At 61.6% G+C, this 111,287-nt stretch carries 114 protein-coding genes, 1 tRNA gene and 1 other RNA gene (1 of these 116 running past the window's edge); 71 read left to right on the forward strand and 45 right to left on the reverse strand.

What is annotated here, in order from left to right; translation table 11 throughout:
• Positions 1–339 precede the first annotated feature (339 nt).
• From LQK83_RS13540 to LQK83_RS13565, 6 genes are all read left to right on the forward strand, one after another.
• The gene (locus tag LQK83_RS13540; protein WP_230837942.1) at positions 340–1,506 is read left to right on the forward strand and encodes a pyridoxal phosphate-dependent aminotransferase; all 1,167 of its coding nucleotides are present in this window, start codon (positions 340–342) and stop codon (positions 1,504–1,506) included.
• A 155-nt stretch (positions 1,507–1,661) separates the two neighbouring features.
• Complete coding sequence (locus LQK83_RS13545) at positions 1,662–3,011, forward strand: substrate-binding protein (protein WP_269065569.1); 1,350 nt, start codon at positions 1,662–1,664, stop codon at positions 3,009–3,011.
• Positions 3,012–3,192: 181 nt separating this feature from the next.
• The gene (locus LQK83_RS13550; RefSeq protein WP_230837943.1) at positions 3,193–4,218 is read left to right on the forward strand and encodes a branched-chain amino acid ABC transporter permease; all 1,026 of its coding nucleotides are present in this window, start codon (positions 3,193–3,195) and stop codon (positions 4,216–4,218) included.
• A gap of 3 nt (positions 4,219–4,221) precedes the next feature.
• Positions 4,222–5,373, forward strand: a complete 1,152-nt coding sequence (locus LQK83_RS13555) for a branched-chain amino acid ABC transporter permease (RefSeq protein ID WP_230837944.1) — start codon at positions 4,222–4,224, stop codon at positions 5,371–5,373.
• A 5-nt stretch (positions 5,374–5,378) separates the two neighbouring features.
• Positions 5,379–6,152 carry an ABC transporter ATP-binding protein gene (locus LQK83_RS13560; protein ID WP_230837945.1) on the forward strand — a complete coding sequence of 258 codons (774 nt, stop codon included), beginning with the start codon at positions 5,379–5,381 and terminating at the stop codon, positions 6,150–6,152.
• Positions 6,153–6,160: 8 nt separating this feature from the next.
• Positions 6,161–6,922: an ABC transporter ATP-binding protein gene (locus LQK83_RS13565; protein ID WP_442966766.1), complete on the forward strand. Its 762-nt coding sequence runs from the start codon at positions 6,161–6,163 to the stop codon at positions 6,920–6,922.
• A 63-nt stretch (positions 6,923–6,985) separates the two neighbouring features.
• Here LQK83_RS13565 and LQK83_RS13570 read toward each other — a convergent pair whose 3' ends face one another.
• The 4 genes from LQK83_RS13570 to LQK83_RS13585 are packed head-to-tail and all read right to left on the reverse strand — an operon-like array spanning position 6,986 to position 8,754.
• Positions 6,986–7,543 carry an ATP-dependent Clp protease proteolytic subunit gene (locus tag LQK83_RS13570; protein WP_230837946.1) on the reverse strand — a complete coding sequence of 186 codons (558 nt, stop codon included), beginning with the start codon at positions 7,541–7,543 and terminating at the stop codon, positions 6,986–6,988.
• Between the two features lie 42 nt (positions 7,544–7,585).
• On the reverse strand, positions 7,586–7,945 hold the full coding sequence (locus tag LQK83_RS13575) for an SRPBCC family protein (protein WP_230837947.1): 360 nt from the start codon (positions 7,943–7,945) through the stop codon (positions 7,586–7,588).
• Positions 7,942–8,256 carry an ArsR/SmtB family transcription factor gene (locus tag LQK83_RS13580; protein WP_230837948.1) on the reverse strand — a complete coding sequence of 105 codons (315 nt, stop codon included), beginning with the start codon at positions 8,254–8,256 and terminating at the stop codon, positions 7,942–7,944. The genes LQK83_RS13575 and LQK83_RS13580 overlap by 4 nt, the downstream gene beginning before the upstream one ends.
• Before the next feature lie 45 nt (positions 8,257–8,301).
• Entirely contained in the window at positions 8,302–8,754 is a 453-nt protein-coding gene (locus LQK83_RS13585) for an Lrp/AsnC family transcriptional regulator (protein ID WP_230838234.1), read from the reverse strand.
• 118 nt (positions 8,755–8,872) lie between these two features.
• Between LQK83_RS13585 and LQK83_RS13590 the strand changes: the two genes are divergently transcribed.
• From LQK83_RS13590 to LQK83_RS13625, 8 genes are all read left to right on the forward strand, one after another.
• A complete protein-coding gene (locus tag LQK83_RS13590) occupies positions 8,873–9,847 on the forward strand; it encodes a nucleoside recognition domain-containing protein (protein WP_230837949.1) in 975 nt (324 codons plus the stop codon).
• A 122-nt stretch (positions 9,848–9,969) separates the two neighbouring features.
• Entirely contained in the window at positions 9,970–10,740 is a 771-nt protein-coding gene (gene rfbF, locus LQK83_RS13595; protein WP_230837950.1) for a glucose-1-phosphate cytidylyltransferase, read from the forward strand.
• 4 nt (positions 10,741–10,744) lie between these two features.
• Positions 10,745–11,311, forward strand: coding sequence for a dTDP-4-dehydrorhamnose 3,5-epimerase family protein (locus LQK83_RS13600; RefSeq protein ID WP_230837951.1), 567 nt, complete (start codon positions 10,745–10,747; stop codon positions 11,309–11,311).
• Positions 11,308–12,537, forward strand: coding sequence for a class I SAM-dependent methyltransferase (locus LQK83_RS13605; protein WP_230837952.1), 1,230 nt, complete (start codon positions 11,308–11,310; stop codon positions 12,535–12,537). The genes LQK83_RS13600 and LQK83_RS13605 overlap by 4 nt, the downstream gene beginning before the upstream one ends.
• A gap of 112 nt (positions 12,538–12,649) precedes the next feature.
• Positions 12,650–13,819, forward strand: a complete 1,170-nt coding sequence (locus LQK83_RS13610) for a glycosyltransferase (RefSeq protein WP_330166288.1) — start codon at positions 12,650–12,652, stop codon at positions 13,817–13,819.
• Positions 13,820–13,942: 123 nt separating this feature from the next.
• On the forward strand, positions 13,943–15,616 hold the full coding sequence (locus LQK83_RS13615) for a B12-binding domain-containing radical SAM protein (RefSeq protein WP_230837953.1): 1,674 nt from the start codon (positions 13,943–13,945) through the stop codon (positions 15,614–15,616).
• Positions 15,613–16,455: an NAD-dependent epimerase/dehydratase family protein gene (locus LQK83_RS13620; protein WP_230837954.1), complete on the forward strand. Its 843-nt coding sequence runs from the start codon at positions 15,613–15,615 to the stop codon at positions 16,453–16,455. The genes LQK83_RS13615 and LQK83_RS13620 overlap by 4 nt, the downstream gene beginning before the upstream one ends.
• Positions 16,452–17,690 (forward strand): glycosyltransferase, encoded by a 1,239-nt coding sequence (locus tag LQK83_RS13625; RefSeq protein ID WP_230837955.1) that lies wholly within the window; start codon positions 16,452–16,454, stop codon positions 17,688–17,690. The genes LQK83_RS13620 and LQK83_RS13625 overlap by 4 nt, the downstream gene beginning before the upstream one ends.
• On the opposite strand, the gene LQK83_RS13630 is transcribed toward LQK83_RS13625, so the two are convergent.
• Both LQK83_RS13630 and LQK83_RS13635 read right to left on the reverse strand, forming a co-directional pair.
• On the reverse strand, positions 17,687–18,784 hold the full coding sequence (locus tag LQK83_RS13630; RefSeq protein WP_230837956.1) for a hypothetical protein: 1,098 nt from the start codon (positions 18,782–18,784) through the stop codon (positions 17,687–17,689). The genes LQK83_RS13625 and LQK83_RS13630 overlap by 4 nt on opposite strands.
• Before the next feature lie 159 nt (positions 18,785–18,943).
• A complete protein-coding gene (locus LQK83_RS13635) occupies positions 18,944–19,276 on the reverse strand; it encodes a beta-lactamase hydrolase domain-containing protein (protein ID WP_230837957.1) in 333 nt (110 codons plus the stop codon).
• A 279-nt stretch (positions 19,277–19,555) separates the two neighbouring features.
• Here LQK83_RS13635 and galE point away from each other — a divergent pair, with 279 nt between their 5' ends.
• A complete protein-coding gene (gene galE / locus LQK83_RS13640; protein WP_230837958.1) occupies positions 19,556–20,548 on the forward strand; it encodes a UDP-glucose 4-epimerase GalE in 993 nt (330 codons plus the stop codon).
• 52 nt (positions 20,549–20,600) lie between these two features.
• On the opposite strand, the gene nudC is transcribed toward galE, so the two are convergent.
• Both nudC and LQK83_RS13650 read right to left on the reverse strand, forming a co-directional pair.
• A complete protein-coding gene (gene nudC / locus LQK83_RS13645) occupies positions 20,601–21,563 on the reverse strand; it encodes an NAD(+) diphosphatase (RefSeq protein ID WP_230837959.1) in 963 nt (320 codons plus the stop codon).
• Entirely contained in the window at positions 21,560–21,970 is a 411-nt protein-coding gene (locus tag LQK83_RS13650; protein ID WP_442966761.1) for an HIT family protein, read from the reverse strand. Before LQK83_RS13650 ends, nudC begins: the two co-directional genes overlap by 4 nt.
• A gap of 135 nt (positions 21,971–22,105) precedes the next feature.
• Between LQK83_RS13650 and ffs the strand changes: the two genes are divergently transcribed.
• The 4 genes from ffs (at position 22,106) to LQK83_RS13670 (ending at position 25,267) form a co-directional block, all read left to right on the forward strand.
• An RNA gene (gene ffs / locus LQK83_RS13655) (signal recognition particle sRNA small type) lies at positions 22,106–22,203 on the forward strand.
• A 34-nt stretch (positions 22,204–22,237) separates the two neighbouring features.
• A complete protein-coding gene (locus LQK83_RS13660; protein WP_442966767.1) occupies positions 22,238–24,136 on the forward strand; it encodes a DNA polymerase III subunit gamma/tau in 1,899 nt (632 codons plus the stop codon).
• A 124-nt stretch (positions 24,137–24,260) separates the two neighbouring features.
• Positions 24,261–24,584 carry a YbaB/EbfC family nucleoid-associated protein gene (locus LQK83_RS13665; protein WP_112695897.1) on the forward strand — a complete coding sequence of 108 codons (324 nt, stop codon included), beginning with the start codon at positions 24,261–24,263 and terminating at the stop codon, positions 24,582–24,584.
• A gap of 95 nt (positions 24,585–24,679) precedes the next feature.
• Entirely contained in the window at positions 24,680–25,267 is a 588-nt protein-coding gene (locus LQK83_RS13670) for a YdeI/OmpD-associated family protein (RefSeq protein ID WP_230837961.1), read from the forward strand.
• Between the two features lie 48 nt (positions 25,268–25,315).
• Here the strand turns inward: LQK83_RS13670 and LQK83_RS13675 are convergent, their stop codons facing one another.
• From LQK83_RS13675 to rpmI, 9 genes are all read right to left on the reverse strand, one after another.
• Entirely contained in the window at positions 25,316–25,729 is a 414-nt protein-coding gene (locus LQK83_RS13675) for a hypothetical protein (RefSeq protein WP_230837962.1), read from the reverse strand.
• An 89-nt stretch (positions 25,730–25,818) separates the two neighbouring features.
• A complete protein-coding gene (locus tag LQK83_RS13680) occupies positions 25,819–26,253 on the reverse strand; it encodes an SRPBCC domain-containing protein (RefSeq protein WP_230837963.1) in 435 nt (144 codons plus the stop codon).
• A 35-nt stretch (positions 26,254–26,288) separates the two neighbouring features.
• Positions 26,289–27,323 (reverse strand): histone deacetylase family protein, encoded by a 1,035-nt coding sequence (locus tag LQK83_RS13685; protein ID WP_230837964.1) that lies wholly within the window; start codon positions 27,321–27,323, stop codon positions 26,289–26,291.
• A gap of 91 nt (positions 27,324–27,414) precedes the next feature.
• Positions 27,415–29,844, reverse strand: a complete 2,430-nt coding sequence (gene pheT / locus LQK83_RS13690) for a phenylalanine--tRNA ligase subunit beta (protein WP_230837965.1) — start codon at positions 29,842–29,844, stop codon at positions 27,415–27,417.
• Positions 29,845–30,277: 433 nt separating this feature from the next.
• The gene (locus LQK83_RS13695; protein ID WP_230837966.1) at positions 30,278–30,592 is read right to left on the reverse strand and encodes a BrnA antitoxin family protein; all 315 of its coding nucleotides are present in this window, start codon (positions 30,590–30,592) and stop codon (positions 30,278–30,280) included.
• Positions 30,552–30,824, reverse strand: a complete 273-nt coding sequence (locus LQK83_RS13700; RefSeq protein WP_109855868.1) for a BrnT family toxin — start codon at positions 30,822–30,824, stop codon at positions 30,552–30,554. The genes LQK83_RS13695 and LQK83_RS13700 overlap by 41 nt, the downstream gene beginning before the upstream one ends.
• A gap of 36 nt (positions 30,825–30,860) precedes the next feature.
• The gene (gene pheS / locus LQK83_RS13705; RefSeq protein ID WP_230837967.1) at positions 30,861–31,943 is read right to left on the reverse strand and encodes a phenylalanine--tRNA ligase subunit alpha; all 1,083 of its coding nucleotides are present in this window, start codon (positions 31,941–31,943) and stop codon (positions 30,861–30,863) included.
• Positions 31,944–32,091: 148 nt separating this feature from the next.
• A complete protein-coding gene (rplT, locus tag LQK83_RS13710) occupies positions 32,092–32,496 on the reverse strand; it encodes a 50S ribosomal protein L20 (RefSeq protein WP_230837968.1) in 405 nt (134 codons plus the stop codon).
• Between the two features lie 39 nt (positions 32,497–32,535).
• Entirely contained in the window at positions 32,536–32,739 is a 204-nt protein-coding gene (rpmI, locus tag LQK83_RS13715) for a 50S ribosomal protein L35 (RefSeq protein ID WP_109855865.1), read from the reverse strand.
• 246 nt (positions 32,740–32,985) lie between these two features.
• Between rpmI and recF the strand changes: the two genes are divergently transcribed.
• Both recF and moeB read left to right on the forward strand, forming a co-directional pair.
• Positions 32,986–34,128 carry a DNA replication/repair protein RecF gene (recF, locus tag LQK83_RS13720; protein ID WP_230837969.1) on the forward strand — a complete coding sequence of 381 codons (1,143 nt, stop codon included), beginning with the start codon at positions 32,986–32,988 and terminating at the stop codon, positions 34,126–34,128.
• Positions 34,125–34,904: a molybdopterin-synthase adenylyltransferase MoeB gene (gene moeB, locus LQK83_RS13725; protein ID WP_230837970.1), complete on the forward strand. Its 780-nt coding sequence runs from the start codon at positions 34,125–34,127 to the stop codon at positions 34,902–34,904. Before recF ends, moeB begins: the two co-directional genes overlap by 4 nt.
• Here moeB and LQK83_RS13730 read toward each other — a convergent pair.
• Complete coding sequence (locus LQK83_RS13730) at positions 34,877–35,710, reverse strand: lipo-like protein (protein ID WP_230837971.1); 834 nt, start codon at positions 35,708–35,710, stop codon at positions 34,877–34,879. The two genes, moeB and LQK83_RS13730, sit on opposite strands and share 28 nt — an antisense overlap.
• Before the next feature lie 128 nt (positions 35,711–35,838).
• Here LQK83_RS13730 and mbfA point away from each other — a divergent pair, with 128 nt between their 5' ends.
• Complete coding sequence (gene mbfA, locus LQK83_RS13735; RefSeq protein WP_230837972.1) at positions 35,839–36,822, forward strand: iron exporter MbfA; 984 nt, start codon at positions 35,839–35,841, stop codon at positions 36,820–36,822.
• A 26-nt stretch (positions 36,823–36,848) separates the two neighbouring features.
• Here the strand turns inward: mbfA and LQK83_RS13740 are convergent, their stop codons facing one another.
• Entirely contained in the window at positions 36,849–37,739 is an 891-nt protein-coding gene (locus LQK83_RS13740; protein ID WP_230837973.1) for a DMT family transporter, read from the reverse strand.
• 114 nt (positions 37,740–37,853) lie between these two features.
• On the opposite strand from LQK83_RS13740, the gene LQK83_RS13745 reads away from it, so the two are divergent.
• Positions 37,854–39,242 carry an aminotransferase-like domain-containing protein gene (locus LQK83_RS13745; protein ID WP_230837974.1) on the forward strand — a complete coding sequence of 463 codons (1,389 nt, stop codon included), beginning with the start codon at positions 37,854–37,856 and terminating at the stop codon, positions 39,240–39,242.
• 76 nt (positions 39,243–39,318) lie between these two features.
• Here LQK83_RS13745 and LQK83_RS13750 read toward each other — a convergent pair whose 3' ends face one another.
• Together LQK83_RS13750 and LQK83_RS13755 are read right to left on the reverse strand one after the other, a co-directional pair.
• On the reverse strand, positions 39,319–39,924 hold the full coding sequence (locus LQK83_RS13750; protein ID WP_230837975.1) for a transglutaminase-like cysteine peptidase: 606 nt from the start codon (positions 39,922–39,924) through the stop codon (positions 39,319–39,321).
• Positions 39,925–40,040: 116 nt separating this feature from the next.
• Positions 40,041–40,832: an alpha/beta hydrolase gene (locus LQK83_RS13755; RefSeq protein WP_230837976.1), complete on the reverse strand. Its 792-nt coding sequence runs from the start codon at positions 40,830–40,832 to the stop codon at positions 40,041–40,043.
• Between the two features lie 172 nt (positions 40,833–41,004).
• Here LQK83_RS13755 and infC point away from each other — a divergent pair, with 172 nt between their 5' ends.
• A complete protein-coding gene (gene infC, locus LQK83_RS13760; protein WP_109858343.1) occupies positions 41,005–41,541 on the forward strand; it encodes a translation initiation factor IF-3 in 537 nt (178 codons plus the stop codon).
• A gap of 133 nt (positions 41,542–41,674) precedes the next feature.
• Complete coding sequence (locus LQK83_RS13765; RefSeq protein ID WP_230837977.1) at positions 41,675–42,232, forward strand: NADPH-dependent FMN reductase; 558 nt, start codon at positions 41,675–41,677, stop codon at positions 42,230–42,232.
• A gap of 264 nt (positions 42,233–42,496) precedes the next feature.
• On the opposite strand, the gene LQK83_RS13770 is transcribed toward LQK83_RS13765, so the two are convergent.
• The 5 genes from LQK83_RS13770 to LQK83_RS13790 form a co-directional block, all read right to left on the reverse strand.
• Entirely contained in the window at positions 42,497–43,930 is a 1,434-nt protein-coding gene (locus LQK83_RS13770) for an NAD(P)(+) transhydrogenase (Re/Si-specific) subunit beta (RefSeq protein WP_230837978.1), read from the reverse strand.
• A gap of 15 nt (positions 43,931–43,945) precedes the next feature.
• Positions 43,946–45,520 (reverse strand): Re/Si-specific NAD(P)(+) transhydrogenase subunit alpha, encoded by a 1,575-nt coding sequence (locus tag LQK83_RS13775; RefSeq protein WP_230837979.1) that lies wholly within the window; start codon positions 45,518–45,520, stop codon positions 43,946–43,948.
• Positions 45,521–45,887: 367 nt separating this feature from the next.
• The gene (locus LQK83_RS13780; RefSeq protein WP_230837980.1) at positions 45,888–46,415 is read right to left on the reverse strand and encodes a GNAT family N-acetyltransferase; all 528 of its coding nucleotides are present in this window, start codon (positions 46,413–46,415) and stop codon (positions 45,888–45,890) included.
• Between the two features lies 1 nt (position 46,416).
• Entirely contained in the window at positions 46,417–46,992 is a 576-nt protein-coding gene (locus LQK83_RS13785; protein WP_230838237.1) for a helix-turn-helix domain-containing protein, read from the reverse strand.
• Positions 46,993–47,028: 36 nt separating this feature from the next.
• Positions 47,029–48,435, reverse strand: a complete 1,407-nt coding sequence (locus LQK83_RS13790) for a helix-turn-helix domain-containing protein (protein WP_230837981.1) — start codon at positions 48,433–48,435, stop codon at positions 47,029–47,031.
• 298 nt (positions 48,436–48,733) lie between these two features.
• Here LQK83_RS13790 and LQK83_RS13795 point away from each other — a divergent pair, with 298 nt between their 5' ends.
• From LQK83_RS13795 to LQK83_RS13850, 12 genes are all read left to right on the forward strand, one after another.
• A complete protein-coding gene (locus LQK83_RS13795) occupies positions 48,734–50,266 on the forward strand; it encodes an acyl-CoA carboxylase subunit beta (RefSeq protein WP_230837982.1) in 1,533 nt (510 codons plus the stop codon).
• 12 nt (positions 50,267–50,278) lie between these two features.
• Positions 50,279–50,515: a DUF4160 domain-containing protein gene (locus LQK83_RS13800; protein ID WP_109855845.1), complete on the forward strand. Its 237-nt coding sequence runs from the start codon at positions 50,279–50,281 to the stop codon at positions 50,513–50,515.
• A complete protein-coding gene (locus LQK83_RS13805; protein ID WP_109855846.1) occupies positions 50,496–50,780 on the forward strand; it encodes a DUF2442 domain-containing protein in 285 nt (94 codons plus the stop codon). Before LQK83_RS13800 ends, LQK83_RS13805 begins: the two co-directional genes overlap by 20 nt.
• 85 nt (positions 50,781–50,865) lie before the next feature.
• Positions 50,866–51,780, forward strand: coding sequence for a glutathione-dependent disulfide-bond oxidoreductase (yghU, locus tag LQK83_RS13810; protein WP_230837983.1), 915 nt, complete (start codon positions 50,866–50,868; stop codon positions 51,778–51,780).
• A 3-nt stretch (positions 51,781–51,783) separates the two neighbouring features.
• A complete protein-coding gene (locus LQK83_RS13815; RefSeq protein ID WP_230837984.1) occupies positions 51,784–52,161 on the forward strand; it encodes a hypothetical protein in 378 nt (125 codons plus the stop codon).
• Positions 52,162–52,165: 4 nt separating this feature from the next.
• The gene (gene queC / locus LQK83_RS13820) at positions 52,166–52,870 is read left to right on the forward strand and encodes a 7-cyano-7-deazaguanine synthase QueC (RefSeq protein WP_442966762.1); all 705 of its coding nucleotides are present in this window, start codon (positions 52,166–52,168) and stop codon (positions 52,868–52,870) included.
• A gap of 29 nt (positions 52,871–52,899) precedes the next feature.
• Positions 52,900–54,903, forward strand: coding sequence for an acetyl-CoA carboxylase biotin carboxylase subunit (locus LQK83_RS13825; RefSeq protein WP_230837985.1), 2,004 nt, complete (start codon positions 52,900–52,902; stop codon positions 54,901–54,903).
• A 56-nt stretch (positions 54,904–54,959) separates the two neighbouring features.
• Positions 54,960–55,334, forward strand: a complete 375-nt coding sequence (locus LQK83_RS13830; RefSeq protein WP_330166284.1) for an endonuclease domain-containing protein — start codon at positions 54,960–54,962, stop codon at positions 55,332–55,334.
• Positions 55,335–55,582: 248 nt separating this feature from the next.
• Positions 55,583–57,769: a methylmalonyl-CoA mutase gene (gene scpA, locus LQK83_RS13835; RefSeq protein WP_230837987.1), complete on the forward strand. Its 2,187-nt coding sequence runs from the start codon at positions 55,583–55,585 to the stop codon at positions 57,767–57,769.
• Positions 57,770–57,944: 175 nt separating this feature from the next.
• The gene (locus LQK83_RS13840; protein WP_230837988.1) at positions 57,945–58,802 is read left to right on the forward strand and encodes a hypothetical protein; all 858 of its coding nucleotides are present in this window, start codon (positions 57,945–57,947) and stop codon (positions 58,800–58,802) included.
• 978 nt (positions 58,803–59,780) lie between these two features.
• Positions 59,781–61,013, forward strand: coding sequence for an NAD(P)/FAD-dependent oxidoreductase (locus LQK83_RS13845; protein WP_230837989.1), 1,233 nt, complete (start codon positions 59,781–59,783; stop codon positions 61,011–61,013).
• A gap of 17 nt (positions 61,014–61,030) precedes the next feature.
• Complete coding sequence (locus LQK83_RS13850; RefSeq protein WP_230837990.1) at positions 61,031–62,032, forward strand: 4-hydroxyproline epimerase; 1,002 nt, start codon at positions 61,031–61,033, stop codon at positions 62,030–62,032.
• Positions 62,033–62,112: 80 nt separating this feature from the next.
• Here LQK83_RS13850 and LQK83_RS13855 read toward each other — a convergent pair whose 3' ends face one another.
• The gene (locus LQK83_RS13855) at positions 62,113–62,514 is read right to left on the reverse strand and encodes a ketosteroid isomerase-related protein (protein WP_230837991.1); all 402 of its coding nucleotides are present in this window, start codon (positions 62,512–62,514) and stop codon (positions 62,113–62,115) included.
• 121 nt (positions 62,515–62,635) lie between these two features.
• Between LQK83_RS13855 and LQK83_RS13860 the strand changes: the two genes are divergently transcribed.
• Together LQK83_RS13860 and LQK83_RS13865 are read left to right on the forward strand one after the other, a co-directional pair.
• Positions 62,636–63,226 carry a GNAT family N-acetyltransferase gene (locus LQK83_RS13860; RefSeq protein ID WP_230837992.1) on the forward strand — a complete coding sequence of 197 codons (591 nt, stop codon included), beginning with the start codon at positions 62,636–62,638 and terminating at the stop codon, positions 63,224–63,226.
• A 48-nt stretch (positions 63,227–63,274) separates the two neighbouring features.
• Entirely contained in the window at positions 63,275–64,138 is an 864-nt protein-coding gene (locus LQK83_RS13865) for a carbon-nitrogen hydrolase family protein (RefSeq protein ID WP_230837993.1), read from the forward strand.
• Between the two features lie 46 nt (positions 64,139–64,184).
• Here LQK83_RS13865 and LQK83_RS13870 read toward each other — a convergent pair whose 3' ends face one another.
• Complete coding sequence (locus LQK83_RS13870) at positions 64,185–65,075, reverse strand: LysR family transcriptional regulator (RefSeq protein ID WP_230837994.1); 891 nt, start codon at positions 65,073–65,075, stop codon at positions 64,185–64,187.
• Between the two features lie 139 nt (positions 65,076–65,214).
• Here LQK83_RS13870 and LQK83_RS13875 point away from each other — a divergent pair, with 139 nt between their 5' ends.
• From LQK83_RS13875 to LQK83_RS13890, 4 genes are all read left to right on the forward strand, one after another.
• The gene (locus LQK83_RS13875; protein ID WP_230837995.1) at positions 65,215–66,282 is read left to right on the forward strand and encodes an alkene reductase; all 1,068 of its coding nucleotides are present in this window, start codon (positions 65,215–65,217) and stop codon (positions 66,280–66,282) included.
• Between the two features lie 203 nt (positions 66,283–66,485).
• Positions 66,486–66,890 carry a DoxX family protein gene (locus tag LQK83_RS13880; RefSeq protein WP_230837996.1) on the forward strand — a complete coding sequence of 135 codons (405 nt, stop codon included), beginning with the start codon at positions 66,486–66,488 and terminating at the stop codon, positions 66,888–66,890.
• A gap of 81 nt (positions 66,891–66,971) precedes the next feature.
• Positions 66,972–68,798 (forward strand): translation elongation factor 4, encoded by a 1,827-nt coding sequence (gene lepA, locus LQK83_RS13885; protein ID WP_230837997.1) that lies wholly within the window; start codon positions 66,972–66,974, stop codon positions 68,796–68,798.
• A 650-nt stretch (positions 68,799–69,448) separates the two neighbouring features.
• Complete coding sequence (locus tag LQK83_RS13890; protein WP_230838239.1) at positions 69,449–70,147, forward strand: sugar transferase; 699 nt, start codon at positions 69,449–69,451, stop codon at positions 70,145–70,147.
• A 209-nt stretch (positions 70,148–70,356) separates the two neighbouring features.
• On the opposite strand, the gene LQK83_RS13895 is transcribed toward LQK83_RS13890, so the two are convergent.
• Positions 70,357–70,830, reverse strand: a complete 474-nt coding sequence (locus LQK83_RS13895; RefSeq protein WP_230837998.1) for a YbaK/EbsC family protein — start codon at positions 70,828–70,830, stop codon at positions 70,357–70,359.
• Between the two features lie 925 nt (positions 70,831–71,755).
• Here LQK83_RS13895 and LQK83_RS13900 point away from each other — a divergent pair.
• The 4 genes from LQK83_RS13900 (at position 71,756) to LQK83_RS13915 (ending at position 74,545) form a co-directional block, all read left to right on the forward strand.
• A complete protein-coding gene (locus LQK83_RS13900) occupies positions 71,756–72,220 on the forward strand; it encodes an Lrp/AsnC family transcriptional regulator (RefSeq protein ID WP_230837999.1) in 465 nt (154 codons plus the stop codon).
• Positions 72,221–72,353: 133 nt separating this feature from the next.
• Positions 72,354–72,503, forward strand: a complete 150-nt coding sequence (locus tag LQK83_RS13905; protein WP_230838000.1) for a hypothetical protein — start codon at positions 72,354–72,356, stop codon at positions 72,501–72,503.
• A gap of 187 nt (positions 72,504–72,690) precedes the next feature.
• Complete coding sequence (locus LQK83_RS13910; protein ID WP_230838001.1) at positions 72,691–73,149, forward strand: RrF2 family transcriptional regulator; 459 nt, start codon at positions 72,691–72,693, stop codon at positions 73,147–73,149.
• Positions 73,150–73,189: 40 nt separating this feature from the next.
• Positions 73,190–74,545 carry an FAD/NAD(P)-binding protein gene (locus LQK83_RS13915; protein WP_230838002.1) on the forward strand — a complete coding sequence of 452 codons (1,356 nt, stop codon included), beginning with the start codon at positions 73,190–73,192 and terminating at the stop codon, positions 74,543–74,545.
• Positions 74,546–74,632: 87 nt separating this feature from the next.
• On the opposite strand, the gene LQK83_RS13920 is transcribed toward LQK83_RS13915, so the two are convergent.
• The 3 genes from LQK83_RS13920 to LQK83_RS13930 all read right to left on the reverse strand — a co-directional run bounded on the left by LQK83_RS13920 (position 74,633) and on the right by LQK83_RS13930 (position 77,477).
• A complete protein-coding gene (locus LQK83_RS13920) occupies positions 74,633–74,908 on the reverse strand; it encodes a hypothetical protein (RefSeq protein ID WP_230838003.1) in 276 nt (91 codons plus the stop codon).
• A 92-nt stretch (positions 74,909–75,000) separates the two neighbouring features.
• Positions 75,001–77,334, reverse strand: a complete 2,334-nt coding sequence (locus LQK83_RS13925) for a glucose/quinate/shikimate family membrane-bound PQQ-dependent dehydrogenase (RefSeq protein ID WP_230838004.1) — start codon at positions 77,332–77,334, stop codon at positions 75,001–75,003.
• Positions 77,335–77,336: 2 nt separating this feature from the next.
• Positions 77,337–77,477 (reverse strand): hypothetical protein, encoded by a 141-nt coding sequence (locus tag LQK83_RS13930; RefSeq protein ID WP_230838005.1) that lies wholly within the window; start codon positions 77,475–77,477, stop codon positions 77,337–77,339.
• A 224-nt stretch (positions 77,478–77,701) separates the two neighbouring features.
• Between LQK83_RS13930 and LQK83_RS13935 the strand changes: the two genes are divergently transcribed.
• Positions 77,702–77,974: a hypothetical protein gene (locus LQK83_RS13935; protein ID WP_230838006.1), complete on the forward strand. Its 273-nt coding sequence runs from the start codon at positions 77,702–77,704 to the stop codon at positions 77,972–77,974.
• A gap of 31 nt (positions 77,975–78,005) precedes the next feature.
• Positions 78,006–78,338 carry a four-helix bundle copper-binding protein gene (locus LQK83_RS13940; RefSeq protein ID WP_230838007.1) on the forward strand — a complete coding sequence of 111 codons (333 nt, stop codon included), beginning with the start codon at positions 78,006–78,008 and terminating at the stop codon, positions 78,336–78,338.
• 19 nt (positions 78,339–78,357) lie between these two features.
• On the opposite strand, the gene LQK83_RS13945 is transcribed toward LQK83_RS13940, so the two are convergent.
• Positions 78,358–78,447 (reverse strand) — tRNA-Ser (locus LQK83_RS13945).
• Between the two features lie 370 nt (positions 78,448–78,817).
• On the opposite strand from LQK83_RS13945, the gene LQK83_RS13950 reads away from it, so the two are divergent.
• The 3 genes from LQK83_RS13950 (at position 78,818) to LQK83_RS13960 (ending at position 81,097) form a co-directional block, all read left to right on the forward strand.
• Positions 78,818–79,135, forward strand: a complete 318-nt coding sequence (locus LQK83_RS13950; RefSeq protein ID WP_442966768.1) for a hypothetical protein — start codon at positions 78,818–78,820, stop codon at positions 79,133–79,135.
• Positions 79,136–79,232: 97 nt separating this feature from the next.
• Complete coding sequence (gene msrA, locus LQK83_RS13955) at positions 79,233–79,883, forward strand: peptide-methionine (S)-S-oxide reductase MsrA (RefSeq protein WP_230838009.1); 651 nt, start codon at positions 79,233–79,235, stop codon at positions 79,881–79,883.
• 221 nt (positions 79,884–80,104) lie between these two features.
• Entirely contained in the window at positions 80,105–81,097 is a 993-nt protein-coding gene (locus LQK83_RS13960; RefSeq protein WP_230838010.1) for a BMP family lipoprotein, read from the forward strand.
• Positions 81,098–81,242: 145 nt separating this feature from the next.
• Here the strand turns inward: LQK83_RS13960 and LQK83_RS13965 are convergent, their stop codons facing one another.
• Positions 81,243–81,452 carry a SlyX family protein gene (locus LQK83_RS13965; RefSeq protein ID WP_230838011.1) on the reverse strand — a complete coding sequence of 70 codons (210 nt, stop codon included), beginning with the start codon at positions 81,450–81,452 and terminating at the stop codon, positions 81,243–81,245.
• A 114-nt stretch (positions 81,453–81,566) separates the two neighbouring features.
• On the opposite strand from LQK83_RS13965, the gene LQK83_RS13970 reads away from it, so the two are divergent.
• Genes LQK83_RS13970 through deoA form a run of 7 tightly spaced genes read left to right on the forward strand, consistent with a single transcriptional unit; the run spans position 81,567 to position 88,492 of the window.
• The gene (locus LQK83_RS13970) at positions 81,567–83,102 is read left to right on the forward strand and encodes an ABC transporter ATP-binding protein (protein WP_230838012.1); all 1,536 of its coding nucleotides are present in this window, start codon (positions 81,567–81,569) and stop codon (positions 83,100–83,102) included.
• Entirely contained in the window at positions 83,099–84,226 is a 1,128-nt protein-coding gene (locus LQK83_RS13975; RefSeq protein WP_230838013.1) for an ABC transporter permease, read from the forward strand. The genes LQK83_RS13970 and LQK83_RS13975 overlap by 4 nt, the downstream gene beginning before the upstream one ends.
• 5 nt (positions 84,227–84,231) lie before the next feature.
• Positions 84,232–85,200, forward strand: a complete 969-nt coding sequence (locus LQK83_RS13980) for an ABC transporter permease (protein ID WP_230838014.1) — start codon at positions 84,232–84,234, stop codon at positions 85,198–85,200.
• Between the two features lies 1 nt (position 85,201).
• The gene (locus LQK83_RS13985; protein ID WP_109855817.1) at positions 85,202–85,594 is read left to right on the forward strand and encodes a cytidine deaminase; all 393 of its coding nucleotides are present in this window, start codon (positions 85,202–85,204) and stop codon (positions 85,592–85,594) included.
• Positions 85,591–86,391, forward strand: a complete 801-nt coding sequence (locus LQK83_RS13990; protein ID WP_230838015.1) for a purine-nucleoside phosphorylase — start codon at positions 85,591–85,593, stop codon at positions 86,389–86,391. Before LQK83_RS13985 ends, LQK83_RS13990 begins: the two co-directional genes overlap by 4 nt.
• A gap of 1 nt (position 86,392) precedes the next feature.
• Positions 86,393–87,166, forward strand: coding sequence for a deoxyribose-phosphate aldolase (gene deoC, locus LQK83_RS13995; protein WP_230838016.1), 774 nt, complete (start codon positions 86,393–86,395; stop codon positions 87,164–87,166).
• 12 nt (positions 87,167–87,178) lie between these two features.
• Positions 87,179–88,492 (forward strand): thymidine phosphorylase, encoded by a 1,314-nt coding sequence (deoA, locus tag LQK83_RS14000; protein ID WP_230838017.1) that lies wholly within the window; start codon positions 87,179–87,181, stop codon positions 88,490–88,492.
• Here deoA and LQK83_RS14005 read toward each other — a convergent pair.
• The 7 genes from LQK83_RS14005 to LQK83_RS14035 all read right to left on the reverse strand — a co-directional run bounded on the left by LQK83_RS14005 (position 88,482) and on the right by LQK83_RS14035 (position 94,105).
• The gene (locus tag LQK83_RS14005) at positions 88,482–89,012 is read right to left on the reverse strand and encodes a TIGR02281 family clan AA aspartic protease (protein ID WP_230838018.1); all 531 of its coding nucleotides are present in this window, start codon (positions 89,010–89,012) and stop codon (positions 88,482–88,484) included. The two genes, deoA and LQK83_RS14005, sit on opposite strands and share 11 nt — an antisense overlap.
• 183 nt (positions 89,013–89,195) lie before the next feature.
• Entirely contained in the window at positions 89,196–89,825 is a 630-nt protein-coding gene (gene upp, locus LQK83_RS14010) for a uracil phosphoribosyltransferase (protein ID WP_112628417.1), read from the reverse strand.
• 91 nt (positions 89,826–89,916) lie between these two features.
• Entirely contained in the window at positions 89,917–90,885 is a 969-nt protein-coding gene (locus LQK83_RS14015) for an adenosine deaminase (protein ID WP_230838019.1), read from the reverse strand.
• The gene (locus LQK83_RS14020) at positions 90,882–92,102 is read right to left on the reverse strand and encodes a phosphopentomutase (RefSeq protein ID WP_230838020.1); all 1,221 of its coding nucleotides are present in this window, start codon (positions 92,100–92,102) and stop codon (positions 90,882–90,884) included. Before LQK83_RS14020 ends, LQK83_RS14015 begins: the two co-directional genes overlap by 4 nt.
• Before the next feature lie 241 nt (positions 92,103–92,343).
• A complete protein-coding gene (locus tag LQK83_RS14025) occupies positions 92,344–92,925 on the reverse strand; it encodes a TadE/TadG family type IV pilus assembly protein (protein ID WP_230838021.1) in 582 nt (193 codons plus the stop codon).
• Positions 92,926–92,948: 23 nt separating this feature from the next.
• On the reverse strand, positions 92,949–93,563 hold the full coding sequence (locus LQK83_RS14030; RefSeq protein ID WP_230838022.1) for a TadE/TadG family type IV pilus assembly protein: 615 nt from the start codon (positions 93,561–93,563) through the stop codon (positions 92,949–92,951).
• Between the two features lie 113 nt (positions 93,564–93,676).
• Positions 93,677–94,105 carry a pilus assembly protein N-terminal domain-containing protein gene (locus tag LQK83_RS14035; RefSeq protein WP_230838240.1) on the reverse strand — a complete coding sequence of 143 codons (429 nt, stop codon included), beginning with the start codon at positions 94,103–94,105 and terminating at the stop codon, positions 93,677–93,679.
• 547 nt (positions 94,106–94,652) lie between these two features.
• On the opposite strand from LQK83_RS14035, the gene LQK83_RS14040 reads away from it, so the two are divergent.
• From LQK83_RS14040 to LQK83_RS14080, 9 genes are all read left to right on the forward strand, one after another.
• On the forward strand, positions 94,653–94,826 hold the full coding sequence (locus LQK83_RS14040) for a Flp family type IVb pilin (protein ID WP_230838023.1): 174 nt from the start codon (positions 94,653–94,655) through the stop codon (positions 94,824–94,826).
• A gap of 253 nt (positions 94,827–95,079) precedes the next feature.
• Positions 95,080–95,592: an A24 family peptidase gene (locus tag LQK83_RS14045; RefSeq protein ID WP_230838024.1), complete on the forward strand. Its 513-nt coding sequence runs from the start codon at positions 95,080–95,082 to the stop codon at positions 95,590–95,592.
• Positions 95,593–95,705: 113 nt separating this feature from the next.
• Positions 95,706–96,503, forward strand: a complete 798-nt coding sequence (gene cpaB / locus LQK83_RS14050; RefSeq protein WP_230838025.1) for a Flp pilus assembly protein CpaB — start codon at positions 95,706–95,708, stop codon at positions 96,501–96,503.
• Between the two features lie 31 nt (positions 96,504–96,534).
• Positions 96,535–98,124, forward strand: a complete 1,590-nt coding sequence (locus LQK83_RS14055; protein WP_230838026.1) for a type II and III secretion system protein family protein — start codon at positions 96,535–96,537, stop codon at positions 98,122–98,124.
• An 11-nt stretch (positions 98,125–98,135) separates the two neighbouring features.
• Complete coding sequence (locus LQK83_RS14060; RefSeq protein ID WP_230838027.1) at positions 98,136–98,882, forward strand: CpaD family pilus assembly protein; 747 nt, start codon at positions 98,136–98,138, stop codon at positions 98,880–98,882.
• Between the two features lie 34 nt (positions 98,883–98,916).
• Positions 98,917–100,218 (forward strand): AAA family ATPase, encoded by a 1,302-nt coding sequence (locus LQK83_RS14065; protein ID WP_230838028.1) that lies wholly within the window; start codon positions 98,917–98,919, stop codon positions 100,216–100,218.
• Positions 100,219–100,235: 17 nt separating this feature from the next.
• A complete protein-coding gene (locus tag LQK83_RS14070) occupies positions 100,236–101,753 on the forward strand; it encodes a CpaF family protein (RefSeq protein WP_230838029.1) in 1,518 nt (505 codons plus the stop codon).
• Positions 101,754–101,809: 56 nt separating this feature from the next.
• Entirely contained in the window at positions 101,810–102,865 is a 1,056-nt protein-coding gene (locus LQK83_RS14075) for a type II secretion system F family protein (RefSeq protein WP_230838030.1), read from the forward strand.
• Between the two features lie 96 nt (positions 102,866–102,961).
• A complete protein-coding gene (locus LQK83_RS14080; RefSeq protein WP_230838031.1) occupies positions 102,962–103,975 on the forward strand; it encodes a type II secretion system F family protein in 1,014 nt (337 codons plus the stop codon).
• Positions 103,976–104,087: 112 nt separating this feature from the next.
• Here the strand turns inward: LQK83_RS14080 and LQK83_RS14085 are convergent, their stop codons facing one another.
• Positions 104,088–104,900: a tetratricopeptide repeat protein gene (locus LQK83_RS14085; RefSeq protein ID WP_230838032.1), complete on the reverse strand. Its 813-nt coding sequence runs from the start codon at positions 104,898–104,900 to the stop codon at positions 104,088–104,090.
• Between the two features lie 247 nt (positions 104,901–105,147).
• Between LQK83_RS14085 and LQK83_RS14090 the strand changes: the two genes are divergently transcribed.
• Complete coding sequence (locus LQK83_RS14090; protein ID WP_230838033.1) at positions 105,148–106,539, forward strand: leucyl aminopeptidase family protein; 1,392 nt, start codon at positions 105,148–105,150, stop codon at positions 106,537–106,539.
• 53 nt (positions 106,540–106,592) lie between these two features.
• Here the strand turns inward: LQK83_RS14090 and LQK83_RS14095 are convergent, their stop codons facing one another.
• Entirely contained in the window at positions 106,593–107,207 is a 615-nt protein-coding gene (locus LQK83_RS14095) for a cytochrome b (RefSeq protein WP_230838034.1), read from the reverse strand.
• A 206-nt stretch (positions 107,208–107,413) separates the two neighbouring features.
• Here LQK83_RS14095 and LQK83_RS14100 point away from each other — a divergent pair, with 206 nt between their 5' ends.
• Positions 107,414–107,764 (forward strand): MarR family transcriptional regulator, encoded by a 351-nt coding sequence (locus LQK83_RS14100; RefSeq protein ID WP_112693735.1) that lies wholly within the window; start codon positions 107,414–107,416, stop codon positions 107,762–107,764.
• A gap of 11 nt (positions 107,765–107,775) precedes the next feature.
• Positions 107,776–108,648 (forward strand): C40 family peptidase, encoded by an 873-nt coding sequence (locus LQK83_RS14105; RefSeq protein WP_230838035.1) that lies wholly within the window; start codon positions 107,776–107,778, stop codon positions 108,646–108,648.
• 121 nt (positions 108,649–108,769) lie between these two features.
• Here LQK83_RS14105 and LQK83_RS14110 read toward each other — a convergent pair whose 3' ends face one another.
• Complete coding sequence (locus LQK83_RS14110; protein WP_230838036.1) at positions 108,770–109,726, reverse strand: 2-hydroxyacid dehydrogenase; 957 nt, start codon at positions 109,724–109,726, stop codon at positions 108,770–108,772.
• Positions 109,727–109,734: 8 nt separating this feature from the next.
• Positions 109,735–111,287, reverse strand: the 3' portion of a protein-coding gene (locus tag LQK83_RS14115; RefSeq protein WP_230838037.1) for an ABC transporter ATP-binding protein. Its footprint extends 76 nt past the window's final position; the window shows 1,553 of its 1,629 coding nt (coding positions 77–1,629); its start codon lies off the right edge, out of view; it ends in the stop codon at positions 109,735–109,737.

Here is a 111,287-nt window from a genome sequence, read left to right on the forward strand (position 1 = left end):
ACCGCCCTGCGGCATCAGCGCATCCACAAAACTGAACTGCCCAGACCCTCGAACCGACATCGCATCCTCTCCAAACCGCTGCAAACCAAGTGAATCACATCACCCGAATTTTGCAACGGTCCCACAAGGGGGGAGATGGCGGCAGCCAGAGGGGGACTGTGCCGCGAACGCTGAGCAAGCGGTAAGAACGGCCCCTCCCCAACCCTCCCCACAAGGGGGAGGGAGAGCGGCCGTCGCGGCTCGGACCCATCATCCCCTTTGATCGTCCCGCATAATTTATCATTGGGCTTTCAATCCGAATCCCCTTTAATCTCCGTCTGAAGAAAGCCGGAGACCCCCATGCCCCTGATCGAAACCTTAAGCCCCCGTTCCACCAGCGCGCCGGAAAGCGGTATCGTCGAGGTGTTCAAATATGGAATGGGGCGCGAGGGGTTGATCCCGCTCTGGGCGGGGGAGGGCGACAGTCCAACCCCGGATTTCATCAGCCGCGCAGCCGCCGATGCGCTCATCGCAGGCGAAACCTTTTACACCTATCAGCGCGGCATCCCGGACCTGCGCCAGGCGCTTGCCCGTTACTATGCCCGCCATTTCGGAACGTCGCTCAATTCCGAAAACTTCTTCGTCACGGCCTCCGGCATGCATGCCATCAAGATTGCTGCCGAGATGATTGCCGCTCCCGGCGACGAGATGATCTATCTCACGCCCTCCTGGCCGAATATCTCCGCAGCGCTGGAGGTTTCCGGCGCGATCGCCAAGCCGCTGCAGCTGGAATTCGTCGGCGGCGCCTGGAAGCTCGACCTCAACAAGCTGGAAAGCGCCATCGGCCCGAAGACCCGCGGCATCTTCATCAACACGCCCTCCAACCCGACCGGCTGGACCGCGACACTTGACGATCTGCGTGCCATTCTCGACATTGCCCGGCGCAAGGGCCTCTGGATCATGGCCGACGAGATCTACGCGCATTTCCATTACAACGGCGGCCGCGCGGCGTCCTTCCTCGATGTCATGCAGGCCGATGACCGCATCATCTTCGTCAACTCCTTCTCCAAGAACTGGTCGATGACCGGCTGGCGCGTCGGCTGGGTCGTCGTGCCGGAAGAACTGGGGCAGGTGGTTGAAAACCTCATCCAGTATTCGACCTCCGGCGTGGCGCAATTCATGCAGCGCGGCGCGACGGTGGCGCTGGAGGAGGGCGATCACGTCATCCGGGAAAACTTCGCCAAGGCCGCGAAAAGCCGCGATATTCTCTGCGATGCGCTGATTGCGACCAACCGCGTCGAGACGCTGAAACCGGACGGTGCCTTCTATGCCTTCCTGAAGATCGACGGCGTCAAGGATAGCCGCCTGACCGCGCTCGACATCGTCGACAAGGCGCTTGTCGGGCTTGCTCCGGGCACCGCGTTCGGCCCCGGCGGCAGCGCCTTCATCCGCGCCTGCTTCCTGCGCGACCCGGCGCAGATGGAAGTCGCGGCTGACAGACTTGCCAAATATATCGCAAGTCTTTGAGGTCTTTTTGTTGCGGCGCACTGTATCAAGTGTGCGCCGCTTTTAAGACTTTTGTCTTATCACTTAAGAACAATTGCAGATATGCGGCCTCCTGCTAGCATTTGATCCACGTTCCGGAGGAGGGACGTTGGGACACATCGTCTGGGAGGATTCCGATGTCGAAACTTATCATAAACCGCCGTGGTCTCTTGAAGGCCGGTGCGGTTGGCGGCCTGGCACTGTCGACGCCGATGCATTTCATCCGCGGCGCTTATGCAGCCGACCAGTCCTGCAACATGCCGACCGGCGCAAACGTTGTCTTCGGCTTCAACGTGCCGCTTTCGGGTCCTTATGCCGATGAAGGTGCCGACGAACTCAAGGCCTACCAGCTCGCCGTCAAGCATCTGAACGGCGAAGGCGATGGCGGCATGCTCTCCACCTTCTCGTCGAAGGCGCTGAAGGGCAACGGTATTCTCGGCAAGAAGGTCACCTTCGTCAGCGGCGACACGCAGACCAAGGCAGACGCCGCCCGCGACAGCGCCAAGCGCATGATCGAAAAAGAAAAGGCGATCATGATCACAGGCGGTTCGTCCTCGGCTGAAGCCGTGGCCGTGCAGAGCCTCTGCCAGGACATGGGCGTGATCTTCATGTCCTGCCTGACGCATTCCAACGACACGACCGGCAAGGACAAGAAGCGCTACGGCTTCCGCCACTTCTTCAACGCCTACATGTCGGGCGTGGCGCTCGGCCCGGTTCTCGCAGAAGCTTACGGCAAGGACCGCAAGGCCTATCACCTGACCGCCGACTACACCTGGGGCTGGACCCAGGAAGAATCCATGAAGAAGTCCACCGAAGCGCAGGGCTGGAAAACGGTCAACGCCGTTCGCACCCCGCTCGGTGCCGGCGACTTCTCGCAATATCTGACGCCAGTCCTCAGCTCGGGCGCTGACGTTCTGATCCTGAACCACTACGGCAAGGACATGGTCAACTCGCTGACCCAGGCCGTGCAGTTCGGCATGCGCCAGAAGCAGGTGGGCGGCAAGAACTTCGAGATCGTCGTTCCGCTCTTCTCCGAACTCATGGCGCAGGGCGCCGGCGAAGCCATCAAGGGTATCTACGGTACGGCGAACTGGGACTGGAAGCTGGACAATGCCGGCACCAAGGCCTTCGTCAAATCCTTCGGCAAGGAATATGGCACCCCGCCTTCGCAGGCCGCCCAGACCGCCTATGCCCAGGCGATCCTTTATGCCGATGCCTGTGAACGCGCCGGCACCTTCTTCGCGCCCGCCGTCATCAAGGCCCTGGAAGACTTCCAGTTTGACGGCCTCGGCAATGGCAAGACGCTCTATCGCGGCAGCGACCACCAGTGCTTCAAGGACGTGCTGGTCGTGCAGGGCAAGGAAAAGCCGAAGGACAAGTTCGACCTTCTCGAAGTCAAGAAGATCGTCCCTGCCAAGGACGTGACCTACGATCCGGCCATCTTCGGCGGCGATCTCGGTCCGGCCGACGCCAAGACCTGCGGCTGATCCCGCATGCCATCCGGCGCGGATGCGAGAGCGTCCGCGCCGCTCATGAACGATGAAAGGCCGCTGGCGGATGCGGGGATGCATCCCGGCGGCAACACTAGTCTCAGTCAATGCGCATCGCGTTCTTAGCCGGATCAAGTCCGGCCGTGAGCCCGTGCGACTTGCAACAAGGGTGACGGCGATGGATGCGATAATCCTGCAAATCCTGAACGGGCTGGACAAGGGCGGCGCCTATGCGCTCATTGCCTTGGGTCTGACGCTCGTCTTCGGCACGCTCGGCGTGGTGAACTTTGCGCATGGTGCGCTCTTCATGCTCGGTGCCTTCTGCGCCGTCACGTTCAACAAGCTTCTGACACTGGAAAAGGTGACCGTCGATCCGACGCAGCTGACCCCCTGGGGCACGCCGGCCGAGATCAAGACGTCGCTGGTGGAAGCCTGGCTCGGCGAGTTCGGCAAGGTGCTGGTCAACTACTCCGTGCCGGTCTCCATCATCGCTGCCATCCCGGTCATGCTGATCATCGGCATTGTCATGGAACGCGGCCTGATCCGCCATTTCTACAAACGTCCGCATGCCGACCAGATCCTCGTGACCTTCGGCTTGGCCATCGTCATCCAGGAAATCATCAAGCATTTCTATGGCGCGAACCCGATCCCGCAGGCCGCTCCGGCTGCATTCTCCGGCACCGCGCAGGTCGGCATGCTGCTCGGCATGGGTGATGCGATCCCCTATCCGTGGTGGCGGCTGATCTATCTCTTCTTCTCGCTCGCCGTCATCGGCCTCGTCTTCGCCTTCCTGCAATTCACCACCTACGGCATGGTGGTTCGTGCCGGGATGCGTGACCGCGAAACGGTCGGCCTGCTCGGCATCGATATCGAGCGCCGCTTCACGGTCGTCTTCGGCATCGCCGCCGTCGTCGCAGGCCTTGCCGGCGTCATGTACACGCCGGTCCTGCCGCCGGACTATCACATGGGCATGGACTTCCTGGTTCTGTCCTTCGTCGTCGTGGTGGTCGGCGGCATGGGGTCGCTGGGTGGGGCGGTGGCGGCAGGCTTCCTGCTCGGCATCCTGCAATCCTTCGCATCCATGAATGAAATCAAGAGCATTATCCCCGGCATCGACCAGATCATCATCTATCTCGTCGCCGTCGTCATCCTGTTGACGATGCCGCGCGGGCTGATGGGTCGCAAGGGCGTGATGGAGGACTGATCAATGTTCGGCAATCTTTCTAGACAAGACTGGATCCTCTTCCTCGGCTTTTCCGCCGTGGTGCTGCTGGCTCCCATTCTCTTCCAGCCCATCGGGGCCGCCTATCCGGCGATCCTCGAGAAGTTCTGCATCTTCGGGCTCTTCGCCATCGGCTTCAATATTCTCTTCGGTCTCACCGGCTATCTGTCCTTCGGCCACGCCGCCTTTCTCGGTGTCGGCTCCTATGCGGCGGTGTGGTCGTTCAAGCTCTTCACGATGAACGTCATTCCGGCCATCGTCCTGTCGATCATCTTCGCCGGCATCTTTGCCTTCGTCATCGGCTTCGTGAGTCTCCGGCGCTCCGGCATCTACTTCTCGATCCTGACGCTCGCCTTCGCGCAGATGAGCTACAACATGGCGTACTCCGTGCTGACGCCGCTGACGAACGGCGAAACAGGCCTGCAGCTGACGCTGAAGGACCCGCGCATCATCGATGCCATGTTCATCACGCCCGGCACCGGCCTGCCGCGCTCCTCGCTCTTCGGCCTGGAAATCAGCGGCGGCGGCCTAGGCGGCTTCTATTTCACGGCCGTGGCGCTGATCATCGGCTTCTATATCTCCATGCGCATCTTCCGCTCGCCCTTCGGCCTGATGCTGAAGGCGATCAAGTCCAACCAGAACCGCATGCGCTACACCGGCTTCAACACGCGGCCCTACCTGATGGCGGCCTTCGTCATCTCCGGCGTCTATGCGGGCCTTGCCGGCTCGCTGATGGCGGCGGTCGACCCGCTCGCCGGTCCTGAGCGCATGCAGTGGACGGCGTCTGGCGAAGTCGTGCTCATGTCCATCCTCGGCGGCGTCGGCACGCTGGTCGGCCCGGTCATCGGTGCAGCCATCATCAAGTATTTCGAGAACATCTTCTCGGGCTTCAACGAGAATGCGCTGAACAGCGTCTTCAGCTTCCTGCCCGACACGGTGCGCGAACCCATCGTCAAGCTGCTTTCGCTCTTCGTCGGCGAAGGCTGGAGCCTGACGCTCGGCCTCGTCTTCATGGCCATCGTCATCTTCCTGCCCGGCGGCATCATGGAAGGCGTGCGCCTCCTCACCTCGCTCTTCAAAAAGGGCGGCAATGGCAACAAACCGGCCGTCAGCGGCCAGACGCAACCGGCGGAGTGAGGCTCATGACATCTGCGACCAAGTCGAACATCGTTCTCGACGTTTCCGGCGTCAACAAGAGCTTCGGCGGGCTTCGCGCGCTGACCAATGTCAACCTGCAGGTCGAGGAAGGCAAGGTCCACGCCATCATCGGCCCCAACGGCGCTGGCAAGTCGACCCTGCTCAATGTCTGCATCGGCCGCATCCGGCCCGATAACGGCCATGTCGTCTTCAACGGCGAAAAGCTCGACAGCCACCAGCCGCACGAGATCAACCAGCTCGGCGTTTCCCGCGTCTTCCAGACGCCGGAAATCTTCGCCGACCTGAACCTCCTCGAAAACGTCATGATCCCGGCCTTTGCCAAGCGCGACGGCGCCTTCACCTTCAATGCGATGAAGGCCGTTTCGTCGGAGAAGGAACTGCGCGAGGAAGCGGAAGAAATCCTGCACGATGTCGGCCTCTACGAGCGCCGCACCCATCTCGCAGGCTCGCTCTCGCGTGGCGACAAGCGCCGGCTCGAACTCGGCATGTGCCTGATCCAGAAGCCGAAGCTTCTGCTGCTGGACGAGCCGACTGCCGGCATGGCCCGCCACGACACCAACATGACCATCGAACTGCTCAAGCGCATCAAGGCGCGCGGCATGACCAAGGTCATCATCGAGCATGACATGCATGTCGTCTTCTCGCTGGCCGACAAGATCAGCGTGCTTGCGCAGGGAACCGTTATCGCAGAAGGTCTTCCGGAGGAGGTTCGGGGCAATCCGCGCGTCAAGGAAGCCTATCTTGGGGAGGCTCATTGATGAACGTCATGGCCACGAAAATGGAATTCAGGGGAGAGATCGATACCGTGGTGAACCCGAGCGAAAAGGCGTTTTTCAGCGTCCGCGACATTCATGCCTGGTATGGCGAATCCTATATCGTCCAGGGCGTTTCCTTTGACGTGAACAAAGGGGAGGTCCTCTCCCTTCTCGGCCGCAACGGGGCGGGCAAGACCTCGACGCTGCGCACCTTGGCGCGCGCATCGAACCCGGTGCTCAAGAGCGGCGAAATCTGGCTCGACGGCCAGCCCGTCCACAAGATGAAGGCCTTCCAGGCCGCCCAGGCCGGCATCCAGCTCGTGCCCGAAGACCGCCGCATCATCGGCGGCCTGACGGTCGAGGAAAATCTGGTGCTCGCGCAGGTCTCCGGCCAGAAGGGCTGGACGATCGAGAAGATCTACGACCACTTCCCGCGCCTCGCCGAACGCCGCAGCCAGGAAGCCGTCACCATGTCGGGCGGCGAACAGCAAATGCTTGCCGTCGCCCGCGCTCTCGCCCGCGACCTCAAGATCCTCTTCCTCGACGAACCCTATGAAGGCCTCGCCCCGGTCATCGTCCAGGAGATCGAAAGGATCGTCCAGCAAATCCGCGACCTCGGCATCACCACGATCATCGTCGAACAGAACGCCGTGGCCGCACTCCGACTCTCCGACCGCGCCGTGATCATGGATACCGGCGAAGTCGTGTTCAGCGGCACGGCCACGGAAGTGCTGGAGAACGAGCAGCTCAGGCACGACTATCTGGCGATTTGAGGCAGCTCACGCCGCAGCAATCTCCGGCTCCCGAACACGCAGGATACGGTCGATCAACCCCCATTACAGCGCCTCCTGCGCCGTCATAAAGCGGTCGCGGTCCATGGCGGTTTCGAATTCGTCGTAACTGCGGCCGCAATGCTCGGCATAAAGCCCGGTCAGATGCTGTTTGGTCCGCTTGATCTCTTCGGCATGGATCAGCATGTCCGAGGCCTGACCCTGAAAACCGCCCAGCGGCTGGTGGATGAGAATGCTGGCATTCGGCAGCGCCGCCCGTTGCCCTGCCTGTCCCGCCATCAGCAGGAATGAGCCCATGGAACGCGCCGTGCCCATGCACAGCGTATGCACCGGCGCGCGGATATATTGCATCGTGTCATACATCGCCAATCCGCTTGTCACCACGCCGCCCGGTGAATTGATATAAAGATGGATCGGCCTGTTCGGGTTTTCCGCCTCGAGAAACAGGAGCTGCGCGCAGACGAGTGCCGCCACTGTGTCATTGACCTCGCCATTGAGGAAAATGATCCGCTCCCTGAGCAGACGGGAATAGATGTCGAAGGAGCGTTCGCCCCTGCTCGACTGTTCGACAACCATAGGGACGAGCTGCATCGTGTCGCGCATCGGCAACCTCCAATCAGAACAGATTTGAAACAAGGGATTTGGTTAGGCGGCAAACATCATGAGCGGTCCATCATTGTTGGCGGCCGCGCGCTTGAGGCGTGCGAGGCTTTCCTGCGTCAGTTCCTGAACGATCTGAAGGCAGGTGCCGCCCGTGGGTCTCGGCACAATCGAAAATGTCACCGTGCTTTCCAGAAAGGGCGGTTGATCGTCCCGCATCAGATAGCTGATCGCCCGTTGCGGAACTTCCCGAAAAGCCTCCGGCGAGGCGAGCGCCTCGGCGGGAAGCCATCGCGCCCTGAATTCCGGTAGGCTGACTGCCCGCCAGACCTTTTCCGGCGCCTCATCGAGATCGAAGCTCAGCTCGATGCGGCTTTCCACAGGCGGGCGCTTTCCAACTTTCATGGGTCCATGTCCTTCAGCAGAGCCTGCAACGCATCCACGCGCTGCGGCCAATAAGCCTTGTATTTCGTCAGCCACTGGGTGATCAGCGCCAGCCCGTGCGGGTCCACCTCGTAATGCACGAAGCGGCCTTGCCGCTCCTCGCGGATCAGCCGCGCTGTCTTCAACACGGCCAGATGCTGCGACATGGCGGGCTGGCTGATCGTCATGCCTTCACGCAGACGGCTCGCATTCATGCCGCCCGTCGCCAGCTTTTCGAAAATGGAGCGCCGCGTCGGATCTGCCAGCGCCTTGAAGATTTCGCTCTCGTTCATGCTTAACACATAAGCGTACACTTATTCGATTCGCAAGGGGAATCTTCACACCCTCACCGCCGTCTCCTCCTTCGCCGTCCTGATCACCATCATCGTGAAGAACCGCGCCACATTGGTCTGGTCGCGGAAGAGCCGGTCGCAGAGATCGGAAAATTCTTCCATGTCCTTCAGCCGCAGCATCAGCACGACATCGCTTTCGCCGGTGACAGCATAGGCTTGTGAGACCGCGTCCTCTCCGCTGGCGAGGTCGAGAAAACGGCGCATGTGTTCTTCGCCATGCAGTTTCAGTTCCACCGTCACGATCGCCTTGATCCCGCGCCCGGCCTTGGCCGGATTGAGGATGGCAACGACGCGTTCGATGATGCCGGAAGCGCGCAGGCGCTGGACGCGGCGCAGGCAGCTGGAGGGCGACAGGCCGACCTTGTCGGCCATTTCGACATTGGTGCGCGAGGCGTCGCGCTGCATGAGGGTCAGGAGTTTGCGGTCGATCCGGTCCATCCCTGAATGATAGAGCGACAGCACCGATTTGCAATAAAATTGCACAAAGCCGCAATCTTTGACCACAAATGCGAAAGGCTTCCTGCTAGTTGGGCTGCGTCACAAACGGAGCGCGGCAATGCAGGTCATGGACGTCATCACCCGGAAGGTGAAGGAAACACTGGAGATTTATTGGGTGCTCGTGAAGATCACGGTGCCCATTGCGATCATCACGGAAATCCTCTCGCGTCTCGGCGTCATCAAGGCCGTTGCACCCGTCTTCGCGCCGGTGATGCATCTGGTCGGGCTGCCGCCGGAACTCGGACTCGCCTGGCTCACCGCCATGCTCGTCGGCATCTGGGGTGCGGTGCCGCTGATCTTCACGCTGGTTCCGGTCTCGTCGCTCAGCGTTGCGGATGTCACGATCTTCTCCGCGCTCATCCTCTTTGCCCATGGCCTGCCGATTGAACAGAAAATCATCGAGAAGGCCGGTCCGTGGCTTCCGGTGACCACGCTGCTGCGCATCGGTGGCGGCCTGCTCTATGCGTTAATTCTGCATCACGTCCTGGCGGCCACCGGCTGGATGTCCGCCCCCGTCAACCCTGCCTGGATCCCGATTGCCGCGACGCCCGATTGGGCGAGCTATCTCTGGAGCCTCGGCGAGACCATGCTGTGGATGCTGGCTATCCTTTTCGCCCTGACGATCGGTCTCGATTTTCTGAAAGTCAGCGGCATTCTCGGTCTCATGATGAAGCTGCTTTCGCCGCTCTTGCGCCTTGCCGGCATCAAGGGTGAGGCCGGGCATCTGACGGCGGTTGGTCTCTTCCTCGGCATTTCCTATGGCGGCGGGCTTTTGATCCGCGAGGCGCAATCCGGTCTCGTATCGGGCCGTCAGGTCTTCCTCGCCTGCGTCTTCATGGGCTTTGCCCATAGCGTGATTGAGGACACGCTGATCGTCATGTCCGTCGGGGCGGATGCCTGGGGCGTGCTTGCCGGCCGTGTCGTCTTTGCCATTGCCGCAACGGCAAGCGTCGCCGCCCTTCTGAGCCGTATGTCGGACGACCGTTTCTTCGCGCGCTTCTATCGGGCGCCAGTGGCGGCCCCTGCCGAATAAGCAAACGCATTACCGGTGCAAAACCGAGCTTTAGCGGTTTCGCTTCGCCCCGTTGCGCGCAAGATTGCGAATCAGGCTGCTCAGGCAGACCGGATGTGCATTTCCTTGGCTCGGGGGATCGGATGAAAGCGGTGATTTTGGCAGGCGGCCTCGGCTCGCGCATTGCCGAGGAGACGCATCTGAAGCCGAAGCCGATGATCGAGATCGGCGGCAAGCCGATCCTCTGGCACATCATGAAGATCTATTACAGCCACGGCATCCGCGACTTCATCATCTGCTGCGGCTTCAAGGGCTATGTGATCAAGGAATATTTCGCCAATTACGGCCTGCACATGTCCGACATCACCTTCGACCTGTCGGAGAACCGCCTTGTCTTCCATCGCCAGAGTGCGGAAAACTGGCGCGTGACGCTGGTCGATACCGGTGAGGGCTCGATGACTGGCGGCCGCCTCAAGCGCGTCGCCCCCTATCTCGAAGGCGAGGAGAATTTCTGCTTCACCTATGGCGACGGCGTCGCCGATGTCGATATCGCCGAGACGATCCGCTTCCATAAATCGCATGGCCGCGAGGCGACGGTGACGGCCGTGCGCCCGCCCGCCCGCTTCGGCGCGCTGAAGTTCGAGGGTGACGACGTCAAGGGCTTCGTCGAAAAGCCGGAAGGCGAGGGCGGCTTCATCAATGGCGGCTTTTTCGTGCTGTCGACGAAAGTGCTTTCGCGCATCGCCGGCGACAGCACGTCCTGGGAGGCCGAGCCGCTGGCGGGGCTCGCAGAGGACGGCCAGCTCAAGGCCCATTTCCACGAGGGCTTCTGGCAGCCGATGGACACGCTGCGCGACAAGATCCAGCTTGAGGCCCTTTGGGAAAGCGGCAATCCGCCGTGGAAAAAGTGGTAGGTCGATGCCGGGCAATCGCTTCCTGATCGAGCCTACCTTCATTGCCGGCGTCTGCACCGTGACCCGGCGGCGTCTCGCCGACGAGCGTGGCTTCCTCTCGCGCCTGTTCGAGCCGGAAGAACTGGCGCATGCCGGCTGGCGCGGCCCCATCGCCCAGATCAACGAGACTGGCACGAAGTGCGCCGGCACGGTGCGCGGACTGCATTTCCAGCGCCCTCCGCACGCCGAAATGAAGCTGGTCTCCTGCATTGCCGGCCGCATCCTTGATGTCGCTGTCGATTTGCGTAAGGGGTCGCCTACCTATCTGCAGTCTGTCGCCTTGGAACTTTCCGCCGAAAACGGCCGCGCGCTTCTCATCCCGGAAGGCTGTGCCCATGGATTTCAGGCGCTGACGCATGATGTGCGGATGATCTATCTCCACACGGCCCCTTACGCGGCGACGCATGAAGGCGGGTTTGATGCGCTCGACCCTGTGCTGGGGCTCAACTGGCCGCTGCCGGTCGTCAACCGCTCGGCGCGCGACGAGGCGTTGCCACGCGTCGCCTCAGGTTTTGAAGGACTGGGCTCATGAAATGCCGGCATTGCGGGGGCGAGCACTTCGCCCCCTTCCTCGACCTTGGAACAGCCCCGCCTTCGAATTCCTATCTGGCCGCTGCGGAACTCGCGAAACCGGAACTCTGGTATCCGCTTGTCATCCGTGTCTGCCGTGATTGTCTTCTGGTGCAGACGGAGGATTTTGCCGGCCGCGAGACCTTCTTTTCGGAAAACTACGCCTACTTTTCCTCCTTCTCGCAAAGCTGGCTGACCCATGCCGAGCTTTACGTCGCGGATATGGCCAGCCGCTTCGGCCTCGGTCCGCAGTCACATGTGGTCGAGATCGCCGCCAATGACGGCTATCTCCTGCAATATGTGAAGGCCCGGGGCATCGGCTGCCTTGGCGTCGAGCCGACGAAAAGCACGGCCACCGCCGCCCGCGCCAGGGGCATAGAAGTCGTTGAGGAATTCTTTGGAATGGCCCTCGCGGACAAACTCGCGGGGCAAGGCAAGCAGGCCGATCTGATGGCGGCCAACAATGTTCTCGCCCATGTGCCGGACATCAACGATTTCGTCAGCGGCTTCACCCGCCTTTTGAAGCCGGACGGCGTAGCGACGTTCGAATTCCCGCATATCCTGAACATGATCGCCGAAAATCAGTTCGACACGGCTTACCATGAGCACTTCTCGTACCTGTCGCTTCTCGCCGTCTCGCGGATCTTCGCAGCCAATGGCTTGCGGGTGTTCGATGTCGAAAAGACGCCCTGGCATGGCGGATCGCTGCGGATCTTTGCCTGTCGTGCCGCAAGCGCCGCGCATGCCTTGAGCGCTAATGTGGCAGCCGTGCTCGAAGAGGAACGAGGGGCCGGGCTCGACCGTGCGGAAACCTACGCCCTGATGCAGCAGGGCGCGCTGCAGGTGCGCGATGCCTTTATGGATTTCCTCATCGATGCGCGGCGCAAGGGGCTGCGCGTGGTGGCCTATGGCGCGGCGGCAAAAGGCAACACGCTCCTGAATTTCTCGGGCGTGAAATCCGACCTGATCGCCGCCGTTGCCGACAAGAACCCGGCGAAACAGGGACAATTCATGCCCGGCAGCCGGATCCGTATCGTGGACGAAGAGGCGCTGATGGCGCTGCGTCCGGAAAGGGTTGTGATATTGCCATGGAATCTCAAGGGAGAGATCATGCGTCAGCTTTCCTCTATCAGAGACTGGGGTGGGAAATTCGTGACGGCGGTCCCCACGCTGACGGTTCACGACTGACGGACGAAGCGGTGGTGCCGAAGCCGGCGCGCGCGCCGCGCACGAAGCGTACCGCTACCTTGGCGAAGGTCGACAGGGAGTCTCCGGTCTGACCAGCGTTCCAAGCCTTTCGATCTGCGTTCCCTCACGCAATCGCCAGATCTACTTCCAGGAGACGATCCGTGCGCTGATCGCCTCGCCGCGCGACGATCTGGAATTCGTTTTCGTGGACAATTCCGACGATCCGACGATCATGAATGCGTTCATGGGCGAGGTTTGCAATGACCGAAGGGTGCGTTATCTGCCGTCCGCATCCCATACGCTATCAATGGTCGACAACTGGGAGCGCACTGTTGCGGCGACCTCGGGACGGTGGGTATCCATTATCGGCGATGATGACTTCGTTGATCCCGAAGTCGCTGGCTTGATCGCGCGCATTGAGGCACGTGTGCCGGATTGCGATGCCGTTGCCTGGAACCGGCTGACCTTCCATTGGCCCGGCGCAAAACCCCATGAAATGAACACGGCCGTTCCGACAGGCTGCCGGATTGTAGAGATTGCGCGAGACGAACTGATACGCAAGACCTTTGGGTGGCAGGATGCCGGGCGCGTGCCAACATTCATGTTTTCAGTTTACCACGCTGCGGTACGTCGCGAACTCTTGGAGAAGAACAAGCCGCTTTTCGGAAACCGCTATTTCGAGCATCCGGTCGTCGATCAGGATAGCGCCTTCAAGGTCATCCTGACGGCACGTCGCTTCATCTTTTCAGAACGTCCCTTTTCCATCCTGGGTGCCTGTCCTGGAAGCAACTCGGCAAGTGAGGGACGTGTCGAAGAACACGATCTGCGGCATGCGGAATTCATGGCGGATCTCGGCCGCGCGGTTGAGAGTGAGACGATCGACCCGGACTTTCCATTTCCGCAAGGTTGCGGAACCACCGCAGCCGTCGGCGTCAGTCAAAACTGGTTCAGAAAAACCTACGGCATCAAGCTGGATGGCTGGGAAGAGAATTTCGTCCGCTCCTGCGCATTGGATTGCGCGAGCGCTTCGACGGAGCGCGATTTCCAGATCATGCGGCAGCGCTACGAAGCTTGCATTCGAGCCTGGAAAGGCGGGCGCTTCCTGAAGGCGTTTTCTCCCACTTTTGAAGTGGCAGATGCCGGCAAAACCCCGTTCAGGGGCGTTACTCCGCTACTCATCCACATCGGCGAGCGCTTGGCTGGAGCCCTGACGCCGGCCGAACTCTATGAAGCGGCATCAGGGATGATGACTCCGCCCGATGAGATAGCGATAAATTTCTAAGCGATATCTAATTTACATCCAGTCTCGGACAAGTCTCGCATATTAAAACCATCTTATTCTATATTGAGTTGTATAATAAGAATATCATACATTTCTTGACCTGAGCGAGACGGACGGAAACCCATGACTGATACATGTAAACGGTCTCGTGGTCGCAAGCTGCTTCTGGTGGTGCTGCCTTACATCGTGGATGCCAAAAGAAATACGGACACGAAGGTCAAAAGCGTCCGTTCCTTCCTTGCCTTTCCTTACGGTGTTCTGACCATTGCCTCTCATATTCGCAAGGCGTCCAATGGTCTGCACGATGCCGAAATTCTGGACCTGAACATTGCCAGTCCGCTGAGCGAGGCGGAGCGGCTGCGTCAGGCGCTGGGCCAGGGCAGCATCGATGTGGTGGGCTTCTCCATGTCCTACGACATTTCCTTCGGCTGGCTGAAGCGGCTTTCGGAAATGGTGCGTGCGGAGTTTCCCCTGCTTGTTCAGGTCGTCGGCGGTCCTGCGGTCACAACAGGTTATAAGGACATGATCGAGGAGGGTGTCAGCCTCGATGCGTTCTGTTTCTCCGAAGGTGAGGCGGGTCTCCTGAAACTCCTCGACACGCCGGACATGTTGAGCGCTTTCGAGAGCGATCCGTGGATCCGCAACGCGCCGGAGGGGCTGGCCAGGCCGCGCCCGCATGCGGTCACCGAAGATCTCGATCGTGTGATCGATGTCGATTACGAATTGGTCGATGTGCCCGCCTATTCCATGCGCGAAGCCTTCTCGCCCTTCGTCAAATATTCCTCGAGTTCCAAGCAGTTCTTCCTGGTCACCTCGCGCGGCTGTCCCTTCAAGTGCAATTTCTGCGCGGAACCGTCCTTCCACGGGGCGTCCATGCGCTATGCCTCGGTCGATCTCATCATCGACCATGTGCGCAAGCTGGTCGACAATTACGGCCTGAACGTTCTGACCATCTACGACGATCAGCTCCTTCTGAACCGCGACCGCGCCAAGGACCTGTTTCGCAAGCTCGCCCAGTTCAATATCCGCGTGGAAATGCCCAATGGCGTGACCATGTCCTATATTGACGAGGAAATGGCCTATCTCATGCGCCGCGCCGGCGTGGATACGATCTTTCTCGCCATTGAATCCGGCTCAAAACGTGTGCTGAAGGAAATCATCTTCAAGCCGATTGCCTTCTCGCGGATCAAGCCCACGGTCGAACTGCTGCAGGCCAACGGCATCTTCACCTGCGCCTTCTTCGTCATCGGCCTGCCCGGCGAAACCGATGCGGAGCGCGAGGAAACGCGCCAGTTCATTCTCGACACCGGCTTCGACTGGGCCTTCTTCAACTATGCCACGCCGCTGCGCGGCAGCGCGCTTTTCGAGCAGTGCAAGCGCGAGGGCTGGCTGGCGCCGGAACATCAGCGCATCGGCGCGATCGACATGACAGACTATGTCATCAATGCGCCGGGGATTGACAAGGCGGCGCTCAAGCGGTTTCTCTTTGACCTCAATCTCGAGGCAAACTTTGTGAAGAACCGTAACATGCGGGAAGGCAATTACGAACTGGCGGCGACGACCTTCAAGGAGGTCATCAACCGCCACGAAGGTCAGCCCTTCGCGCATTATTTCCTCGCAGATGCCTATACCGGCATGGGGCTTGAGCACCAGCGACTGGCCGCCGCCCATTATCGCCGCTTCCGCGAGCTGATCGAAGCCGATCCCGAATGGGCGGACCATGCCGAACGCTATGGTCTCGACATCTCCCGGACCCTCGCACGTCCGGTAATGGAAGGCATCAACGCCATCGCATGACCAAGGTTTTCCTCACCGGCGCAAGCGGCTTTGTGGGTCGTCAGATCCTCAGGCATCTTGTGACCGCCGGCCATGAGGTAACGGTCGCTGTTCGTCCCGGCAGCATGTTGCGGGCCGGGCTTTCGGCCGGCGATGTCAATGTAATGTTGACGCGGGATCTGTTCGCCGAGCGCGAGGACTGGTGGAAAAGGGCGCTCGAGGGTCAGGATACGCTGATCCACGCTGCTTGGTATGTCGATCCCAAAACCTATCAGCGCTCGCGCTTCAACTTCATCTGTACGGCGGGCAGCATCGTCATGGCGCGCGCGGCGGCACAGGCAGGCGTTAGACATGTGATCGGTCTCGGCACCTGCATGGAATACCGCCTGCCATCGACGCGCATTCAGCACGACGCGCCGCTTGGCCCCTCCACCCTCTATTCCGCAGCCAAGCTCGCCACCTGCTTTGCGCTGCAACGACATGCCGCGCTGGCCGGCCAGCGCTTCACCTGGTGCCGCCTGTTTTATCTCCACGGCGAAGCCGAACAGGCGGGCCGGCTGGCGCCCTATATCCACGACTGTATCGCGCGAGGCGAGCACGCCCATCTTTCCGCCGGCACGCAATTGCGGGACTATCTGGATGTCGCGGATGCCGGCCGCATGATCGCCGCGATCACCGACACGCGGCAGGAGGGCGTGGTCAATATCTGCTCCGGCCGCCCCACCACCATCAGGCTCTTTGCCGAACGGATCGCCGACACCTATGGCCGGCGCGATCTCCTGATCTTCTCCAGCAATCCCGTTCCTGCCTCCGACCCTGCCGCTGTCGTAGGCGTTTGCAACTGGCAGGCACCACAATGACGCAGCCGCGCAAGATCGTGCATCTGGCCGCCCATCTCGGCGGCGGCGTCGGCAAGGCGCATGCCGCCATCCGTACTGTTGATCCAAGCGCTGCCGACCATTGCTATATCCTGCTCGAGCCCGCCCGCGACCGACGTTATGCCGAGGCCATTGCCGCCGCAGGCGCGCAAATCGTGGAAGCGCCGGACCGCGGTCGACTGCTCGCCCTGCTGGCCGGGGCGGACATCGTTCAGGTCGAGTTCTGGAACCATCCACGCATTTACGAGGCGCTGGTACGTCTGCCGCTTCCGGCGTGCCGCTATCTCCTGTGGTCGCATATTTCAGGACTCGCGCCACCGCTCATCGCTGAGGGGCTAACAGAGGCCGCCGAGATCTTCGTCTACACCTCCGCCTGTTCGCTCTCGCGGCCGGCTTCCGGCGATCGCCGCGTCGTCGGCAGCGGCTTCGGGCTGGATAACCCTCCGAAGCGACGACCGCCCGGCCCCAGGCCCCGCGCCGGCTATCTCGGCACGGTCGATTTCGTCAAGATGAGCCCAGATTTCTTTGCAATCATCGACGCGGTCGAAGGCATCGATTTCGATGTCGCCGTCTATGGCGCCTTCGATCGGGACGGCGGGCCCATCCGTGCCCGCGCCGCCATGCGCCATCCTGAACGCGTGGTCATGATGGGCCAGACGGATGATCCCGCCGCAGCCCTTGCCGGGCTCGACCTCTTCTTCTATCCGCTCGATCGTTCGCATTTTGGCACGGCGGAAAACGCGCTGGTCGAGGCCATGTCGGCGGGCCTTGCGCCGCTGGTGCTCGACAATCCCGCCGAATGCGCCATTGTCAGCGACGGCAGGACCGGACTGGTGGCGAAAACGCGTGAGGAGGCCGCCGCAGCCCTTGCCGGCCTTCTCCGTACGCCTGCTTTACGTGAGCGGTTGGGCGATGCTGCAGCCGTCGATTCTGCCCGGCGTTTTCGTCCCGAAGTCTCGCGCGACGCGTTCTCGGCGATCTATAACGACCTGATGACGCGTCCGAAGCGCAGGCCCGATTTTGCAGCGGCCCTCGGTGCGGGTCCGTTGGATTGGTATCTCGGCAGTTTCCCGCACGACCTTTCGTCCGCAAGCGACAGGAGCCCCGAAGGCAGCCGTTCGTCAGGAGGGCCTACCAAGGGAAGCCTCGCGCATTTCCGCGCCTGTTTTTCTGAGGATGCCGCGCTTGAACGCTTCGCCGCCGAACGCGAGCTTTAAATCACCGAGCCCGCGCCGCAGATGAGGCGCACCGGCGCAAGGAAAGAGCGCATCACGCGGTAGAAGTCCTGCGCGGTTCGCGCCTTGCCGATGAACCGATCGACCATCAGCATGTTGCCATGCAGCCCGCGGCGGATGTCGGGTTGCTGCGGACCGGCATAATAGGGCTGGAAAAGCCGCGCATGCCGGCCGCCTTCCCAGACCCGGAACGCCGCGTCGTAGGCCTCGCATTTCGCGGCGAAAAGCTCTTCATCCGTTTCCAGCAGGCAGTCGATCATTGCGGCGCGGACGAAAGCCTCTTCCGCTCCCGGACCCCAGGGCGCGCCCATTTCCATGAAAACCGCGTTCTGGACTTCGGCGATCCCGGCCGTTTCACCGATGCCGGCATGGAAGGGAAAGCCGGGCGTCGGAATGCCGGCATGGTCATAGGAAAAGCGCTGCTTGGCGATGACCGACATCGGCCGCTCGCAAAGTGCAATCTCGTTGGCCAGAAACACCGTCCGCGCCGCCCATTCCGTCGCGGGCAGCGGCGAGGTGCGCCCAGAAGCTGTGAGGCTTTCTGTTATGGTAAGTGCTAGCTGACGTTTGAGCGCGCCGTGATAAAGCCCGAAGGGCATGCGGGGAATGTTGAGACTGTTCTCCCACATGAAGAAAGCCTTCAACATCGCTGTCTTGTCGATATTGATGATGCCATACTGACTGGGGACGCCGATGGAAAAGCGCCGGTCAGGCGGGTCGGCTGCGTCAATCTGCAAGGTGTGCCAGGCGAGCGCATCAGCGGCAGGATTGGCCGTTTCCACAAAGTCGACCATGATGGACAGCTCCGCCTCCAGCATGTCCTCGGCCTTGACCAGGCACACCCAGTCGCCGCGCGAACCCGTTACCAGCGCAGACCACATGGCCTGTTGCGGTGTTCCTTCGGGCATGGCTGGCAGGCGTGTCAGCCGGGCATCTTCAATGGCTGGCGCATCGCCGCCGTCGAAGATGACGACTTCAAGATCGAGCGCCGCATCGACAAGAAGATTGCCGACAAGCGTTGCAAGGCCGCTTGGGGCGGCATCTGACGGGGGGATGAGAACGGACAGGCGAGGCATGGGCGTCTCCGCGCCGGGCATCGATGGATATAGGGGCCCGGAACCGCTCAGGCGCGCGTCAGGCAGGGTAGGGTGCGGTCCTGTCCCAAGCTTCGGCGCGCGCCCAAGCATCCCCTGTCTAAGTCGGTTAGCTTGAGCGAAACTAACGACCGAACCGTTCTAGGCTGCCGCCTGCCTTGCAAGCTGGTAAAGCATGCTGGATCGATTGCCGGAGGCGCAATAGCCGAGAATTTTGCCCTTTTCCGCGCGCAGCAGGGCTTTCAGGGTCGAGGCATGTTGCATCGGCACGCTGCCGCCAGCGACCGGAAGATAATAGGCCTTCATGCCAAGCGCCTTGGCAGCGGCCTCGATCTCGGCAAACGGCGTCTGGCCGAAGCCTTCCCCATCGGGCCGCATGCAGCAGACCGCGGAGAACCCGGCGTCTTTCAGGGCGGCAAGTTGCTCGGCCGAAATCTGCCCGGAGACGAAGTAATTGGTGTCGATCTGATGCATGGACGGACTTTTTCCTTTCTGGAGGAGCGTGGCGAAGATTCGGCTCAAGAGGCCGGATCGGGTTTGCGGCGGCTGTGGGGGCATCGGTCAGAACTTTCGAACAGGTTGCTGCCTTAAATATATATAATAAATTATATCTTTTTCAAGATCCATGTGCGGCAACAAGTGTCGGCCGCAGGCGCCGGCCGCAGAGCCCGCTCGCGCCGGGCAAGATTGCTGTTGCGCCGGGTTTTGCAGCCGTTATCGTGCCTTCCAGTCGAATCGAGCGCGGGGAAAAACATGGCGGTTCTGGTTACAGGCGGGGCAGGCTATATCGGCAGCCATATGGTCTGGGCATTGGTGGACGCCAATGAAGATGTCGTCGTGATCGACCGCCTGTCGACCGGCCACCGCTGGGCGATCGCGCCGGAGGCGAAATTCTACGAAGGTGACATCGCCGACACGATGCTGCTCGACCGCATCGCTGCCGAAAATTCCATCGACGCCGTCATTCATTTCGCCGGCTCCATCGTGGTGCCGGACTCCGTCAGCGACCCGCTCGGCTATTACGAGAACAACACCGTCAAATCGCGCGCCCTGATCGCCTGGGCAGTCAAGACCGGCGTGAAGCACTTCGTCTTCTCCTCCACCGCCGCCGTGTACGGGACGCCCGATGGCTCCGACCCGGTCTCGGAAACCGCACGGCTTTCGCCAGAATCACCCTATGGCAGTTCCAAGCTGATGACCGAAATCATGCTGCGCGACACCGCTGCAGCGCATGATTTCATCTATACCGCCTTGCGCTATTTCAACGTCGCCGGGGCCGATCCGAAGGGCCGCACCGGTCAGTCGACGCCCGGCGCTACGCATCTTATCAAGGTCGCAAGCCAGGTCGTGACCGGTCTGCGCGAGAAGATCGACGTCTTCGGCACCGACTATCCGACGCCCGACGGCACCTGTGTGCGCGATTATATCCATGTGACGGATCTGGCGAATGCTCACCTTAAGGCGCTGCAGCGCATGCGTGACGGCGGTGGTTCGCTTGTCGCCAATTGCGGCTATGGGCGGGGCTTCTCGGTTCTGGAGGTGCTCGACACCATGAAGAAGGTGGTGGGCCGCGATTTTAACATCGGTTTCGGCCCGCGCAGGGCAGGCGATGCGGTGCTGATCGTCGCCAATCCGGCGGTCGCCAAGCGCGAACTCGGCTGGCAGCCGGTGCATGACAATCTCGAGGAAATCATCTCCTCCGCGCTCGCCTGGGAAGAGCATCTGCGGCGGAAGAATTCGTATTGAGCTGAGGCCTGCCGCCTTGCAGTCCTCTCCCGCAAGGAGAGAGGAAGCGGGCTTACGCCTCCGGCCAGTCCAGCCAGTCCCGCATCAGCCGATGCGCGATCGCGCCCTTTGGCGGGGCCGAACCCGGCTCGCCCAGTGTCCGCTGCAACATCGCTTCCGTCTCTTCACGGGTGAACCAGCGGCAATCCGCCAGCTCCTTCTCATCGAAGATGATGTCGCGGCTTTCCGCCCGACCGAAACAGCCGATCATCAGCGAATGCGGCACCGGCCAGGGCTGCGACGCATAGATGCGAATCTGCCCGACCGTGATGCCGGCCTCCTCTAAGGTCTCGCGGCGCACGGCATTCTCGATCGTTTCGCCGGGTTCTACAAAGCCCGCGAGGCAGGAATACATGCCCTCCGGGAACTGTACATTGCGCCCGAGCAGGCAGCGGTCGTTCTCCTCATCTATCACCAGCATGATGACGACGGGATCGGTGCGCGGGAACAGCATATTGCCGCAAGCCTCGCACACCCGCTTGTAGCCGCCGGCCTTGGCGATGGTCGCGCCGCCGCATTTGCCGCAGAAGCGATGCGTTGTGTTCCAGTGGACGAGCGAGAACGCCTGCGCGGCTTCGCCCAGCATCGCGCCTTCGAGAATATTCTCGCGATAGATGCCGCGCGCGCTCGCCGCCTTGTAAAGCTCCGGGAGGTTTTCCGGATCGATCCTCACGGGCATGGCGATGCGCGGCTCGCCAGTCTCGCGGTGGCCGAGCAGCACGGCATTGTCCGGATCGGGATCGAGCGCGGCGAGTTCATAAGGCGCGAACAGCGGATCGAGCACCTGTCGATCATGTTTCAGGATCATGCGCCCGTCGGCAATGGCGTAGCAATGCACACCTTCGGTCGCGAAGGCCTTTTCCAGACAGTCGTCGGTGCGATTTTCGGTATCGCGCACCAGCGCGTTCTCAGAAAAGGCTGTAAGGCTCGAGGGCTCGGCATGCGGGGCAGCGAGATCGAAGATCGGACTTTTCATGTGCTGAGTGCCTTCATGATGCTATCGGCCAGGCGCTTGCGCACCTCGTCTTCATAGGGAGCGGCCTCGCCGTGGCCCCAGATCGGGCCCGGCCAGTTGGCGTCGCCCTCGTTGCGCGCCACGACATGCACATGAAGCTGTCGCACGATATTGCCGATGGCCGCGACATTGATCTTGGTGCACCGCGTTACGCTCTTCAGCGCGCTGGCGACCAGGTTCGTTTCGAAGGTGAGCATCGTCTGGTCGAGCGGCGTGAGTTCGAAAATCTCCGAAATATCCGGCCGCTGTGGGATCAGCGTCAGCCACGGCCAGCGGCTGTCGTCGACAAGTCGCAGCTGGCAAAGGCCGAGATTGGCAATCAGCGTCGCATTGCGCGTCAGCCGCATATCGGGTTCGAATCGCTCCAAGCCTGCTCTCCCGTCACTCTACTGATCTTTTGGCTTGAATGTATGCGTGAATTGCGGCGACCATCAAGCACGGTCATGGGGGTTTTTTCGTCATTCTGCTTGCATTTCGAATGAAGATTGCCGATATGGAGGTCGGGAGGCTGGTGGTGGACGGACCACTCGCCAACCGGGTCAGGTCCGGAAGGAAGCAGCCCTAACGAGTTCAGGCACGGGTCATCGTGCTGGCCTCCCACCTCTCTTTCTACGGAAGCCCGGTTGCCGGGCGAAATCAAAAGGCAACGGGCCATGAGCGGCAGCGACAAGGACATTGCGGAGCAGACTGGCTACCGGGTCCTCGCGCGCAAATATCGTCCCAAGGATTTCAACGACTTGATGGTCGGCCAGGAGCCGATGGTCAAGACTCTGACGAATGCGTTCGAAAGCGGACGCATCGCCCAGGCCTATATGCTGACCGGCGTTCGCGGGGTCGGCAAGACGACCACCGCCCGCATCCTCGCCCGCGCGCTCAACTACAAGACCGACACGATCGACAAGCCGACCATCGAGCTGAAGGAACTCGGCATCCATTGCCAGGCGATCATGGAGGGCCGCCATCTCGACGTTGTCGAAATGGACGCCGCGTCGCATACAGGTATCGACGATATCCGCGAGATTATCGAGCAGGTGCGCTATCGCCCCGTTTCGGCGCGCTACAAGGTCTACATCATCGACGAAGTGCACATGCTTTCCACGCAGGCCTTCAACGGCCTCTTGAAGACGCTTGAAGAGCCGCCGGAGCATGTGAAGTTCATCTTCGCGACGACCGAAATCCGTAAGGTTCCGATTACGGTTCTGTCGCGCTGCCAGCGTTTCGACCTGCGCCGCATTTCGGCTGCCGACCTCGTCCATCTCTTCTCCACCGTTGCGGGCAAGGAAGGCATCGAAGCCGAGCCGGAAGCGCTGGCGATGATCGCACGTGCGGCCGAAGGCTCCGCCCGTGACGGCCTGTCGCTGATGGATCAGGCGATTGCCCATGGCGGCGGCGCGGTGATTGCCGAACAGGTCCGCACCATGCTGGGCCTCGCCGACCGCGCCCGCGTGGTCGATCTTTTCGAGACGCTGGCGCGTGGCGACGCAGCGGCAGCCCTGACCGAATTTGCCGGCCAGTATGAGGCGGGTGCCAATCCGGTCGCCGTGCTCAACGATCTCGCCGATTTCACCCATCTGGTCACGCGCTTCAAGTTTGCACCGGCCTCCGCCGAAGACCCGTCGCTGAGCGAAGCCGAGCGGACGCGCGGCGCGGAATTTTCGAAGACACTTGCCGTCTCCACGCTCTCGCGCATCTGGCAGATGCTGCTCAAGGGCATCCCGGAAACGGAAAGCGCCGCGCGCCAGCAGGCCGCAGCAGAAATGGTGCTGATCCGCATCGCGCATGCCGCCAATCTTCCCTCGCCGGAAGAGGCCGCGCGCCGACTCGCCGACTACGCAAACGGCAGTGCCGTCGATGCGCCTTCAGCGCCGCGTCCGAATGGCGGCGGCGGTGCATCCATGTCGGGTAGCGGCAATGTGAATGCCGTCGGCCAGTCCATGAGCCCGCGCGGCTCGACGGGTGGCGCAACGGCCATGCTGCGCGCCGTGCCGAAAGCCGATCCGGTCACGACACCGCAGGCGGCCGCCGACACCCAACCCGTAGAAGCGCCGCGCAGTGAAGAACGCGCCGCGCCTGAAATGCTGGTGAAGGTCGGCTCGCTCAAGGATATTGTCGAACTCTGCTCCAAGAACCGCGAGCCTGTCTTGCGCACGCTGCTCCGCCAGCATGTGCATTTCGTGCGCATGGAGCCGGGCAAGCTGGAAATTCGCCTGGGTTCGGATGCTCCGCGCTCGCTGGTCAACGACCTGCAGACCCGTCTCGAAAAATGGACCGGCATCCGCTGGCTCGTGATCCTCTCGCGCGACGAGGGCGAGCCGACGCTCGTCCAGCAGGAGGCGATGGATAAGGAAACCCGGCTTCTGGACGCCCGCTCCGATCCTGATATCGCGGCCATTCTTGAGCGCTTTCCCGGTGCCAGGATCATGGACGTGCGCGTGCGCAAGGATGAGGCGGACGACGAGGAAGACAAGCCGGCACCGGCCGCAGCCGTTACCGAAGAGGGCGATGTGCTCCCCGGCGACGACGTCGAATTTTAACCGAGCAATTCGAGAAAAGTGCGAAGCGGTTTCGTCCGGAAATTGCGACAACAAAGCAATTCCAGAAAAAGTGCAAAGCGGTTTTTCGTATGGAAATTGCGACAACAAGAACAAGGAGCTGACGATGCGCGACATCATGGGCATGATGGGCAAGGTCAAGGAAATGCAGTCCAAGATGGAAAAGGTCCAGGCTGAGATCGCTGCCATGGACATCGAAGGCCAGGCCGGCGGCGGCATGGTCACGGTCCATCTCGACGGCAAGGGCGTCATGACATCGATCAAGATCGATCCGTCCATGTTCAAGGAAGACGACGTCGAAATCCTCGAAGACCTGATTGTCGCCGCCCACAAGGCTGCCAAGGACAAGGGCGAAGCCGAGGCCCAAGCCAAGCTCGCCGAACTCACCGCCGGCATGCCGCTGCCGCCGGGGATGAAGTTCCCGTTCTGAGGCAGCGAGACGACCAGAATGGCAGGGCTGAGCCTGAAAGCTTTCCCTGCCGCCTCTTGCCATATAAGCTCTCCTGAAAATAAGCGGAGAGCAACATGAGTCAGACGAATCCAAAGGTCGATGCCTACCTGAAGCGCAATGAGCGCTGGCAGGCTGAAATGGCAGCGCTTCGTGCCTTGCTGCTCGAGTGCCCCTTGGTTGAGGATCTGAAATGGGGCGTGCCCTGCTACACGCTCGACGGTAAGAATGTCGTTCTGATCCATGTCTTCAAGGACTATTGCGCGCTGCTCTTTCACAAGGGCGCGCTGATGAAGGACCCTGACGGTGTCCTCATTCAGCAGACCGAAAACGTCCAGTCTGCCCGCCAGATCCGCTTCACAGGTGTCGATGAAATCCAGCGCATGCAGAACCTGATCAAGAGCTATGTCCACGAAGCGATCGAAGTGGAGAAGGCCGGGCTCAAGGTGGTTCACAAATCGGTATCGGCGTTCGCGGTTCCTGAAGAGTTTGGGACAGCGCTGGCAGGAGACGGCGCATTGAAGGCTGCCTTCGACGCGCTAACGCCCGGCCGGCAGCGAGCCTATCTGCTTCATTTTTCGTCGGCTAAGCAATCGGCAACGCGGCAGGCTCGTATCGAGAAATGCCGTCCAAAGATCATGGAAGGGAAGGGGCTCGACGATTGAGCGCCCGGTCTGTCGCACCCAAGCTGACGGTCTGGATTGAAAGCAGTCTCAGCCAAAGGTGAACAGGCAAAGCGAGGCGGCCTGACGCGTCGAATCGTCCCTGACGATATCGATGCGGGTAATGGCGCCATTGCTGCTGCTCACTTCGATCGTGCAGCTCTTGCGCTCGGCCTTGGCCTCGACTTTCGTCTTCAGCGGGTCGCCGATCGCTACACCGCTGACGCCGATGCCGAAGGAACGTTCATGGGCAGGCGTCACGTCGTCGCGGGTGACGCTCCACACCAGTTTGCCGGAAGACGTGCTGGATGGCTTGCCGAAGCGGCTCTCGAACTCCGCGACGGGCTTGCCTTGCCAGCGCTGGTTCAGATGCGCTTCCGCCTTCGGATTCTGCGCCGTCTGGCAAGCGGCAAGCAGCAGGCCAGAGAAGATGAAGGCCGAGGTCGTGAAGATCTTTTTCAGCATGTCTGGCTCCAGATGGGTGTATTCTCCGCATCGCTCCGAATCGCGCGTCTATACCTTAGCAGAAAGACTTCAGTTCGGTTCCGCGTTCGTCAGGCATCGACAAGCGCAGGACGCGACTTGCCCTTGGCTTCCACATGCCGCTTGAAATTGGTCAGGATAGCCTGCCATCCGTCGCGCTGCATTTCCTCCGGATGCTCGCTTTCTGGATCAAAGGCGACCGTGACGGTCACGCCTTCCGGATCTTCAACGAAATCCACCCGGGCATGACGGTCCCCGAAATCGTATTCGATGACGGCATAAGGCACGATGCGGGCGTAGGTGCCAGCAAAGTCGAAGCCCATGGATCCGTCTTTCGCCTCCATGCGCGAGGAAAAATGGCCGCCATTCGTCAGCTCGACTGTCGCATGGGTCGTGTGCCAGTCATCGGACGCGGCATTCCACGCCATGATGTCTTCCGGCGTCGTATACGCATTCCACACCGTGGCGATATCGGCGACGATCTTGGTCTCCACTTTGATGGTCATGGCTCTCTCCCTTGAGTTTCCCCCGTCTAAACGCATCAGCCCCGCGATTCGATCCCCTTGAGGAAGTTCGCGACGTTCAGGCCGATCTCCGGCACGCCATAGCCGCCCTCCATCAGCGTCAGCACAGGTACGCCGCTGCCGGCGATCATCGCACCCATGCTGATATAATCCGGGCTTGTCAGCTTGAAGAAGCTGATCGGATCCTTCTCGAACGTATCGACGCCCAGCGACACGACAATGGCTTCTGCGCCATAGGTCTTGATGCGGACAAGTGCATCGGCCAATGCTTGCGACCAGATGCTCCAGGGCGTTCCCGGCGGCATCGGATAATTCGCGTTGAACCCTTCGCCCGGCCCTTCGCCTGTTTCGTCCGCATAGCCGAGGAAGTAAGGGAAGGCATCGACCGGGTCGCCATGCAGCGAGGCAAAGAAAATGTCGTCGCGGCGATAGGTAATGTCCTGCGTACCATTGCCATGGTGGAAGTCGACATCGAGGATCGCCACACGCTTCGCGCCGTGGTGCAGAAGACGCTGTGCCGCCACGGCCGCGTTGTTGATGAAGCAATAGCCGCCATAGGTATCAATGCCGGCGTGATGGCCCGGCGGGCGGCAGAGCGCGAAGGCACTCCGGTTGCCCTTATTCAACCAATCCGCGCCTTCAAGCGCGCTGGATTGCGAGGAAAGCACCGCCTCATACGTGCCCTTGCTGATCGAGGTCTCGACGGAATTGGCATAATAGCCAAGCGCCCCGTCGATATTGCGCGGCACACGCGCCATCTGCGTGCGCCGAACCGGCAGCGTCACCGGGATCGCCTCGCCGGCAAACCCTTCCGCCGCCCAGCGGTCCCATGCTGTCGCCAGAAACTCCAGATAGCCGCGATCATGAACTTTCATGGCCACGTCGAGATTGTAATCCGCCGGCGCGGACACGTCCTTGAACCCGGCGCTCTGCACAGCCTCGAGAATCCACTCCGCTCGGAACGGCCCCTCGAAGGGCTTGACGAGTTCACCGCCATGCAGCTCCGTCTTCGCATCGCGCAGCTTGTGCTTCTCGGAATAGATGATTTTCATGAGGACTCCGCTGGATCTCTGATTTTTCGGCCCTTCAAATCAAAAAGGGCGGCCGAGGCCGCCCCAATCAATCACGAGATGCGAGCACCGATCAAGCTCGAAGGCTCCCGCCGGTCGTCTTCTCGACATTGGCGATGATGCGCTTCGTCAGCCCGTCGAAATCTTCATCCGTCAGCGTGCGTTCTGCCGGCTGGATCGTCACTTCAATGGCGACCGACTTCTTGTCCGCGCCAACCGATGCGCCTTCGAAAATGTCGAAGACATTGACCGCGCCGATCAGCTTGCGGTCGGCAGAGGCTGCCGCGCGGATGATCGCGCCGGCTTCCACCGCCTTGTCGACCACGAAGGCGAAGTCGCGGCGCACGGCCTGGAAGGGAGAAAGCTCCAGAACCGGCTTGGTCTTGGTCGCCTTCTTCTTCGGCTCGGGGATCGCGTCGATATAGACCTCAAAGCCGCAAAGCGCGCCTGAAACGTCCAGCGCATCGAGCGCCTTCGGATGGAACTCGCCGAACGTGCCGAGGATGACTTTCGGGCCCATCTTGATCGTGCCGGAGCGGCCGGGGTGATACCAGTCCGGCCCGCCCTTTTCGATCTGCACATTGCCCATCGGCATGCCGCAGGCTTCGAGCACGGCGAGCGCATCCGCCTTCGCATCGTAGACATCGACCGGCTTGCCGCCGCCCGACTTGCCGTTCGACCACATGCGCCCGGCACCGGAAAGCGAGGCTGTGCCGCGACGCACGCCGCCGGCCACGCGCCGCTGGCCTTCAGGCCGGTCGCTTTCATAGGTGCCCGACACCTCAAACAGGGCGACGTCGCCATAGCCGCGCGCCGCATTGCGCTGCGCAGCAGACAGCAGGCCCGGCAGAAGCGAAGGTCGCATGTCCGACATGTCGGCGGCAATCGGGTTGGAGAGCTTCAGCGCAGCACTGCCGCCGCCGAAAAGCGCGGCCTGTTCGGCCGGAATGAACGACCAGGTGACGGCCTCGCCCATGCCGCGAGCGGCCAGCGCCCGCTTGGCCGCGCGGGTGCGGATCTGCAGCGTGGTCAGGATCTTGCCGTTGACCGCGCCATGGCTGTCGAGCGGCTGTGCCTTGACCTGATCGACGCCATGGATGCGCAAGACCTCTTCCACGAGATCGGCCTTGCCATCCACATCGGGACGCCAGGACGGAACCGAGACCTTCAGCACATCGCCCGAACCTTCGACGCCGAAGCCGAGCTTGACCAGAATGTCGCGCGACTCCGCAGCCGGAACATCGATGCCCGTCAGGCGCTTGACCTCGGAAACCGGGAAATCGATGACCTTTGCCCTATAGCCTTCATAACCAACGACGTTCGCCTCTGCAGCGACACCGCCGCAAAGCTCCAGCACCAGTTCGGTCGCGCGCTCAAGGCCTGCCACCATATATTCCGGATCGACGCCACGCTCGAAGCGATAGCGTGCATCGGTGATGATGCCATGCTCGCGCCCGGATTTGGCGACGTTCAGCGGGTCCCAGAGAGCGGATTCGATGAGGACATCGACCGTGCTTTCGTCACAGCCCGAATGCTCGCCGCCCATGATGCCGGCGATGGATTCCACGCCCTTGTCATCGGCGATGACAACGTTAGCCGGATTCAGCTCATATTCGCGCGTGTCGAGCGCCAGCACCTTTTCGCCGGCCTTGGCGCGGCGGACGGTGAGGTCGCCGGCAACCTTGGCCGCGTCGAAGACGTGCAGCGGGCGGGCCTGATCGAAAGTCATGTAATTGGTGATATCGACCAGCGCATTGATCGGACGCAGTCCGATCGCCGTCAGCCGCTTCTGCATCCAGGCCGGCGAGGGGCCGTTCTTGACGCCGCGTACAAGACGAAGCGCAAAGCCGGGGCAGAGATGCTTGTCGTCCGCGATGAAGTCGAGCTTTACCGTAACCGGTGTCTTACCATCAACCGCGAAGGCGGGCGCTTTGCGCGTCTTCAGCGTCCCAAGACCGGCCGCCGCGAGATCGCGCGCGATGCCATAGACGCCGGTGCAATCCGGACGGTTCGGCGTCAGGTTGATCTCGATGACCGGGTCGTCAAGCCCGGCATAGGCCGCGTAAGATGTGCCGAGCGGCGCATCTTCCGGCAGGTCGATGATACCGTTATGATCATCGGAGACCATCAGTTCCTTCTCGGAGCACATCATGCCATGGCTCTCGACGCCGCGGATCTTGCCGACGCCGAGCGTCACATCGATGCCCGGAACGTAAGTGCCGGGTTCCGCAAGCGCCCCAATCAGGCCCGCCCGCGCATTCGGCGCGCCGCAGACGATCTGGATCAGCTTGCCATCGCCCTTGTCGACGCCAAGCACCTTCAGCCGGTCGGCTTCCGGGTGCTTTTCCGCCGTCACGATCTTGGCGATGGTGAACGGCTTGAACACGGCGCGATCATCGACATCCTCGACCTCAAGGCCGATGGCCGTCAGCTTCTCGCAAATCTCATCAAGCGTCGCGTCGGTTTCAAGGTGATCCTTGAGCCAGGAGAGTGTGAATTTCATCGTCGTTGCTCTCTTTATGCAATCGGCACAAGCCGCTGGATTTCGTCTACTGTGAGATTTGTCTTTTCAAAACAATCAGCACGCATTTCGTTGCACATATCTGCGACAAGTCGCCTTACGTGGAGTGGGTCGCGGTTGAAGCGCTCAGCGTTCGTCTCTTTGTAGTAAAGCGAAAGAGCGCCAACTCTTTGAACCACGCGATCTGAACCGATAACCAATAACTCTAGCTCATTCTGATTGTGCGCTCTTGTGACGCCTTGGTCTGGCTGAAGCGTGTCCGTCATCACTAGGAATGTGTTCAGATAGTTCCTATAAGCGTTCCGACGAAGTTCCACCAAAGCAGTCCTTCTATCAACTGAACGCTGATAAGAATAAGTTACAGCAGCACCCAAGAGCCCCAGTAGCGTTACGAGAACAGGAATATATTCCGAAATCACTTTCCGCCCGCCTTCACATGTTCGGCCAGTATCTCATTGATCCGGCTCTGCCAGCCGGGGCCGGTATGGCGGAAATAGTCCACCACTTCACGATCCAGCCGCAGGCCGACACGTTCCTTCACCGGCGCCTTCTGTGGACCGCGTTCGCCACGCATGCGTTCGAAAGCCTTCACAACATCAGGCATGACCTCCGTCGAGGGGCGGAAATGTCTGAGGTCTTCGGCCGTCAATTCCCGCACTTCGCCATCGTCGTCCGTCAGAGGCAAAAGACTATCCGGCAAGATCGGCATAGAGAGCTTTTTCTCTTTCATTGGCTTTCCTCAGCGAAATGACCCTGATCCGTTCCTCGCGTCGCGTCCAGCACGCGACATGGAGTCGCTCTGCAATGAACCCGAAAGTGATGAAGCGGACCTCACCATAATCAGTTCTGTTGTCCTGAGCCGTGAAGGCTGTTTGCATGTCGATATCGGAAAAGGACGCGAAATCTATCCCGCGCTCCCGCAGGTTTTTCTGGCGTTTATCCTCGTCCCATTCGAGTTCCATACATACCATACATATTTAATTGTGGCCACAATTAAATCAAGTGCTCAAGCCCCCAAACAGCGTCGGCATGTCCAGCGGCCTGAACCCGTAGTGGTTGATCCAGCGGATATCGGCGTTGAAGAAGTCGCGCAGGTCCGGCATGCCGTATTTCAGCATGGCGATGCGGTCGAGGCCCATGCCCCAGGCAAAGCCCTGATACTCGTCCGGATCGATGCCGCCGAAGCGAAGCACGTTCGGGTGCACCATGCCGCAGCCGAGGATTTCCATCCAGTCCTTGCCTTCGCCGAACTTCACCACCGGACCCGAACGGTCGCACTGGATATCGACCTCGAAGGAGGGCTCCGTAAAGGGGAAGAAGGACGGGCGGAAGCGCATCGTCACGCTGTCGACCTCGAAGAAGCTCTTGCAGAACTCTTCCAGCACCCAGCGCAGGTTCGCAACGTTCGCCTTTTTGTCGATGACGAGGCCTTCGACCTGATGGAACATCGGCGAATGCGTCGCGTCGCTATCCTGGCGATAGGTCTTGCCGGGAATGATGATGCGGATCGGCGGCTTCTGCGCTTCCATCGTGCGCACCTGCACGGGGGAGGTGTGCGTGCGCAGAACCTTACGCTCGCCGTTCTCGTCGGGCGGGAAGAAGAACGTGTCATGCATTTCGCGTGCCGGATGGCCGACGGGGAAGTTCAGCGCTGTGAAATTATAATAATCCGTCTCGACATCGGGACCTTCCGCAATCGAGAAGCCCATGTCGCCGAAAATGGCGCTGATCTCGTCGACGATCTGCGTGATCGGATGGATACGGCCAAGCTCGGCGGGAGATGTGCGCACCGGCAGCGAGACATCGACGCTTTCGGCGGCAAGACGCGCGGCGATCGCGGCGTCCTTGAGGGACGCCTTCCGGTCGGCGATCCGCTCGGTGATCTCGTTCTTGAGAACGTTGATTGCGGCGCCGCGCGTCTGGCGCTCTTCCGGGCTCATCGCGCCCAGCGTTTTCAGGAGTTCGGAGACCGACCCCTTCTTGCCCAGCGCATTGACACGCACGGCTTCGATCGCCGCTTCGTCAGCCGCCGCTTCGATTTCCGCGAGCAGCGTGGATTTCAGACTTTCAAGATCGGACATGCATCTCACCGTCTTCTGATAGGAGCATCATGACAAAGCTGGTTAGCCGTCCTTCATGACGCCTGAAACAAGAAAAAACCCGCGCTAGCCCTGCCAGCGCGGGTTTCCCAATATTGAGGTCTCAAATAAGCTTGGGAAGCGCTGGAACTTAACGTACCGCGCCTTCAAACTCACCGGCCGTGCCGGAAGTCTTGAGGTATTCGAGAGCCTTCTTCGAAGCGCCAACGAGGGCTTCGAAAGCTTCCTTCTCATGGATTGCCATGTCGGAAAGAACCTTGCGGTCGATCTCGATGCCAGCCTTGTGCAGGCCGTCGATGAAACGGCCATAGGTCAGACCGTGTTCGCGGACAGCAGCGTTGATACGCTGGATCCACAGAGCGCGGAAATTGCGCTTGTTGATCTTGCGGTCCTTGTAAGCCCACTGCTTCGAACGATCGACGGCAGCCTTGGCGGTGCGGATCGTGTTCTTGCGGCGGCCGTAGAAACCCTTGGCCTGCTTGAGTACCTTCTTGTGCTTGGCGTGGGCGGTAACGCCTCTTTTTACACGTGCCATGTCATGATCTCCTTAAAGCTTTGAAAACGCTGCTCAGTCTCAGAGACCGTTGGGCAGGTAATTCTTGACGACCTTCTTGCCATCCGGCTCCGCCAGCACCATCGTGCCGCGAGCGTCGCGGATGAACTTGTTGGTCCGCTTGATCATGCCATGGCGCTTGCCAGCGGCAGCTGCCTTGACCTTGCCGGTTGCGGTGATCTTGAACCGCTTCTTGGCAGACGATTTCGTCTTCATCTTGGGCATTTTGCTACTCCGTTCTTGGTGTGTTTTTGGAAATGGCTGATGAGGCCTTTTCACAAGCATTTAGAACGGCCACGGCATGCCCTGCCGGACCGTTCGGACGGGGGCTTATAACCGCGGTGTTTGAAATACGCAACGGGGCAGGCAAGGAATCTTCTGTGAGGCAGGGATTCTTGGTCTCACACGGTCTTTGCCTTGAGGTTTGGCACCTGCTATCCGTCGCACCCATATCTAATAAGTATGACAGAGATGCCCGAAAAGACCGCCATCCACCGTCTGGCCCTGACCGACTTTCGAAACTACGCAGCCGCATCGCTGCGTTTCGATGGCCGCCATGTCGTGCTGACGGGCGATAACGGCTCGGGCAAGACCAACCTCATGGAGGCCGTCTCCTTTCTCTCGCCCGGCCGTGGTTTCCGCCGTGCGGCCTATTCCGATGTCGTGCGCAATGGCGCGGAGGCCGGCTTCACGGTCTTCGCCGCCATCGAAGGCATGAATGGCGAGGCCGATATCGGCACCGGCACGGAGACTGGGCCGGAAGGTGCGGTCTCCCGGCGGCTGCGCGTCAACGGAGTCTCTGCGCCTGCGATCGACGACCTGCTCGATCACTTGCGCATTCTCTGGCTGACCCCGTCCATGGATGGCCTTTTTACCGGCGGTTCGTCTGATCGCCGACGCTTTCTCGACCGTCTCGTTCTCTCCATCGACCCGACCCACGGCCGCCGCGCCAGCGATTTCGAGCGCGCCATGAAGAGCCGCAACCGGCTCTTAAGCGAAAGCCGTTGGGACACGACATGGCTCGACGGGCTGGAGGAACAGATGGCGGGGCTGGGCGTCGCGATTATGCTGGCCCGGCGCGAAATGCTGGGCCTGTTGGCGCGGCTGGTGGAGGAGGGCGCGCCGGAGGTGGCCTTCCCGGTGCCGGCGCTTTCGCTCGCGGGCTTTATGGACGAAGATGGCGAAGGCCGCGTCGCTGCCGATCTGGAAGACGATTATCGGCTGGCCCTCGGCCGCGACCGCCCGCGTGATGCCGCCGCCGGCCGCACGCTGGAGGGTCCACACAAGACCGACCTACTGGTGCGCCACCGCGCCAAGGATATCGAGGCCGAGCGCTGCTCGACCGGTGAACAGAAGGCGCTGCTGGTCGGCCTCGTTCTGGCGCATGCGCGGCTTGCTGCCCGCATGACCGGCTATGCGCCCATCCTCCTGCTCGACGAGATTGCCGCGCATCTCGACGAAAACCGTCGCGCCACGCTCTTCGATCTCGTTCACGAAATCGGCGGACAGGCTTTCATGACCGGCACGGATGCGGCAATGTTCAGGAGCCTCGGCGAACGCGCGGAATTCTTCCGCGTCTCGAATGGCACGGTCACGCGGGAGGATGCGCCATGACAAAGAGCGGAATTCCGGAACCCCTTTCCAGCGACGAGATCGGCCGCTATGCGCGCCATATCGTGCTCTCGGAAATCGGCGGCCCCGGCCAGCAGAAGCTGAAAGCCGCGCGCGTCCTGATCATCGGCGCCGGCGGCCTCGGTGCGCCGCTCATCCAGTATCTCGCCGCTGCCGGCGTCGGCACGATCGGCATCTGCGACGACGACACCGTCTCGCTCTCCAATCTCCAGCGCCAGATCATCCACACGACGGACCGGATCGGCGAGGCGAAGACACAAAGCGCCGCCGCCGCTGTCGCCGCCCTCAATCCACACGTCAACGTCATCCGACACGACCTGCGGCTGACCGCCGAGAACGCGCCGTATCTGCTGAAGGGCTATGACCTCATGGCCGACGGCTCCGATAATTTCACCACGCGCTATCTCTCCGCCGACATGGCAGAACAGGCGCGCATCCCGCTGGTCACCGGCGCTGTCGGACGTTTCGATGGCTCCGTCACGGTCCTGAAGCCCTACGAGCAGTCCCCGGATGGTCGTTTGTTACCCGGCTATCGCGATCTCTTCCCCGAGCCGCCGCCGGAGGGCATGGTCCCCACCTGCGCCGAAGCCGGCGTCCTCGGCGCGGTCACTGGCGTCGTCGGGACGCTGATGGCGATGGAGGTGATCAAGCTCGTGACCGGCGCTGGTGAGCCGCTTGTTGGGCGCCTGCTGCTTTATGACGGGCTGTCGGCGCGCTTCGATATCGTGCGTTACAAGCGGCCAGTTTCGGCGGGCTGAGTGCGGTCGTGCTCGGCCCAATGCAGCCGGCGATGGTCGAAACCGCCGGCGAGTGTCGGCTTGATCACCTCGAAATAGGGCGACAGGTCGAAATCGCGCGGCGTGAACAGCGAATAGTCGCGGATATGCAGGATTTCCTCCCGCGAATAGTCTGACACGGCTTGGCTGTGCCCCGGCACATGCTCGATGGTGGGTAGGATCGGATAGCGAATGCTGTGAAAGGCCTGTGCGATCAGCGTCGAGCAGATCGCCCGCGTCGGGTCGCCCGATCCGAAGGCCAGCAGGCGACGGCGAAAGCGCACGGGAACGGGTGGTGCGGGCAGGAAATAACGCAGCAGGTCGAAAATATGCTTCAGGTCATATTTCATGCCGAGATGCGCGACCATGAAGGACACGAGATCGGCGCGGTCGCCCGGCGTCAGGCCCACCGGCCGGCAGATGCGTGTATTGTAGGTCTGATATTTGGATAATGGCGCAGTGACGCAACCTTCGCCGAGATTGGCTTCGATCAATTGCGGGCGCTCGGGCAATGGCAATTGTCTTTCCTCCAGACTGAGCGGCAAGATATCCCCTGCAAAGAAGGCCGCATGCGACCAGGTGGACTGCGTGACATATTTGATCGCTGCGGCCAGCTTGTTGTCGCCCTCGACAAGCAGGATATCGCCGGGTTGAAGCACACGCGCCAACGTATCCGGATCGGAGGGCGTGTAGGGCTCGTAGCCGGAAGAGGGCGCCTGAAGACGATGCGCCAGAATCGCCCCGAACCTGTCCAGGATCGTATCTCTCCCCTCTGTCGCACTTCTCATCGCTGAAACCTCCCGACCAATTTGAGCGGCAAAAAGCCGGGCCTGTCGAGTTACAAACCGGCAAGGAAGCGATTGACCGCAGCCATGCGAGTCTCTAGATTAGAATTATTCTAAAAAGGATGCCTCCCATGATCCGACTCTTTGAGCGCTCGAAGAAGCGCGAATTCTCCTCGCTCAGCGAAGCTGAAATCCTGGCGCTGGCCATCTCCTCCGAAGAGGACGATGCGCGCATTTACATGGCCTATGCCGACAAGCTGCGGGCGCAATATCCGCAATCGGCCAAGGTGTTCGACGACATGGCGGATGTGGAGAACACCCATCGCCGCATGCTGATCGACATGTTCGAGAGCCGTTTCGGCAAGCGCATTCCGCTGATCCGCCGCGAACATGTGCGCGGTTTCTACGAGCGCTCGCCCGACTGGTTGATGGAGACGAAGTCGCTCGATGACATGCGCGACGAAGCCGAGCGCATGGAGCAGGGCGCCTATCGCTTCTATCTCGAGGCGCAGAAGCAGGCCCAGGATACCGGCATCCGCAAGCTGCTGGGCGATCTGGCGATTGCCGAACAGGCCCACAGCGATGTCGCCTCCATGCTGGAAGACAGGCATCTGCCGGAAGACGCGCGCGAGGAGGAAAATGAGACGGCCCGCCGTCAATTCTTGCTGACCTATGTCCAGCCCGGGCTTGCCGGCCTCATGGACGGTTCCGTTTCCACGCTCGCTCCCATCTTCGCGGCGGCCTTCGCCACACAGGACACCACGCAGACCTTCCTCGTTGGCCTTTCGGCCTCGGTGGGTGCGGGCATTTCGATGGGCTTCACCGAAGCCGCCCATGACGACGGCAAGCTCTCCGGCCGTGGTTCGCCGATCAAGCGCGGTCTGGCCTCGGGCATCATGACGGCGCTTGGCGGCCTCGGCCACACGCTGCCCTACCTGATCCCGAACTTCCTGACGGCGACGATCACCGCCATTGCCATCGTGTTCTTCGAGCTCTGGGCGATCGCCTTCATCCAGAACAAATACATGGACACGCCCTTCCTGCGCGCAGCCCTTCAGGTTGTCGTCGGTGGCGGGCTGGTGCTGGCTGCCGGTATCCTGATCGGCAACGCGTAAGTCTGATATGTCGCAGCGCTTGAAAGTCAGGCGCTGCGTCTGGCCGCCACCACGCAGGCCACGACGGCGACGGTGATGGCAATCATCGCGTCGGAGATCGCTTCGCCGAGAAAAAGCGACGCGATGGCGAAGGAAAAGAAGGGCTGCGTGAGCTGCAGCAGGCCCACAGAGGCCGTGCCGCCCAGCGCCAGCCCACGATACCAGAAGACGAAGCCGACCAGCATGGCCATCAGTCCAGCATAGATCAGCCCCAGCCACGACGCCTCGTGCACGGCATGGAAATCTGCGGGCGCATAGAAGAACGATAGCGCCAGCATCAGCGGCATGCCGAGCACCAGCGCCCAGGAAATTGCCTGCCAGCCGCCCAGCCGCCGCGTCAGCTGCGCGCCCTCGGCATAGCCATAACCACAGACCGTCACGCCGATCAGCATGAAGAGATCCGGCAGCGAGAGCGCCAACCCGTTGGAGATGAAGGCATAGCCGACCACCAGCGCGCTGCCGGCAACGGCAAAGAGCCAGAAGCGCGGTTTCGGCCGCTCGCCGCCGCGCAAGACGCCGAAAATGGCAGTCATAAGCGGCAATAGCCCGATGAACATCGTTCCATGCGCGGAAGGCACGAGCTGCAGTGAAAAGGCAATCATCAGCGGCCAGATCACCACGACGCCCAGCGTGACGCCGAGGAGCGGCAGGACATCGCGCCTCTCCGGCCGCTTCGCCTTCAGCGCGAAGAGCAGTGCCGCCCCCAGAGCGCCGGCGATCACTGCCCGCGTGCCGGTGACGAAGACCGGGTCGAAATCCGCTACCGCCGCGCGCGTCGCCGGTAGCGAACCGGAAAACACGAGAACACCCAGAAAGCCGTAGATCAGGCCCTTGGTCCTGTCGCTGACGGCCGGTGCGGTGATGGCGATATCGGTCATGGCAAATCTCCTTGTTTGCCTGAAGTGCCGGAAAACTCGCCATCCGCAAAGACACAGTTGAATACAGTTTTTAGAAACTGTACTGATACGAAAATAGGTACAGAGGGGTGGGCGATGGCGTCGGGACAATGCGAAAAGGTGATGACCCTCATCCGCGAGCGGATTTCCGCCCGCACGCTGCTGCCGGGCGAGAAGCTGCCTTCCGTGCGCAGCCTTGCCGCGACCACCGGCATTTCCAAGTCCACCGTGGTCGAGGCCTATGACCGGCTGGCGGCGAGCGGTCTCATCGAGCCGCGGCGCGGCGCGGGTTTCTTTGTCGGCAGCCAGCCGGTTCCGCATTCGCTGAAGTCTGTCGCGCGCCCCATTGAGCGCGCCATCGACCCGCTCTGGATGTCGCGTCAGGCGCTGGAGCCGCGCCCCGGCATGCTGTCGCCCGGCTGCGGCTGGCTTCCGGAAAGCTGGATGCCGCAGGAAATCATCGCCAAGGCGATGCGCAATCTGGCCCGCACCGGCGGCGCGATGCTCACCGATTATTCCGAACCGAAGGGCTTGGCGCCTCTGCGCCAGCTGATCGCCCGGCGTCTGGCGGCCCGCGAGATCAAGGCGGGCGCTGAAGAGGTGATCATGGCCGATTCCGCCTCGTCTGCGCTCGATCTGGTTCTACGCTTCCTGACCGAACCCGGCGACACGATCCTGGTCGACGATCCCTGCTACTTCAACTTCCTCGCGGGGCTCCGCGCCAACCGGCTGCGCGTCGTCTCTGTTCCCTTCGGCCTCGGAGGGCCGGATGTCGAGGCCTTCGCGCATCTGGCCGAAACCGAGCGGCCGCGGCTTTATCTCACCAATGCCGGCCTGCATAACCCGACCGGCTGGAAGCTCTCGGCCGTCACCGCGCACAAGGTGCTCAAGCTCGCGGAGCGCCACGATCTGCTGATCATCGAGGACGATATCTTCGGCGATCTCGAGGGCGAGCCGGCCCCGCGTTATGCCGCCATGGACGGGCTGGATCGCGTCATCGTCATCGGCAGCTTTTCGAAGACGCTCTCAGCGGCCTTCCGGGCTGGCTATGTGGCGCTTCGATCCGATTGGGCGGAGGATTTCACCGATTTCCGCATCGCCAGCCGCTTCGGCGGCAACCAGATGGCGGAGGCGCTGGTGCATGCCGTGCTTTCGGATAGCGCCTATCGCCGGCATCTCGACGGCCTGCGCAACCGGCTGATAGCAAGCGGCGATGCGGTGGCGCGCGAGCTTCAGGCGCTCGGCTTCGAGCTGCTCAATCCGGCGTTGGGTGGCTTCTTCCTCTGGTGCCGCTTGCCGGATGGGCTGGAGGTTACCGCTCTCTCCAAGGCCGCGCTTGTGCATGGCCTCGTTGTCGCGCCCGGCAATGTCTTCAGCCAGTCCGGCAGCGCATCGAATCTCATGCGCTTCAACGTCGCGCAATGCGATGACGATCAGGTTTTCAGCCTGTTGCAGCAGGTCGTTGCAGAGGCTCGCAAAATGTGAGGGCCGCCATGTCCCCACAGGCGGCCCTCGATCACGTCCTTCCCCCTCCAGAAAAGGACGCTAAAAATCCTCTGATTTACTTTCGTAGCGAGCCGACGAGAACGTCGCCGCCATTCTCGATCGTCACCCACTGGCCGGAATTGGCTGCCGATTGACGCTTGAGATAGTGATAGGGCGTATCCGTCCAGAGCTTCACTTCGTTGTCGAGATTGTCGAGAATGTAATCGCCCTGCGCAGTGCGCACGGTCAGCACGGCATGGCCCTCGCCATCCGGCTTGCGAACCACCGTGATCAGCAGCGTGTTGACCGGAAAGCCCTTCTCGATCAGCATCTTGCGCTTCAGGAGAACAAAGTCCTCGCAATCGCCCGCATCGACCGGATAGGCCCAGACTTCGTCGCGGCCATAAAGCTCCATGTCGGTCATCGGCACGATGGTCGAGTTGACGTGATAATTGACCTCGCGGATCGTCTGCCAGCCGAAGCTGGTGAGCTTCGGCGCGGTCTGATCCGAAGACTTCACGCTGCACTCGTCCTGATGGCTCTGGCAGAATTCATAATGGCCGATCGGCTGCGACGTGACCGCCCCCGTGCGCATGAAAACAGGCGCAACACCGGTCGCATGGGCAGCCGAAGCCAGTGTCACTGCCACGGCCAAGAACGCAAAACCAAGCCTGAATGCCATCGCGGGAACCCTTCAATTCTTAACAAACAGTTAAGAACCTGGTGCGCGAAGAGTCAATTCTGAGGCTTAGGGGCTCCCGCCTTTCTTGGAGACATGGTTAAAATTGCAACGAATTGTTAACCATGATCTCCTGGCAGGAGAGCCTCCAGCGCGCGCCGCATCAGCGCCAGATCCTCCGGTCGCGACAGGCGATGATCGCCATCCTTGACGAGGCTGATGACGACATCGTCGGCCGGCAGATGCTCGACCAGCTTCATCGCATGCCGCCACGGAACGTCGGGATCCTGCATGCCCTGCAGGATATGCACAGGGCAGCCGGTCTCTATGATGCCGGTCAGCACCCTATTCGCCCTGCCATCATCCATCAGCTTGGCCGTGAAGATGTTCGGCTCGGGAGAATATTCCGAATGCTCTTCGAAATAGCCTTTCTCGGCAAGGCTCTGACGCTCTGTCTCACCCAGCGACGGCTCGATGAGATCGATTGTGAAATCGGGTGCCGGCGCGATCAGCACCATGCCTTCGACGATGGCCGTCTCGCGCTTCCGCAGTTCCGCCACCGCGCGCAGCGCAATCCAGCCGCCCATGGAGGAGCCGACGAGGATGAGGCGCATGAACCCGGCATGCACAATGATCGCCAGCGCCTCTTCCAGCCAGCGCGAGATCGTGCCGTCGCGAAATTCACCGCCCGACTCACCATGGCCGGAATAATCGAGGCGGAGACACGCAAGTCCCTTCTCGCGGGCAAAGCTTTCCAGCTCCAGCGCCTTCGTCCCCTTCATGTCGGAGCGGTAGCCGCCGAGCCAGACGAGCGCCGGCCTGTCCTTCGGCCCACCGCTCAGACGCCAGGCGATGTCGCGGGCGTCTGCGCCTTTTCCAACGCTCAGGAAATGGGGTTTTTCGTCTGCCATCGCACGTCTCCGATAGAATTTATGACGGACATACAACAGATTCGACGAAATAAGCACAGATGGTGATTTTTCCCGAGAACCATGCTATTGACTCGCACACGTGAAAGCACACATTGCAGCGGACACAAATCCCTGCGCACGTTTTCTGGAAACAATTGAGGAGAATACGACCATTCGCAGACCATTCAAAGCCGACGCCCCCGTAAAGGACGGGCCTCGCGCCAACCGGGAAATTCGCCTGCCCCGCATTCAGCTCATCAATGAAGAAGGCGAGAACCTGGGCATCGTGCCCACGGACGAGGCGTTGAAGATGGCAGAGGAGGCGGGATTGGATCTCGTCGAGATCTCGCCGAATTCTGAACCGCCGGTCTGCAAGATCCTCGACCTCGGCAAGCTGAAATACGCCAACCAGAAGAAGGCGGCCGAAGCGCGCAAGAAGCAGAAGATCGTCGAGATCAAGGAAATCAAGATGCGCCCCAACATCGACACCCATGACTATGAGGTGAAGATGAAGGCCATGAACCGCTTCTTCGAAGAAGGCGACAAGGTCAAGGTGACGCTCCGTTTCCGCGGCCGCGAAATGGCGCATATGGAACTCGGCATGAAACTGCTGATGCAGGTCAAGGAAGACACCGTCGAGATCGCCAAGGTCGAAGCCGAGCCGAAGCTCGAAGGCCGCCAGATGATGATGGTTCTCGCGCCGAAGTGAGCGCGAGCCGTTCTGATCAACAGATCAAAGAAGCCGTCCATTGGGCGGCTTTTTTGTTGTCCGCTGGCTGGCACAATCGTCGCATATCGGATGTTATGCGTATATGAGCCACAGAGAATAGAAGGGAAAGCCCATGACGAAACTGATCGGTATTTCGGGAAGCCTGCGCAAGGGCTCGTTAAACTCGGCACTCCTGCGCGCCGCCACCGGCCTGATGCCGGAGGGCGCGGAACTTGAGATCGGCACGATCCGTGGCATCCCGCTCTATGACGGCGATGTCGAAGCCGAAAGCGGCATTCCCGAAGCCGTCACCGTGCTGAAGGAGAAGATCATCGCCGCCGATGGGCTGCTGCTCGTCACGCCCGAATACAACAACTCCATCCCGGGCGTCTTCAAGAATGCCATCGACTGGCTTTCCCGTGGCCCCGGCGGCGCCAGCATCGCCTTCCGCAAGAAGCCCATCGCCATCATCGGCGCTTCCCCCGGCGGCTTCGGCACCATCCTCTCCCAAAACGCCTGGCTCCCCATCATGCGCACCTTCGGTGCGGACTTGTGGATGGATGGCCGGTTGTTGGTGTCGCATGCGGACAAGGTGTTCGACGGTGAGGGGGCGCTTGTCGATGAGAAGGTGAAGGAGCAGCTCGCAGGGTTCCTCAAGGGGTTTGCGGAGCATGTGGCGGGGCGGAAGTAGGTGAGCGGCTTCCATTTTGCTTGTGGGACGCGACGCGGATAACCCCACACTCCGTCATGCCGGACTTGATCCGGCATCCAGTGCGCGATGTCTATCGCGCAGGAAACTCTCGAGAGTCGCGGATCGGATGTGAAGGGTCCTTTCAGCCCGCAGACCCGGATCAAGTCCGGGATGACGGAGGATAGGGGAACGCCCTCCTCCCACAAACAAAAAAATCCCCGGCGTCGCCACCGGGGATTTCAAACTCTCACGCCAAACCCAAACTCAATTGATCAACGGCAGCAGCTTGTTGATCGAGTCCTTCGCATCGCCGTAATACATGCGCGTGTTGTCCTTGTAGAACAGCGGGTTCTCGATGCCCGAGTAACCCGTGCCCTGGCCGCGCTTGGAAACGAACACCTGCTTCGCCTTCCAGACTTCCAGAACCGGCATGCCGGCGATCGGGGAGTTGGGGTCTTCCTGAGCGGCCGGGTTGACGATGTCGTTGGAGCCGATGACGATGACGACATCCGTGTTCGGGAAGTCCTCGTTGATCTCGTCCATTTCTAGGACAATATCATAGGGAACCTTGGCTTCGGCGAGCAGCACGTTCATGTGGCCCGGCAGGCGGCCGGCGACCGGGTGGATCGCGAAGCGCACTTCTTTGCCGGCGGCACGCAGCTTGCGTGTGAGTTCGGAAACCGCCCCTTGAGCCTGCGCCACCGCCATGCCGTAGCCCGGCACGATGATCACCGAGTCCGCATCGTTGAGCGCAGCGGCCACGCCTTCCGTATCGATGGCGACCTGTTCGCCCTCGACCGCCATCGCCGGACCCGTCGTGCCGCCAAAGCCGCCGAGGATGACCGAGATGAAGGAGCGGTTCATCGCCTTGCACATGATGTAGGAGAGGATCGCGCCCGAAGAGCCCACCAGCGCGCCGACGACGATCAGCAGGTCGTTCGACAGCGAGAAGCCGATAGCCGCAGCCGCCCAGCCCGAATAGGAGTTCAGCATCGACACCACCACCGGCATGTCGGCGCCGCCGATGCCCATGATCAGGTGATAGCCGATGAAGAGCGCGGCCAGCGTCATGATGACGATGGCAAGCGTCGAACCGGACGAGAGATAGACGAAGAGCATGGCGAGCGAAATGATCGCCGCCGCCGCGTTCAGCACATGGCCGCCCGGCAGCTTCTTCGCCTTGCCATCCACCTTGCCGGCGAGCTTGCCGAAGGCGATGATCGAGCCGGTGAAGGTCACGGCACCGATGAAGATGCCGAGAAAGGTCTCAACGCGCAGGATGTTGATCTCGACCGGGGTCTTGTGCGCGATGACGGCGGCAAAGCCGGTCAGCGCATGACGCGTTGCCTCATCCATCCCTGCGATGCGGATGAGCTCGATATGCGTGTTGAAGCCGATCAGCACGGCTGCAAGACCGACGAGCGAATGCATGGCCGCAACCAGCTGCGGCATTTCGGTCATCTGTACGCGCTGGGCGACGACCCAGCCGATCGCGCCGCCGATGACGATCATCACCAGCGAAATCAGCCAGTTGCCCGCACCGGGACCATAGAGCGTCGCGAGAACCGCGAGCGCCATGCCGACAATGCCATACCAGACCGCGCGCTTGGCGCTTTCCTGGCCGGACAGTCCGCCAAGCGACTGGATGAAGAGGACAGCCGCGACCACATAGGCCGCCGTGGTAAATCCGTATTCCATGGCTCGACCCTCCCCTTAAGACTTCTGGAACATGGCGAGCATGCGCCGGGTGACCATGAAGCCACCGAAAATGTTGATCCCCGCCATGAACACGGAGAGGGCGCCCAGCAACGCCACCAGCCAGCTTCCCGAGCCGATCTGCATCAGCGCACCGAGAATGATGATGGAGGAAATCGCGTTGGTCACGGCCATCAGCGGCGTGTGCAGCGAATGCGACACGTTCCAGATGACCTGGAAGCCGACGAAGCAGGAGAGCACGAAGACGATGAAATGCGACATGAAGCTGGCCGGCGCGAAGAGTCCGGCGAGCAGGATCAGCGCCCCGCCGACGACCAGCAGGCCGACCTGCTGCTTCGTTTGCGCCTTGAAGGCGGCAGCTTCGGCTGCACGCTTTTCTTCCGGCGTCAACTCCTTGGCCTTTTCCTTCGGCTTCTGCGCCGCGATCGCCTGGATCTTCGGCGGCGGAGGCGGGAAGGTAATCTCGCCCTGATAGGTGACGGTCGCGCCGCGGATCACGTCGTCTTCCATGTTGTGGAAGAGCGCGCCATCCTTCTTCGGCGTCAGGTCCGTCATCATGTGGCGGATGTTGGTCGAATAGAGCGTCGAGGACTGCGCGGCCATGCGGCTCGGGAAGTCCGTGTAGCCGATCACGGTCACGCCATTGTCGGAGACGACCTTCTGGTCCGGAACCGTCAGGTCGCAATTGCCGCCGCGCTCGGCAGCAAGGTCGACGATGACCGAGCCGGGCTTCATCATCGCCACCATGTCGGCAAGCCAGAGCTTCGGCGCATCGCGGCCGGGGATCAGCGCCGTCGAGATGACGATGTCGATGTCCGGCGCGATCTCGCGGAACTTCTTCAACTGTGCCTCGCGGAATTCCGGCGAGGAGGGGGCCGCATAGCCACCCGTCGCCGCGCCATCCTGTGCGGGACCGGCAAAATCGAGGAAGACGAAATTCGCGCCCATGGATTCGATCTGCTCGGCCACTTCCGGGCGAACGTCGAAGGCATAGGTGATCGCGCCGAGCGATACGGAGGTGCCGACAGCAGCAAGACCGGCCACGCCCGCACCAATGACCAGAACCTTGGCCGGCGGGATCTTGCCGGCGGCGGTCACCTGGCCGGTGAAGAAGCGGCCGAAATTGTTGCCGGCCTCGATCACCGCGCGATAGCCGGCGATATTGGCCATGGAGGAGAGCGCATCCATCTTCTGGGCGCGCGAAATGCGCGGCACCATGTCCATGGCGATCACGTTGGCGCCCGTGCCCTTGGCCTGCTCCAGCAGGTCCTTGTTCTGCGCGGGGTAGAAGAAGGAGATCAGCGTCTTGCCGGGGGCGAGTTTGGAAACCTCGTCGGCCAGCGGCGGCCGCACCTTGGCGATGACGTCGGCCTGCGCATAGAGCGCATCCGCCGTATCGACGACCGTCACGCCGGCGGCGCGATAGAGATCGTCCGAAAAGCCGGCGAGTTTGCCCGCGCCGCTTTCGATCGCGCATTGATATCCGAGTTTCTGCAGCTGGGTGGCGCTGTCTGGCGTCATCGCGACGCGCGCCTCTCCCTCAAGCCGTTCCCGTGGCGAACCGATCAACATGTTTGTCCTCCTGCTCTGCGTCAGCGCATATTATGAGACGGCGCCCCTGCCGTCTTTAAATTTTTGAACGCAGTTCGTCCTCGTTTAAGCAGGGAACAGGACTTCATGCAACTCCGCGCAATGCGAATCCGGTACGCTGTGAAACGACCGGCATTGTCTGCACAAGCCTTGAAGAATGCTGCATAATCCGCAAATTTAGAGAAAATAGTTTAAGTTTGAAATATTTAGGGCGCGCGGTTATAAACGGCCATCCGCCCTTCGCCTGCGCCAAAAAATATCCTGGGGACGACCTAAATTTTTGAACTCAAAACCGGAACCGCAAATTAATTCGATTGAAATTATAATTTCACTTATAACTTAATAAAGGTTATATAACGATTGCTAACGTCTTATGGTAGAAGGTGGTGTCGCATGGGCGGCCGTCGGGAAACAGCGCGTAACCGGGAATCACACCGGCGCGTTCCCAGCCGAGATGCTCATAAATCTTCTCAGCCGGCTGGCCCGTAGCGGTATCCAGCACCAGCAGGCTGCGTCCGCGCGCCGCCGCTTCCCGTTCCGCCGCCTCCATGAGATGCCGCGACAATCCCCGTCCGCGCTGGTCGGGATGAACCATTAGCTTCTTGATATCGGCGCGATGCGGCTGGTTGGGTGGCATGGCGATGCCGAGCTGCACCGAGCCGGCGATACGGCCCGCGTCTTCCAGGACCAACAGCACGATGTCGCCGCGCCCCACCGCCTCCGCCACGCTGCGCCAGTAAATCTCGGCTTCCTCGGGTGGGAAGGGCAGCATGTATCCCATCGACGCACCGCCGCGCACCGTTTCGGAGAACAGTTCGGAAAGGTCCTTGAGCGCAGCAAGGGTTTCGGCTCGGCCAAATATGCGAATATCGGACATGTCAGTTCTTTCTGAGGATCACCGCATAGCGGCAGGGTTCTGAGCCGGGGTTCTCAAAGACAGTGCCTTGCGCGAGCGTCATGTAGAGGCAGTCGCCGGCCTGCATCTCGTGGCGGGCGCCGTCGCATTTCATGACCAATCGGCCGTCCAGCAGCCACACATATTGATCCTGCGCGGGCTCGGAGATGACGGGCGGCATCGCCGCGCGCGCGCCAGCCGGAAGCGTCACATCGACAAGATCGGTCGCAATCGCGAAGCCCGGAGGAGACACGGCACGCCGCACATAGCCTGTCTCCGGATCGCGCCACACCGGCTGCTCGGCCAGCCGCCGCAAGGGAGAGGGCGCCTCGGATGCCGCGGCAAAGAAGCCGGACAGCGTCTCTTTCAGAGGCCCCAGCAGCCGCGCCAGCAACACCGCCGTCGGGCTCGCCTCGCCACGCTCGATCTTCGAGATCATAGCGCGGCTGACGCCCGAAGCTGTGGCCAGCTGGTCAAGCGTCATCCCGCGCTGCAAGCGCAGCGCCTTCAGGGACTGGCCAATATTCTTTTCGATATCGTCGTTTAGAATTTCCATTATAGGAGAATTCAATATTCCTATAGTGGAGTCAAGTCCTCACAGAAAATCATATGGAATGAACCCGCGCTCATGCGGCTCGATGATGAGCTTGCGCTTGAGCGGCGGGACGGCGCGCTGGTGGCAGTCGCGGCGTTCGCAGATGCGACAGGAGATGCCGATCGGCTCGAAGGCTTCCGAGCGGGCGATGTCGAGATCGTCGGCATAGACGAGTTCGCCGGCATATTCGATCTGGCAGCCGAGCGCCAAGGCGTGCCGTTGCACCGGCGCACGGAAGCCGCCGGAGCGTTTCGAGACCGTCATGGCGAGACAGAGATAGCGCGCACCATCCGGCGTCTCGGCCAATTGGCGGATGATCCGGTCCGGGGTCTCGAAGGCGCGGTGGACGTTCCAGAGCGGACAGGCGGAGCCAAAGCGGGCGAATTGCAGCCGCGTGGCGCTGTGGCGCTTGGTGATCGTGCCGGCCTGATCGACGCGGGCGAAGAAGAAGGGGACGCCCTTGGCGCCCGGCCGCTGGAGCGTGGAGAGCCGGTGGCAGACCTGCTCAAGGCTCGCGCCGAAACGGTCGCAGAGGAGTTCGAGATCGTAGCGCAGCTCCTTTGCCGCCGCCGCGAATGCGCCATAGGGCAGCATGACCGCGCCGGCGAAATAATTGGCAAGGCCGATGCGACAGATCGCTCCGGCATCGGCGGAACGGAATTCGGCCTTGGCGATGATCGCGTCAATGATCTTCTGATGCTCGATCAGCGCGATCTGATGGGCGATCTGGAAGGCATTCGTTGCATTGTCGGCGCGCGGGTTCAGCGTCAAGACACGGCCGACGGGGTCGTAGCGCCGCACAGCGTTCCCTTCGCCGCCCATGACGACGCGGACGCGATGCTTCTTCTCGATCGTATCGGCCATCTGACGCACGCGGTTGCGCGGACTTTCGCCCATCCCGCTCGCCAGCTTTTCGGCGGCGACATCCAGCTCGTGGATATAGTTGTCGATATAATGGAAGAAGTCGCGCACCTCTTCATAGGGCGTCGGCTCGGTGGCGGCGGCGCGGGCAATCGTATCGTCCAGCTCCGCCAGCTGCTCACCGGCGCGGCGCAGCGCGCGGTGCATGGAGAGAAAGGCGTGCGCCACATCGGGCGCGCTCTGGATGACCAGCTTCAGGTCCTGCACCGAGGGCTGCTCGCCCGAAAACAGCGGATCGGCAAAGGCCTCGCCGAGATCGGCAATCAGTCGGTCGCTATCGTCATTCGAGAGGCTGGCAATGTCGAGCGCGAATTGCGAGGCGAGCGCGAGCAGCACCGGCGCGGTCACATGCCGCTGGTTTGTCTCCAGCTGCGACAGGTAGCTCACCGAGATGCCGAGCTTTCCCGCCAGCCCGGCTTGAGTGAGGCCAGCGTCAGCGCGGATATCGCGGAGCTTCCGGCCGATGAAGAGCTTTTTCGCGCGCATGATGTTCACAATTTTGCAATTTGCAGCTTTTTAATTTGATACTTTCACATCACCGCTTTTTCAATCCTTCCTGCAAGAGGAATTTAAAGCTACCAATGAGGGCATGCGGGAGGATGTGTGTGGCGGGCGAGGGCCCCTTTCACTCCGTCATGCCGGACTTGATCCGGCATCCAGCCGCGCGATGTCCATCGCGCGAAAGGACTCTCAGCAAATGCATCTTTCAGCCCGCAGACGCGGGCTGGCTGGATCCCGGCTCAAGGCCGGGATGACGACGGCGAAATGGGAGCGAGAGACGACCATGCAGGACATCCTTGAAAAGCTCGAAGCGCGGCGCGCGGAAGCCCGTCTCGGCGGCGGCCAGAAGCGTATCGATGCGCAGCATGGCAAGGGCAAGCTGACGGCGCGCGAGCGGCTGGATGTGCTGCTGGATGAAGGCTCTTTCGAGGAATACGACATGTACAAGGCGCATCGCTGCGCCGATTTCGGCATGGAGACCCAGCAGTTTCCGGGCGATGGCGTCGTGACCGGCTGGGGCACGATCAACGGCCGGCCCACTTACGTCTTCTCCCAGGACTTCACCGTCTTCGGCGGTTCGCTCTCCGAGACGCATGCCGAAAAGATCTGCAAGATCATGGACCTCGCCATGCAGAACGGCGTGCCGGTGATCGGCCTAAACGACAGTGGCGGCGCGCGCATCCAGGAAGGCGTCGCCTCACTCGGCGGCTATGCGGAAGTGTTCTGGCGCAATGTGCAGGCATCGGGCGTCATCCCGCAGATTTCGGTCATCATGGGCCCCTGCGCCGGCGGCGCGGTCTATTCGCCGGCCATGACCGACTTCATCTACATGGTCAAGGACACGTCCTACATGTTCGTGACCGGGCCGGATGTGGTGAAAACCGTCACCAACGAGATCGTTTCGGCGGAGGAGCTGGGTGGCGCCTCGACGCATACGAAAAAGTCCTCCGTCGCGGATGGCGCTTTTGAAAATGACGTCGAGGCGCTTATCGAAATCCGCCGCATGTTCGATTTCCTGCCGCTCTCCAGCCGCGAGAAGCCGCCGGTTCTGCCGACCGCCGACCGGCCGGACCGGATCGAGATGGCGCTGGACACGATCATCCCGGACAATCCGAACAAGCCCTATGACATGCACGAGGTGATCGCCCGCATCGCCGATGAGGCGGATTTCTTCGAGGTGCAGAAGGATCATGCCAAGAACATTCTCTGCGGCTTCATCCGTCTCAACGGCTCGACCGTCGGCGTCGTGGCCAACCAGCCGATGGTTCTGGCCGGCTGCCTGGATATCGACAGCGCCAAGAAGGCCGGCCGCTTCGTGCGCTTCTGCGACGCCTTCAATATCCCGATCCTGACGCTGGTCGACGTCCCCGGCTTCCTGCCCGGCACGGCCCAGGAATATGGCGGCATCATCAAGCATGGCGCGAAGCTGCTCTTCGCCTATGCCGAGGCCACCGTTCCGAAGGTGACGGTCATCACCCGCAAGGCCTATGGCGGTGCCTATGACGTGATGTCGTCCAAGCATATCCGCGCCGACGTCAACTATGCCTGGCCCACCGCACAGATCGCCGTCATGGGCGCGAAGGGCGCCACCGAAATCCTCTACCGTTCGGAACTGGGCGACCCCGACAAGATCGCCGCCCGCACGAAGGAATACGAAGACAACTTCGCCAACCCCTTCAAGGCCGCAGAACGCGGCTTCATCGACGAGGTCATCATGCCGCATTCAACCCGGCGGCGGGTCATCCGGGCGTTTGAAATGCTGAAGACGAAGGACGTGCAGCCGCCGAAGAAGAAGCACGACAATATTCCGTTGTGAGCGGGGGCGGGAATGCCGACGATCCTCAGATGGAAGGGCCACAAGTTCCTCTTCTACTCGAAGGAGATCGGCGAGCCGCCGCATATCCACGTGCTGAAGGACCACAAGCAGTTGAAGGTCTGGCTCTCGGATATCCGGCTCGCAAAGAACGTCGGTTTTGCAGCCCATGAGGTCAATGATATTCTCGCGGTCATCGCGGAGTACCAAGAGAAATTCCTGGAGGCCTGGAATGACCACTTTGGACATTGATGAAAAACAGCTTCAGGTGAAGAGCGTCGATGTGACGGAGGATTTCATCGTCTTCGGGATGGCGGATGGCCGCCGGATCGAAGCGCCGCTCTGGTGGTATCCGCGCCTTCACGCTGCGACGCCGGAGCAGCGCAAGGCCTGGGAAATCCTGCCCTTCGGCGATGCGGTCGGCTGGGACGAGATCGATGAATATATCAGCGCCAAGGCGCTGATCATTGGCGGTGCCGCCCCCGGCGCCATCCCGCCCTCGCAGGCGGCTGAATGAATTTTTTTGAACACCCTGTCTTTGTTCAGGGACATCTCTACCTTATCGAGTCTTGCTCATTCGCAAAACTTGAAAGAGGAAAGCCATGACCGACAACACCAAATTTCCGCCCGAGAAGAACTTTCCCGCCGGCTATCAGCCGCCCAAGGTCTGGACCTGGGAGAAGGGCAATGGCGGCGCGTTTGCCAGCATCAACCGGCCAATAGCCGGGCCGACGCATGAGAAGGAACTGCCGGTCGGCAAGCATCCGATCCAGCTTTATTCGCTCGGCACCCCGAACGGCGTGAAGGTCACGATCCTGCTGGAAGAGCTGCTGGCGGCCGGCCATTCGGGCGCGGAATATGATGCCTGGATCATCCGCATCAACGATGGCGACCAGTTCGGGTCCGGCTTCGTCGCGATCAACCCGAATTCCAAGATCCCGGCCATGATGGACCATGCGCCGGTTGATGGCGGCGCGCCGATCCGGCTGTTCGAGTCCGCCTCGATGATGACCTATCTCGCCGACAAGTTCGGCGCCTTCCTGCCGAAGGATGCGCGCAAGCGGGCGGAAGTGATGAACTGGCTGTTCTGGCAGATGGGTTCCGCGCCCTTCCTCGGCGGCGGTTTCGGGCATTTCTACGAATATGCGCCGATCAAGATCCAGTATGCCATCGACCGCTACGCCATGGAGGTGAAGCGTCAGCTCGACGTGCTGAACCGCCAGCTTGCGAACAACGAATATATAGCCGGCGAAGAATACTCCATCGCCGATATGGCGATCCTGCCCTGGTATGGCCGTCTCGCTGCCAAGGCCGCCTATAGCGATGCCGGCGACTTCCTCTCTGTGGATGAGTACGAGCATGTGCAGCGCTGGCGCAAGCAGCTCTTCGCCCGCCCCGCCGTCGATCGCGGCTCGATGGTCAACCGCGCCTTTGGCGAGCCGTCCAAGCAGCTCCTCGAGCGCCACGATGCGTCGGACTTCGAGACGAAGACGCAAGACAAGATCGGGAAGGCGTGACGCATGGGCAAGCTTCCCGAAATGACCAAGCATCGCGGTTTCCCGTCAGGCCTGACGGGGACCGGCTGGCAGTTCACCATCCGCCGCGCCAACCCGCGCGGCGTCACCAAGCTCTTCGAAAAGCCGCGCCCGATGACGGCCGACAAGACGGAGCCGCTGGCGGACGCCGCCTTTCTCCATGCGCTCTGGCACCATTTCGGTGAAGAGCCCTTCGAGCGTGGCAATCTTGATGCCGGACGTCTCTCACGCCTGTTCAAGCGCGAGGTCGTGCCGGCCGAGCATCCCTTCGATCCGGAGTCCTACACCGCCCTTCTGAAGATCAACATGAACGTCGCGCGGGCCAATTTCCCGCAGTCGTTCGACGATGTGTTCGAGGTGTGAGGCGATGATGCAGGGCAAGGCGCTTGTGCTGTTTTCCGGCGGGCAGGATTCCGCGACCTGCCTCGCCTGGGCGCTCGAGAATTTCGAAGCGGTCGAGACGGTCGGCTTCGATTATCGGCAGAACCACAGCGTCGAGCTTGAAGTGCGGCTCACCTTCCTTGCCCGGCTGAAGTCCGAGTTTCCGCAATGGGCGGAAAAGCTCGGTGAAGACCATATGGTGGATATGGGCCTTCTCGGCGCGATTTCCGAGACGGCGCTGACCCGCGACATGCAAATCGAGATGGATGAGGCGGGCCTGCCGAACACCTTCGTGCCGGGCCGCAATCTCCTTTTCTTCACGGCGGCCGCAGCACTCGCCTATCGGCGCAATGCGAAGCATCTCGTCGGCGGCATGTGCGAGACGGATTATTCCGGCTATCCGGACTGCCGCGACGACACGCTGAAGAGCCTGCAGGTGACGCTGTCGCTGGGGCTCGATCGCCGGCAGGTCATCCATACGCCGCTGATGTGGCTGACGAAAGCCGAGACCTGGCGGATGGCCGAGGGGCTGGGCGGCAAGCCGCTGGTCGATCTCATTCTGGAGGAGAGCCATAGCTGTTACCGGGGTGACCGCACGACGCGGCACCCCTGGGGCTATGGCTGCGGGACCTGCCCGGCCTGTGAACTCAGGCAGGCAGGTTACGAACAATATCGTGCCGAACGTCTGTGATCGGCACAAAAGGGTAGGAAGCAAACAGCATGTTCAAGAAGATCCTGATTGCCAATCGCGGCGAAATCGCCTGCCGCGTCATGAAGTCGGCCAAGAAGATGGGCATCAAGACGGTGGCGGTCTATTCCGATGCCGACCGCGAGGCCGAGCATGTGAAGATGGCGGACGAGGCCGTCTATATCGGCCCGCCGCCGGCGGCACAGAGCTATCTTCTCGCCGACAGGATCATCGAGGCCTGCAAGGCGACCGGCGCGGAAGCCGTCCATCCCGGCTATGGCTTCCTCTCCGAACGCGCGTCCTTCTGCGAAGCGCTGGAGAAGGAAGGCATCATCTTCATCGGGCCGAAGGTGAAGGCGATCGAGGCGATGGGTGACAAGATCACCTCGAAGAAGATTGCGGCCGAAGCCGGCGTTTCGACCGTGCCCGGCTATATGGGTCTGATCGACGATGCCGAACACGCAGTGAAGATTTCGAAGGAAATCGGCTATCCGGTGATGATCAAGGCGTCTGCCGGCGGTGGCGGCAAGGGCATGCGCATTGCCTGGAACGACGAGGAAGCCCGCGAAGGCTTCGCCCGCTCCAAGTCGGAAGCAGCCTCCTCCTTCGGTGATGATCGCATCTTCATCGAGAAGTTCATCGTCGAGCCGCGCCATATCGAAATCCAGCTGCTCGGCGACGGCCATGGCAATGTCGTCTATTTGAACGAGCGCGAATGCTCGGTGCAGCGGCGAAACCAGAAGGTCGTGGAAGAGGCCCCATCGCCCTTCCTGGATGAGAAAACGCGCAAGGCCATGGGCGAACAGTCCGTCGCTTTGGCAAAAGCGGTGGATTACCAGAGCGCCGGCACGGTCGAATTCATCGTCGACAAGGACCGCAATTTCTACTTCCTCGAAATGAACACCCGTCTGCAGGTTGAACATCCGGTGACGGAACTGATCACCGGGCTTGATCTGGTCGAACTGATGATCCGCGTCGCCGCCGGCGAAAAGCTGCCGCTGACGCAGAAAGACGTGAAGATCAACGGTTGGGCGGTGGAAAGCCGGCTCTATGCCGAAGACCCCTATCGCAACTTCCTGCCCTCGATCGGCCGGCTGACGCGCTATCGTCCGCCGCAGGAGGAGACGAAGGGCGGCGTGACGGTCCGCAACGACACGGGCGTCACCGAGGGCTCGGAAATCTCGATGTTCTACGACCCGATGATCGCCAAGCTCTGCACCCATGCGCCGACCCGCCTTGAAGCGGTCGATGCCATGGCCGATGCGCTGGATCGCTTCGAGGTGGAAGGCATCGGGCACAACCTGCCCTTCCTCTCCGCACTCATGCAGCATCCGCGCTGGCGCGAGGGACGGCTTTCGACCGGCTTCATCGCGGAGGAATATCCGGAAGGCTTCGGCCCGGTCGCGCCGGATGCGGAGAGTGTCCACCGCTTCGCCGCCGCCGCCCTCGTGCTGTCGCGCATCGCCAGCGAGCGCAACGCCAAAATCTCCGGCAGCCGCTTCACGGTCGGCGTCGGCAACGGCCACCAGAAGGTCGTGCTCATCGCCGGACATAATACGGTGAAGGCCGAGATCTCGCATCTCTCCACCGGCTTCGGCGTCAGCCTGGAAGGTGGGCCTGTGCTTCAGGTCGAGACGAACTGGCAGCCGGGCCATCCGCTCGCGGAGGTGCTGATCGAGGGCAAGCCGGTCGCCTTCAAGGTCCAGCCGGCGCCGGGCGGCTTCCGCATGCGCCAGCGCGGCATGGATGTGAAGGTTCAGGTTCTCTCGCCCCGCGTCGCGGAACTCGCCGCCCTCATGCCGGAAAAGGCCCCGCCGGACACGTCCAACCTGCTGCTCTGCCCCATGCCCGGCCTCATCACTTCGGTTCTGGTGAAGGAGGGCGACGAGGTTCAGGAAGGTCAGGCGCTCGCGATCGTCGAGGCGATGAAGATGGAAAACATGCTGCGGGCCGAGAAGCGGGCCAAGGTTTCGAAGGTGCTGGCGAAGCCCGGCGCGAGCCTGGCGGTGGACGATGTGATCATGGAGTTTGCGTGAGTTCACTCTCCCCCCTTGAGGGGGAGATGTCGGCGTAGCCGACAGAGGGGGGTACGGTGCCAAGTCGCACAATCTCGCCGAAGCTGAGGGCAAACGCCAAGAGGCTCCGGCGCGATATGACTGAAGCCGAAGCGCGGCTGTGGGCGCAATTGAGGGCGCATCGGCTGATGGGCCTGAAGTTTCGACGGCAATTGCCGATCGCTGGCTATGTTGCCGACTTCGCCTGTGCGGAACACAAGCTGATCGTCGAGCTGGATGGCTCGCAACATGCGATGGGCGATGTACCAGATGCGGATGCGGTCCGGACGCGGCGGCTGAATGAAATCGGATGGACGGTTGTTCGTTTCTGGAACGATGACGTGATGAAAGATCTGAACGGTGTCTGCGACCACATTCTCGCGGTCATTCGTGAAAAGGGAAGTGATGTGTAGCGGGTGATGAACCCCTCTCTGTCGGCTGCGCCGACATCTCTCCCTCAAGGGGAGAGAGTGACGGCGCTGCACGCGCATCGACCTTTCCAGCCGTATCGGCTGGGGAGATGTTGTGGAAGGCAGTGCGAGTGCGACTAGCCGTTCTCCCCCCTTGAGGGGGAGATGCCCGGCAGGGCAGAGAGGGGGTAATCCGACCTCCCAGACCAACAATTCACGCCCCAAGGGGCGAACAGGGAAAGGATGTTTGAATGTCTCAGAACCCCTCTCTGTCGGCTGCGCCGACATCTCTCCCCCAAGGGGAGAGAGTGAAGTCGCGCGACTGGCTCCCTCTCGCCTCGAAGGAACTGAAGGGCGCCGACCCCTCGACCCTCAACAAGGACATGCCCGAGGGTATCACCATCAAGCCGCTCTATACGGCCGACGACCTGCCTGCTGAGGCAGCGACGGCGCTTCCCGGCGTTGCGCCGTTCACCCGCGGCGTGCGGGCCACGATGTATGCGGGCCAGCCGTGGACGATCCGGCAATATGCGGGTTTCTCCACCGCGGAGGAGTCCAACGCCTTCTATCGCCGCAATCTCGCGGCCGGGCAGAAGGGCCTCTCGGTCGCCTTCGACCTCGCCACCCATCGCGGCTACGATTCGGATCACCCGCGCGTGGTCGGCGATGTCGGCAAGGCGGGTGTGGCGATCGACAGTGTCGAGGACATGAAGATCCTGTTCGACGGGATTCCGCTCGGCGAGATGAGCGTGTCCATGACCATGAACGGCGCGATCATTCCGGTGCTCGCGATGTTCATCGTGGCCGGCGAGGAGCAGGGCGTGCCGCGCGCCAAGCTCACCGGCACTGTGCAGAACGACATCCTCAAGGAGTTCATGGTCCGCAACACCTATATCTATCCGCCGGAACCGTCGATGCGGATCGTCGCCGATATCATCGAGTTCACGGCCAAGGAGATGCCGAAGTTCAACTCCATCTCCATTTCCGGCTATCACATGCAGGAAGCCGGGGCGACGCTCTCCCAGGAGCTCGCCTATACGCTGGCCGACGGCATGGAATATGTGCGCGCCGCGATGAAGAAGGGCCTCGATGTCGACGATTTCGCCGGCCGGCTCTCCTTCTTCTTCTGCATAGGCATGAATATATTCATGGAAGCGGCGAAGCTGCGCGCCGCCCGCCAGCTCTGGTCGAAGATCATGACGGATTTCGGCGCCAAGTCCGAGCGCTCGAAGATGCTGCGCACCCATTGCCAGACCTCCGGCGTGTCGCTGACCGAGCAGGACCCTTATAACAACGTCGTCCGCACGGCCTATGAGGCGCTGGCCGCTGTGCTCGGCGGCACGCAGTCGCTGCATACCAACTCGTTTGACGAGGCGATTGCGCTGCCGACGGAGTTTTCCGCCCGCATTGCCCGCAACACGCAGCTGATACTCCAGCACGAAACGGGCGTGACGAATGTCGTCGATCCGCTCGGCGGCTCCTATTATGTCGAGGCGCTGACGGCGCAGTTGGCCGAAGAGGCGTGGTCCATGATCCAGGAGGTCGAAAGCCTCGGGGGCATGACGAAGGCGGTCGAACAGGGCCTGCCGAAGATGCGGATCGAAGAAGCCGCGACCCGCAAGCAGGCGCGCATCGATCGCGGCGAAGACGTCATCGTCGGCGTCAACAAGTTCCGCCTCGAAAACGAGCCCTCGGTCGATATTCTCGAGATCGACAATGCCAAGGTCCGCGCCAGCCAGATCGCCCGCCTGACCCGCATCCGCGAGACCCGCGACGGCAAGGCGGTCGAAACCGCTCTCAAGGCGTTGGAAAAGGTCGCCGCGTCCGGTCAGGGCAACCTGCTCGCCGCCGCCGTGGAAGCCGCCCGTGCGCGCGCCTCGCTCGGCGAGATTTCCGATGCCATGGAGCGCGCGTTCTCGCGCCACCATGCCTCCACCCGCGTGATTTCCGGCGTCTATGCCGATGCCTATCAGGAAGATGCGGAATACAAGGCGATCCGCGCCAAGATCGAGGCCTTCAAGGCTGAGCGCGGCACGGAGCCTTCGATCCTCGTCGCCAAGATGGGCCAGGACGGCCACGACCGCGGCGCCAAGGTCATCGCCACCGCCTTTGCCGACATGGGCTTCCGCGTCGACCTCACCGACATGTTCGAAACGCCTTCGGAGGTCGCCGACAAGGCGGTGAACAAAAAGGTCGACGTCATCGGTGTCTCCTCGCTGGCCGCCGGGCACAAGACGCTGATCCCGGAGCTGATCGCGAAGCTCAAGGAAAAGGGCGCCGATGATATCATCGTGGTCGCCGGTGGCGTCATCCCGGAGCAGGATTACCAGTTCCTGCGCGACGCCGGCGTCGCGGAAATCTTCGGGCCCGGCTCGAATGTCATGGCGGCTGCCAATGCCGTGCTGGGAGACATTGCCGGACTGCGGCGGAACAGGTGAGGGCGCTCGGCTTCCGCGCGTCCGCGCTAACTAGGCTTTTGATCAGTAAAGCCTCACATTACAGGAGTATTAAATCTTCCGGCCTGGCGGCGGCGTTAGGGTTTCGTTCACCATGACGCCCGACCATGGGGCGAATCTTTAGCGGGTGGTTCGCTGATGGGCTCGGGGTGATGACATGAAGAAACAAACTGGAATTCTGCTGGCGACGGGGCTCGCCTTCATTGCAACGTCAGCGACCGCCAACGCGGCTGACGATCTTGTGCTGCGCCCGACGCGCAGCGACATCGTCACGGCCAACAATCAGGTCAATTTCAACGTCAGCGGCGCCTATCTGGATTATCTGGAATCCAGCGGCTCGACACGCCTGGATAGCGAAAAGGGATGGACCCCGGGCCTCTCCCTCTCCGGTTCGGTCATGACGGACCTGGCGATCGAGAACCTTTACCTCTACGGGCAGCTGTCCTGGAACAAGGGCAATAGCAACTATGTCGGCTCCTACATGAATGGCCAGTATGGGGACGTGCGCCAGAGCGACAAGGCCGAGATCTTCAATGAAGATTTCCGCATCGGCAAGGGCTTCGCCATGAGCGACGACTTCATGGTCACCCCCTATCTTGGCCTCGGCGCACGCCAGTGGAGCCGCAAGATCACCAACCCCGGCGGCTATCAGGAAGACTATTCTCACGGCTATGCCGGTGGCGGCGTAATGGTGCAGTTTTCGCCCGGCCCCGGCTGGGTTCTGTCGGTCAACGGCCTGATCGGCTCCACGTTTGCGGCCAGCATGCGCACGTCTCTGACCTCGGGCGGTGCGGCGCTCACGCCGCAGACCTACAATCTCGGCAATGCGGCGATCTACATGGCCGGCATTTCCATCGACCGCGCCATCACCGACACGATCCATGCCAATGTCGGGGTCGATTATCTTAATTTCCGCTACGGCCGCTCTCCCGTCTCCAGTCTTGACTCGACCTACGAGCCTGACAGCCGCACCTCCCAGGTAGCCCTCAAAGCCGGCCTTGGCTTCTCTTTCTGAGGCAATTGCGTGCTTGATGCGGGACCCTGTTCAGGGTTCCGCATGACGCCGGGCAGGGAAACCGCCGCGCCTGTCCTCTCCACCTTTGGAAGAGAATGCCCCCCCAAGAGCCGCAGACGATTGGTGCGGCGAGCTTGGGTCGAGGGGGGATTTGCGGTGGGCTACGGGGACAACTTTACTCCCGCACCTGGAAAATCTGGCATTTAGCCGTTGGCTAAGATGCTGATTTTCTTGTCCCACAAGGGAAGAGGTTAGCCCGGCCGCATCCTCTCCTCCGTCATCCTCGGGCCCGTCCCGAGGATCTGCTACGGAAGACATTCTGCTGCACCGTCAATTGCTTGGCTTCGTCAGCAGATGGTCGGGACAGGCCCGACCATGACGGCATTGGAGGTGGTGCCAAGGTGCCTCACGTAAGCCCCGCAGAAAAAATTCATCCCTCCATTTCCCCGCACTCTCAACGCCGCTTATCCTACCCTCCTCCCGTCACCGGATGGACCAGCGACGGTTGGCTCAGGCGGGAGGAGAGCCTGGTGATGTCCCTCGTAACGTGCGGCGGATGTCATCAGGGGGCGCGGGCGGCGATGGATGCGACACATCCTTCGAAACGACTCCCCCGATGGGCTGCGAATAGCTCGGCGGCCTGGCTGCGCCAGAGAACCCGTCTGCCTCCGCAGGCGGTTTAGCGAGGCGGCCCGCGTTTGAGGATCAGGGGCGGATGAGCCCCTGCCTCGGCAATCTCGACGGGTCGCGCTGGCGCTCCGCCGTATTTTTTAAACTACCCATCAGGGCGGCGCGTCAGCGTGGCTCTCCGGAGGCCGATGTCCAGAGACAGGGGCGGAGGCGATAGAACCGGAGGCAAACTCGGGAGAGATTTTTCCCCGAGGGTTTTGGCGTGTCCTCTCCCCAATCTCACCCCTTGAAAACCTTGTCGACAAAAAATATACAGAAGCTCTCAATGTATTTCACCGGCAGGCAGTCATGAAAATCGCCATCATCGGAGCAGGGGTCATCGGGGTCTCCACCGGCCTGCAACTGGCCATGCGCGGGCATGACGTGACGATCTTCGACCGCGAAGGCGTGGCCTCGGCGACCTCGCAGGGCAATGCTGGAGCCTTTGCCTTCACCGATGTTGCACCGCTGGCGACCCCCGGCGTCATGCGCAAGGCGCCGAAATGGCTGCTCGACCCGTTGGGCCCGCTCTCCATCCCGCCGGCCTATGCGCTGAACATTGCCCCCTGGCTGCTGCGCTTCTGGCGTGCCAGCTGGCCGGATCGCTATGAGGCGGCGCTCGCTGCCCAGGTCTCGCTGATGACCCAGTCGCGCAACGCGCTGGAGCGGCTGGCGAAGGATCACGGCATGGAGGCGTTCCTCCGCCGCGAGGGCCAGCTGCAGCTCTATGAGGGCGAGGCGCAGTTCGAGGCCTCGCAACCGGAATGGCGCGAGCGCGAGCGTCACGGCGTGCGCTTCCGCCTCCTCAAAAGCCCTGGCGAGATCGCCGAGATCCAGCCCGGCATAGCGCCCCGCTTCACCCATGCCGGCTTCACGCCCGACTGGTCGAACGTCACCGATCCGAAGCTTTGGGTCGAGGAACTCGCCGCCCGTTTCCGGGCCGCCGGTGGTCGCATCGAGATCGCGACCGTGAAGGCCGTCCGTCCCGCAGAGGGCGGCGTCTGGGTCGAGGGTGGCCGCATTGACGGCATCTATGACCGCGCCGTGATTGCCGGCGGGGCCTGGTCGAAAGCATTGACTCGCGAGCTTGGCGACGCCGTGCCGCTGGAAACCGAGCGCGGCTACAACACGACGCTGCCCGCCGGGGCCTTCGACCTGAAGACTCACGTCACTTTCTCCAATCACGCCTTCGTCGTCAGCAAGATCGGCGAGGGCGTCCGTGTCGGCGGCGCGGTGGAGTTGGGCGGGCTGAAGCTCGCACCCAACATGAAACGGGCCGAATTCCTTCTATCGAAGGCAAAGGCCTTCCTGCCGGGGCTGAAGACCGAAGGCGGCGTGCAGTGGATGGGCTTCCGGCCGTCCATGCCCGATAGCCTGCCGGTCATCTCGCCCTCGTCGGCCACGCCTGCTATTGTCTATGCCTTCGGCCATGGCCATCTGGGCCTGACGCAATCGGCGGGCACGGCGGAAGTCGCCGCCGATCTGGTCGAGGGCAGGACACCTGCCATCGACGTCAAACCCTTCCGCGCCCAGCGCTTCTGAACCTGATCGAGGACACTATGGCCAATCACACATTCCAATGCATCGACGGCCACACCTGCGGCAATCCCGTTCGTCTCGTCGCCGGCGGCGGCCCGCGCCTCGAAGGCGCCAACATGATCGAAAAGCGCGCGCATTTCCTCGCCGAATATGACTGGATCCGCACCGGCCTCATGTTCGAGCCGCGCGGCCATGACATGATGTCCGGATCGATCCTCTATCCGCCGACGCGGCCCGATTGCGATGTCGCCGTCCTCTTCATCGAGACCTCCGGCTGCCTGCCTATGTGCGGCCACGGCACGATCGGCACGGTGACGATGGCGATCGAAAACGGGCTTGTGACACCAAAGGAGCCGGGCGTGCTCCGCCTCGATACCCCGGCCGGTCTGGTGGTCGCGACCTACAGGCAGGAAGGCCGCTTCGTGGAAGAAGTGCGCCTCACCAACGTCGCCTCCTTTCTCTATGAAGAGGGCCTGACTGCCGAAGTGGAAGGCCTCGGCGAGGTCAAGGTGGACGTCGCCTATGGCGGCAATTTCTACGCCATCGTCGATCCGCAGCAATGCTTCCGCGACATCGCCGATTTCACCGCCGGCGAACTGGTCGGCTTCTCGCCCAAGCTGCGCAAGGCGCTGAACGAGAAATACAAGTTCGTTCATCCGGAAAACCCGGAGATCAACGGCCTGCGTCATATCCTGTGGGCAGGTAGCCCGAAGCACCCCGAAGCCACCGCCCGCAACGCCGTCTTCTACGGCGAAAAGGCCATCGACCGCTCGCCCTGCGGCACCGGCACCTCGGCCCGCATGGCGCAATGGGCCGCAAAGGGCAAGCTCAAGGTCGGCGATGATTTCATCCATGAAAGCATCATCGGCTCGCTCTTCAAGGGCCGCGTCGAAGCCGCCGTCAAGGTCGGCAACCGCGACGGCATCATCCCCTCCGTCGGCGGCTGGGCCCGCCAGACCGGCTTCAACACGATCTTCATCGACGATCGTGATCCCTATGCGCATGGGTTCACGGTGATCTGAGGCGGCGCTCCTCATGACTCTCCTTCATACCGGGCTTGACCCGGGATGACGGAGAGAGTGGGGCTCCGCAGGCGTAAGCCTCACCCACCCACCTGAGCAATCCAGTCATTGAGATTGTAGTAATTCGTCACCCGCGCCACCTTGCCGTCGCGGATGTCGAAAAACGCGCCGGCGGGCAGCTTGTAGGTCTGGCCGTTGGCCTCCGGCAGGCCCTCGTCGGTGGCAAGATATTGACCATTGACGATAAATTCAGCCGATGCCCGCTTGCCATCGGTGCTGGTCATGATCACCATGTCCGTCAGGCGTTCCTTGTAGCAGCGGTTCATATGCGCCATGAAGTCGGCGAAGGCGTCTCTGCCGGTCTGGCGTTCGCCCTGGTTGATATCATGCGCAACATCGTCGGTGAGCAGCGACAGGAACCGGTCCATGTCGCCGGCGTTGAAGGCATCGTAATAGGCGGCGATGAGGTCTGCTGCTTGCATGAATAAACTCCAAGGTCAAAAGGCTGGTTGCGATATAGAGCAATTTCGGCGAACCTGAAAACCGGTTTCGCGTTGGGGTGGGGCAAAAAACGAGGCTGAACTGTTCCGGAGAGGAAATACGATGACGCTGACGATCAAGACGTTCTCCGGCCCTGCCGCCGTGCCCTATTTCGATGACGTGGCACGGTTGCGCATCGAGGTCTTCCGCGCCTTCCCCTATCTCTACGAGGGCTCGGCGGACTATGAGCGGAAATATCTCTCCACCTATGCCCGCTCGCCCGGCTCTATCTTCGTGCTCGCCTTCGACGGCGACGAGGTCGTGGGGGCCGCGACAGGCACACCCATGAAGGGCGAGACCCGCGAGGTGAAGGCCCCCTTCACGGTCTTCGGCTACAACACGGACTCGATCTTCTATTTCGGCGAATCCATCCTCAAATCCGGCTATCGCGGCAGGGGGATCGGCGTACGCTTCATCGAGGAGCGCGAGAACCATGCCAGAAGCCTCGGCGGCATGACCCACTGCACCTTCTGCGCAGTCGAGCGCCCGGAAGACCATCCGCGCCGTCCGGCGGACTATGTGCCGCTCGACGAGTTCTGGCGCAATCGCGGCTACCTGCCGCGCCCGGATCTGCGCACGACGTTCAGCTGGCAGGATCTGGACGAGGCGGAGGAGAGCCCGAAACCCATGTCCTTCTGGATCAAGGAACTCTGAACGTCCCGTCGTTCAGAAAATCAAATAAAGCAAGGAATGCCGACCGCGATGGTGAAACTCGCCGCCTGCCAATATGCCATCGATCTCATCGACACCTGGGACGAATACGCCCACCACCTGACGACGCTCGTCGGCGAGGCGGCGCGTGAGGGCGCGGAACTGGCGCTTCTGCCCGAATATGCCGCCATGGTTCTGGCCGGCCAGCTGGGCGCCGAGGCCCGCTCTGATCTTCACGGCTCGATTGCCGGCATCCAGCCGCTGATCCCGCGCTGGGTTGAGCTCTGCGCCGAGATCGCGGCCAATCACAACATCCTCTTCTCGCCCGGCTCCGCCCCGATTCTCGATACGGACGGAAAATACCGCAACCGCGCCTTCCTCTTCGGTCCGCAGGGCCTGATCGGCGTGCAGGACAAGCAGATCATGACCCGCTTCGAACGCGAGAAGTGGTTCATCGCGGCAGGCGTTCATGGCCTGAGGACCTTCGAGACACCGATCGGAAAGCTCGGCATCCTCATCTGCTACGACAACGAATTCCCGATGCTGGCCCGCGCGCTGGCCGAACAGGGCGCCGACCTCATCCTCGCGCCCTCCTGCACCGATACACTTGCCGGCAGCTACCGCGTCCGCATCGGCGCTCAGGCACGGGCGCTGGAAAACCAGATCGCCGTGCTGGCCTCACCCACCGCCGGCAATGCGTCCTGGTCGCCCGCCATGGACGAGAACAAGGGCCGTGCCGCACTCTATGTGCCGCCGGATTACGGCATGCCCCCCTCAGGCGTGTTCGCAGAAAGCCCGGAAGACGATGTGGCAAGCTCAAGCTGGCTGGTGACGGAGATCGACATGGCCGAGGTCATCCGGCTGCGTGAAGAGGGGCAGGTGGCGACGCGGCGAGACTGGCCGGAGCAGTTCTAGACGCTCCATAGGTTCGGCCGGACGGACGTCAGCACGCCGAACCGGTTCAGCGCAGATAGGCAGCAAGTTCCTCCGGCGTCCCCTGTGGAAATGCCTGTCTCAGATAGTCGAGAAACGCGGATACGCGGACGCTGAGCAGCCGGCGGGACGGATAGAGCGCCCAGAGCGCAACATTGGCCCCTTCGACATCGCCCCAGAGCGCAAGCCGCCCGGCCGCGAGATCGCCGCTGACCAGCGAAAGCGGCAGGCGCGCTACGCCGGCGCCTTCCAGCACGGCATCGCGCACCATGGTGTTGGCGGACATGGCAAGGACCGGCATGACCGCAAGTGCATGCGGACCTTCCGGCGTTGCCATCTTCCAGGTGTCGGACTTGCGGACCACGCTGCGAACGATGGCGGGAACTTCCGCGCCTTCCGCAGGCCATGCAAAATCGAGCGGCGCCACGACGACCTGCCGGTCGTGCAGGAACGGACGGCCGACAAGATTGATGTCAGGCTCCGGATTGACCCGGATGACCAGATCATAGGCCTCCTCGATCATGTCCACCGGACGGTCCTCGACCACGATTTCGACCCGCATGTCGGGGTATCTCATGATAAATCCCGCCGCGAGCTTGCCCAGCGCCGCCTGCGAAAACATCAGCGGCGCGCTGATCCGCAGACGTCCGCGGGGCGTTTGACCGCCGGAAGCAATGGAGCTTGCCGTCTCTTCCAGTTCTGTCAGCAATTGGCTGGTCCGCTCGTAAAGTGACCGGCCCTCTTCGGTCAGCTTGAGCTTTCGGGCACCACGCTCGAAGAGTCGCAACTCCAGTGCGGCTTCGAGATCGGCCACGCGGCGCGACAGAGTGGCCTTGGGCCGCCCCGTCATGCGCGCCGCCTTGCCGAACCCGCCATGCCGGGCCACCAGGTTAAAATCCGCCAGTGCGAGAAGATCCATCTGTTCCACCTGTGAGACGATGCGTCCAGATATGCCATCTATCGGAACGAATTTGGATCATTAAATTGAAGCCTGTCTTCAGGCAACCCGCCGTTGCCCACTCTTCAAGTTTCAAAACACCTTCGCAAGGAGAAGCAAAATGACCGATCTCTGGAGCCCTCTCAAACTGGCAAACTTCACGCTGCCGCATCGCCTGGCCATGGCGCCGATGACCCGCAGTCGCGCCAAGCCTGACGGCACGCCGGGTGATCTTGCAGCCGAATATTACGCCCAGCGCGCCTCGCTCGGCCTGCTGATCAGCGAAGGTACGCAGCCGTCGGATGACGGGCAGGGCTATCTGGCGACGCCGGGCATCTACACGGATGCGCATGTGGCCGGCTGGCGCAAGGTCGCGGACGGGGTGCATGCCGGCGGTGGACGCCTGTTCATCCAGCTCATGCATGTCGGACGGCGGTCGCATCCGGACAATACGCCGCATCACCGTCAGCCCGTCGCGCCCTCGGCCATCGCGGCCGGCGAGGACATGTTCACGATGACCGGCATGCTGCCGGTGCCGGAGCCGCGTGCGCTGGAAACGGAAGAGGTTCGCCAGACAATCGCCGACTTCGCCCATGCGGCCAGGCGGGCGATCGAAGCCGGCGCCGATGGCGTCGAGATCCATGGTGCTAACGGCTATCTGGTCCACCAGTTCCTGGCACCCGACGCCAACCGGCGGACCGACATCTATGGCGGCTCGATGGAGAACCGGGCGCGCTTTGCCCTCGAAGTCACCCGCGCCGTTGCCGACGCCATCGGCCCGGAAAAGACGGCAATCCGCCTCTCGCCCGGCGTGCCGACGGGCGGCATCGCAGAAGGGGAGGTCAATGACGATCTCTATCGCTATCTGGCGGCTGAACTCGGCAAGATGAACCTCGCCTATCTTCATATCCTCCATGTTCGCAGCGATGCGTTTCTGGACGAAATCCGCCGCGCCTTTGGCGGCACACTCGTCCTCAACCGGCCCGGTCGTCCGCGCGATCAGATCGGCGCCGACGTGGCCGCAGGCCGTGCGGATATCGAGGCGCTGGGCGCCATGGCGCTTGCCAATCCCGACCTCGTGCAGCGCCTCAAGACCGGTGCGCCGCTCAACGAGCCGAACCGTGCCTTCTTCTACGCCGGCGGCGGTGCGGAAGGTTACACCGATTACCCGGTCATCGACGCTGCGTGAAGCCGAGGCCTGGCGGGAGAACAATGCTCGCCAGGCCTCTTGTGTCATCTGGCCTCCCAAGGGCAACGGCGGTGGGCGCAGCTCCGGTTCGTCGCAATCGCCAGTCCGCAGCCGTTGTGCGGTCAGCCCTCGGTCCGTGCTTGCCGGCCGCCAATGTGTTCGATTAAGGTTGACATCAATCAAGCGGGCAAGGGGGCGTTCGCATGCAAGGCAAGTCTTGGATGATCTGGACCGGGCGGGCCTTGAGCGCGCTCTTCGTGCTCTTCATGTTGGGAGCCTCCGTCGCGCCCAAGCTGTTTGGCATGGCGGTGGCCGAGGAAACCTTGACCGCACTGGGCTGGCCGCATGGCTATGTGCTGATGATCGGTCTGATCGAGCTTGCCGGCACGGTCCTCTACGTCATCCCGGCCACCAGCCTGCTCGGCGCGGTCATCATGACCGGCCTCTTCGGCGGCGCGATTGCCACGCAGGTGCGGGCGGAAAGTCCGCTCTTCTCGCATATCCTCTTCAGCGTCTATCTGGCCGCCTTCATGTGGGGCGGCCTGTGGCTGCGCGATGCCCGCATCCGTTCCATTCTGCCCCTCCGGCGCCTGACGGGCGAAAATTGAGGGTGCCAAGCCCTCATTAACCACGCAAAGCCCTATGATTCCGCTTTTCCAGGGTCTGGACCGCTGCTATATGGCCGGACCATGAGCACAGATTCGACCCGCATCCCCCTCGACCATATCCGCAACTTCTCCATCGTCGCCCATATCGACCATGGGAAATCGACACTGGCCGACCGCCTGATCCAGACCTGCGGCGGCCTGGAAGCGCGCGAAATGTCGGAACAGGTTCTCGATAACATGGATATCGAGAAGGAACGCGGCATCACCATCAAGGCCCAGACGGTGCGTCTGAACTACAAGGCCAACAATGGCGAGGACTACATCCTCAACCTCATCGACACACCCGGCCACGTCGACTTCACCTATGAAGTCTCGCGCTCGCTCTCGGCCTGCGAAGGCTCGCTTCTGGTCGTCGACGCGTCTCAGGGCGTGGAAGCCCAGACGCTCGCCAACGTCTATCAGGCCATCGACAACAATCACGAGATCGTCACGGTTCTCAACAAGGTCGACCTGCCGGCGGCAGAGCCCGACCGCGTGAAGGAACAGATCGAGGAAGTGATCGGCATCGACGCCTCCGAGGCCGTGCTGATTTCGGCCAAGACGGGCTTGGGCATTCCCGACGTTCTCGAAGCCATCGTCCACAAGCTGCCTGCGCCGAAGAGCGAAAAGGGCGCGGATGCGCCGCTGAAAGCCCTGCTGGTCGACAGCTGGTACGACACCTATCTCGGCGTCATCGTTCTGGTGCGCATCCTCGACGGTGTGCTGCGCAAGGGCATGACGATCCGCATGATGGGCACGGACGCCAAGTATGGCGTCGAGCGCGTCGGCGTCATCACGCCGAAGATGGTCAATGTCGAGGAACTCGGCCCCGGCGAGATCGGCTTCATCACGGCCTCGATCAAGGAAGTGGCTGACACCCGCGTCGGCGATACGATCACCGAAGACAAACGCCCGACCGACAAGGCCCTGCCAGGCTTCAAGCCGGCCCAGCCGGTGGTGTTCTGCGGCCTCTTCCCGGTCGATGCGGCGGACTTTGAAGATCTGCGCGCTGCCATGGGCAAGCTGCGCCTCAACGATGCGTCCTTCTCGTTCGAAATGGAATCCTCGGCCGCTCTCGGCTTCGGCTTCCGCTGCGGCTTCCTCGGCCTGCTGCATTTGGAAATCATCCAGGAGCGTCTGGAACGCGAATTCAATCTCGATCTCGTGGCAACTGCCCCGTCGGTCGTCTACAAGATCCGCATGACGGACGGCACCGAGCGCGAGCTGCACAATCCGGCCGACATGCCGGATGTCGTCAAGATCGACGAGATCCATGAGCCCTGGATCAAGGCGACGATCATGACGCCGGACGACTATCTCGGCTCGATCCTCAAGCTCTGCCAGGATCGGCGCGGCATCCAGACCGACCTCTCCTATGTCGGCACCCGCGCCATGGTGTCCTATGAACTGCCGCTCAACGAAGTCGTCTTCGACTTCTACGATCGCCTGAAGTCGATCTCCAAGGGCTATGCCTCCTTCGACTACAATCTCGCGGACTATCGCGAGGGCGATCTCGTCAAGCTCAACATCCTGGTCAATGGCGACCCGGTCGATGCGCTCTCCATCCTCGTCCACCGCTCCGCCGCCGACCGGCGCGGCCGCGCCATGTGCGAGAAGCTGAAGGAGCTCATCCCGCCGCACATGTTCCAGATCCCGATCCAGGCCGCCATCGGAGGCAAGGTCATTGCCCGCGAAACCGTCCGCGCGCTGCGCAAAGACGTGACCGCCAAGTGCTATGGCGGCGACGCCACCCGCAAGCGCAAGCTTCTGGAAAAGCAGAAGGAAGGCAAGAAGCGCATGCGGCAGTTCGGCAAGGTCGAGATCCCGCAGGAAGCGTTCATCGCGGCGCTCAAGATGGAAGAGAACTGAGCCGTCTCGTTACGCTGATATTGCCGTGTCGCGCTCCTGCCGGGTTCGGCAGCGGCGAGCCTGTGGCTGATCACGCTTCATGATGTCGTCCCGAGATGCGTCCCACAGGGCTCATTGATCCAATTTGGGACAATAAACCGGGCCCTCTTGCTTCAGACATCGTGTGGTGCGGTGCCCGGATTTGGCTCGGTCAATGAGCGCTGAGAAATCCGGACTGAAATGACGCGAGAAATCGTTCGGCCGCCGGACTGTATCAGTTGGGCAATTTCATAAGGTATACATATGAAATTTACATTATTTCGTGTGTAAGAATCGCGCTGCCGCCAAATTCCGAGAGGCTTTACGTTGAAATCTCTGTGGCGTTTCCGGTTTTTTCTGATTTTTGTTTCTTGTTTATCTCAAGAATAAAGAGCCGAACAAAAATATATTATAGCCTCTGTCTTTTTTCTCTTCCGCAACATCGCCGGAGAAAAACCTAAGGCTTGAAGAAAATTGAAAGAATAAGGTTAACCAAGTGTAAAAAAATCTTGTCAAAACGGGGCTCTTTCCGCTATGACAGGTGCCTTGTGGGGGCGTTTGCCGAACAATTCCATTATCAGTGGTTTATTTCGGGCTGGGATTTTCAGATGAGAGTCAACGACTTGGGTTTCATGCGTCGCGAAAGCGCATGTCATGATAGGTCGGCGCATGCTGTCTCTCATCGGAGAGTTGACCGTCTCGGGCAGAAGCGCGTTGATGAAAAGCGGGTTCAGCTCGCTCTGAAACGCGGCATGGATATCGTGCTTTCCAGCGGCGCCCTTGTTGTTCTCCTGCCTCTTTTGCTCTTGATTGCGCTTGCCATCCGGCTGACCAGTCCCGGTCCTGCCGTGTTCTCGCAACTTCGCTGGGGCAAGGATTGCAGCAAGATCAGGATCTTCAAGTTCCGCACGATGTATGCCGATCTTTCCGATCACACCGGCGTCGAGCAGACACGGGACGGCGATCACCGGATTACGCCGCTGGGCGCGATCCTGCGCCGGACCAATCTGGATGAGCTGCCGCAGCTCTTCAATGTTCTCAAGGGCGACATGTCGCTCGTTGGTCCGCGTCCGCATGCCATCGGAATGAAGGCGGCCGGAATGCTATATGAAGAGCTCGTGCCGGAATATCACAAGCGTCACCGCATGCGTCCCGGCATTACCGGGCTCGCCCAGATGCGTGGTTTGCGAGGCCCGACGGTTCTCGCGAGCAAGTCGCGCGCCCGCGCCGTTGCCGATCTCCATTACGTCGAGAACTATTCTCTTATGCTCGATATCAGCATCCTCTATGGGACGCTGCGCACCGAGGTGTTCGGCGGTTCGGGCTTCTAGAGCAATTCCAGGAAAAGTGGGAACCGGTTTTCCGTTCGGAATTGCGTAAAAACAAATAGATAGAGTATTTCGGGTGATCCGGTTTTGACCGGAAATGCTCCAGAGCGTCCGGCACGAATACGCGCTGCGGGTTTGCGTCCGTGGCGGCTCTTGCGTTGAAACAGGCGCATGGAGCGGTGCACGTGATCCCCATTTGATCCGAGATGCCATCAGGCGGCGGGGATTTCCTGGCAGACGTCGATCCACTGCGCCCCGGTCAACTGCGCCATCCGCTCCGGCGGTATTCTGACGGCGGCGTTGATGGCGCCGGCGGCCGGAACCACCTCTTCATAGGCCCGCAGCGACACGTCGCAATAGACGGGAATGGCGCTCGGCAGGCCAAAGGGGCAGACGCCGCCGACCGGGTGCGACGTCTCGGCCTCCACCTCCTCCAGCGGCAGCATGCGCGGCTTTCCGCCGAACAGGCTCTTGAATCTCTTGTTGTCAATTCGAGCATCGCCGCGTGTGACGATCAGAATGACGCCTTCGTCGGTGCGAAACGCCAATGTCTTGGCGATCTGTCCCGGCACCACGCCATGCCCCTCAGCAGCCAGCGCGACGGTGGCGGTGCTCGTCTCCAGTTCGATAACGGAAATGTCAGGGGCGTGGGACGCGAAGAAGTCTTTGACGGACTGGATGCTCATGAAATACGGCCTGGCCTTGCACTGCAGATGGCCGGCACTTTCATGAGCCGGGCGGATGGAGTCAAGACGGGCAGGGCGTGGACCCTGCTCCGCGAAAGCCGCCGGGGTTGATGCCAGCCAAGGCGAACGGGGTCCCGAAAGGCAGGCTCTATCTCTCTGTTTTGCAAAAGGCTTCTGCGCGAATGCGCTTCCTGCCTCGGCCGTGAAGCGCTCCGGCAGGATGAAGACTTGAACTCTGCGCGAGGATCTCTGCCGGGTGTGCCGGCCTGTTCCTGGCCGGTCTGTCAGAAGACCGGATCAACCTCCACCGTCTTTCCGCTATCGATGCAAAGCTGAAGGGCAAACGCGGCCAGTGTGAAGGTGGCGATAAGCGTCGCGCTCATTCCAAGAACAATCATTGCTCATTCCTTTGATGACATCATTGTCATATTGCGCCTATCACAATATTTCCTGTCGCTTGTCTGTAGCTTGCGCAATGAATGGCAAGTCAATATTGGATAAAAGCCCCCATTCAACTTGTTAACGAAGTGTTAATGGCAAATGACAGGTGCAGGCGGCGGCGTTTCTTGATGCGATGCTAACGAACAGCGGCGGTTAAATCCGTGACCTCGAGGCGTGCGTGATCCGGCCGGTCTTGTGCCGCGCCGATGATGACGCGCGGGCGGCCTCATGAACCATGTCTTTCTCCCGAAACGGTCATAGGGGAGACGAATATTTCACAAAGCTCCGGCTTTCGAGATCAAATTAATCTACTAAGATTATAGACAATATGGCTATTCTGTCTGCGAGCCGGGCCACCGAAGCGCCGCCGGCTTGAGAGGAGCAAGGCGGGGTTATCCACGCGGCGTATCGCTCTGCATGGCGTGACACAATTAAGGCCGAGAATGCCGGGTTGAGCCCGGCCCCTGGGCGCCGGGAGACGTAGATGGACCTGATCGACCGCAAGATCATAGCCGCCCTTCAAAAAGACGCGACGCTTTCCGTCGCCCAGATCGCCGAGCAGGTGGCCTTGTCGCAAACGCCTTGCTGGAAGCGTATCCAGAAGCTGGAGCAGAGTGGGATCATCCTGCGCCGCGTTGCGCTCGTCTCGCCGGAGGCTGTCGGGCTGGGACTGACGGTTTTCGTCGCCATCGAGGCTGCCGATCACAGTCCGGCCTGGCGCGACAATTTCTCCGAGACGATCGGCGCCATGCCGGAAGTCATGGAAATTCACCGGATGGCCGGCGAGATCGATTACATGCTCAAGGTGGCCGTCGCCGACATGGCATCCTTCGACGCATTTTACCGCCGGCTGACGGAGGCCGTGGCACTGAAAAACGTCACCTCGCACTTCGCCATGGAGCGCATCAAGAGCACGACCGCCTATCCGGTAGACACGGTCCATCGCTGAGCCTGCCGCGATTTCGCCCCAAAGGAGATGAATTTTCTCCTTCAGTCGCTAGAAAGAGAATTTACAAAGTCTACAAACGGACTAGACTATCTTCTGTTCAAAACAGCACTCAACCCCTGAAAGGGAGATTGCCGTGACGACAAGACAGACGACGAATTCGCATATCAAGATGAGTCAGTATTCCGGCGGGGCGGCCTTCGGGCGGGTCTTGGGCTGGATGGCATTCCTGGCTGCCTATGGCGTGGTTGCGGTTCTAGTTCTGAAGCCCGGTGCGTTTTACTGACGGGCTGCGAAGAGGGTGTGGCGGATCGCAGGAGCGATGCGCGCACCCAGGGCCGCAACATCGCCGGACAGTCGAGAAATCGGCGGAGACCCTGCGATGAACGAGTTCGATACGCGTGTGATGGAAGGCGGCAGTCGGGCGTACAAGATGCGCCCGGGACCTGGTCGCGATAAGGATTTGCAGACCGATGCTCACCATGAAGGGCAAATATGGTTTGAAGGCGCTTCACTATCTGTCGGGCATCCCGGAAGGGACGGTCGCCCAGTCGGTGGAGATTGCCGAGACATATGGCATGTCGAAGAAGTTTCTCGACGCGATCCTGGCGGATCTGCGCAACGGCGGCTTCGTGGAAACGCGAAAGGGACGCGCCGGCGGCTATCGGCTGGCCTATCGTCCCGAAGAGATCATGGTGGGCCATGCGCTGAGGGTTCTCGACGGGCCGCTCGCGCCGATCAGCTGCGCCAGCCGCACGGCCTATCATCGCTGCCGCGATTGCGCCGACGAGGCGACCTGCCCGGTGCGCCTGTCGATGCTGGAAGTGCGCGAGGCGATCGCCTCGGTGCTCGACACGAAATCACTGGCCGACATGCGGTCCATGGTCGAGGCGGCCAGCCTCGAGGAAGACGAGTTTCTGGAAATATCCTGAGCGGGGCCTTCCGGTTTCCGCTCCAACCCGGGAGGCGGAAATGACGCATCACATCGTGATAGCAGGCGGCGGAGCGAGCGGGGCCATCATGGCCGCCAATCTCTTCCGTCTTGGCGATGGCGCCCTGCGCGTCACACTGGTCGAGGCAAGCGGAGAGATCGGCAAGGGGCTGGCCTATTCGACGACCAACCCGTCGCATCTGTTCAATGTCCGCTCCGCGCAGCTGAGCGCCTTTTCCGGCACGCCCGACCATTTCGATCGCTGGCTGGCGATCCATCATCCCGATCTCACCCGCAACGGCCCCTTCGTGCCGCGCGGCATCTATGGCGAATATCTCGAGGCGGCACTGCGCGAGACCGCGCCGGTTGGCAGGCTCCGCATTTTGCCGCAGGCCTGTACCGGCATGCGTGAACTCGAAAACGGGGTCGAGGTAACGCTGGCCGACGGGTCCTCCCTGCCGGCGCATTTCGCCGTCATGGCAACCGGGTTCGGCCTGCAGAGCGATGGCGAAGGTGTGCTCTCCAATCCGTGGACCGATCCGCTGCCGGTCGACAAGGACGCCCGCGTCCTCATCGTCGGAACCGGCCTGACCATGGTCGACACGGTGCTCTCGCTTCTCGATCAGGGCCATCGCGGCAAGATCGTGGCCGTGTCGCGCCGGGGTCTGCTGCCGCAGAGACATGCGCTGCACCGCCCTTTGCAGTTGTCCACTGCCGATATCCCGCTTGGCGCCAGCATCCATTATCTCAGCCGCTGGCTGACCGATCTGGTGCGCACCCATGTCCGCGGCGGCGGCGACTGGCGCGACGTCATGGACGGCATGCGTCCGCATATCCAGACGGTCTGGAAGAACCTGCCGATGGAATCGCGCCAGCGTTTCCTGCGCCATGCGGCCGCCTTCTGGGATGTTCACCGCCACCGCATGCCGCCGGCACAGGCGGAGCGGATTGACGAGGTTCTGGCTTCGGGGCAGCTCGAGATCGTGAAGGGCAGGTTTATCTCTGCCACACGCCACGGCGAACGCCTGTTTGCCGACATTCTCCGGCCCGGCTGGGATGAGCCCGGTCCCTTCAAGGCCGACATCATCTATGATTGCCGGGGCGTACGGCGGCGTGGGGACCAGGATTTGCCGGGTCTCGCCGGCGCTCTGGTCGAAACCGGCGCCGCTCGCCTGGTAAGGCTCGGCCTCGGTCTGGAATTCGACCGCGCCTGCGCTCTGGTGAACAGGGAAGGCGAGGCATCCTCGCGTATTTTCGGGATCGGTCCGGTGACGCTCGGCACCTTCTGGGAATCCATCGCGGTTCCCGATATCCGCGAACAGGCCCGCCTGATCGCTGAGAGGATCGCCTCCGGTGGGCGGCTGGCCGCGCGCGGCTCATTGGCCCGGCTGCCCTGATCCTCTTTCGAGCCAGCCGCGAGTGCTCATACCCCGACATCGATCCGGGAGCCGCAGCGCGGCTTCTGGAAACGTCATTGTGCCGGCTCAGAATTCTTCCCAGCTCTGCGCGGCGGCAGCGCAGCCGCCTCCGGCAACCCGCACGACCCTGACGCTTGCCGGGCTGGAGACGGATACCTCTTTCACCGTGGCGGCGTTCCGCTGCGTCGTCTGGTGCATCCGGTTGACGGCCGTGTTGATCTCGGCAAGACCGGCAGACTGTTCCCGGGCGGATGTCGCGATGGCGTCCAGGTAACCGTTGATCGCCACGATATGCTGCTCGATGACGTTGAGGGCGTCGCCCGTTGCCGGCAACGGCTTCATGCCGCTTGTGCCTTCTGTGACGACGTCCCCGGCGATCCGTGTCAGAGATCGCCGGGAGGAGCAAAGCGCGTCAAGACCTGGATCGGCTGCGATCAAGGCAGGCGGTAGGCGATGATATAGTCACCCGCCTTGGTTCCGATCGACCCGTGACCGCCCGCGACCAGCAGAACATACTGCTTGTTGTCGGTGCCGGTATAGGTCATGGGTGTGGCCTGCCCGCCAGCCGGCAGGCGGGCTTCCCAGAGTTGCCGTCCACTCGTCAGATCGTAGGCGCGGAAATAGTCGTCCACGGCCGCGGCAAGGAAGGCGACGCCGCCCCGCGTGATGATCGGCCCGCCGATGCCCGGCACGCCGAGCTTGAAAGGCAGCGGCAGCGGCGTCATGTCGTAGACCGTGCCGTTCTTGTGCTTGTACGCGATTTGCCCGCTCCTCAGATCCGCACCTGCCACATAACCCCATGGCGGGGCCTGGCACGGCACCTGCAGAGGCCCGAGGAAAGGCTTGAGGATCACCGCATAGGGCGCGCCTTCGTTGCGGTTCAGACCCTGTTCGCTACCCTTGACCTGTCCCTTCGGCGGAACCTCCGCGCGGGGCACGAGCTTCGAGATGAAGGCCAGATAGGTCGGCATGCCGAACATGACCTGCCGCTCGGGATCCACCGCGATACTGCCCCAGTTGAATGTGCCGAAATTGCCCGGATAGACGATCGTCCCGGTGAGCGAGGGCGGCGTATAGCGGCCTTCGTAACGGTACTGATGGAACTCGATCCGGCAGGCGAGCTGGTCGAACAGCGTCATGCCCCACATGTCCCGCTCCCGAAGCGGCTGCGGGTTGAAGGAGAGGGCGGACATGGGCTGCGTGGGGGCCGCCTTGTCTTCCGGGATGGCGCCGCCGGGAGCCGGAACTTCCCGGACGGGCAGGATGGGTTCGCCCGTGCGGCGGTCGAGCACATAGATGTCGCCCTGCTTGGTGGGCGCCACCAGTGCCGGGACGGTTGCCCCATCTTTCCCGGTGAGGTCGATCAGGGCCGGTTGGGCGGGCACGTCCATGTCCCACAGATCGTGGTGCACGGTCTGCCGCACCCAGCGCACGGCGCCGGTCTTGATATCGAGCGCGACGATGGAGGAGGAGTACTTCTCCACGCTTTCGCTGCGTCCCATCCCCAGCTGATCCGGCACCTTGTTGCCAAGCGGGATGTAGACGAGACCAAGAGCCGGGTCGGCGCTGAACACCGACCAGCTGTTGGGCGAGTTGGTCGTATAGGTCTGGCCCGGCGGCAGCGGGGCCGTCTCTCCCGGATTGCCCGAATCCCAGTTCCAGATCAGTGCCCCGGTACGGACGTCGAAGGCACGGATGACACCGGACTGCTCGGTGGTGGAATAGTTGTCATTGACTGCGCCGCCGATGATGATCTTGTTGTCGACGATGATGGGTGGCGAGGTGGAATAGTAATAGCCGGCCGGGTGATACTTCATGCCCTGTTCGAGGTGCAGCTCCCCATTGTCGGCGAAACTGCGGCAGATCTGGCCGTTTGCCGCATCCAGCGCAATCAGCCGTGCATCCGATGTGGGCAGGTAGATCCGCTGCGCGCAAGGCGCGTCGGCCGCTGCGGCGGCATCGCGGTAATAGGTGACGCCGCGGCAGGTCTGGTGCTGACGGTCGCTGTTCAGGCCTGCCTTGGGGTCGAAGTTCCACTTTTCCTTGCCGGTCGTGGCATCCAGCGCGATGGCGTGGTTGTGCGGTGTGCACAGATAAAGCGTGTTGTCGATCTTCAGAGGCGTGACTTCATAGGTTGTTTCGCCGACATCGTCCGGTCCCCTGATGTCGCCGGTCTGGAAACGCCACGCTTCCTTCAGATTGCTCACATTGCTGACATTGATCTGGTCGAGTGGCGAATAACGCTGACCGAAGACGGTGCGCCCGTAATCGGGCCAGTCGCCCGGCTTCGATGTGTCGCCGAGGTTGGGGTTCTGCGCGACGACGTCTGTCAGCAGGACGCCTGTGAGATCATGCGGCGCATTGAACATGGAAACGACGGCCACGACGATGGCGATCACCAGACTGACCAGCAGCGGAGCGGCCTGCAGCCCCCGGCGACCGTCGTCAGTTTGCTGTCGCAGCGGCCCGACGATCCACGGCATGGCGAGCCAGAGCCCCAGCAGAATAATGATGCCGCCGCGCGGCATCAGCGCCCACCAATCAAAACCGACCTCCAGAAGCGCCCAGACCAGCGCGACCAGCACAAGAAGCGCATAAAGCCAGAGCGCCACGATGCGGCGTCTCCACAGGAAGAACGCGGTCAGGAGGAACATGAGGCCGGCAAAGGCGTAAAACCAGCTCCCGCCCAGAAGGAGAAGCCAGATGCCGCCGCCACCGAGAACGAGGCCGATGAGGGCGAAGATAAAGGAGGTGATCGTAACGAGCATGGTCAGCCGTTCCCCTGGTTGATTGAGTGGGGAGACGGGCGGTCCTTTGGCGACTGGTCCGTCGTGCCGCTGTTTGTGAAATAGATGATGGCCGCGATGACCAGGATGATGACGATCGCCACCCATAGAAGACGGTTGTTCATGTGGGGCTCCCGGGTTGGTTGCCTCCGAAACACCGTATCTCGCCAAAAGTTCCTGCCCACCCGGATCGCGCAATATGCGGCGCAGGACCCACCGGGTCCCGGCGCGCTTGGCTCAACGTCTCCTGCCACTTCTCCGGCTGCGCTCGGGAACACCAGGCCATGCCCTCTGTTAGACAAACTCCAAGGCGCCACATCCCGGCCCGCCGAAAAGACAGGTGAATACGATGAGCAACGACCATGTGCCCACGAAGGATCGCGAAGATGCCGAACGCGCCGTGAAGAGCGATCTGGAAACGCAAAGTCACGAGCTTGCCATGACCTATCTGCAGCTCGGTGGTCGCCGCCGGGCGGTCATGGACGACAACATCACCGACACCCGCAAATGGGAACCCGACAATCCGGAAGCGGAAGCCTTCTGGCAGGAGCAGATCGCCTCTCTGCCGGAAGATAAGCGCAAGCAGGTCGAAGACCACCTGCCGAGCGTCAATTCGCAATGACGGGTTCTGCCCTCGTGAAAGGGGACATCCAATGAACGATATGAATCCAAGCATGCGCGCCTGTGTAGAGGCCTGCCTGCGCTGCTATAGCGAATGTCTGCACGCGGCGATGCATCACTGCCTCGAAGCCGGCGGCAAGCATACGGAGCCCGCGCATTTTCGTCTGATGATGGCCTGTGCCGAAATGTGCAGGACGTCTGCCCATTTCATGTTGATCGGCACCGAGCATCATCGGCATACCTGCCGCGAATGCGCGGAAATCTGCGAACAATGCGCTGCCGATTGCGAACGCATCGGCGACATGGACGCCTGCGCCGAAGCCTGCCGCAACTGCGCCAAAAGCTGCAGGGCGATGGCGGGCTGAAATCGATTTAGGGAGAGGGTGGCGGACAGAGAGGGATTCGAACCCTCGGTACGCTTTCACGTACACACGCGTTCCAGGCGTGCGCCTTAAACCACTCGGCCACCTGTCCTTGCCTTGATCCGCCGGACTGAAAGCCGGCGGTTGCGGGGAGATTGCCTGGCGGTAATTCCCTTGGTCTGTGCGCCGTCGACATCCGTGAAGCGGGTGTCATCGGCAGGCCGGGCGGATATATACCGATAGAATCGAAAGGATCAACTGCTTTCTTCCGAAAAAGTGGGGACGTGTGACGCGCGCATGACAAAGCGGATGACGAAGACGTGATCAGGCCGCCATTGTCGTGGAAGCGCCCACTTTCTATTTAAGGGCTAAGCCGATAAGCTATGCCGACTTGAGCGCGAATCCGGGAGGAGATGAAACCGGATATCGGCGCGCCGGTCGGGTGGAACAGTCAACTCACATTGTGGATGAGATCGAAGGTCATGCGCTTCCTGTTGCGTCTGTTCAGCGTGTTCTTTCTCGCCGCCGCCGTCGTGGCGGGAACGGCCGATACGATCCAGTCTTTCGCGGCCGATACACCGGTGATGACGCCGGGACTGACCGTGATGGAATTCGTGGCGCCAAAGGCCCTTGCCAGGGCCGAGGCCTATGTCGGCGGTCTGCCGGATGGGGTGGAACTGCAGGATCTGGTTCTGCGTCTATTCAGCCAGCCGGCCTTCGCCCTGTTTCTGGGTCTCGCCCTGATTTTCTGGATCCTTGGCTACAAGCGGAAAAAGCCGGCCGGCCGTTTTTCGGCCTGAGACGTCGGGAAGGTTCTTCCCCGCCTCCAGCATGCCCCTGATCATTGTGGCCCTTACGGAAGGGCATAACCCGATTTCTCGCGTAAAGGAGATGAAAATGTTCCTGACCGATCTGATGAACAAGAAGACCGTCATGCCCGATCCCGCCCGTGCTCTGCCCGGCCGGCCGGAGCCGATCCCCACATCCGAGACGCATTTCGTCAACGGCCGACCGCTTGCCGGTCCCTATCCCGACGGCATGAAGCGCATTCTGCTCGGCATGGGCTGCTTCTGGGGCGCCGAGCGCCATTTCTGGAAGATCCCGGGCGTCTGGGTGACCGCAGCCGGTTATGCCGGCGGCTTCACGCCCAACCCGACCTACCAGGAAACGGTGACGGGCCTCACGGGCCATGCCGAAGTCGTACTGGTCGTCTACGACCCGAAGATCGTGAGCCTCAATGCGCTGCTGAAGTCCTTCTTCGAGGCGCATGATCCGACGCAGGGCATGCGCCAGGGCAACGATGTCGGCACGACCTATCGCTCGACCATCTATACCTATGACGATGCCGACCTGAAGGCGGCCTTTGCCGCCCGCGACGCCTTCCAGACGGCGCTGAAGGAAAATGGTGTCCGCGCCGAGATCACGACCGAGATCGCGCCCGCCGGCGAGCTTTACTTTGCCGAGGACTATCACCAGCAATATCTGGCGAAGAATCCCGGCGGCTACTGCGGCCTGCGCGGAACCGGCGTAACCTGCGCAATTGATTGAACCTTTGCGCATTTTATCAACGGGTATGGTTACGGTATCGCAGTGCCGCAACCATACCCAATCTTTTTTGACCGGTTGAGAAATTTTTGATGAATTTTCTTTTTCGGCATGCAAGGATGCCGCGAGCTTGGTCCTTCTAGAGGGGAGGCCGGCGTTCCGCGGCCTTTCAATGCGGGCCCAGCGGAAAGACCCGAAAACATTAGAAAACAGGGCTTTCAAAAATGAAAAAATTCGTTCTCAGTCTTCTGGCCACGGCTGCCATGGCTGCCCCGGTTCTGGCGGCAGACGCCAAGCCGGCCATCATCTACGACCTTGGCGGCAAGTTCGACAAGTCGTTCAACGAAGCTGCCTTCCATGGCGCTGAGAAGTTCACCAAGGAAACCGGAATCAAGTTCCGCGAATTCGAAATTTCCAACGACGCCCAGCGCGAGCAGGCGCTTCGCAAGTTCGCCAAGGATGGCGACAACCCGATCGTGACCGCTGGCTTCAGCTGGACGGAAGCCATCACCAAGGTCGCGGCAGAATTCCCGAAGACGCATTTCGTCGTCATCGATACCGTCGTCAAGGCTCCGAACGTCGAGTCCATCGTGTTCAAGGAACAGGAAGGCTCTTATCTCGCCGGCGTCATGGCGGCCATGGCTGCCAAGTCCGGCACTGTCGGCTTTGTCGGCGGCATGGACATCCCGCTCATCCACCGTTTCGCCTGCGGCTATGTCGGCGGCGTGAAGTCGGTCAAGCCGGATGACAAGGTCCTTCAGGCCTATACGGGCTCCGATCCGTCCGCATGGAACGACCCGGTCAAGGGCGGCGAAATCACCAAGTCTCAGATCTCGCAGGGCGCGGACGTTGTCTATCACGCTGCCGGCGGCACGGGTGTTGGCGTTCTCCAGGCAGCAGCAGATGCCGGCAAGCTCGGCATCGGCGTGGACAGCAACCAGAACGGCCTGCAGCCGGGCAAGGTCCTGACCTCGATGATGAAGCGCGTGGACGTTGCCGTCTACAACGCCTTCATGGATGGCAAGAAGGGCGAGTTCAAGCCGGGTGTAGAAGTCCTTGGCCTGAAGGAAAAGGGCGTTGATGTCGCCATGGACGACAACAACAAGAAGCTCGTCACGCCGGAAATGCAGAAGGCTGTCGACAAGGCCCGCGAAGATATCGTGTCCGGCAAGGTGCAGGTCCACGACTATATGTCGGACGAAAAGTGCCCCTATTGATCGGTTGATGACATCAAGGCCGCTCCCGGTTCATCCGGGAGCGGCCTTTTTTGCCGGATAAGAAAAGCAAGACGGCAGGGAAAATCGGGCGTGATGCCCGGCATTGGCCAAGCAATGGCGGCCGATCGTTCGGCGAGGTCGCGTTTCAGAAATGGGGCGGGCGGCTGACCGGATGGGCTTCCACGGATGCCTCTTCCAGTGCCAGGAAGCGCTCGGTCAGGCGGTCGAGCTTCACCTGCATCACATCGATGATCTTCCACTGGCGGGCAACTTCCCCCGACAGATCCTCGATCGTTCTTGCCTGATGTGCCGCATGTTCTTCCAAACGGGCGATGCGTTCTTCTGTCTGGCTCATATTGTTGTCCTCCAGAGTGTCCGGGTTTTGAGCCGGGCTTTACAAGCGGCAATTTGCCAGTCAACGTTGACAGCAATGCCGTTGCGGCCGGTCATCTACTGAAAACGGTTTGACATGAGCGATTTCGCGATAGAACTCAAGGGCATCGACAAGCGTTTCGGCGCGGTTCATGCCAACAAGAACATCAATCTCAAGGTCGCCAGGGGTACCATCCACGGCATTATCGGCGAAAACGGCGCCGGCAAGTCGACGCTGATGTCCATCCTCTACGGCTTCTATCAAGCCGATAGCGGCGAGATTTTCATTTCCGGCCAGAGGGCCAACATCAAGGATTCCAAGGCTGCGATCGCTGCCGGCATCGGCATGGTCCACCAGCATTTCATGCTCGTCGAGAATTTCTCCGTGCTGGAAAACATCATGCTGGGGGCGGAAGAAAGTGCGATCCTGACCAAGGGGATCACCAAGGCGCGCGCCGAGCTGAAGCGTCTCGAAGAGCAGTACGAGATGGAAGTCGATCCCGATGCGATCATCGAGGAGCTTCCGGTTGGCGTACAGCAGCGTGTCGAAATCCTCAAAGCCATCTATCGCAAGGCCGATATCCTCATTCTCGATGAGCCGACCGGCGTGCTGACGCCGGCGGAAGCCGACCACCTTTTCCGCATCCTCGCCCAGCTCAAGGAGCAGGGAAAGACGGTGATCCTCATCACCCACAAGCTGCGCGAAATCATGGCGATCACCGATGAGGTGTCCGTTATGCGCCGCGGCGAAATGGTCGCCACGCGCAAGACATCGGAAACAAGCGTCGAGGAACTGGCCGAACTCATGGTCGGCCGCCATGTTCTGCTGCGCGTCGAAAAGGGAGAGGCAAAGCCCGGCGACGTCAAGCTCTCTGTCCGCAATCTCACGGTGCGCGACAGCCGCGGCGTCACCATGGTCGATAACGTCTCCTTCGACGTCCGCGCCGGCGAGATCGTCGGCATCGCGGGCGTGGCCGGCAACGGACAGTCCGAGCTTCTGGAAGCGATTGGCGGCATGCGTTCCGCCACCAGCGGCACGGTCACGCTGAGCGGCCAGCCGGTGGACGTGACAGGTCCGGGTGATCCGGCCGACATGCGCAAACGCGGTCTTGCCCATGTGCCGGAAGACCGCCATCACACCGGCCTCGTCCTGAAGTTCGAGGAGGCCGAGAATGCCATGCTCGGCTATCACCGTGACAAGACCTTCGGCCAATCCTTCCTTCTCGATGTCGACGCCATGCGCAAGGACGCGATGGAGAAGATCGAGCAATATGATATCCGCCCGCCGAACCCGCGGCTCAAGACCGCCAATTTCTCCGGTGGCAACCAGCAGAAGATCGTGCTGGCGCGCGAAATGGAGCGCAACCCCGATGTGCTGATCATCGGCCAGCCGACGCGCGGCGTCGATGTGGGTGCCATCGAATTCATTCACAAGCGCATCATCGAGATGCGCGACCAGGGCAAGGCGATCCTGCTTGTGTCTGTCGAGCTGGATGAAATCCGTTCGCTCTCCGACCGTATCATCGTCATGTTTGCCGGCCGCATCGCCGGCGAGCGCAACCCGGATGCCTCCGAAGGCGAACTCGGCCTGTTGATGGCCGGCGTGGAAAATAAGCTGGAGGCCGCCGAATGAGCACCCCTTTCGCAAAATTGCCGGGCTGGGTGGAATATGCCCTCATTCCGCTGGTCAATCTGGCGGTCGCCTTCCTGGTGGCCGGTATCGTCGTGGTCTTCGTCGGCGAGAACCCGCTGGAAGCTGCGCGCATCATGATCACCGGCGCCTTCGGCTCCGGCGAGGGCATCGGCTTCACGCTCTATTACGCCACCTATTTCATCTTCACCGGTCTTGCCGTGGCGGTGGCCTTTCATGCCGGCCTGTTCAATATCGGGGCGGAAGGTCAGGCCTATGTCGGCGGCATCGGCGTAGCGGCGGCCTGTCTGACCTTCGACCACACCATGCCATGGTATCTCGTCTTCGTGCTGGCCAGCCTCGGTTCCATGGCGTTTGGGGCGCTCTGGGCGCTGATTCCGGCCTGGCTGCAGGCCTATCGCGGCAGCCATATCGTGATCACCACGATCATGTTCAACTATATCGCATCGAACCTGATGCTCTACATGCTGCTCAACGTCTTCAAGCCGCTCGGCCAGATGGCGGCGCAGTCGCGCACCTTCGAGCCCGGCGGCCAATTGCCGAAGCTCGATTGGCTTCTGTCGATCTTCGGGCTCGATATCGGCGGCGCGCCGTTCAACTTCTCCTTCCTCGTCGCGCTGGCCGCGGCCTTCGTGGTGTGGGTTCTGATCTGGCGCACACGGCTGGGCTATGAGATGCGCACCATGGGCTTCCAGCCGCATGCCGCGCGCTTTGCCGGGATGAAGAGCAAGCGCGTCGTCGTCATCGCCATGTTGATCTCCGGTGCGCTGGCGGGCCTCATGGCGCTGAACCCGATCATGGGCGACCAGTATCGCATCCAGCAGGATTTCGTCGGTGGCGCGGGCTTTGTTGGAATTGCGGTGGCGCTGATGGGCCGCTCGCATCCGGTGGGTATCGTGCTCGCCGCCATCCTCTTCGGCATGCTCTATCAGGGCGGCGCGGAGCTCTCCTTCGATATGCCGGAAATCACCCGCGACATGATCGTCGTCATCCAGGGTCTCGTCATCCTGTTTGCCGGCGCGCTTGAGCATATGTTCCGTCCCGCCATCACCGCCTTCTTTGCGCGGCTTGGCAAATCGCGCAGCGAAGCGGCAGCAGGGGCCTGAGACCTATGGATACCAACACGATCGTCGTTCTCCTTCAGTCCACCATCCGCGTCTCAGTACCGCTGATCCTGACCGCGCTGGCCGGCCTTTATGCCGAGCGCTCCGGCGTGGTCGATATCGGCCTGGAGGGCAAGATGCTGGCCGCCGCCTTTGCCGGCGCCGCCACGGCTGCCGTGACTGGCTCGGCCATTACCGGTGTCGGGGCCGCCATGCTGGTCTCGGTCGCCCTCTCGCTGGTGCACGGCTATGCCTCGATCAGCCAGCGCGGCGACCAGATCGTTTCGGGCACGGCGATCAACTTTATTGCCGCCGGCGCGACCGTCATTCTCGGGCAGGCCTGGTTCCAGCAAGGCGGGCGTACGCCGGCGCTCTCTGCCGATGCACGGCTTCTGACCTATAAGCTGCCAGGGGCCGATGCCGTGCGCGATGTCCCGGTTCTCGGGCCCATCTATTCGGGCCTGATCTCCGGCCATTATATCTTGACCTATTTCGCCTTCGCCATGGTGCCGATCACCTGGTGGGTGCTTTACCGCACGCGCTTTGGCCTGCGGCTGCGCGCCGTGGGCGAAAACCCGGGGGCGGTGGACACAGCCGGAATTTCGGTCGTGCGCATGCGCTATCTCGCCGTTATCTGCGGCGGGATGCTGTGCGGTCTCGCCGGGGCCTATCTCTCGATGGCGCTCGCCAATGGCTTCGTGAAGAACATGTCGGCCGGGCGCGGCTTCATCGCGCTAGCCGCCCTCGTCTTCGCCAACTGGAAGCCGAAGAACATTCTGCTCACCTGCCTCCTATTCGGCTTCCTCGACGCCCTGTCGATTTACAGCCAGAATGTGGAACTTCCGATCATGAGCAGCATTCCGGATCAGGCCATCCAGGCGCTGCCTTATATCCTGACGGTGATCCTGCTCGCGGGCTTCATCGGCAAGGCCTCGCCGCCCAAGGCGTCGGGTGTGCCCTATGTGAAGGAACGATAAGATGTCGGCAGACCTCTACGAAGCCGCGAAGAAGGCGATGGCGCTCTGCCATGCGCCCTATTCGAAATTCCCGGTCGGCGCCGCCATCCGCGCCGAAGACGGGAAAATCTATGCCGGCGCCAATATCGAAAACCTCGCCTTCCCGGAAGGCTGGTGTGCCGAAACCACTGCCATCAGCCACATGGTCATGGGCGGGGCGAAACAAATTGTCGAGATTGCCGTGATCGCCGAGAAGCTGGCGCTTTGCCCGCCCTGTGGCGGTTGCCGTCAGCGCATCAAGGAATTCGCCAGCGTCAACACGCGCATCTATCTCTGCGACGAGACCGGCGTGAAGAAAACGATGACCATGAACGAGCTGCTGCCGCACAGTTTCGAAACCGAGGTGATCGGATGAAGGCGACGATCGACCTTCTGATCTCGAAGCTCGACGGCCTCTTGCCGCGCCATGGCATCGTGCTCGGCTCAGGTCTCGGAAGCCTCGTGGAGGCCGTCGATGTCGTGACGCGTATTCCTTATTCCGAACTAGACGCCTTCCCGGTCAGCGCCGTTTCCGGCCATGCCGGGGAACTGGTTGCCGGCAGGCTCAATGGTGTGCCGGTGATCATGCTGTCCGGCCGTGTTCATTACTATGAAAAGGGCGATGCCGCCGCCATGCGCCGGCCGCTCGAAGTGCTGCACGGCATCGGCGTTACGCATCTCATCCTGACGAATTCCGCCGGCTCTCTGCGCGAAGACATGCCGCCGGGCTCGGTGATGCGCATTTCCGACCACATCAATTTCACCGGCCGCAACCCGCTGATCGGCGAGGAGACCGATGCCCGCTTCGTCGGGCTGACCAACGCTTACGACACCGACATGGCCGCCGACATGGAGCGTGCGGCGATGAAGACCGGCGTTCCGCTGAAGAACGGCGTCTACATGTGGTTTTCGGGCCCGAGCTTCGAGACCCCGGCGGAAATCCGCATGGCGCGCGTGATGGGCGCGGATGCGGTCGGCATGTCGACCGTGCCGGAAGTTATCCTCGCCCGCTTCCTCGGAATGAAGGTCGCGGCCGCCTCCGTCATCACCAATTACGCCGCCGGCATGACCGGCAATGAACTGTCGCATCATGAAACCAAGGATATGGCCCCCGTCGGCGGCGCCCGGCTGGCCACGATCCTGAAGGACATGATTGCGGGTGGAGAATACTGACATGACATCAACCGACCTCAAAGCCGTCGCCGCCAAGGCGCTTGCCTGCCTCGATCTGACGAACCTCAACGACGACTGTACGCCGGCGGCGATCGAAAAGCTCTGCGCCGATGCGCAGACCAAGTTCGGCAACACGGCCGCGATCTGCATCTGGCCGCGCTTCGTGGCGCAGGCGCGCGGCATTTTAGGCGCCGGCAGTCCGATCAAGATCGCCACCGTCGTCAACTTCCCCTCCGGTGAACTGCCGCTGGAAACAGTCATTACCGAGACCGAGCAGGCGATTGCCGATGGCGCCGACGAGATCGACCTCGTCATCCCCTACAAGGAATTCATGATCGGTCAGAAGGCCTCGGCTCGTCTGATGATCGCGGCGATCCGCGAGCGCTGCAAGGCGCCGGTGAAGCTCAAGACCATCCTCGAGACCGGCAATCTGGAAGACGAAGCCCTGATCCGCGAGGCATCGGCCATCGCGCTGAAGGAAGGCGCCGATTTCGTCAAGACCTCGACCGGCAAGGTCCGCGTCAACGCAACGCCGGAGGCCGCGCGCATCATGCTCGAGGAGATCAAGGCCTCCGGCAAAAAGGCGGGCTTCAAGCCGGCGGGCGGCGTACGGACCGTGGCCGATGCCGCGATCTATCTCGGCATGGCCGACGAAATCATGGGTGCCGGCTGGGCAACGCCACAGACATTCCGCTTCGGCGCATCCGGCCTGCTCGGCGATATTCTCGCCACGCTGGGGGACACGCCCGCCAAGCCCAACACCGCTGCCTATTAAGGCTTGGCCCCGGTGCTGCCACAGGAGACCATCCTGGCCAAGCGCAATGGCGAGACGCTGACGGCTGAGGAGATCGCGCGCTTCGTCGAGGGCTTCACGAAGGGTGAAATCTCCGAAGGTCAGGTCGCGGCTTTTGCCATGGCCGTCTGGTTCAAGGGTATGCGCCGCGACGAGACCGTTGCGTTGACGCTCGCCATGCGCGACAGCGGTGATGTGCTCGACTGGTCCGACATCGGCCGCCCCATAGCCGACAAGCATTCAACCGGCGGCGTCGGCGACAATGTCTCGCTGATGCTCGCCCCCATCGTCGCATCGCTGGGGCTTGCCGTGCCGATGATTTCAGGGCGGGGCCTCGGCCACACCGGCGGTACGCTCGACAAGCTGGAGTCGATCGCCGGCTACAACATCATGTCGGGCGAGGCCGTGTTTCGCAAAACCGTGCGGGAGGTGGGCTGCGCCATCATCGGCCAGACCGGCGATCTCGCGCCTGCCGACAAGCGGCTCTACGCGATCCGCGACGTGACGGCGACGGTGGACAGCGTGCCGCTCATCACCGCATCGATCCTCTCCAAGAAGCTCGCCGCCGGGCTCGAAACGCTCGTCCTTGACGTCAAGGTCGGCAGCGGCGCCTTCATGAGCGACATGGAGGAAGCGCGCGCACTCGCCCGCTCGCTGGTCGAGGTGGCCAATGGCGCCGGCGTCAAGACATCCGCGCTGATCACCGACATGAACGAGCCGCTGGCCGATTGCGCCGGCAATGCAGTGGAAGTGATCCATGCGGTGGAGTTCCTGAAAGGCCTGAAACGCGGCAGCCGCAGCGAGACGGTGACCCTGGCCCTGGCGGCCGAGATGTTGCTCTCAGCCGGTGTGGTATCAAACGCGGTCGAGGGGTTGGCAAAGGCGCAAGAGGCGATCAGCTCGGGCAGGGCGCTGGAAACCTTTGGCCGAATGATTGCAAGCCTCGGTGGTCCGGCGGATTTTGTCGAACGTCCGTGGGCGCATATGCCAAAGGCGGCAGTCGAGCTGGTAGTGGAAGCGCCGCAGGCCGGCATGCTGACATCTTGCCGGGCGCGTGAGATCGGCATGGCCGTGATCGGGCTTGGTGGCGGGCGTATCGTTCCAAGCGACACGGTCGACCATTCCGTCGGCGTCACGGATTTCCTGCCGCTCGGCACACGGGTGGAAAAGGGCGATGTCATCGCCCGCATTCATGCGCGCGACGAAGCCTCCGCCGCACGGGCGCGGGCCGAGCTGTTGGCAAGCTACACGATTGCCGAAGGCGGACAGACGTCGCGCCCGGCTATCGTCGAAAGGATCAGTTCTTGAGATAGAGCACGCCGTCCTGCACCTTGTAGGACTTCAGCTTGCTCATGAAGCTCATGCCCACCAGCATGCCGGAAAGCGACTTGTCCTTCAGCACGAAGGCATCGACATTTCGGACACGGACCGACCCGACTTCGAGGCGGTCGAGCGTGACATGGGCGGCCTGCGTCGTGCCATTGGCGGTGGTGACGGCGTAGCGGTAGTCGAGGCTGGATGTGCTGATGCCGATGCGCTTGGCGGTCTGCTCGTTGATGGCGACGAAGGTAGCGCCGGTATCGACAAGGCCTTCCACATCGCGACCGTTGACCCGGAAGCTGGCGTTGAAATGCCCGCCGGCCCCGGCCTTGATGGCCTCCTCGCCGGGGGCGGCGACCGAGACCGGGCTTGTGGCCGCGGTGGTAGTCTGCATATCCACGCCGGGCGCCTGGGCGCTGGCGACCGTGCCTTCCAGGCTCGGGTGAGCGTGGCCGAAATAGACGGCAGTCATCGCTGCCGCCGCTGCTACGAACAGAAAGCGGTTCATTGTTTCTAATCCCTGTTTTGCGCGGCAGCTTCCTTGTCCGCCTTCGCAATGGGACCACTATTCCCGACAGAAGTTATGAATTTCAAAAAATCGCCCGCCGGTACGAGGTACAGGCGGGCCATTTTGAATTGGCTGGTTAATGCCGGGTGAAATGCGGCGAAATCTCGGCTTTTCGGTGGCCGGTCACTTGGTCCCGTACATGCGGTCGCCTGCGTCGCCCAGGCCCGGCATGATGTAGCCGAGTTCGTTCAGATGGTCGTCGATCGCGGCGGTGAAGACCGGAACGTCGGGATGCGCTTCGGTGAAGTTCTTGATACCTTCGGGTGCCGCCAGCAGGCAGAGAAAGCGGATGTTGTTAGCGCCGCGCTCCTTCAGCTTGTCTACGGCGGCAATCGAGGAATTGCCGGTAGCCAGCATCGGATCGACGACGATGACGAGGCGGGCGTCGAGATCGCCGGGAGCCTTGAAGTAATATTCGACCGGCTGCAGTGTTTCATGGTCGCGATAGACGCCGATATGCGAGACGCGGGCGGCGGGCACCAGTTCCAGCATGCCTTCGAGAAGGCCGTTGCCGGCGCGCAGGATCGAGGCGAAGACCAGCTTCTTGCCTTCAAGCAGCGGCGCATCCATTTCCATCAGCGGCGTTTCGATCCGCTCGGTGGTGAGCTCCAGATCGCGGGTGACTTCGTAGCAGAGCAGCGTCGAGATTTCCCGGAGCAGCCGGCGGAAGCTGGCCGTCGAGGTTTCCTTCTTGCGCATGATCGTCAGCTTGTGCTGCACGAGGGGATGGGAAATAACCGTGACGCCGTTCATCTGTGCCTTCCAGTCAATACTTATTCCTGAATAGTCTTAGCGGAATGCCGGGCTCCCGCAAGGCGCGCGCCTGCGCGAACGGGCTTAATCCTCAAATCATTGCAAGGAGACGCGTCCGCGTGGCCTCGTCCACAAAGGCCGCTTCGATAGCCGTGCGGGTCATGCTGTTCAGTTCCGCATCGGAAAAGCCCATGCGCGCCTTGGCGATTTCGTATTCCTTCGCCAGCGATGTGTGGAAGAAGGGCGGATCATCCGAGTTCAGCGTTACTTTCACGCCCATCTCGAAGAAGGTCTTCAGCGGATGGCTCTCGAAATCGGGGAAGACCTTGAGCGCAATGTTCGAGCCGGGGCAGACTTCCAGCACGATGCCAAGATCGGCAATGCGGCGCACGAGGTCCATATCCTCAATGGCGCGTACACCATGGCCGATGCGGGCAGGGCGCACGAGATCGATGGCGTCGCGTACGCTTTCCGCGCCCGCCAGTTCGCCGGCGTGGATGGTGATGCCGAGCCCGGCATCGCGGGCGATGTCAAAGGCGCGGGTGAAGTCGGAGACCTTGCCGAAGCGTTCTTCGCCAGCCATGTTGAAACCGGTGATCAGCGGATCGGCCCGGTCGGCGGCGAATTGGGCGGCCGCTTCCACGCGCTCCGCGCCCAGATGGCGCACGCCGATGATGACCATGCGGCTCTCAATGCCGGTCTTCTCTTTCGCCCGCTTCATCCCTTCCGAAATCCCGGCAATATAGGCGCGCGCGGAAAGTCCCGCCGAAACGCCGTGATCGGGCGAGACGAAGAGTTCCCCGTAGACCGCGCCTGCGGCGGCGATTTCGGTCAGATAGGTTTCTGCCAAGAGGGCGAAATCCTCTTCCGACTTGAAGAGTGCCGCCGCCGCGTCATAGCAGTGAATGAAGGTCGTGAAATCCTTCCAGACATAGGCGCCGTCACGAATGAAGGGCGACATGTCGGCGCCGTATTTGGCGGCCTGTGACAACACCAGCGAAATCGGTGCGCCGGCTTCCAGATGCAGGTGCAGTTCGGCCTTCTTCAATGTTGAAGTCACAGGAAGCTCCGTCCGTGGCGGCCGGGTTCGATCCCCAGATGCGCCGCAATGGTTTCGCCGATATCGGCATAGGTCGGCAGGACGCCGACGTCGCGGGCCTTGATGCCTGGGCCATAGGCAAGAACGGGCACGCGCTCGCGCGTATGATCCGAGCCGCGCCAGGTCGGGTCGCAGCCGTGGTCGGCGGTGATCAACACCATGTCGCCGCGCTGGAGCTTGCGGTTGATCTCCGGCAGGCGGCGGTCGAATTCCTCAAGCGCTGCGGCATAGCCGGCGACATCGCGGCGATGGCCGTAGAGCATGTCGAAATCGACAAAATTGGTGAAGACGAGATCGCCGTCTGCCGCTTCGTCCATCGCCTCCAGCGTGGCGTCGAAAAGCGCCATATTGCCGCTTGCCTTCCACAGCTGCGAAACGCCCTGATGGGCGAAGATGTCGGCAATCTTGCCGATGGCATGAACGTTGCGCCCCGTGTTCTTCAGCCGGTCGAGCAGTGTCGGCTCCGGTGGCAGCACCGAATAGTCGCGTCGGTTGCCGGTCCGCTCGAAGGTTTCGGCGCTTTCGCCGATGAAGGGGCGGGCGATGACCCGGCCGATCTTGTAGTCGTCCACAAGCTTGCGCACGGTCTCGCAAAGACTCAGCAAGCGCTCGAGGCCGAAATGGGTCTCATGCGCGGCGATCTGGAAGACCGAGTCCGACGACGTGTAGCAGATCGGCTTGCCGGTCCGGATATGCTCCTCGCCGAACTGCTTGATGATCTCGGTGCCGGACGCGTGGCAATTGCCGAGAATGCCGGGAAGGTCTGCGGCCTTGCAGATGCGGTTCACCAGTTTTTCTGGGAAAGCTTCGCCTTCCGCCGGGAAATAGCCCCAGTCGAACATCACGGGTGTTCCGGCAATCTCCCAATGTCCGGACGGCGTGTCCTTGCCACGCGAGATTTCGCTGGCCGCACCCCGGATGCCATAGGTCTTTTCCGGGACGGGCATGCCGGCGGGAAACTGGCCCGTCGCGGCTTTGGCGGCATGCATCAGCCCGAAGACGGAAAGATTGGGCAATTCCAGCGGACCGTCGCGCAGTCCCTTCCGGTCTGCGCAGCCATGGGCGCAGAATTCGGCGATATGGCCGAGCGTGTTGGCACCGAGATCGCCATAGATCTCCGCATCCGGCGCGCCGCCAATGCCGAAGGAATCGAGAACGAAGAGAAATGCGCGTGCCATGATCACCACAATCTGAGAGCAGGTCCGAGAAAGATGCCTACCGCTTATTTGGTCGGATTTCTCTGGAAATAAAGAGTGGCAACATGGAAGCGACGGCCTATGCACCGAAAATCGACGCAAGGCAGTGAATTCGCCAGACGCCTTTGCCGCGGCGGCCATTGCACGGTCACATGCGCCTTTCGCCCGATCCTACGGCCTTGCCGGTGCGAAGGCCAGAGGCGGCGCGTGTTCGCGCGGTGGCTCAGCAGTCGGAGCAGTTGACGCTGTTGCCGACGCGCTGGCGATAGTAGAAGTCTTTCTTGATGGTGAAGTTCTGCATGCTGGTTCCGCTCATGCCGGGCAGATAGAGCAGCATGGAATAGGGCAAGCTCAGTTCTGATCGCACGACGAAGGAATTGGCGATTGCCAGGTCCGGGGGGATATTGGTGTTGGAGCCCGGTGCATAGGGTCTGCCCCCGGTGGATTGCCAGGACCAGGCGATCCGCGCCACGGATGCACTGTCGATGGTGATCCCGCTGATCTTCAGCGTCAGGCCATTGGAAGAATAGGGCACGAGCCCGGCCTTGGCCACATTCGGCATGGTCGACAGGAAAGCCTTGTCGACATCGGACCGCTGCGTGACAAGATCGGCGATATCCGAAGAGGCATGCGTTGTCTTTCGGGTGATGGAGATCGCAACGGTGATCTCGAAAGACATCAGATAGATGATCAGCAGGATCGGAACGATCAGGGCGAATTCGACCGCGCCGACGCCGTCGCGTGCTTTTCCGAAACGGTATGCGGCGTCCTTCAGGCCTTGTGCGGTCTGCCGTCTCATCCTCATGTATTTGATCCGGGAAAAGACGCTCACGGGTAATTCTCGTTCTGGAAGGCGCTGGTCGCAACGATCAGAAATTCCGACCCCTTGCTGGCGCCCTCCGGCTGGAGGTTCGATATGTAGGGACGAACGAGGTCCGTCGTGATCGGCCAGCGGTAATAGGCCCGGAACATGTTGATCTTGCCCGCACCCCCAGGCGTGAATTTCAGCTTGTCCGTATCCAGATCATGGCCCTTGCCGCCATTGGTCGCCTTGAGCGGAATGCTGGTCGGGATGTCGGAGAAGTTCGTGACCTGCTGAAGATCGATCCAGAGCTTGGACGGCTTGGCAGCTTCCGTCTGGGAGCAGGCGACCATGATGGAAATCTGGCGGCAAAACTCCCTGCGGAAATCGATCTCCTTCATGTCGGTCGTCCGACCCATGTTGAAAGTGATCTGGCCTGTGCGAATCCGCCGCCCCATGTTGTCGACGGCATTGGCAACCAGCTGCTCGCCAGTGAAGGCGATGAAGGTCTCGAACGTCGCAAAAACGATTATCAGGAACGGGATCGCGAGAATGGCGAATTCGATGGCTGTGGCGCCTTCGCTGGACCGGAAAAGCCGGCGAAGCCAGGTCACGCGCTCTGCCCGTCTTTCGGTGGCCAAATGCCCAACTCCCACTTGCAGCCACCCGAACGGCAGACGGTCACGTCGCGTCCGGCATTGCGGATGAATGCGCTGATCTTCCCGGCCCGGCCGATGCCTGCCGGGTCACTTCTTCATTGCGCCATGGATGTATTCGGCGCAGCCGGAGCAGCCGCACCTGCGGCAGCGGCCGATGGATTCGAATTCTTTTCGCAGTTTGGGGTGCAGGAATAAACGCTGCGCTCCGTCTGCCGGTACACGCGCACCGTATTGCCTTCGTCGATCGACACCATCACGCGCTCGTCGAGGATCGCATTGCCGGTGGAATCGAGCAGGACCAGATTGGTCGTGCCGAAGCTGCGTCCGGTCAGCACGATGGTCTTGGAATCCGCTACCGTTGCGTCTGCCACTTCCGAATTGCCGATGATGACCTTGGCGACGGGGCGGTCAAGCTTGAGGACGCGGGCGTGGTTCATGAAAACGCGGATGAGATCCGAGTTCTTGTCCGCCGCTTGTCCCGCGCCGAAATTGGCCAGAAGCGCGACGACACCCACCACGAACATCTTCAATTGAACCTTGGAATGCAAAACAGACATGGCTGGGTCCCGATATGGATTTCGGCACACTTTCGCCGCTAAACGTAAAATTCGCGTTAAGTATGGAACTTAACGCCCGGCCGTGTTTCGCGACCTTTATTGAAAAGGTGTGACCGAAACCTCGGGCCGCATGCGGACTCCATTCAACCTCCATTCAGCCCGAAATCAGACAGATCGAGAACCGACTGGTCGTCCCGGTCGCAGCCTGCGCGTGATCCCGGCGGCGACCTTTCGCGAGGCATTCGGATGCCCGTCAGGTATGGCGTCAGCGACAATATTAAGAAGCGCTTTATCCGCGAGGACGTGTGTATTGCCCAATCAATACATAAAACTTTCGATAATCAATTCTAAGGCTGTTTACCAGATGCTTTTCATTTCAGGATTAACTTGTTGTTAAGTATATGCGTTAAGTCGATTTCAAGGAAACCTGGATAATCTCAATGCATCCGATCAACGGGAACGGTTGGCGGTACTGCCGAAATTTTTTAAAAAGATGTGACTCAGGAGACCCCTAATGACCAAGCTTCTTGCCCGTCTCATGAAAGACGAATCTGGTGCAACCGCCATCGAATACGGTCTGATCGCTGCCCTCATCGGCGTTGCAATCATCACCGGCGCACGTTCGCTCGGCGGCGCACTGAACAACAAGTTCGTGAACATTGCGACGACCGTCAACGGCACGAACTAATACGTTCAGCTGAAGGCCGATCGATTCCAAACCTGCCTTCGGCCTCCGAAGGCGGGTTTGTATTTTTTTAAGCGGTTTGTTGCATTGTGACGTTCGTCTGGGCCGAGGATGCGTCGGTCTGGCATAGATTATACGTAAACACGTTGCTAGCAGTCCGTCACGCCGAACGTCGTGGCGCGTTGTAATGTCCGGCTTTTCCGTGGTGCTTTAAGGGCGCAGTGAACGGGCCGGATCGTCAGGAAGCCGTCAGGTCATGATCCAAGCCGCCATTCTTGTCATCTTTCCGCTCTGCATGGCCGTCGCGGCTTTCTCAGACCTTTTCACGATGACCATCCCCAATCGCGTGTCGGTCATTCTTCTCGTGTCATTCTTTATTGTTGCGCCCCTGGCAGGCGTGGGGTTGGTCGATCTTGGCTGGCATCTCCTGGCCGGGCTCAGTGTCTTCGCCGTAGTCTTTGTGCTTTTTGCGCTCAACACCATGGGCGGCGGCGACGCCAAGGTGCTGACGGCCAGCGCCGTCTGGTTCGGCTTCAATGACAGTCTGATCGTCTATCTCGGCGATGTCGCGGTGATTGGCGGCGCGCTGACGATCCTCATCCTGCTGATCCGCAGCCAGCGCAACGTCATTATGGCCATAGGTCTGCCCATTCCGGCCCCGCTGCTGCAGGAAAAGAAGATCCCCTACGGCATTGCCATCGGCATTGGCGGCTTTATGGCCTATCCCTCGTCTCCGCTGATGGAGCTGGTGCTTCACGGCGCCTTCTGAAGGCCACGAAGGCTAAGGTTTTCTTAACCTTGGCCATAAGAATTCTATTAACCATAATTACACCAATTCCTGATCAATTGGGGACACTTCGTTGGATTCTCCAGGAATTGATCATGAAACCTGCACGTCTGATTATTTTATCCGTTGCCGCGGTGGCGGCCGGTCTTGCCGGTTATCTGGCGCTCAATATGGGGGGCCAGCAGGTCGTCGAGATTCAGGCGGCACAGCCCCGTATGGTCAAGGAATCGACCGTCGACGTGCTCGTCGCAAAGACCAACCTCTCCACCGGTTCTCGCCTGAGCGCAGACAGCATGGAGTGGATGGCCTGGCCTGAAACGGCTGTTGCGCCGGGCTTCATCACCAAGAAGAACCGTGAATCGGCGATGACGGACCTCAACGGCGCCATCGTGCGGCTGCCGATCTTTTCCAATGAGCCCGTCCGGCTCGAAAAGCTCGTCGATGCCAGCAACCGGACGATGTCCTCCATCCTGCCCGCCGGCAAACGCGCGATCGCCACCGAGATCAGCGTATCGACCAGCGCCGGCGGCTTCATCCTGCCGAACGACCGCGTCGACGTGATCATGGTCCGCAAGGGGACGCAGCAGAGCTCGTTCCAGACGGAAACCATCCTGAGCAATGTCCGCGTTCTCGCCATCGACCAGCAGCTTCAGCAGGGCCCCGACGGCAAGCAGACCGCTGTCGGCTCCACCGCGACGCTGGAACTGACGCCCGATCAGGCCAAGGTCATCGCAGTCGCCCAGCAGATCGCCGACCGACTGACGCTCGCGCTTCGGTCTGTCGCGGACTCCGGCGAGCCCGACACATCCGCGGCGGAAAACCTTCTGGGTGGCAGCGACGGATCGCCCGCAATCCAGATCATAAAGTCCGGCAATATCTCGAGCAGCCAGTAAGAACGAGCGGGAGCACACAGTGAGACTTATCATGAAAGACATCCGCAAGACCACGATTGGCGGGCTGTGCTTCACTCTCGCGCTGACCGGGATCGTTCCGGTTCCGCTGGCCGGCGCGCAAGGTATTGCGGCCTTTGCCGCCAGCGAATCCCTCGTGACGATTTCCCAGGCCGGCCCGGGTGTGAAGAAGCACCTCAAGCTCGGTCTCAACAAGGCTCTCGTGGTCGAGCTTCCTGCCGACGCGCACGACATTCTTGTCGCCGACCCGTCGCTGGCCGATGCCGTCACCCGCACCTCGCGCCGCCTTTATCTCTTCGGCAAGGCGGTCGGCCAGACCAACGTCTTCGTCTTCGGTGCCGACGGCAAGGAAGTCGTCAGCCTGGATATTCAGGTCGAGCGCGATATCTCGCAGCTTGAAACGAACCTGCGTCGCTTCCTGCCGGACTCCGACATCAAGGTCGAAATCATTTCGGACAACATCGTGCTGACCGGCACTGTGCGGACGCCTCAGGACGCCGCTCAGGCCTCCAAGCTCGCAGAAATCTTCGTCAAGGGCGGTGAAGCCACAACCCGCAACGAGACGGCTTCGGGCTCCGGCACGTCCTCCAGCGTTGCCATCTTCGCGGAAGACCGCCAGCAGTCACAGATCGTCAATCTGCTGACGATCCAGGGCGAGGATCAGGTCACGCTCAAGGTCACGGTCGCCGAGGTCAGCCGCCAGGTCATCAAGCAGCTCGGCATCAACTCCTCGGTCAGCGGCTCCAACGGTGCCTTCAGCTTCATCAATCCGACCAATCTGGGCGGTACTGCAAACGGTCTCTCCAGCGCGCTTGGCACGGCGGTTGCCGGCGCGGCCGGATCGCTTGGCGGTGGTATCGGCCTGGCTGCATATCTCAATGCCATGGAGCAGGCGGGTGTCATGCGCACACTTGCCGAACCAAGCCTGACGGCCATCTCGGGCGAAGTTGCCAAGTTCTATGTCGGCGGCTCGTTCAACATGGTCACCACACAGACCTCCACGCCGGATTCGCAGTCGATCGCGCCGAACGGGGCCGTGATCAACACGCCCGGCACCATCACGCGCGGCACGCAGACCAGTCAGTACGGTATCTCTCTGAGCTTCCTGCCGGTCGTCATGTCCGCCGGCCGCATCAGCCTCAAGCTGGAAACCGAAGTGTCCGAGCCGACCTACGAAGGTTCGGTCGCCTCGTTCGGCGATGCCAAGCATTCGGGCGTCACCCAGCTCGGCATCCGCCGCCGTCAGGCCTCCACGACGGTCGAACTGCCCTCCGGCGGCTCGATCATGATCGCCGGCCTCGTCAGCGACGACGTTCGCCAGGCCTTCAGCGGCAATCCGGCGCTTGCCAAAATCCCGATCCTTGGCACGATGTTCCGCTCGAAGGACTTCCAGCGCAACGAGACGGAACTCGTCATCATCGCGACGCCCTATCTTGTCCGCGCCGTCTCGGCCGACAAGCTGGCCCGCCCGGATGACAACTTCATCCCCGAAAACGATGCAGCGACGTTCTTCCTGAACAGCGTGAACAAGGCCTACGGCACGAAGATGAATCCTGCCTCCGGCCAGCGCTACCAGGGCAATGTCGGGTTCATCTACAAGTGAGGAGCGGGATGATGAGCAACGGGAACGAAGAACGCCTGCACAAGATCAAAAGGGAAGCTCTGGTCATGCCTGCGCTGAGAACTCTGACATTTGTCGCGCTCGCGGCCTCGACAATGGCGCTTGCCGGTTGTGGCAATGTGCACCCGGACGGCGACCTCAAGACGTCCGCCATCGAGAACGACTATCGCGTCCGCCATCCGATCAAGCTCGCGGAAGCCGAGCATTCGATCGATATTCCGGTTGCCTCCGGTGATGTGAAGCTCGGCCGCGGCATCGAAGACACGATCCGGGGCTTTGGCCAGAACTACAAGAACAATTCCTCGGGCGTCATCCAGATCGCCGTGCCCTCGGGTTCGGTCAATGCAAGTGCGGCCCGCGCCGTCCTTCCGGCCGTCCGTCGGCAGCTGGCGCTGGAAGGTGTGCAGCAGCGCCGCATGATCGTGACGAGCTATCAGGCCCAGCCCGGGGTTTCGGCCCCGATCAAGATCAGCTTCGTTGCGCTGACGGCCATGACCGACCAGTGCGGGCAGTGGCCGGAGGATCTGATGCAGAACTCCTTCTCCAACAAGAACTGGTACAATTTCGGCTGCGCCAACCAGAACAATCTGGCCGCCCAGGTTGCCAATCCGAAGGATCTGTTCGATCCGCGCGCCTCGACGCCGATCGATGCCCAGCGCCGCGCCAACGTGATCGACACCTACCGCACCACCGGCTCCGACCTTGGCAAGGACACGAGCGCCATCAGCACAGGCCAATGATCGGGCGTGATCGTTTACCGGAGAGACAGGACCCATGAGTACAGTTGAATACGGAATCGAGCCCGTCGCGATGAACGACCAGCTTGACGAGCGCGCAAGCGAAGCGATCGACATCGACCAGATCCGGCCGCTGCCGCGCATCTCGATCCATGCCTTCTGTGAGAGCGAAGATGCTGTGCGCATGATGGATCGCGTGAGCCGCGATCGCCGCATGGGCAAGGTCACGTTCAAGATCAATCACGGCGGCATCGCCGCGGCGGCCAGCATGTTCGCCAGCGCCGCAACGCCGAACCTGATCATCCTGGAAACCTCCTTCGGCGCGGACCGTCTGTTCGAGGAACTCGGTCCGCTGGCCGAGGTCTGCGACCCGTCCACCAAGGTCATCATCATCGGACGCCAGAACGACATCGGCCTCTATCGCGAGCTGATGCGCAACGGCATTTCCGAATATCTGGTCTATCCGGTCGGTCTTGCCGACATGCTCTCCTCGATCGCCTCGATCTTCGTCGATCCGGAAGCCGAGCCGCTGGGTCGCAGCATTGCCTTCATCGGCGCGAAGGGCGGCGTCGGTTCCTCGACGGTTGCCCACAATGCCGCCTTCGGCATTTCCAGCCTGTTTGCCACCGAGACGATCCTTGCCGACCTCGATCTGCCCTTCGGCACGGCGAATATCAATTTCGACCAGGACCCGGCGCAGGGTATTGCGGAAGCGGTCTATTCGCCCGATCGCCTGGACGAGATTTTCCTCGATCGCCTTCTGACCAAGTGCACGGACACGCTGTCGCTGCTCGCTGCACCCTCGATGCTCGACCGTGCCTATGATTTCGGACGGGATTCCTTCCTGCCGGTTGTCGAGGTTCTGTCGCGTTCCGCACCTGTCACGGTGCTCGATGTTCCGCACGCCTGGAACGACTGGACGCGCATGCTGCTCTCCGGCGTCGATGAGGTCGTGATCACGGCTGTGCCGGATCTCGCAAACCTGCGCAACGCCAAGAACATGTTCGATGCTCTGAAGAAGCTGCGCCCGAACGACAAGTCGCCGCACCTCATCATCAATCAGGCGGGTATGCCCAAGCGGGCCGAGATTTCTCCGGCCGATTTCGTCGATCCGTTGGGCATCCAGCCGATTGCCGTCATCCCCTTCGAGGTTCAGCTTTTCGGCAATGCGGCCAATAGCGGGCGCATGATTGCCGAGATCGATCCCAAGGCGCCGATCGCGGAGACCTTCTCCCAGGTCGCCCATGTGGTGACGGGCCGCACGACGGTGAAACGTCCGAAGGGCGGCAGCCTCGCCAAGATGCTCGCACTGCTCAACCGCGCCAAAATCAAAGCATGAAAGACTGGATCTGATTGATGTTCGGCAAAAAGGGAAATGACGGCTTCGGAAAATCCGGCTTCTCGGGAGGGTCTGCGCCTTCCGCGCCGAAACCCTATGCGCCTGTTGCCCCGGCGGCTGAGCAGGCTGTGATGGTCGCTGCTCCGGAGCCCGTCATGAGAGCTCCGGAACCCGCGCCGCAGCGCGTCGCGGCAACTCCGCCGCCGCTGGCGCCTGAGCCCGTGCGCCGGCGCACGACCCGCAATTCGGAATATTACGACACCAAGAGCCAGGTCTTCTCCGCGCTCATCGACACGATCGACCTGTCGCAGCTCGCCAAGCTTGACAACGAGAGCGCACGCGAGGAAATCCGCGATATCGTCAACGATATCATCACGATCAAGAACTTCGCCATGTCGATCGCCGAGCAGGAAGAACTGCTCGAGGATATCTGCAACGACGTTCTGGGTTTCGGTCCGCTCGAGCCGCTTCTGGCGCGCGACGACATCGCCGACATCATGGTCAACGGCGCCGGCCAGACCTTCATCGAAGTCGAAGGCAAGGTGCAGGAGAGCGATATCCGCTTCCGCGACAACGGCCAGCTTCTCTCCGTCTGCCAGCGCATCGTGAGCCAGGTCGGCCGCCGCGTCGATGAGTCGAGCCCGATCTGCGACGCCCGTCTGCCCGACGGTTCGCGCGTGAACGTCATCGCGCCGCCGCTCGCCATCGACGGTCCGGCATTGACCATTCGTAAGTTCAAGAAGGACAAGCTGACGCTCGATCAGCTCGTCCGCTTCGGCTCGATCACGCCGGAAGGTGCGCAGGTCCTGCAGATCATCGGCCGCGTCCGCTGCAACATCGTCGTGTCCGGCGGTACGGGTTCGGGCAAGACGACGCTGCTGAACTGCCTGACGCGCTACATTGACACGCATGAGCGCATCATCACCTGCGAAGACTCCGCGGAACTTCAGTTGCAGCAGCCGCATGTGGTGCGTCTCGAAACCCGCCCGCCGAACATCGAAGGCGAAGGCGAAATCACCATGCGAGATCTCGTCAAGAACTGCCTGCGTATGCGCCCCGAACGCATCATCGTCGGTGAAGTGCGCGGACCGGAGGTGTTCGACCTTCTGCAGGCGATGAACACCGGTCACGACGGTTCGATGGGCACGATCCACGCGAACACGCCGCGTGAATGCCTCAACCGTATTGAGTCCATGATCGCCATGGGTGGCTTTACGCTGCCGGCCAAGACGGTACGTGAAATCGTCGCCGGTTCGGTTGATGTGATCATCCAGGCCGCACGTCTGCGCGACGGTTCGCGCCGCATCACTCACATTACCGAAGTCGTTGGCATGGAAGGCGACGTGATCGTGACGCAGGACCTCGTCCGCTACGAGATCGAGGGCGAAGACGCCAACGGTCGTATTATCGGTCGCCACCGTTCGACGGGCATCGGCCGTCCGAATTTCTGGGACCGCGCCCGCTACTACGGCGAGGAAAAGCGTCTGGCCGAAGCGCTCGATGCGATGGAAGACAAGGCAGGCGCCGCCAGCTGACGATTGGGCGGTGCAGTTTGAAATGAGACGAAAAGTGACAGGCGGGAGCGCGCGTAATGTTCGGTTTTGATCCCACGGTGCTTGCAATCATCGGCCTGGCCGCTATTGCGGCCGCCGCCGTCGCTTATGGTGTGCTGTTTACCGAAATCGAGGCGCAGCAGAAGACCACGACCCGCTACAAGAAGGTCAAGGCTGCCGAAACCGACACGATCAAGGTCAAGGCCGCGCGCGACCGCATGGCCGAAGCCACCAAACGCCGCAAGTCGATCCAGGATTCGCTGAGCGAACTGGAAAAGAAGCAGGAGCAGAACAAGAAGGTCGATGCGCCGCCGCTGAAGGTGCGCCTCATGCAGGCCGGCCTTTCGCTCACGGAATCGCAATTTTATATCGGCAGCGCCGGCTTGGCCTTCGTGACGATCGTCGTGGGGCTCGTCATGACCGCCGACATGTCGAACGCGCCTGCCTTCGATATCCTCCCGGTTTCCAGCCCGCAGCTCGGCGTCCTGGCCACGGCCTTCGTCATGGGCCTCGGCATGCCGCGCTTCATCCTCGGCTTCCTGTTCAAGCGCCGGATGAAGCGCTTTCTCAACGAATTCCCGAATTCGCTCGACATCATGGTCCGTTCGATCAAGTCCGGTCTGCCGCTGAACGACGCCATGCGTCTGATCGCGCTGGAGGGACAGGAGCCCGTCAAGAGCGAGTTCCGCCGGGTGGTAGAAGCGCAGCAGATGGGCATGTCGATTGCCGATGCCTGCACACGCATGAATGCGACGATCCCGCTGCAGGAAGTCAAGTTCTTTGCCATCGTCATCAGCATTCAGGCCCAGGCAGGCGGCAACCTGTCCGAAGCGCTGGGCAATCTCAGCCGCGTGTTGCGCGACCGCAAGAAGATGCTGGGCAAGGTGCAGGCGCTTTCGATGGAAGCCAAGGCCTCTGCCGCGATCATCGGTGCCTTGCCCTTCATCGTGGCGACGCTCGTTTCGATCACCTCGCCCGATTACATCAAGCCGCTTTTCTCCGATCCGCGCGGGCATCTCATCCTGCTGGGCTCGGCCATCTGGATGTCGATCGGCGTTTTCGTCATGCGCAAGATGATCAACTTCGACATTTGATGTTTTGAAATACGCAAGTCCGGACGACACCAGAGACGTCTCGCTCCGCACTTGCCCTAACCGACGGGCGCAGGATCCGCCACAAGGACGATCAGGATGCTATACGATCTCGCCTCGACGCTCACCAGCCCCGGCTTCCTCGTTGCCGCGCTGATCGGGCTTGCCGTTTTCGGAACCCTTTATGTGGTGGCCGAACCCTATTTCGAGCGCGGCGATCTTCAGAAGCGCATGAAGGCGGTGGCCACCGAGCGCGAACAGCTGCGTGCCCGCGAGCGCGCGCGCATCAATGCTCTGGCCCAGTCGCGCGCCAGCCTGCGCGGCAAGGACAACAAGAATGTCCGCAACATCGTCGAGCGGCTGAACCTGCGCAAGGCGCTGGTCGATGACGCTACGATCAACAAGCTGCGCGCGGCCGGCTACCGGTCGCAGAATGCGCTCAACACTTATCTCTTCGCCCGCCTCATCCTGCCCTTCGTCTTTGGCGTGCTCGGTGCACTCTGGATCTTCGCTCTCGACAACGTAAACGACCAGCCGCTGACGATGCGGCTGCTGCTCAACCTTGTCATTGCCTATGTGGGGTTTTATGCCCCGATCGTTTTCATCAGCAACAAGATGGGCAAGCGTCAGGCTTCCATTCGTCGTGCCTGGCCCGATGCGCTGGACCTTCTGCTGATCTGCGTCGAATCCGGCGTCTCGGTCGAAGCCTCCATGCGCCGTGTTGCCGATGAAATCGGCGCGCAGTCGGCGGAACTGGCAGAGGAAATCGTGCTGACGACAGCCGAACTCTCCTATCTTCAGGATCGCCGCACCGCTTACGAAAACCTCGCCAACCGCACCCAGCTCGAGGCCGTCAAGTCGACCACGCAGGCACTGATCCAGGCCGAACGCTACGGTACGCCGGTGGCGCAGGCGTTGCGCACGCTGGCGCAGGAAAGCCGCGACACGCGCATGAACGAGGCCGAAAAGAAGGCCGCCGCTCTGCCGCCGAAGCTGACCGTGCCGATGATCCTCTTCTTTCTGCCGGTCCTCATCGCCGTCATTCTCGGCCCCGCCGGCATCCGCGTCAGCGACCAGATGAGCGGTACCTCGCAGGAACAGACTTCGCACTGATCCCGTTCGAAACGGATCGTTCCGCGACCCCATGGAAAAAGGCGCCCCTGAAAACGGAGCGCCTTTCTTCAGTCTTGGGAGATAGATTGTCTGCCGTGCCGATCCGCCGGGCTCAGCCCTGCTTCTTCAGCGCCTTCCAGGTTGCCTGCTGGCTCATCATCGAGCGCAGATAAGCGACGTTGGCTTCTGCCTGCTGCGGTGACAGTTCCTGCCGCGCGATCTGCTCAGCTTCGGGATAGCGCCCCTGCAGGCCGACGACGAGCGCAAGGTTCTGGCGCACCGAGCTGTCGGCACCGGGCTGGGCCGCTGCCTTGCGGAGATAGGTTTCAGCCGTCTTCAGGTCCTTGGTCAGAACATAGGACATGCCGAGATTGGACAGGACCGACGGATCGTTCGGCTTCAGATCGAGCGCTTCGCGATAACGCATGCGCGCCTCGTCCGAACGGCCGAGCTGGTCAAGGATCGCACCTTGCGCCGATTTGAGCCGCCAGTCGGGAAGGTCCGGGCGCTCGGCCCGCGAAATCGTCTGAAGCGCCGCATCGAGCTGCCCGGCGGCGGCCTGCGCCTTGCCATAGGCGGCGAGAACTTCGGTGTCGGTCGGGTGACGGATCACGACCTGCTGCATGACGGCCAGCGCCTGATCGTTTTTGCCGGTCATGCGCAGAAGGGTTGCGTAGTTCAGACCCGCCATCTTGTCGTTGGGGTTCTTGGCATAGGCCTGGCCGATCCGGTCGGCGGCCGCGCGCAGCTCGATCTCGTTCATCTCGCTGACCGGCCTCGAAGAGCCGGTCGGGATCGAGCCCGTCGTTATGTTGTCGGTGGAGCTTGTGGTCGAGCAGGCCTGCAATGAAAGTGCCGCCGCAACGAGGCAGGCGCTGGCCAGCAGCCTGCCGCTGCGGAACCGGATGATGGAGGAAGTGGTCATGGTGCTGCCCCGAAATCTAGTGATTTGCACCGGCCGAAGGGCATACTGAGAACTGCGGCGCAACCTTGACACCAGCAATAGTCTGTTAACCCTAACAGAGCGTTAACATCTCTGATTCTCGGGCCTTGCGCCCGGCGCGGAGGGGGACGGGCACACAAGCCGGTTGACGCCTGGAGAAATTGCAAGGGGCACCCCGGCGCGCACCGCCGGAACTGCTCCGCTCATGCGGGAAGTGAGACAAGACGAAATGGCCCCCTTTCAGTTCATCAAGCGCCATAGCCCCTTCAACAGCAAGCCTGGAAAGACGCTTCCGGTCTTCGCGGTGACGCCGGCGCATATCGAAATCGGCGCGATCGAGGCCACTGCGCTCGAATGGGCGCGCAAATCCGGCTTCAAGGCCGAAAATGGCTCGGTCCTTCTCGTGCCTTCGGCCGATGGTGCGCTGGGTGGGGCGCTGTTCGGTCTCGGCAAGAACCCGATCGCGACGCCTTTCATGACAGGGCATCTGGCGCGTGCGCTTCCTGAAGGCGAATGGCATGTCGAGACCGCGCCGCTGACGGCCAACCGCATCGCGCTGGGCTTCGGCCTCGGCAGCTATCGTTTCGAGACCTATCTGAAGCCGAAGTCGCAAGGGGCCACGCTGCTGATCCCGAAGGATGCAAACGTCACCGACATCAAGCGTCAGGTCGCCGGTGTCTTCCTGGCGCGCGATCTGATCAACACGCCGACAAACGACATGGGTCCAAACGCGCTGGAAAATGTCTTCCGCGATCTGGCCGCGCATTATGAAGCGAAGGTCTCGGTCATTGCCGGTGACGATCTGCTGAAGAAGAATTTCCCGCTGATCCACGCGGTGGGCCGTGCGGCAGCCGAAGCGCCGCGCCTGCTCGAAATGCGGTGGGGCGAAAAGGGCGCGCCGAAGGTGACGCTGGTCGGCAAGGGTGTCTGCTTCGACACCGGCGGCCTCGATATCAAGCCGTCGTCCTCCATGCTGCTGATGAAGAAGGACATGGGTGGCGCCGCCAATGTCCTCGGCCTCGCGCTGATGATCATGGATGCGCATCTCAAGATCGATCTGCGCGTTCTCGTGCCGGTCGTCGAAAATTCCATTGCCGGCAATGCCTTCCGTCCGGGTGACATCTACCGCAGCCGCAAGGGCCTGACGGTGCAGATCGACAACACGGATGCGGAAGGCCGGCTGATCCTGGCCGATGCGCTGGCCTATGCCGATGAGGACAAGCCCGATCTGCTGATCGATATGGCGACCCTGACAGGCGCCGCACGCGTGGCGCTCGGCCCCGACCTGCCGCCCTTCTTCACCGATGACGAGGATCTGGCGCATGATCTCACCGACTCGGCGCTGGAGAACGACGATCCGCTGTGGCGGCTGCCGCTTTATGCCGGCTATGAAGCCGATCTCAAGACCAAGATCGCCGATATCACCAACGCGCCTTCTGGCGGCATGGCGGGCGCAATCACGGCAGCGCTCTTCCTCAAGCGTTTCGTCACCCAGACCGAAAGCTGGGCGCATTTCGACATCTTCGGCTGGTCGCCCAAGGATCGCCCGCATGCGCCGCTGGGCGGCGAGGCCCAGGGCATCCGCGCGATTTATCACCACATCCGCAAGCGGGTGAAATAAAACAGCGCCGGGAAACCGAAGGTCTGCTTTTCCCGGCGTCGCGACAGCGAAACTTAATTCTGCCCTATGACGTGCCCGGCCGTTGCCGGTTCGCGCAAGCGCGCATCGTCCTGCCGGCCGTGCGTCATGCGGCCCAGGATGTCTTCGCGCCACAGATGTTTGTGCACGAAGACCATGAGGACATGGCCCGCGACAAGCGCCAGCAGCGCCCAGCCGGCCGGCCCGTGAAGAAGCTGCGCCGGCTCCATCAGCGTTTCATTGCGTGTACCGGGCTCGAAAATCTGGACGCCCAAGACAGCAAAACCCTTGCCGCCGCCATAAGCGCGCAGCAGGGCAACCGCCGGCACGAAGATCATCAGCGCGTAGAGTGCGAGATGACCGGCAAGCGAGGCGAGGCCGATCAGCCCGTGACCGTGCGGCGGGCGCGTGCGCAAGTTCACCAGGCCCCAGACCGCCCGCAGCGCCACGAGCACGAGAAGGATGAAGCCCAGCGCGTGATGCACACCCCACAGCGTCTTGGTGATCGCAAGGTTCCGGTCGATCAGGTGGAAGATTGCCGACAGGAACTGCAGGGCAAACAGACAGGCCATCAACCAATGCAGCGCGCGGCTGACAAGGCCATAGCCATGCGGGCGATCCCAGATCGACGTGGTGGTCTGGAGGGACATGAAAACTCCTGGTCTCAAAAGGCTTTTAACGGTCTGCGGCGCAGCCCGAACGTTTGGTGTCCCCTCCCGTCGCTGTCTGTGATGCTGCATTGCGGAAAACTTGTGGCGGACACGTGGTGCGTTTTGAAGACACAGTGTACTCCCCTTGCAAAAGGCCGCCTTTCCAGTCACAATGATACGGACCCGAAACGTTTCCGGAGCAGGTCTTGTCGCTTGAATTGACGCCGTCCCAGGCCTTGGGCCTATGGCATGCAGTTTCCCTTTCTCAGGTGAGATCGGAGGCGCATGACCTGACGCTTCGGCAGATGGCGATCCTGTTGCAGATCTATCTCGTGCCGCCGCCGCATACGGTGCGCGGACTGGCGGCGACGCTGAACGTGACCAAGCCGGTCATTACGCGCGCACTGGATACGATGGGCGCGATGGGGCTTGTCGATCGGGTCCGTGACGACAAGGATCGCCGCAACGTCATCATCAAGCGAACGGTGGCCGGCGCGCTCTATCTCGAAAAGCTGGGCGATGTCGTCATCGCCGAAGCGCGCGAATTGCCTTATTGACTGGACATTCCATGATGCTCGAAACGAAGCCGACCAAGAGCCTCGACCGCCGGCTCCACGCCTACCGACCCGATCTTGCCGATGCGCGGCTGGTGGGAAAGGTGGAGGCGGAGCACTTTGTCGAGGGGGAGGCGGGGGCGGTCGCAGCGCCGGTCGCCGATCTGCGGCCCAGGCCGGACCTGAGCGCCGGCATCGATACGCAGCTTCTAATGGGGGAGCCCTTGCGCATCTTCGACCGCGCAGAAGGCTGGGCCTGGGTGCAGGCCGAAACCGATGGCTATGTCGGCTATATCGCGGAAGCCGAGATTGTTTCGCCGGCTCAGCAAGTCACGCATTGGATCGTTCAGCCGCGCAGTTTCGTCTATCCCGAGCCCGACATGAAGCGCCCGCGCGGGTCGGCGCTGTCGCTGGGCAGCCGCGTTTCCATCATCGGCGAAGCCGAAACGCGCGGCACCCGCTATGGCCTGCTGGCTGGCGGTGGCGCGGTGATTGCCGCCCATTGCGCTCCGCTGGGCGCACCTGCCACGAATGACTATGTCGCCATGGGCGCCCGCCTTCTGGAGACACCCTATCTCTGGGGCGGCAAGTCCGCCTTCGGCATCGACTGCTCGGGCCTCGTGCAACTCTGCATGATGATGGCGGGAATGAGCGCTCCGCGTGACAGCGACATGCAGGCGGCTGGTCTGGGTCGCGAAATCGGCTTTGACGAATTGCGGCGCGGCGATCTCGTCTTCTGGAAAGGCCATGCCGCCATCATGGAAGACGGGGAGACAATGATCCACGCCAACGGCCATACGATGAGCGTGGCCCGCGAAGGGCTGAAGGCAGCGGTGCAGCGGATCGGCTATCTCTACGGCGCGCCGACTGTGTGCAGGCGGCCCTAAATCCCCTCATCTACCTGCCGGCATCTTCTCCGCAAGGGGAGAAGATGGAGAGCGTAAGCGGAGGCGGGGTGAGGGGATGCTGCACAGAGCGTCGCAAATGGTCTTGCGCCTCTTGTAGCGCTCAATACCCGAGCGCCCGGTCCACCACATGCTCCAGCGGCAATCCCGCTTCGTGCCGCGCAATCTGCCCTTCCACATGCCGCATCAGCGCCACCACATCGGAGGCTGCAGCAGCGTGAGGCGTGACGACCACATTTGGCTCGGCCCAGAGCGCGCTATTGGCCGACAGCGGCTCCGTCTCGAACACATCCAGTGATGCCCCGCCGAGAATGCCGCCATGCAGCGCCGCGAGAATATCAGCCTCCACCTGGCTGCCGCCGCGCCCGGCATTGATGAAGATCGGCTTGCCGAGCGGGCCGCCCTGCTTGAGCTTCGCAAAAAGCGCCTTGTTGTAGATCCCGCGTGTTTCTTCCGTCAGCGGCAGCAGGCCGACGAGGATATCGGCCTGGGCGAGAAAATCATTGAGCCCATCACCATCGAATGTCTGCATGCCTTCGAGCGCCTTGGCGCTACGCGACCAGCCGACGACATGGAAGCCCATGACCTTCAGTTTGCGCGCCGCGTCCTGCCCGAGAACCCCAAGGCCCATGACGCCGACGGTCACATCGCGCGCCTCCGGCTGGGCCAGCTCTTCCCAATGCCGGTTCCTCTGTGCCCGGAGATAAGCCGGCATCTGGCGCAGATGCAGCAGGCATTGCAGCACGACCCATTCGCTCATCCGGTCGGTGAGGCTGCGGTCGACAAAGCGCACCAGCGGAACATGTTCCGGCAGGCCGCCGACGCGCAGAATATGATCGACGCCCGCGCCACCGGAAAAGATCGCCTTCACGTCTTTCGCCAGCTCGAACAGCGCGGGGTCCTGTTTCCAGACCAAAGCATATTCAATGCCGGAAAGATCGCGGCCTGCATTCGCCGGCTCGGCCATGTTGATGACTTCACGACCGGGAAAGGCACCGGCAAGCGCCTTGGCGACCGCATCCGGAGGAAATTTCAGATCGACGATGATGGGGCTTTTCATGAATGCACTCACTGTCCGACCGCTTCGGTGCGGATCGCTTTCAGGTCGAAGGCAGCGGCCATCAGCGCCTTCGTATAGTCCTCTTCCGGCGCGCCGATCACCTTGTCTGCCGGGCCCTGCTCGACCACCTTGCCGGCGCGCATGACGATGATGTCATTGGCGAGTGCCCGGACCACCTTCAGGTCGTGGCTGATGAAGAGATAGGCGAGGTTGTGGTCCTTCTGCAGCTTGCGCAAAAGCTCGACCACCTGCGCCTGCACGCTCATGTCCAGCGCCGAGGTCGGCTCGTCCAGCATGACGAAGCGGGGCTTCAGGATCATGGCGCGGGCAATCGCGATGCGCTGCCGCTGTCCGCCAGAGAATTCATGCGGATAGCGCCAGCGGGTGGCGGCATCCAGCCCGACCTCCTCCAGCACCTCCGATACGCGCCGGTCGCGCTCTTCGAACGACAGGCCGGGCTCGTGGATCGCGAGCCCTTCGGCGACGATATCGGCAATGTTCATGCGCGGCGAGAGCGAGCCGTAAGGATCCTGGAAGACGACCTGCATGCGGTTGCGCAGGGGCTTCATCGCCTTGAAAGAATAGGTCGCGATGTCCTGTCCCACGAAGCTGATCCGGCCCTTGGACGAGATCAGCCGCGTCAGCGCCAGCCCCAGTGTCGTCTTGCCGGAACCGGATTCACCGACGACGCCGAGCGTCTGTCCGGCGCGCAGCGTCACATTGATCCCATCGACGGCCTTCACATGATCCGTGACCTTGCGCAGGAACCCTGTCTTGATCGGGAACCAGACGCGGACATCTTCGGCTTCCATGACGACCGGCTGGCTCAAGTCCGCCTCTGGCGGCCTCCCCTTCGGCTCTGCGGCAAGCAGGTGCTTCGTATAATCATGCTGCGGATGGGCAAAGATATCCACTGTCGGCCCCGCCTCGACGATCTCGCCATGGCGCATGACGCAGACCTTGTCGGCAAAGCGCCGCACAATGCCGAGATCATGGGTGATGAACAGCATCGCCATGCCATGCTCGCGCTTCAGCTTGGCCAGCAATTCGAGGATCTGCGCCTGCACCGTGACATCGAGCGCTGTGGTGGGCTCGTCGGCAATCAGGATGTCCGGCCGGTTGGCGAGCGCCATGGCGATCATCACGCGCTGGCGCTGGCCGCCGGAAAGCTCATGCGGAAACGCCTTCAGCCGCTTCTCCGGCTCGCGGATGCCAACCTGGTTCAGAAGCTCCAGCGTGCGGGCGCGGGCCTTGTCGCCACGCATGCCCTGATGCAGTTCAAGGATTTCGCCGATCTGCCGCTCGATTGAATGCAGCGGATTGAGCGAGGTCATCGGCTCCTGAAAGATCATGGTGATGTCGTTGCCGCGCACCCCGCGCAGCTCCGCATCGCTCGCCTTCATCAGGTCGCGCCCCTTGAAGAGGATTTCGCCCGACGGATGGCTCGCGGCCGGATAGGGCAGCAGCTTCAGCACCGAATTCGCCGTCACCGATTTGCCGGAGCCGGACTCGCCGACCAGCGCCACGACCTCGCCGGGATGAATGTCGAAGGACACGCCCT

It is taken from the genome of Rhizobium sp. C1 (genome assembly GCF_021026335.1).
Classification (GTDB): domain Bacteria; phylum Pseudomonadota; class Alphaproteobacteria; order Rhizobiales; family Rhizobiaceae; genus Ensifer_A.

Coding starts and splice junctions, on each gene's coding strand:
- LQK83_RS13630 (WP_230837956.1), bottom strand. CDS start 18,784: ATGCCTCGCCTGTCCGTTCTCATCCCCCCGTCAGATGCCGCCCCAAGC.
- LQK83_RS14005 (WP_230838018.1), bottom strand. CDS start 89,012: ATGAACCGCTTTCTGTTCGTAGCAGCGGCGGCAGCGATGACTGCCGTC.
- scpA (WP_230837987.1), top strand. CDS start 55,583: ATGTCTCAGAACCCCTCTCTGTCGGCTGCGCCGACATCTCTCCCCCAA.
- LQK83_RS13950 (WP_442966768.1), top strand. CDS start 78,818: ATGCGCTTCCTGTTGCGTCTGTTCAGCGTGTTCTTTCTCGCCGCCGCC.
- LQK83_RS13940 (WP_230838007.1), top strand. CDS start 78,006: ATGAACGATATGAATCCAAGCATGCGCGCCTGTGTAGAGGCCTGCCTG.
- LQK83_RS13555 (WP_230837944.1), top strand. CDS start 4,222: ATGTTCGGCAATCTTTCTAGACAAGACTGGATCCTCTTCCTCGGCTTT.
- LQK83_RS13865 (WP_230837993.1), top strand. CDS start 63,275: ATGGTGAAACTCGCCGCCTGCCAATATGCCATCGATCTCATCGACACC.
- LQK83_RS14020 (WP_230838020.1), bottom strand. CDS start 92,102: ATGGCACGCGCATTTCTCTTCGTTCTCGATTCCTTCGGCATTGGCGGC.
- LQK83_RS13895 (WP_230837998.1), bottom strand. CDS start 70,830: ATGAGCATCCAGTCCGTCAAAGACTTCTTCGCGTCCCACGCCCCTGAC.
- LQK83_RS13900 (WP_230837999.1), top strand. CDS start 71,756: ATGGACCTGATCGACCGCAAGATCATAGCCGCCCTTCAAAAAGACGCG.
- LQK83_RS13980 (WP_230838014.1), top strand. CDS start 84,232: ATGGATACCAACACGATCGTCGTTCTCCTTCAGTCCACCATCCGCGTC.
- LQK83_RS14090 (WP_230838033.1), top strand. CDS start 105,148: ATGGCCCCCTTTCAGTTCATCAAGCGCCATAGCCCCTTCAACAGCAAG.
- queC (WP_442966762.1), top strand. CDS start 52,166: ATGATGCAGGGCAAGGCGCTTGTGCTGTTTTCCGGCGGGCAGGATTCC.
- LQK83_RS13685 (WP_230837964.1), bottom strand. CDS start 27,323: ATGAAAATCATCTATTCCGAGAAGCACAAGCTGCGCGATGCGAAGACG.
- LQK83_RS13860 (WP_230837992.1), top strand. CDS start 62,636: ATGACGCTGACGATCAAGACGTTCTCCGGCCCTGCCGCCGTGCCCTAT.
- LQK83_RS13770 (WP_230837978.1), bottom strand. CDS start 43,930: ATGGAATACGGATTTACCACGGCGGCCTATGTGGTCGCGGCTGTCCTC.
- LQK83_RS13930 (WP_230838005.1), bottom strand. CDS start 77,477: ATGAACAACCGTCTTCTATGGGTGGCGATCGTCATCATCCTGGTCATC.
- LQK83_RS13550 (WP_230837943.1), top strand. CDS start 3,193: ATGGATGCGATAATCCTGCAAATCCTGAACGGGCTGGACAAGGGCGGC.
- LQK83_RS13850 (WP_230837990.1), top strand. CDS start 61,031: ATGGCCAATCACACATTCCAATGCATCGACGGCCACACCTGCGGCAAT.
- LQK83_RS13875 (WP_230837995.1), top strand. CDS start 65,215: ATGACCGATCTCTGGAGCCCTCTCAAACTGGCAAACTTCACGCTGCCG.
- LQK83_RS13625 (WP_230837955.1), top strand. CDS start 16,452: ATGACGCAGCCGCGCAAGATCGTGCATCTGGCCGCCCATCTCGGCGGC.
- galE (WP_230837958.1), top strand. CDS start 19,556: ATGGCGGTTCTGGTTACAGGCGGGGCAGGCTATATCGGCAGCCATATG.
- LQK83_RS14035 (WP_230838240.1), bottom strand. CDS start 94,105: ATGTTCGTGGTGGGTGTCGTCGCGCTTCTGGCCAATTTCGGCGCGGGA.
- LQK83_RS13985 (WP_109855817.1), top strand. CDS start 85,202: ATGTCGGCAGACCTCTACGAAGCCGCGAAGAAGGCGATGGCGCTCTGC.
- pheS (WP_230837967.1), bottom strand. CDS start 31,943: ATGTCCGATCTTGAAAGTCTGAAATCCACGCTGCTCGCGGAAATCGAA.
- LQK83_RS13970 (WP_230838012.1), top strand. CDS start 81,567: ATGAGCGATTTCGCGATAGAACTCAAGGGCATCGACAAGCGTTTCGGC.
- rpmI (WP_109855865.1), bottom strand. CDS start 32,739: ATGCCCAAGATGAAGACGAAATCGTCTGCCAAGAAGCGGTTCAAGATC.
- mbfA (WP_230837972.1), top strand. CDS start 35,839: ATGATCCGACTCTTTGAGCGCTCGAAGAAGCGCGAATTCTCCTCGCTC.
- LQK83_RS14105 (WP_230838035.1), top strand. CDS start 107,776: ATGATGCTCGAAACGAAGCCGACCAAGAGCCTCGACCGCCGGCTCCAC.
- LQK83_RS14065 (WP_230838028.1), top strand. CDS start 98,917: ATGAGTACAGTTGAATACGGAATCGAGCCCGTCGCGATGAACGACCAG.
- LQK83_RS13635 (WP_230837957.1), bottom strand. CDS start 19,276: ATGCATCAGATCGACACCAATTACTTCGTCTCCGGGCAGATTTCGGCC.
- yghU (WP_230837983.1), top strand. CDS start 50,866: ATGACCGACAACACCAAATTTCCGCCCGAGAAGAACTTTCCCGCCGGC.
- LQK83_RS13990 (WP_230838015.1), top strand. CDS start 85,591: ATGAAGGCGACGATCGACCTTCTGATCTCGAAGCTCGACGGCCTCTTG.
- LQK83_RS13765 (WP_230837977.1), top strand. CDS start 41,675: ATGACGAAACTGATCGGTATTTCGGGAAGCCTGCGCAAGGGCTCGTTA.
- recF (WP_230837969.1), top strand. CDS start 32,986: ATGCCCGAAAAGACCGCCATCCACCGTCTGGCCCTGACCGACTTTCGA.
- LQK83_RS13700 (WP_109855868.1), bottom strand. CDS start 30,824: ATGGAACTCGAATGGGACGAGGATAAACGCCAGAAAAACCTGCGGGAG.
- LQK83_RS14045 (WP_230838024.1), top strand. CDS start 95,080: ATGATCCAAGCCGCCATTCTTGTCATCTTTCCGCTCTGCATGGCCGTC.
- LQK83_RS13665 (WP_112695897.1), top strand. CDS start 24,261: ATGCGCGACATCATGGGCATGATGGGCAAGGTCAAGGAAATGCAGTCC.
- LQK83_RS14080 (WP_230838031.1), top strand. CDS start 102,962: ATGCTATACGATCTCGCCTCGACGCTCACCAGCCCCGGCTTCCTCGTT.
- LQK83_RS13545 (WP_269065569.1), top strand. CDS start 1,662: ATGTCGAAACTTATCATAAACCGCCGTGGTCTCTTGAAGGCCGGTGCG.
- LQK83_RS13890 (WP_230838239.1), top strand. CDS start 69,449: ATGCGTCGCGAAAGCGCATGTCATGATAGGTCGGCGCATGCTGTCTCT.
- LQK83_RS13915 (WP_230838002.1), top strand. CDS start 73,190: ATGACGCATCACATCGTGATAGCAGGCGGCGGAGCGAGCGGGGCCATC.
- LQK83_RS14070 (WP_230838029.1), top strand. CDS start 100,236: ATGTTCGGCAAAAAGGGAAATGACGGCTTCGGAAAATCCGGCTTCTCG.
- LQK83_RS13910 (WP_230838001.1), top strand. CDS start 72,691: ATGCTCACCATGAAGGGCAAATATGGTTTGAAGGCGCTTCACTATCTG.
- LQK83_RS13750 (WP_230837975.1), bottom strand. CDS start 39,924: ATGGCATTCAGGCTTGGTTTTGCGTTCTTGGCCGTGGCAGTGACACTG.
- LQK83_RS13805 (WP_109855846.1), top strand. CDS start 50,496: ATGACCACTTTGGACATTGATGAAAAACAGCTTCAGGTGAAGAGCGTC.
- LQK83_RS13740 (WP_230837973.1), bottom strand. CDS start 37,739: ATGACCGATATCGCCATCACCGCACCGGCCGTCAGCGACAGGACCAAG.
- LQK83_RS13620 (WP_230837954.1), top strand. CDS start 15,613: ATGACCAAGGTTTTCCTCACCGGCGCAAGCGGCTTTGTGGGTCGTCAG.
- msrA (WP_230838009.1), top strand. CDS start 79,233: ATGTTCCTGACCGATCTGATGAACAAGAAGACCGTCATGCCCGATCCC.
- LQK83_RS13615 (WP_230837953.1), top strand. CDS start 13,943: ATGACTGATACATGTAAACGGTCTCGTGGTCGCAAGCTGCTTCTGGTG.
- LQK83_RS13920 (WP_230838003.1), bottom strand. CDS start 74,908: ATGAAGCCGTTGCCGGCAACGGGCGACGCCCTCAACGTCATCGAGCAG.
- LQK83_RS13585 (WP_230838234.1), bottom strand. CDS start 8,754: ATGGACCGGATCGACCGCAAACTCCTGACCCTCATGCAGCGCGACGCC.
- lepA (WP_230837997.1), top strand. CDS start 66,972: ATGAGCACAGATTCGACCCGCATCCCCCTCGACCATATCCGCAACTTC.
- LQK83_RS13675 (WP_230837962.1), bottom strand. CDS start 25,729: ATGCTGAAAAAGATCTTCACGACCTCGGCCTTCATCTTCTCTGGCCTG.
- LQK83_RS13575 (WP_230837947.1), bottom strand. CDS start 7,945: ATGAAAGTTGGAAAGCGCCCGCCTGTGGAAAGCCGCATCGAGCTGAGC.
- LQK83_RS13730 (WP_230837971.1), bottom strand. CDS start 35,710: ATGAGAAGTGCGACAGAGGGGAGAGATACGATCCTGGACAGGTTCGGG.
- LQK83_RS14060 (WP_230838027.1), top strand. CDS start 98,136: ATGAGCAACGGGAACGAAGAACGCCTGCACAAGATCAAAAGGGAAGCT.
- rplT (WP_230837968.1), bottom strand. CDS start 32,496: ATGGCACGTGTAAAAAGAGGCGTTACCGCCCACGCCAAGCACAAGAAG.
- LQK83_RS13745 (WP_230837974.1), top strand. CDS start 37,854: ATGGCGTCGGGACAATGCGAAAAGGTGATGACCCTCATCCGCGAGCGG.
- moeB (WP_230837970.1), top strand. CDS start 34,125: ATGACAAAGAGCGGAATTCCGGAACCCCTTTCCAGCGACGAGATCGGC.
- nudC (WP_230837959.1), bottom strand. CDS start 21,563: ATGAAAAGTCCGATCTTCGATCTCGCTGCCCCGCATGCCGAGCCCTCG.
- LQK83_RS13695 (WP_230837966.1), bottom strand. CDS start 30,592: ATGAAAGAGAAAAAGCTCTCTATGCCGATCTTGCCGGATAGTCTTTTG.
- LQK83_RS13925 (WP_230838004.1), bottom strand. CDS start 77,334: ATGCTCGTTACGATCACCTCCTTTATCTTCGCCCTCATCGGCCTCGTT.
- LQK83_RS13755 (WP_230837976.1), bottom strand. CDS start 40,832: ATGGCAGACGAAAAACCCCATTTCCTGAGCGTTGGAAAAGGCGCAGAC.
- LQK83_RS13845 (WP_230837989.1), top strand. CDS start 59,781: ATGAAAATCGCCATCATCGGAGCAGGGGTCATCGGGGTCTCCACCGGC.
- LQK83_RS13780 (WP_230837980.1), bottom strand. CDS start 46,415: ATGTCCGATATTCGCATATTTGGCCGAGCCGAAACCCTTGCTGCGCTC.
- LQK83_RS13565 (WP_442966766.1), top strand. CDS start 6,161: ATGGCCACGAAAATGGAATTCAGGGGAGAGATCGATACCGTGGTGAAC.
- LQK83_RS13965 (WP_230838011.1), bottom strand. CDS start 81,452: ATGAGCCAGACAGAAGAACGCATCGCCCGTTTGGAAGAACATGCGGCA.
- LQK83_RS13870 (WP_230837994.1), bottom strand. CDS start 65,075: ATGGATCTTCTCGCACTGGCGGATTTTAACCTGGTGGCCCGGCATGGC.
- LQK83_RS13815 (WP_230837984.1), top strand. CDS start 51,784: ATGGGCAAGCTTCCCGAAATGACCAAGCATCGCGGTTTCCCGTCAGGC.
- LQK83_RS13935 (WP_230838006.1), top strand. CDS start 77,702: ATGAGCAACGACCATGTGCCCACGAAGGATCGCGAAGATGCCGAACGC.
- LQK83_RS14025 (WP_230838021.1), bottom strand. CDS start 92,925: ATGAGGATGAGACGGCAGACCGCACAAGGCCTGAAGGACGCCGCATAC.
- LQK83_RS13775 (WP_230837979.1), bottom strand. CDS start 45,520: ATGTTGATCGGTTCGCCACGGGAACGGCTTGAGGGAGAGGCGCGCGTC.
- LQK83_RS13570 (WP_230837946.1), bottom strand. CDS start 7,543: ATGCGCGACACGATGCAGCTCGTCCCTATGGTTGTCGAACAGTCGAGC.
- LQK83_RS13600 (WP_230837951.1), top strand. CDS start 10,745: ATGCCGGGCAATCGCTTCCTGATCGAGCCTACCTTCATTGCCGGCGTC.
- LQK83_RS13960 (WP_230838010.1), top strand. CDS start 80,105: ATGAAAAAATTCGTTCTCAGTCTTCTGGCCACGGCTGCCATGGCTGCC.
- LQK83_RS13880 (WP_230837996.1), top strand. CDS start 66,486: ATGCAAGGCAAGTCTTGGATGATCTGGACCGGGCGGGCCTTGAGCGCG.
- LQK83_RS13540 (WP_230837942.1), top strand. CDS start 340: ATGCCCCTGATCGAAACCTTAAGCCCCCGTTCCACCAGCGCGCCGGAA.
- LQK83_RS13825 (WP_230837985.1), top strand. CDS start 52,900: ATGTTCAAGAAGATCCTGATTGCCAATCGCGGCGAAATCGCCTGCCGC.
- LQK83_RS13840 (WP_230837988.1), top strand. CDS start 57,945: ATGAAGAAACAAACTGGAATTCTGCTGGCGACGGGGCTCGCCTTCATT.
- LQK83_RS13680 (WP_230837963.1), bottom strand. CDS start 26,253: ATGACCATCAAAGTGGAGACCAAGATCGTCGCCGATATCGCCACGGTG.
- LQK83_RS14075 (WP_230838030.1), top strand. CDS start 101,810: ATGTTCGGTTTTGATCCCACGGTGCTTGCAATCATCGGCCTGGCCGCT.
- cpaB (WP_230838025.1), top strand. CDS start 95,706: ATGAAACCTGCACGTCTGATTATTTTATCCGTTGCCGCGGTGGCGGCC.
- pheT (WP_230837965.1), bottom strand. CDS start 29,844: ATGAAATTCACACTCTCCTGGCTCAAGGATCACCTTGAAACCGACGCG.
- LQK83_RS13670 (WP_230837961.1), top strand. CDS start 24,680: ATGAGTCAGACGAATCCAAAGGTCGATGCCTACCTGAAGCGCAATGAG.
- LQK83_RS13800 (WP_109855845.1), top strand. CDS start 50,279: ATGCCGACGATCCTCAGATGGAAGGGCCACAAGTTCCTCTTCTACTCG.
- upp (WP_112628417.1), bottom strand. CDS start 89,825: ATGAACGGCGTCACGGTTATTTCCCATCCCCTCGTGCAGCACAAGCTG.
- LQK83_RS14085 (WP_230838032.1), bottom strand. CDS start 104,900: ATGACCACTTCCTCCATCATCCGGTTCCGCAGCGGCAGGCTGCTGGCC.
- LQK83_RS14095 (WP_230838034.1), bottom strand. CDS start 107,207: ATGTCCCTCCAGACCACCACGTCGATCTGGGATCGCCCGCATGGCTAT.
- LQK83_RS13795 (WP_230837982.1), top strand. CDS start 48,734: ATGCAGGACATCCTTGAAAAGCTCGAAGCGCGGCGCGCGGAAGCCCGT.
- LQK83_RS13590 (WP_230837949.1), top strand. CDS start 8,873: ATGCAGGTCATGGACGTCATCACCCGGAAGGTGAAGGAAACACTGGAG.
- LQK83_RS13580 (WP_230837948.1), bottom strand. CDS start 8,256: ATGAACGAGAGCGAAATCTTCAAGGCGCTGGCAGATCCGACGCGGCGC.
- LQK83_RS14110 (WP_230838036.1), bottom strand. CDS start 109,726: ATGAAAAGCCCCATCATCGTCGATCTGAAATTTCCTCCGGATGCGGTC.
- LQK83_RS13975 (WP_230838013.1), top strand. CDS start 83,099: ATGAGCACCCCTTTCGCAAAATTGCCGGGCTGGGTGGAATATGCCCTC.
- LQK83_RS13605 (WP_230837952.1), top strand. CDS start 11,308: ATGAAATGCCGGCATTGCGGGGGCGAGCACTTCGCCCCCTTCCTCGAC.
- deoC (WP_230838016.1), top strand. CDS start 86,393: ATGACATCAACCGACCTCAAAGCCGTCGCCGCCAAGGCGCTTGCCTGC.
- rfbF (WP_230837950.1), top strand. CDS start 9,970: ATGAAAGCGGTGATTTTGGCAGGCGGCCTCGGCTCGCGCATTGCCGAG.
- LQK83_RS14040 (WP_230838023.1), top strand. CDS start 94,653: ATGACCAAGCTTCTTGCCCGTCTCATGAAAGACGAATCTGGTGCAACC.
- LQK83_RS13855 (WP_230837991.1), bottom strand. CDS start 62,514: ATGCAAGCAGCAGACCTCATCGCCGCCTATTACGATGCCTTCAACGCC.
- LQK83_RS13560 (WP_230837945.1), top strand. CDS start 5,379: ATGACATCTGCGACCAAGTCGAACATCGTTCTCGACGTTTCCGGCGTC.
- LQK83_RS13790 (WP_230837981.1), bottom strand. CDS start 48,435: ATGCGCGCGAAAAAGCTCTTCATCGGCCGGAAGCTCCGCGATATCCGC.
- LQK83_RS14055 (WP_230838026.1), top strand. CDS start 96,535: ATGAAAGACATCCGCAAGACCACGATTGGCGGGCTGTGCTTCACTCTC.